100 protein-coding genes and 3 pseudogenes (1 of these 103 cut by a window edge) are annotated in these 113,070 nt (G+C 70.0%); 49 read left to right on the forward strand and 54 right to left on the reverse strand.

The window, feature by feature from the left end:
- The 8 genes from ACIBI5_RS21910 to ACIBI5_RS21945 all read right to left on the reverse strand — a co-directional run.
- A protein-coding gene (locus ACIBI5_RS21910; protein WP_397249456.1) for an ABC transporter ATP-binding protein crosses the window boundary here: on the reverse strand, positions 1-485 show its start. 1,324 nt of this gene lie to the left of the window's left edge; the window shows 485 of its 1,809 coding nt (coding positions 1-485); the start codon lies at positions 483-485; its stop codon lies beyond the left edge, outside the window.
- The gene (locus ACIBI5_RS21915) at positions 486-2,249 is read right to left on the reverse strand and encodes an ABC transporter ATP-binding protein (RefSeq protein ID WP_397249458.1); all 1,764 of its coding nucleotides are present in this window, start codon (positions 2,247-2,249) and stop codon (positions 486-488) included. It abuts the gene before it with no gap.
- Between the two features lie 198 nt (positions 2,250-2,447).
- Entirely contained in the window at positions 2,448-5,228 is a 2,781-nt protein-coding gene (locus ACIBI5_RS21920; RefSeq protein WP_397249460.1) for a BTAD domain-containing putative transcriptional regulator, read from the reverse strand.
- A 90-nt stretch (positions 5,229-5,318) separates the two neighbouring features.
- Positions 5,319-5,552 (reverse strand): alpha/beta hydrolase, encoded by a 234-nt coding sequence (locus ACIBI5_RS21925; RefSeq protein WP_397249462.1) that lies wholly within the window; start codon positions 5,550-5,552, stop codon positions 5,319-5,321.
- Positions 5,549-6,115 carry a hypothetical protein gene (locus tag ACIBI5_RS21930; RefSeq protein ID WP_397249464.1) on the reverse strand — a complete coding sequence of 189 codons (567 nt, stop codon included), beginning with the start codon at positions 6,113-6,115 and terminating at the stop codon, positions 5,549-5,551. The genes ACIBI5_RS21925 and ACIBI5_RS21930 overlap by 4 nt, the downstream gene beginning before the upstream one ends.
- Positions 6,116-6,313: 198 nt before the next feature.
- Positions 6,314-7,495: a cytochrome P450 gene (locus ACIBI5_RS21935; RefSeq protein ID WP_397249466.1), complete on the reverse strand. Its 1,182-nt coding sequence runs from the start codon at positions 7,493-7,495 to the stop codon at positions 6,314-6,316.
- Between the two features lie 122 nt (positions 7,496-7,617).
- Complete coding sequence (locus ACIBI5_RS21940) at positions 7,618-7,812, reverse strand: ferredoxin (protein WP_397249468.1); 195 nt, start codon at positions 7,810-7,812, stop codon at positions 7,618-7,620.
- An 18-nt stretch (positions 7,813-7,830) separates the two neighbouring features.
- Entirely contained in the window at positions 7,831-7,971 is a 141-nt protein-coding gene (locus tag ACIBI5_RS21945; protein ID WP_397249470.1) for a hypothetical protein, read from the reverse strand.
- Between the two features lie 321 nt (positions 7,972-8,292).
- Here ACIBI5_RS21945 and ACIBI5_RS21950 point away from each other — a divergent pair, with 321 nt between their 5' ends.
- Both ACIBI5_RS21950 and ACIBI5_RS21955 read left to right on the forward strand, forming a co-directional pair.
- Entirely contained in the window at positions 8,293-9,039 is a 747-nt protein-coding gene (locus ACIBI5_RS21950; RefSeq protein ID WP_397249472.1) for a TetR/AcrR family transcriptional regulator C-terminal domain-containing protein, read from the forward strand.
- A 179-nt stretch (positions 9,040-9,218) separates the two neighbouring features.
- Positions 9,219-9,983 carry an SDR family oxidoreductase gene (locus ACIBI5_RS21955; RefSeq protein WP_397249474.1) on the forward strand — a complete coding sequence of 255 codons (765 nt, stop codon included), beginning with the start codon at positions 9,219-9,221 and terminating at the stop codon, positions 9,981-9,983.
- A gap of 88 nt (positions 9,984-10,071) precedes the next feature.
- On the opposite strand, the gene ACIBI5_RS21960 is transcribed toward ACIBI5_RS21955, so the two are convergent.
- On the reverse strand, positions 10,072-11,421 hold the full coding sequence (locus ACIBI5_RS21960; protein WP_397249476.1) for a carotenoid oxygenase family protein: 1,350 nt from the start codon (positions 11,419-11,421) through the stop codon (positions 10,072-10,074).
- 146 nt (positions 11,422-11,567) lie between these two features.
- On the opposite strand from ACIBI5_RS21960, the gene ACIBI5_RS21965 reads away from it, so the two are divergent.
- The gene (locus tag ACIBI5_RS21965; RefSeq protein WP_397249478.1) at positions 11,568-12,470 is read left to right on the forward strand and encodes a TetR/AcrR family transcriptional regulator C-terminal domain-containing protein; all 903 of its coding nucleotides are present in this window, start codon (positions 11,568-11,570) and stop codon (positions 12,468-12,470) included.
- 282 nt (positions 12,471-12,752) lie between these two features.
- Here ACIBI5_RS21965 and ACIBI5_RS21970 read toward each other — a convergent pair whose 3' ends face one another.
- The 7 genes and pseudogenes from ACIBI5_RS21970 to ACIBI5_RS22000 all read right to left on the reverse strand — a co-directional run bounded on the left by ACIBI5_RS21970 (position 12,753) and on the right by ACIBI5_RS22000 (position 19,623).
- The gene (locus ACIBI5_RS21970; RefSeq protein WP_397249480.1) at positions 12,753-13,142 is read right to left on the reverse strand and encodes a peptidase inhibitor family I36 protein; all 390 of its coding nucleotides are present in this window, start codon (positions 13,140-13,142) and stop codon (positions 12,753-12,755) included.
- A 31-nt stretch (positions 13,143-13,173) separates the two neighbouring features.
- Positions 13,174-13,557, reverse strand: coding sequence for a hypothetical protein (locus ACIBI5_RS21975; RefSeq protein WP_397249482.1), 384 nt, complete (start codon positions 13,555-13,557; stop codon positions 13,174-13,176).
- 222 nt (positions 13,558-13,779) lie between these two features.
- The gene (locus ACIBI5_RS21980) at positions 13,780-14,727 is read right to left on the reverse strand and encodes an adenosine deaminase (protein WP_397249484.1); all 948 of its coding nucleotides are present in this window, start codon (positions 14,725-14,727) and stop codon (positions 13,780-13,782) included.
- 78 nt (positions 14,728-14,805) lie between these two features.
- A pseudogene (locus tag ACIBI5_RS21985) lies at positions 14,806-15,711 on the reverse strand (RNA polymerase sigma factor); the annotation flags it as partial.
- A 310-nt stretch (positions 15,712-16,021) separates the two neighbouring features.
- Positions 16,022-17,107, reverse strand: coding sequence for a winged helix DNA-binding domain-containing protein (locus ACIBI5_RS21990; protein WP_397249486.1), 1,086 nt, complete (start codon positions 17,105-17,107; stop codon positions 16,022-16,024).
- Positions 17,108-17,138: 31 nt separating this feature from the next.
- Positions 17,139-18,554 (reverse strand): wax ester/triacylglycerol synthase family O-acyltransferase, encoded by a 1,416-nt coding sequence (locus ACIBI5_RS21995; protein WP_397249488.1) that lies wholly within the window; start codon positions 18,552-18,554, stop codon positions 17,139-17,141.
- A 25-nt stretch (positions 18,555-18,579) separates the two neighbouring features.
- Positions 18,580-19,623 (reverse strand): winged helix DNA-binding domain-containing protein, encoded by a 1,044-nt coding sequence (locus ACIBI5_RS22000; protein WP_397249490.1) that lies wholly within the window; start codon positions 19,621-19,623, stop codon positions 18,580-18,582.
- A gap of 9 nt (positions 19,624-19,632) precedes the next feature.
- Between ACIBI5_RS22000 and ACIBI5_RS22005 the strand changes: the two genes are divergently transcribed.
- Entirely contained in the window at positions 19,633-20,862 is a 1,230-nt protein-coding gene (locus ACIBI5_RS22005) for a cysteine desulfurase-like protein (RefSeq protein ID WP_397249492.1), read from the forward strand.
- Here the strand turns inward: ACIBI5_RS22005 and ACIBI5_RS22010 are convergent.
- Positions 20,834-21,517 (reverse strand): alpha/beta fold hydrolase, encoded by a 684-nt coding sequence (locus ACIBI5_RS22010; RefSeq protein WP_397249494.1) that lies wholly within the window; start codon positions 21,515-21,517, stop codon positions 20,834-20,836. The two genes, ACIBI5_RS22005 and ACIBI5_RS22010, sit on opposite strands and share 29 nt — an antisense overlap.
- A 95-nt stretch (positions 21,518-21,612) precedes the next feature.
- Here ACIBI5_RS22010 and ACIBI5_RS22015 point away from each other — a divergent pair, with 95 nt between their 5' ends.
- A complete protein-coding gene (locus ACIBI5_RS22015) occupies positions 21,613-23,256 on the forward strand; it encodes an acetolactate synthase large subunit (protein ID WP_397249496.1) in 1,644 nt (547 codons plus the stop codon).
- 24 nt (positions 23,257-23,280) lie between these two features.
- The gene (locus tag ACIBI5_RS22020) at positions 23,281-24,261 is read left to right on the forward strand and encodes a tyrosine-type recombinase/integrase (RefSeq protein ID WP_397249498.1); all 981 of its coding nucleotides are present in this window, start codon (positions 23,281-23,283) and stop codon (positions 24,259-24,261) included.
- Between the two features lie 6 nt (positions 24,262-24,267).
- On the opposite strand, the gene ACIBI5_RS22025 is transcribed toward ACIBI5_RS22020, so the two are convergent.
- Positions 24,268-24,903 carry a DUF1345 domain-containing protein gene (locus ACIBI5_RS22025; protein ID WP_397249500.1) on the reverse strand — a complete coding sequence of 212 codons (636 nt, stop codon included), beginning with the start codon at positions 24,901-24,903 and terminating at the stop codon, positions 24,268-24,270.
- 66 nt (positions 24,904-24,969) lie between these two features.
- Between ACIBI5_RS22025 and ACIBI5_RS22030 the strand changes: the two genes are divergently transcribed.
- Entirely contained in the window at positions 24,970-25,791 is an 822-nt protein-coding gene (locus ACIBI5_RS22030; RefSeq protein WP_397249502.1) for an NAD-dependent protein deacetylase, read from the forward strand.
- Between the two features lie 20 nt (positions 25,792-25,811).
- Here ACIBI5_RS22030 and ACIBI5_RS22035 read toward each other — a convergent pair whose 3' ends face one another.
- From ACIBI5_RS22035 to ACIBI5_RS22045, 3 genes are read right to left on the reverse strand one after another with little or no spacing between them, the layout of a single operon-like run.
- Entirely contained in the window at positions 25,812-27,059 is a 1,248-nt protein-coding gene (locus ACIBI5_RS22035) for an extracellular solute-binding protein (RefSeq protein WP_397249503.1), read from the reverse strand.
- Between the two features lie 22 nt (positions 27,060-27,081).
- Positions 27,082-28,923 carry an ABC transporter permease subunit gene (locus ACIBI5_RS22040; RefSeq protein ID WP_397249504.1) on the reverse strand — a complete coding sequence of 614 codons (1,842 nt, stop codon included), beginning with the start codon at positions 28,921-28,923 and terminating at the stop codon, positions 27,082-27,084.
- Positions 28,920-30,530 (reverse strand): beta-N-acetylhexosaminidase, encoded by a 1,611-nt coding sequence (locus tag ACIBI5_RS22045; protein WP_397249505.1) that lies wholly within the window; start codon positions 30,528-30,530, stop codon positions 28,920-28,922. The genes ACIBI5_RS22040 and ACIBI5_RS22045 overlap by 4 nt, the downstream gene beginning before the upstream one ends.
- A 179-nt stretch (positions 30,531-30,709) precedes the next feature.
- Between ACIBI5_RS22045 and ACIBI5_RS22050 the strand changes: the two genes are divergently transcribed.
- Entirely contained in the window at positions 30,710-31,861 is a 1,152-nt protein-coding gene (locus ACIBI5_RS22050) for an ROK family transcriptional regulator (protein ID WP_397249506.1), read from the forward strand.
- 129 nt (positions 31,862-31,990) lie between these two features.
- Here the strand turns inward: ACIBI5_RS22050 and ACIBI5_RS22055 are convergent, their stop codons facing one another.
- Together ACIBI5_RS22055 and ACIBI5_RS22060 are read right to left on the reverse strand one after the other, a co-directional pair.
- Positions 31,991-33,400, reverse strand: a complete 1,410-nt coding sequence (locus ACIBI5_RS22055; protein ID WP_397249507.1) for an MFS transporter — start codon at positions 33,398-33,400, stop codon at positions 31,991-31,993.
- Positions 33,401-33,481: 81 nt separating this feature from the next.
- Complete coding sequence (locus ACIBI5_RS22060; protein WP_379640233.1) at positions 33,482-33,838, reverse strand: ArsR/SmtB family transcription factor; 357 nt, start codon at positions 33,836-33,838, stop codon at positions 33,482-33,484.
- Positions 33,839-33,934: 96 nt separating this feature from the next.
- Between ACIBI5_RS22060 and ACIBI5_RS22065 the strand changes: the two genes are divergently transcribed.
- Positions 33,935-35,059, forward strand: coding sequence for a hypothetical protein (locus tag ACIBI5_RS22065; protein ID WP_397249508.1), 1,125 nt, complete (start codon positions 33,935-33,937; stop codon positions 35,057-35,059).
- A gap of 41 nt (positions 35,060-35,100) precedes the next feature.
- On the opposite strand, the gene ACIBI5_RS22070 is transcribed toward ACIBI5_RS22065, so the two are convergent.
- Positions 35,101-36,705 carry a penicillin-binding transpeptidase domain-containing protein gene (locus ACIBI5_RS22070; protein WP_397249510.1) on the reverse strand — a complete coding sequence of 535 codons (1,605 nt, stop codon included), beginning with the start codon at positions 36,703-36,705 and terminating at the stop codon, positions 35,101-35,103.
- Between the two features lie 223 nt (positions 36,706-36,928).
- Positions 36,929-38,173 carry a cryptochrome/photolyase family protein gene (locus ACIBI5_RS22075; protein ID WP_397249512.1) on the reverse strand — a complete coding sequence of 415 codons (1,245 nt, stop codon included), beginning with the start codon at positions 38,171-38,173 and terminating at the stop codon, positions 36,929-36,931.
- 73 nt (positions 38,174-38,246) lie between these two features.
- Between ACIBI5_RS22075 and ACIBI5_RS22080 the strand changes: the two genes are divergently transcribed.
- Positions 38,247-39,167, forward strand: a complete 921-nt coding sequence (locus tag ACIBI5_RS22080) for a MerR family transcriptional regulator (protein WP_397249514.1) — start codon at positions 38,247-38,249, stop codon at positions 39,165-39,167.
- Here the strand turns inward: ACIBI5_RS22080 and ACIBI5_RS22085 are convergent.
- Genes ACIBI5_RS22085 through ACIBI5_RS22095 form a run of 3 tightly spaced genes read right to left on the reverse strand, consistent with a single transcriptional unit; the run spans position 39,148 to position 42,082 of the window.
- Positions 39,148-40,617: an SDR family oxidoreductase gene (locus ACIBI5_RS22085; RefSeq protein ID WP_397249516.1), complete on the reverse strand. Its 1,470-nt coding sequence runs from the start codon at positions 40,615-40,617 to the stop codon at positions 39,148-39,150. The genes ACIBI5_RS22080 and ACIBI5_RS22085 overlap by 20 nt on opposite strands.
- A 47-nt stretch (positions 40,618-40,664) precedes the next feature.
- Positions 40,665-41,606, reverse strand: coding sequence for a YbgA family protein (locus ACIBI5_RS22090; protein ID WP_397249518.1), 942 nt, complete (start codon positions 41,604-41,606; stop codon positions 40,665-40,667).
- Positions 41,603-42,082, reverse strand: coding sequence for an RNA polymerase sigma factor (locus tag ACIBI5_RS22095; RefSeq protein WP_397249521.1), 480 nt, complete (start codon positions 42,080-42,082; stop codon positions 41,603-41,605). Before ACIBI5_RS22095 ends, ACIBI5_RS22090 begins: the two co-directional genes overlap by 4 nt.
- A 303-nt stretch (positions 42,083-42,385) precedes the next feature.
- Between ACIBI5_RS22095 and ACIBI5_RS22100 the strand changes: the two genes are divergently transcribed.
- Positions 42,386-42,943, forward strand: coding sequence for a hypothetical protein (locus ACIBI5_RS22100; protein WP_397249523.1), 558 nt, complete (start codon positions 42,386-42,388; stop codon positions 42,941-42,943).
- A gap of 162 nt (positions 42,944-43,105) precedes the next feature.
- Here the strand turns inward: ACIBI5_RS22100 and ACIBI5_RS22105 are convergent, their stop codons facing one another.
- Entirely contained in the window at positions 43,106-44,974 is a 1,869-nt protein-coding gene (locus ACIBI5_RS22105; protein ID WP_397249525.1) for a hypothetical protein, read from the reverse strand.
- Between the two features lie 371 nt (positions 44,975-45,345).
- Between ACIBI5_RS22105 and ACIBI5_RS22110 the strand changes: the two genes are divergently transcribed.
- Positions 45,346-45,765, forward strand: a complete 420-nt coding sequence (locus tag ACIBI5_RS22110) for a hypothetical protein (protein WP_397249527.1) — start codon at positions 45,346-45,348, stop codon at positions 45,763-45,765.
- 88 nt (positions 45,766-45,853) lie between these two features.
- Here ACIBI5_RS22110 and ACIBI5_RS22115 read toward each other — a convergent pair whose 3' ends face one another.
- Positions 45,854-46,462 carry a TetR/AcrR family transcriptional regulator gene (locus ACIBI5_RS22115; protein ID WP_397249529.1) on the reverse strand — a complete coding sequence of 203 codons (609 nt, stop codon included), beginning with the start codon at positions 46,460-46,462 and terminating at the stop codon, positions 45,854-45,856.
- 192 nt (positions 46,463-46,654) lie between these two features.
- Between ACIBI5_RS22115 and ACIBI5_RS22120 the strand changes: the two genes are divergently transcribed.
- Positions 46,655-47,401 (forward strand): DUF998 domain-containing protein, encoded by a 747-nt coding sequence (locus ACIBI5_RS22120; protein ID WP_397249531.1) that lies wholly within the window; start codon positions 46,655-46,657, stop codon positions 47,399-47,401.
- A 123-nt stretch (positions 47,402-47,524) separates the two neighbouring features.
- Here ACIBI5_RS22120 and ACIBI5_RS22125 read toward each other — a convergent pair whose 3' ends face one another.
- The 3 genes from ACIBI5_RS22125 to ACIBI5_RS22135 all read right to left on the reverse strand — a co-directional run bounded on the left by ACIBI5_RS22125 (position 47,525) and on the right by ACIBI5_RS22135 (position 50,088).
- Entirely contained in the window at positions 47,525-48,565 is a 1,041-nt protein-coding gene (locus ACIBI5_RS22125; protein ID WP_397249533.1) for a CU044_5270 family protein, read from the reverse strand.
- Positions 48,562-49,155, reverse strand: a complete 594-nt coding sequence (locus ACIBI5_RS22130) for an RNA polymerase sigma factor (protein ID WP_397249535.1) — start codon at positions 49,153-49,155, stop codon at positions 48,562-48,564. Before ACIBI5_RS22130 ends, ACIBI5_RS22125 begins: the two co-directional genes overlap by 4 nt.
- Positions 49,156-49,371: 216 nt before the next feature.
- The gene (locus tag ACIBI5_RS22135; protein WP_397249537.1) at positions 49,372-50,088 is read right to left on the reverse strand and encodes a TetR/AcrR family transcriptional regulator C-terminal domain-containing protein; all 717 of its coding nucleotides are present in this window, start codon (positions 50,086-50,088) and stop codon (positions 49,372-49,374) included.
- Between the two features lie 111 nt (positions 50,089-50,199).
- Here ACIBI5_RS22135 and ACIBI5_RS22140 point away from each other — a divergent pair, with 111 nt between their 5' ends.
- Positions 50,200-50,781, forward strand: a complete 582-nt coding sequence (locus tag ACIBI5_RS22140; RefSeq protein ID WP_397249539.1) for an NADPH-dependent FMN reductase — start codon at positions 50,200-50,202, stop codon at positions 50,779-50,781.
- 6 nt (positions 50,782-50,787) lie between these two features.
- Positions 50,788-52,236, forward strand: coding sequence for an MDR family MFS transporter (locus ACIBI5_RS22145; RefSeq protein WP_397249541.1), 1,449 nt, complete (start codon positions 50,788-50,790; stop codon positions 52,234-52,236).
- A 113-nt stretch (positions 52,237-52,349) separates the two neighbouring features.
- On the opposite strand, the gene ACIBI5_RS22150 is transcribed toward ACIBI5_RS22145, so the two are convergent.
- The 3 genes from ACIBI5_RS22150 to ACIBI5_RS22160 all read right to left on the reverse strand — a co-directional run bounded on the left by ACIBI5_RS22150 (position 52,350) and on the right by ACIBI5_RS22160 (position 55,627).
- The gene (locus tag ACIBI5_RS22150) at positions 52,350-53,453 is read right to left on the reverse strand and encodes a YncE family protein (RefSeq protein ID WP_397249544.1); all 1,104 of its coding nucleotides are present in this window, start codon (positions 53,451-53,453) and stop codon (positions 52,350-52,352) included.
- Positions 53,450-54,298, reverse strand: coding sequence for a hypothetical protein (locus ACIBI5_RS22155; protein WP_397249546.1), 849 nt, complete (start codon positions 54,296-54,298; stop codon positions 53,450-53,452). The genes ACIBI5_RS22150 and ACIBI5_RS22155 overlap by 4 nt, the downstream gene beginning before the upstream one ends.
- Positions 54,299-55,081: 783 nt before the next feature.
- The gene (locus ACIBI5_RS22160) at positions 55,082-55,627 is read right to left on the reverse strand and encodes a pyridoxamine 5'-phosphate oxidase family protein (RefSeq protein ID WP_397249548.1); all 546 of its coding nucleotides are present in this window, start codon (positions 55,625-55,627) and stop codon (positions 55,082-55,084) included.
- A gap of 273 nt (positions 55,628-55,900) precedes the next feature.
- Between ACIBI5_RS22160 and ACIBI5_RS22165 the strand changes: the two genes are divergently transcribed.
- From ACIBI5_RS22165 to ACIBI5_RS22205, 9 genes and pseudogenes are all read left to right on the forward strand, one after another.
- Positions 55,901-56,494, forward strand: coding sequence for a GNAT family N-acetyltransferase (locus ACIBI5_RS22165; RefSeq protein WP_397249550.1), 594 nt, complete (start codon positions 55,901-55,903; stop codon positions 56,492-56,494).
- A 187-nt stretch (positions 56,495-56,681) separates the two neighbouring features.
- Positions 56,682-57,047, forward strand: a complete 366-nt coding sequence (locus ACIBI5_RS22170; protein ID WP_397249552.1) for a hypothetical protein — start codon at positions 56,682-56,684, stop codon at positions 57,045-57,047.
- Positions 57,044-57,988, forward strand: coding sequence for an NAD-dependent epimerase/dehydratase family protein (locus ACIBI5_RS22175; protein ID WP_397249554.1), 945 nt, complete (start codon positions 57,044-57,046; stop codon positions 57,986-57,988). Before ACIBI5_RS22170 ends, ACIBI5_RS22175 begins: the two co-directional genes overlap by 4 nt.
- Positions 57,985-58,542 (forward strand): hypothetical protein, encoded by a 558-nt coding sequence (locus ACIBI5_RS22180; protein ID WP_397249556.1) that lies wholly within the window; start codon positions 57,985-57,987, stop codon positions 58,540-58,542. The genes ACIBI5_RS22175 and ACIBI5_RS22180 overlap by 4 nt, the downstream gene beginning before the upstream one ends.
- 155 nt (positions 58,543-58,697) lie before the next feature.
- Complete coding sequence (locus ACIBI5_RS22185; RefSeq protein WP_397249558.1) at positions 58,698-59,909, forward strand: FAD-dependent monooxygenase; 1,212 nt, start codon at positions 58,698-58,700, stop codon at positions 59,907-59,909.
- Between the two features lie 33 nt (positions 59,910-59,942).
- Positions 59,943-60,662, forward strand: coding sequence for a TetR/AcrR family transcriptional regulator (locus tag ACIBI5_RS22190; protein ID WP_397249560.1), 720 nt, complete (start codon positions 59,943-59,945; stop codon positions 60,660-60,662).
- A gap of 691 nt (positions 60,663-61,353) precedes the next feature.
- Positions 61,354-61,716 (forward strand): hypothetical protein, encoded by a 363-nt coding sequence (locus ACIBI5_RS22195; RefSeq protein ID WP_397249561.1) that lies wholly within the window; start codon positions 61,354-61,356, stop codon positions 61,714-61,716.
- Positions 61,717-62,732: 1,016 nt separating this feature from the next.
- Entirely contained in the window at positions 62,733-63,236 is a 504-nt protein-coding gene (locus ACIBI5_RS22200) for a DoxX family protein (RefSeq protein ID WP_397249563.1), read from the forward strand.
- 108 nt (positions 63,237-63,344) lie between these two features.
- Positions 63,345-63,807, forward strand: a pseudogene (locus tag ACIBI5_RS22205) (leucine zipper domain-containing protein); the annotation flags it as partial.
- An 89-nt stretch (positions 63,808-63,896) separates the two neighbouring features.
- On the opposite strand, the gene ACIBI5_RS22210 reads toward ACIBI5_RS22205, so the two are convergent.
- Positions 63,897-64,841, reverse strand: coding sequence for a phosphotransferase family protein (locus tag ACIBI5_RS22210; RefSeq protein ID WP_397249565.1), 945 nt, complete (start codon positions 64,839-64,841; stop codon positions 63,897-63,899).
- Between the two features lie 599 nt (positions 64,842-65,440).
- Here ACIBI5_RS22210 and ACIBI5_RS22215 point away from each other — a divergent pair.
- Both ACIBI5_RS22215 and ACIBI5_RS22220 read left to right on the forward strand, forming a co-directional pair.
- Positions 65,441-66,577 (forward strand): serine hydrolase domain-containing protein, encoded by a 1,137-nt coding sequence (locus ACIBI5_RS22215; RefSeq protein WP_397249567.1) that lies wholly within the window; start codon positions 65,441-65,443, stop codon positions 66,575-66,577.
- Positions 66,578-66,952: 375 nt separating this feature from the next.
- Positions 66,953-67,837, forward strand: a complete 885-nt coding sequence (locus ACIBI5_RS22220) for a hypothetical protein (protein ID WP_397249569.1) — start codon at positions 66,953-66,955, stop codon at positions 67,835-67,837.
- Between the two features lie 548 nt (positions 67,838-68,385).
- Here the strand turns inward: ACIBI5_RS22220 and ACIBI5_RS22225 are convergent.
- The 9 genes and pseudogenes from ACIBI5_RS22225 to ACIBI5_RS22265 form a co-directional block, all read right to left on the reverse strand.
- Entirely contained in the window at positions 68,386-69,897 is a 1,512-nt protein-coding gene (locus ACIBI5_RS22225) for an aldehyde dehydrogenase family protein (protein ID WP_397249571.1), read from the reverse strand.
- A gap of 28 nt (positions 69,898-69,925) precedes the next feature.
- Positions 69,926-71,364 (reverse strand): annotated as a pseudogene (locus ACIBI5_RS22230) (NAD-dependent succinate-semialdehyde dehydrogenase).
- Entirely contained in the window at positions 71,361-72,548 is a 1,188-nt protein-coding gene (locus tag ACIBI5_RS22235; protein ID WP_397249573.1) for a CaiB/BaiF CoA transferase family protein, read from the reverse strand. Before ACIBI5_RS22235 ends, ACIBI5_RS22230 begins: the two are co-directional and overlap by 4 nt.
- Complete coding sequence (locus ACIBI5_RS22240; protein WP_397249575.1) at positions 72,541-73,566, reverse strand: hypothetical protein; 1,026 nt, start codon at positions 73,564-73,566, stop codon at positions 72,541-72,543. The genes ACIBI5_RS22235 and ACIBI5_RS22240 overlap by 8 nt, the downstream gene beginning before the upstream one ends.
- On the reverse strand, positions 73,563-74,387 hold the full coding sequence (locus ACIBI5_RS22245) for an HpcH/HpaI aldolase/citrate lyase family protein (RefSeq protein ID WP_397249577.1): 825 nt from the start codon (positions 74,385-74,387) through the stop codon (positions 73,563-73,565). Before ACIBI5_RS22245 ends, ACIBI5_RS22240 begins: the two co-directional genes overlap by 4 nt.
- A 120-nt stretch (positions 74,388-74,507) precedes the next feature.
- On the reverse strand, positions 74,508-75,488 hold the full coding sequence (locus tag ACIBI5_RS22250; RefSeq protein ID WP_397249579.1) for a PDR/VanB family oxidoreductase: 981 nt from the start codon (positions 75,486-75,488) through the stop codon (positions 74,508-74,510).
- Positions 75,489-75,558: 70 nt separating this feature from the next.
- Positions 75,559-76,347 carry a coniferyl-alcohol dehydrogenase gene (locus ACIBI5_RS22255; RefSeq protein ID WP_397249581.1) on the reverse strand — a complete coding sequence of 263 codons (789 nt, stop codon included), beginning with the start codon at positions 76,345-76,347 and terminating at the stop codon, positions 75,559-75,561.
- Positions 76,348-76,532: 185 nt separating this feature from the next.
- A complete protein-coding gene (locus ACIBI5_RS22260) occupies positions 76,533-77,978 on the reverse strand; it encodes a purine-cytosine permease family protein (protein ID WP_397249583.1) in 1,446 nt (481 codons plus the stop codon).
- Positions 77,979-78,020: 42 nt separating this feature from the next.
- Complete coding sequence (locus tag ACIBI5_RS22265) at positions 78,021-79,037, reverse strand: dimethylarginine dimethylaminohydrolase family protein (RefSeq protein WP_397249585.1); 1,017 nt, start codon at positions 79,035-79,037, stop codon at positions 78,021-78,023.
- A 164-nt stretch (positions 79,038-79,201) separates the two neighbouring features.
- On the opposite strand from ACIBI5_RS22265, the gene ACIBI5_RS22270 reads away from it, so the two are divergent.
- Genes ACIBI5_RS22270 through ACIBI5_RS22280 form a run of 3 tightly spaced genes read left to right on the forward strand, consistent with a single transcriptional unit; the run spans position 79,202 to position 82,735 of the window.
- Complete coding sequence (locus tag ACIBI5_RS22270; RefSeq protein WP_397249587.1) at positions 79,202-80,422, forward strand: cytochrome P450; 1,221 nt, start codon at positions 79,202-79,204, stop codon at positions 80,420-80,422.
- A 25-nt stretch (positions 80,423-80,447) separates the two neighbouring features.
- Positions 80,448-81,053 (forward strand): urease subunit gamma, encoded by a 606-nt coding sequence (ureA, locus tag ACIBI5_RS22275; protein WP_397249589.1) that lies wholly within the window; start codon positions 80,448-80,450, stop codon positions 81,051-81,053.
- The gene (locus tag ACIBI5_RS22280; RefSeq protein ID WP_397249591.1) at positions 81,050-82,735 is read left to right on the forward strand and encodes an urease subunit alpha; all 1,686 of its coding nucleotides are present in this window, start codon (positions 81,050-81,052) and stop codon (positions 82,733-82,735) included. Before ureA ends, ACIBI5_RS22280 begins: the two co-directional genes overlap by 4 nt.
- Before the next feature lie 12 nt (positions 82,736-82,747).
- On the opposite strand, the gene ACIBI5_RS22285 is transcribed toward ACIBI5_RS22280, so the two are convergent.
- Entirely contained in the window at positions 82,748-83,734 is a 987-nt protein-coding gene (locus ACIBI5_RS22285) for an Lrp/AsnC family transcriptional regulator (protein ID WP_397249593.1), read from the reverse strand.
- Between the two features lie 750 nt (positions 83,735-84,484).
- Between ACIBI5_RS22285 and ACIBI5_RS22290 the strand changes: the two genes are divergently transcribed.
- From ACIBI5_RS22290 to ACIBI5_RS22370, 17 genes are all read left to right on the forward strand, one after another.
- Complete coding sequence (locus ACIBI5_RS22290) at positions 84,485-84,688, forward strand: hypothetical protein (protein WP_397249595.1); 204 nt, start codon at positions 84,485-84,487, stop codon at positions 84,686-84,688.
- Between the two features lie 79 nt (positions 84,689-84,767).
- The gene (locus ACIBI5_RS22295; RefSeq protein ID WP_397249596.1) at positions 84,768-85,904 is read left to right on the forward strand and encodes an aromatic ring-hydroxylating dioxygenase subunit alpha; all 1,137 of its coding nucleotides are present in this window, start codon (positions 84,768-84,770) and stop codon (positions 85,902-85,904) included.
- Entirely contained in the window at positions 85,901-86,668 is a 768-nt protein-coding gene (locus tag ACIBI5_RS22300) for an alpha/beta fold hydrolase (protein ID WP_397249598.1), read from the forward strand. The genes ACIBI5_RS22295 and ACIBI5_RS22300 overlap by 4 nt, the downstream gene beginning before the upstream one ends.
- 22 nt (positions 86,669-86,690) lie before the next feature.
- On the forward strand, positions 86,691-87,920 hold the full coding sequence (locus ACIBI5_RS22305; protein WP_397249600.1) for an MFS transporter: 1,230 nt from the start codon (positions 86,691-86,693) through the stop codon (positions 87,918-87,920).
- 15 nt (positions 87,921-87,935) lie between these two features.
- Complete coding sequence (locus ACIBI5_RS22310; RefSeq protein ID WP_397249601.1) at positions 87,936-88,898, forward strand: LLM class flavin-dependent oxidoreductase; 963 nt, start codon at positions 87,936-87,938, stop codon at positions 88,896-88,898.
- Complete coding sequence (locus tag ACIBI5_RS22315) at positions 88,895-90,073, forward strand: cytochrome P450 (protein ID WP_397249603.1); 1,179 nt, start codon at positions 88,895-88,897, stop codon at positions 90,071-90,073. The genes ACIBI5_RS22310 and ACIBI5_RS22315 overlap by 4 nt, the downstream gene beginning before the upstream one ends.
- A 3-nt stretch (positions 90,074-90,076) precedes the next feature.
- The gene (locus ACIBI5_RS22320; protein WP_397249605.1) at positions 90,077-91,309 is read left to right on the forward strand and encodes an NADH-ubiquinone oxidoreductase-F iron-sulfur binding region domain-containing protein; all 1,233 of its coding nucleotides are present in this window, start codon (positions 90,077-90,079) and stop codon (positions 91,307-91,309) included.
- A gap of 3 nt (positions 91,310-91,312) precedes the next feature.
- Entirely contained in the window at positions 91,313-91,528 is a 216-nt protein-coding gene (locus ACIBI5_RS22325) for a ferredoxin (RefSeq protein ID WP_397249607.1), read from the forward strand.
- A 1-nt stretch (position 91,529) separates the two neighbouring features.
- Positions 91,530-91,967 carry a YybH family protein gene (locus tag ACIBI5_RS22330; RefSeq protein WP_397249609.1) on the forward strand — a complete coding sequence of 146 codons (438 nt, stop codon included), beginning with the start codon at positions 91,530-91,532 and terminating at the stop codon, positions 91,965-91,967.
- The gene (locus ACIBI5_RS22335) at positions 91,964-92,815 is read left to right on the forward strand and encodes a DUF1028 domain-containing protein (protein ID WP_397249611.1); all 852 of its coding nucleotides are present in this window, start codon (positions 91,964-91,966) and stop codon (positions 92,813-92,815) included. Before ACIBI5_RS22330 ends, ACIBI5_RS22335 begins: the two co-directional genes overlap by 4 nt.
- Positions 92,812-93,699 (forward strand): dimethylarginine dimethylaminohydrolase family protein, encoded by an 888-nt coding sequence (locus ACIBI5_RS22340; protein WP_397249613.1) that lies wholly within the window; start codon positions 92,812-92,814, stop codon positions 93,697-93,699. The genes ACIBI5_RS22335 and ACIBI5_RS22340 overlap by 4 nt, the downstream gene beginning before the upstream one ends.
- Positions 93,700-93,706: 7 nt before the next feature.
- Positions 93,707-95,296, forward strand: a complete 1,590-nt coding sequence (locus ACIBI5_RS22345; RefSeq protein ID WP_397249615.1) for a sigma-54-dependent Fis family transcriptional regulator — start codon at positions 93,707-93,709, stop codon at positions 95,294-95,296.
- Positions 95,297-95,379: 83 nt separating this feature from the next.
- On the forward strand, positions 95,380-96,819 hold the full coding sequence (locus ACIBI5_RS22350; protein ID WP_397249617.1) for an aldehyde dehydrogenase family protein: 1,440 nt from the start codon (positions 95,380-95,382) through the stop codon (positions 96,817-96,819).
- Between the two features lie 23 nt (positions 96,820-96,842).
- Positions 96,843-98,366, forward strand: coding sequence for a class I adenylate-forming enzyme family protein (locus ACIBI5_RS22355; RefSeq protein ID WP_397249619.1), 1,524 nt, complete (start codon positions 96,843-96,845; stop codon positions 98,364-98,366).
- 240 nt (positions 98,367-98,606) lie between these two features.
- Positions 98,607-99,764, forward strand: coding sequence for an SRPBCC family protein (locus ACIBI5_RS22360; protein ID WP_397249621.1), 1,158 nt, complete (start codon positions 98,607-98,609; stop codon positions 99,762-99,764).
- 1 nt (position 99,765) lies between these two features.
- On the forward strand, positions 99,766-100,146 hold the full coding sequence (locus ACIBI5_RS22365; RefSeq protein ID WP_397249623.1) for an SCP2 sterol-binding domain-containing protein: 381 nt from the start codon (positions 99,766-99,768) through the stop codon (positions 100,144-100,146).
- An 18-nt stretch (positions 100,147-100,164) separates the two neighbouring features.
- Positions 100,165-100,776 carry a TetR/AcrR family transcriptional regulator gene (locus tag ACIBI5_RS22370; RefSeq protein WP_397249625.1) on the forward strand — a complete coding sequence of 204 codons (612 nt, stop codon included), beginning with the start codon at positions 100,165-100,167 and terminating at the stop codon, positions 100,774-100,776.
- 334 nt (positions 100,777-101,110) lie between these two features.
- On the opposite strand, the gene ACIBI5_RS22375 is transcribed toward ACIBI5_RS22370, so the two are convergent.
- The 6 genes from ACIBI5_RS22375 to ACIBI5_RS22400 form a co-directional block, all read right to left on the reverse strand.
- Positions 101,111-101,302, reverse strand: coding sequence for a hypothetical protein (locus ACIBI5_RS22375; RefSeq protein ID WP_397249627.1), 192 nt, complete (start codon positions 101,300-101,302; stop codon positions 101,111-101,113).
- Positions 101,299-101,778, reverse strand: coding sequence for a histidine phosphatase family protein (locus ACIBI5_RS22380; RefSeq protein ID WP_397249629.1), 480 nt, complete (start codon positions 101,776-101,778; stop codon positions 101,299-101,301). The genes ACIBI5_RS22375 and ACIBI5_RS22380 overlap by 4 nt, the downstream gene beginning before the upstream one ends.
- A complete protein-coding gene (locus ACIBI5_RS22385) occupies positions 101,775-103,307 on the reverse strand; it encodes an MFS transporter (protein WP_397249631.1) in 1,533 nt (510 codons plus the stop codon). The genes ACIBI5_RS22380 and ACIBI5_RS22385 overlap by 4 nt, the downstream gene beginning before the upstream one ends.
- Positions 103,304-103,840 (reverse strand): TetR/AcrR family transcriptional regulator, encoded by a 537-nt coding sequence (locus ACIBI5_RS22390; RefSeq protein WP_397249633.1) that lies wholly within the window; start codon positions 103,838-103,840, stop codon positions 103,304-103,306. Before ACIBI5_RS22390 ends, ACIBI5_RS22385 begins: the two co-directional genes overlap by 4 nt.
- Positions 103,841-104,206: 366 nt before the next feature.
- Positions 104,207-105,757 (reverse strand): DUF5722 domain-containing protein, encoded by a 1,551-nt coding sequence (locus ACIBI5_RS22395; RefSeq protein ID WP_397249635.1) that lies wholly within the window; start codon positions 105,755-105,757, stop codon positions 104,207-104,209.
- A complete protein-coding gene (locus ACIBI5_RS22400; protein WP_397249637.1) occupies positions 105,754-108,939 on the reverse strand; it encodes a hypothetical protein in 3,186 nt (1,061 codons plus the stop codon). The genes ACIBI5_RS22395 and ACIBI5_RS22400 overlap by 4 nt, the downstream gene beginning before the upstream one ends.
- Positions 108,940-109,808: 869 nt before the next feature.
- On the opposite strand from ACIBI5_RS22400, the gene ACIBI5_RS22405 reads away from it, so the two are divergent.
- The 3 genes from ACIBI5_RS22405 to ACIBI5_RS22415 all read left to right on the forward strand — a co-directional run bounded on the left by ACIBI5_RS22405 (position 109,809) and on the right by ACIBI5_RS22415 (position 111,682).
- Positions 109,809-110,231, forward strand: coding sequence for a hypothetical protein (locus tag ACIBI5_RS22405; protein ID WP_397249639.1), 423 nt, complete (start codon positions 109,809-109,811; stop codon positions 110,229-110,231).
- A gap of 245 nt (positions 110,232-110,476) precedes the next feature.
- Positions 110,477-111,070 (forward strand): TetR/AcrR family transcriptional regulator, encoded by a 594-nt coding sequence (locus ACIBI5_RS22410; RefSeq protein ID WP_397249641.1) that lies wholly within the window; start codon positions 110,477-110,479, stop codon positions 111,068-111,070.
- 261 nt (positions 111,071-111,331) lie between these two features.
- A complete protein-coding gene (locus ACIBI5_RS22415) occupies positions 111,332-111,682 on the forward strand; it encodes a VOC family protein (protein ID WP_397249643.1) in 351 nt (116 codons plus the stop codon).
- Between the two features lie 466 nt (positions 111,683-112,148).
- Here ACIBI5_RS22415 and ACIBI5_RS22420 read toward each other — a convergent pair whose 3' ends face one another.
- Positions 112,149-113,051 (reverse strand): LysR family transcriptional regulator, encoded by a 903-nt coding sequence (locus ACIBI5_RS22420; RefSeq protein WP_397249645.1) that lies wholly within the window; start codon positions 113,049-113,051, stop codon positions 112,149-112,151.
- Between the last annotated feature and the right edge of the window lie 19 nt (positions 113,052-113,070).

A 113,070-nucleotide genomic window follows, 5' to 3' on the forward strand; every position in this document is an offset into this window, starting at 1 on the left:
ACGAAGCCGACGACCAGCACCTGGCTGAGCAGGTCCATGCTGAGGCCGACGACGTTGGCGAAGTCGTCGGTGTCGGAGGTGACCCGGCTGACGATCCGCCCGGACGGGTTCTCGTCGTAGAACGACATGTCCCGCTCCAGGACCGCGTCGAAGGCGTCCTCGCGCAGGCTGAGCACCACGTCGCCGGTGGCCTTGGCGTTGAACCACTGCCGGACGAAGCTGAACGCCCAGCCGAGGGCGCCGGCGAGCAGGATGCCTCCGGCCAGTGCCCAGATGTTGCCGCCCGCGACGATCCTGTCAATGCCCGAGCTGATCATCAGAGGTACGGCCGCCTGTGCCGCGGAGCCGAGCACGACCATCAGGGCGACCAGGAGCATCGCCCATCGTTTGGGCCAGAAGTAGCGCAGGATACGGCGGAGCAGGTCGCGGTCGCTGTACACGCGGTCGTAGTCCTCGGCCTCCAGGCCGTCCATCAGGAAACCCATCTAGACGGGCACCTCCACCTCGTCGTAGTGGGAGAAGATCCGGCGGTAGAGCGGGCTTCGGCCGAGCAGCTCGGTATGGGTGCCGAAGTCGATCACCTCGCCCCGCCTGAGCAGCAGGACCTTGTCGGCCCAGCGGATCTGGGCGAGCCGGTGGGTGATCAGCAGCGTCGTGCGGCCGGACTGGATGCGTTCGATCGCCTGCTGGATCAGGTCCTCCGTGCCGGAGTCGATGGCGCTGGTCGAGTCGTCGAGGATCAGGATGGCCGGGTCGGTGAGCAGTGCGCGAGCGATGGCCAGGCGCTGGCGCTGGCCGCCGGACAGCGTGACGCCGCGCTCGCCGATCACGGTGTCGTAGCCGTCCTCGAGCTCGGCGATGAACTCCGCGGCCTGCGCGTCGGCCGCGGCGGCTTCGATGGCCTCGCGGCTGGCCTGCTGGCCCAGGCCGAAGGCGATGTTCTCGGCCACGGGACGGGAGAACAGCACGATGTCCTGCTCGATGGTGGAGATCTGCGAGCGCAGCGAGTCGAGGTTCCAGTCGCGTACGTCCACGCCGTCGATCTGGATCTTCCCGGAGTCGACGTCGAAGATCCTGGAGACGAGCTTGGTCAGCGTGCTCTTGCCCGAGCCGGTTTCGCCGACGATGGCCACCGTTTCGCCGCGCCGTACCGTGAAGGACACGTTTTTCAGGACCTGTGCGCCCTCATAGCCGAACGAGACGTCCTCGAACACGACCTCGCCACGCATCGGAGCCGTGCGGCCGTCCGTGTGCTGGTCGAGCTCGGTCTCGGCGTTCATGATCTCCAGGATGCGGCGCGCGCCGACCAAGCCCAGCTGGACCAGGGAGAACGTGAACGTCGACACGTTCGTCGGGAAATGCAGCAGGCCCATCAGGCCCATGAACGCGATCAGCTGGCCGAGGGTCAGGTCACCCGCGGCGTGCAGGTGGACGCCGTGCCACAGGGCACCGGCCATGGCCACGGCGAGCAGCAGGGTCGGCAGGTAGCGGGCGCGGACCAGGCCCTCGCGGACGAACAGGTCGCGGTAGCTCCGGGCGTTGCGCCGGAACCTGAGCCGCTCGCCGCCTTCCTGCGCGGTCACCTTGATGACCTCCATGCCGCGCACGGCCTCGCTCAGCCCGGCGTTCAGCGTGCCGAACTCCTCGCGCATGCCGGTCGCGACCGGGTTGAGCTGCCGCATGTAGTGCCACAGCGCGAGGCCGAAGGCGACCATGAAGATCGCGGGCACGAGCAGCAGCCGCGGGTCGATGAACGCAATGAACACCAGCGGGATGACGGCCTGGGCGCCGGAGTCGACGATCATGTCGAGGCCGGGCGCGACCAGCATGCGCAGCTGCCTGATGTCGTTGGCCGCGCGGGCCATCAGATCGCCGACGCGCTGGCGGTTGTGGAAGGTCTGGCTCTTGCCGAGCAGGCTCACGTACAGCTCGTCGCGGGTGTCGCGGTTGAGCCGGTTGGCGAGCAGCTCGCTGCTCAGGCGCGCGCAGAAGTCGAGCAGGCCGCGCAGCGCGACGACGCCGAGCAGCACCAGGGCGATCGGGAGCACGTCCCGCCGGGCGAGCACGGCGTCGAAGGCGTCGCCGACCAGGCCGGGGATGGCCGCGTTGAGCACCACCATCACGACCGCTCCGACCAGGGACCCGGTCAGGTACAGCGGCTGGCGGCGCAGGTGCGACCAGATCCAGCGGGCCGGACCCCGCCGATCATGGCGCGCGCCTGGGACCGTGAACTCCGCCCGTGTTGTCACGCTCTTCCCTTCGCCAAGCTCGCCGGCGACTGTTGTATCAAATTCGACCGACAGTTCGGAATCGGTTATCCGGGCACCGGATCAGGCCTCGGCCCGCACGCGCTCGCTTGACACGCCGACGTGCTCCGGCGCCTGGGGACACGTCCGGGAACCGAGGTCCTTCCCGGTCAGGTAGTGAGCGTCCGTGGCCGGACGCAGCTATGCGTTCACCGCGGCCAGCAGGGTGCGGACGTCTTCGGCCTCCGGCAGCGAGAGGCGGTCGAAGATCTCCAGCGCTTCGGCGTGGCAGACGTGACCGCGTTCCCGCTGGCCGGTGGCGGTGAGGGCCTGGCCGAGGATCATCAGGGCCTTGCCCTGCCAGTGCTCGTCGTCGGCTTCCCGCAGCGCGGCCAGGCCCTGCTCGGCGAGTTCGAGGGCGCGGGCGTGATCGCCCAGGGTGAGGTGGATGCCGGCCATCCGGGTGGCGGCCGTGCCGATCCAGTCGAGCTCGCCGATCTCGCGGAAGCCCGTGACCGCGCTCTCGTACATGCGCAGCGCCTCCTCCAGCGAACCCACGGCCTGCAGCGTGAACGCGAGCTGGTAGGGCGCCCACGGGTGCCGCGGGGTGCCGCCGCCAAGCTCGGCGTGGACGCGGTAGGCCGATCTGGCCGCCTCCACGGCCTGGCCGGGCTCGTCGGCGGCGGCGAGTGAGCGGGCCAGCAAGCCGAGCCAGAGAGCTTGGGCGCCCCTGTCGCCGCGGCCGGCGAAGATCTCCACGCCTCGCCTGATGAGCTCGACCGAGCCCTGGTAGTCGCCGTCGTCGTAGGCCTGGACGCCGAGGGAGGCGGTGGCGACGGCCGTCACGTAGGGGTCGCCCTGGGCCAGATCGATGGCCGCCAGGGCGTCGGACCGGCGTGCCTCCCGGTCGGCCGAGGACAGCGTCGAGCGGAGGTAGCGGGCCAGGCCCTCGGCCCGCGGCTCGCCGCCGGCCCGCGCGACCAGGAGGTCGAGGGTGTGCTGGTAGGCCACCGACTCCGGGGCGACGTCCGTGAGCATGTCCACGATCCAGGCCAGCCGGTAGCGGTCGGCGTGCTCGCGCGTGGCGGCCTGCCGTACGACAGAGAGCAGGGCGTCGGTCTCGGCGGGATCGAAGGCGTCCCGGCACTCGCCGGTGGGCAGCAGCTCGGCGCGCAGGTCGCCGGGAAACAGCGAGCGGAAGCGGCCGGCGACAGCGGCGGCGGAGTACTCGAGCAGCCGGTCGAGCGCCGCGCCGGCGCCGGAATCCGCCCGGCTCCTGGCGAACACGCGCAGCAGATCGTGGAAGCGGTAGCGGCCGGGCGAGAGCGACTCGAGCATGCTGACGTCGACCAGCGCCTCGCACACCGCCTCCGCCTCCTGCTCGGGCAGATCCAGCAGCGCGGCCGCGGCACGCAGCGAAACATCCGCCATATCCGGTACGGCCAGCAGCCGGAAGGCCCGAGCGTGCGCCTCGTCGAGCTGCTCATACCCCAGCGCGAACGTGGCCTCGATCGCCAGATCGCCGGCGCGCAGCTCCGACAGCCTGCGCCGCTCGTCGGAGAGCCGGTCGCGCATGCCGGCCACACTCCAGCCGGGCCGGGCGGCCAGCCGGGCGGCCGCGATCCTGATCGCCAGCGGCAAGAACCCGCAGGCCGCGACCAGATCCATCGCCGCGCCCCGCTCGGCCGCCACCCGCGACTCACCCACGATCCCGGACAACAGCCGCAACGCGGCCACCGGCCCGAGCACCTCCAGGTCCAGCTGGCGTGCGCCGGTCAGCCCGATCAGCCGGGCCCTGCTGGTCACCAGCACCCCGCAGGTGGCCGAGCCGGGCAGCAACGGCCGCACCTGAGCCACCCCGGCCGCGTTGTCGAGCACCACCAGCATCCGCCGGTCGGCCACCATCGAGCGATACAACGCCGCCCGCTCGGCCGGCTCCTCCGGCGCCTCCTCCACACCCAGCGCGCGCAGAAACGCGCCGAGCACCAGTTCGGCCTCCAGCGGCTGGACGCCCGAGCCGCGCAGATCGACGAACAACTGCCCGTCCGGGTAGTCCCCGGCCAGCCGGTGCGCCACGTGCACGGCCAGCGTGGTCTTGCCCACCCCGCCCGCACCCGCCACCGCGCAGACCACCAGCGCCGACGCCTCCCCTGGACGCAACGCCTGCGCCATCGCCTCCACCTCGCTCCGGCGGCCGGTGAAGTCGGCCACGTCAGCGGGCAGCTGACGCGGCACCCGCCGGGCCGGCGGCCCTGCGGCGGCTCCCGGCCGGGCGGGTGCGCGGCCGAGCGCCGGGTCGGCGCTGATGATCCGCTGGTAGAGCTCGGCCAGCTCGGGCGAGGGATCCACGCCGAGCTCATCGGCCAGCAGCCTGCGGGTGTCGGTGTAGACGCCGATGGCCTCGGCCTGCCGCCCACCGCGATAGAGGCCCAGCATGAGCAGGCCGCGCAGGCGTTCCCTGGTCGGGTACTCGGCGCACAGGGTGCTCAGCTCGACGACCACCTCGGCGTGCTTGCCTTCGTCGAGGTCCTGGCCGAGGCGGTGTTCGAGGGCGGCCAGCCGCTGCTCGGCCAGGCGGGCGCGCTGGGCCTCGGCGTAGTCGCCGCCGAGCCCGGCCAGCGGCTCGCCGCGCCACAGGGCCAGCGCCTCGGCGTAGCGGCCTTCGCCGTACAGCATCCGCAACTCGGCGGCATCACACGCGCCCGCCCGCAGCGCGTACCCATCGCCAACCGACACCAACGCATCGGCCCCCAGCACCGCACGCAACCGCGACACATACGTGCGCAACACCTGAAGCGCGGTACGCGGCCGCCCTTGACCCCACAGCGCATCCATGAGCTGGTCACCGCCGACCGCCCTGCCGTCGGCGAGCAGGAGCACGGCCAGCACCAGGCGCTGCTGCGGCGAGCCAAGCTCCAACTCCCGGCCGTCACGCCACGCCTGCACCGGGCCGAGCACCGAAAACCTGAGCTCATCCCCCATGCCCGCCCACCCCCGTCATCCTTCACCGCAAGGACGATCACCCTACCGTCCACCCCGAGCGCGGCCTTCCCCACAATCTCCCAGCCCCGCCTACACGCCAGTGCGCGGCTCGGGCACGTCACCCCGGGAGGCCGGCAGCTCGCTCGTCGGTGTGCGGGTGTAGAAAACCGCCGGGCAGCGCATGCCAGGAGCGGGAAGCGCCTGCTCGATGAGGTAGCGGTCGAACGCGTCGCGAGTGCACGCACGCCGGTTGTGGATGCTGTGCCCCCAGCCCTCGTAGGTCAGCAGCCGCGCCTCACCGCCGATCTGGCCGGCCGCGTTCACCGCCCAGGCAGCGTGTCGACGTGGTCGAACAGCGGTCCGGTCCTGGCCCGGCAGTCGGCGCGGAGCCGGTCGTTGTGGTCGTGCCATCGATCGAAGTCGGCCTGGCTCTTCAGGAAGGGGTCGGCTGGTTCCTGCCGCATGAGTTCGGCGGAGCAGACCACGGGATTGCTGCGCGCCACACCGCGGGGGTCGAACCCGACGATGTCGAACCTTCGGGTGATCTCCTCGCTGAAGTAGCCCTGGCGTCTCAGGATGAAGTCGACCCCGGATTCGCCGGGACCACCCGGGTTGACGATCAGGGAGCCCGTTCTGGCCGTGGGATCGGTGGCCTTCCGTCTGGCCACGGCCAGATCGACGGTGGGGCCGCCGGGCTTCGCCCCATCGACGGGGACGGTCAAGGTGCCGCATTCCGCGCTCGTGTCCGCGGCGCACGGCGTCCAGGCGATGGCCCGGACGGCCGGCGTACCGGCGCCCACAGGAACAGCCGCCGCCGCGTTCCCGAGGAGGACCAGGACCGTGACCATCGTCAGAAGAACGGGCAGGGTACGAACGGATCTTGTCATGCTTCTCCGGTCATCAAGTCGAAAGGCAGGCGAAGCGCCTGTTCCTCATCGTCGGATCAGGACGTCGCCAGTGAGACGAGGATGGCCGGCGAGCCCGCCGTCGTCAGGAGAAAGCGGGTCATGACCAGGGGCCGGAACCAGCCGGGGAAGGCTTCCTCGGCTGCTCTCATCAGTACCTAACCTCTGTGATCAGTACATCTAGAAGGTAACCGGTAGTTCGCGTACGCCGTAGACGTTGGAGTTGGTGCGCATCGGCACCTCTTCTGGCGTGACGGCCAGCCGTAGGCCGGGGAAGCGGGTGAGCAGCGCGGGAAGGGCGACGCGTAGCTCGACGCGGGCCAGTTGCTGGCCGAGGCACTGGTGGATGCCGTGGGCGAAGGCGAGGTGCCCGGTGGCCTGACGGTTCAGGTCGAGGGTGTCGGGGTCGGGGAACCTGGCCGGGTCGCGGTTGGCGGCGTTGGCCGCCAGGACCACCGTTTCGCCTTCCCTGATCAGATGGCCGTTCAGTTCGACATCTCGCAAGGCGGCGCGGATGCCGGTGTGGGCGATGGTCAGGTAGCGCAGCAGTTCCTCCACCGCCTTGTCGGCGAGGCCCGGGTCCTCGCGCAGTGCGGTGAGCTGGCCGGGGTGCTGGAGCAGGGCGAAGGTGCCGAGGGCGATCATGTTGGCGGTGGTGTCCAGGCCGGCTCCCAGCAGGAGGGTGCCGACACCGGCGAGTTCCTCGTCGGACAGGTCGGTGCCGGTCAGGTCACTGAGCACGTCGTCGGTCGGGTCGGCCCGTTTGGCCAGGACGAGATCGCCGATGTACTCGCCGAGCGCGGCGAAGGCGGTGAACTGGTCCTGCGGCGAGGAGGCGGCGATGCTGTCGGCCGCCTGGCGGCGGAAGGTGTCGCGGTCCGCGTACGGCACGCCGAGCACCTCGCAGATCATGATCGCGGGGATCGGCTGCGCGTAGGCCTTGAGCAGGTCGAGCGGCGGGCCCTGCCGTTGCATGGCGTCCAGGTGCTCGGCGGTGACCTCCTCGACGCGTCCGGTGAGCTGCCGCATCCGGCGGACGGTGAACTGGCCGGTCAGCAGCTTGCGGTAGCGGGTGTGCTCGGGGGCGTCCAGTCCGGACAGGTCTCCGATCGGCGCCGGGGGCATCGGGCCCGATCCGGCGGGGACGAGGGGGTGGTGCAGCAGTTCGTAGCGTGAGGTGAAGCGGGGGTCGGCGAGCACCTCGCGGACCAGGGAGTGGCTGGTCACCAGCCAGCCCTGGTGACCGTCGGCGAACGCCAGCCGGGCGATCGGCTGCCGCTCGCGCAGGCTCGCCAGTTCCTCGGGGGGATCGAAGGGGCATCGCGCGGGGCGCTCGTGGGGGAAGGCTACAGATTCGGACATTTCATACTCCCTGATTCCAAAGGTGGGGGCGTGCAGGGGTGCGGAGCTCGCGCGGGCTGTTCCGGCCGGGCAGTCCGGCCGTGGCGGTGGTGGGCGACGACGGACCGGTCGTGGGGCAGGGTTCATTCGGTGATCTTGATGGCCATGGCCGGGCAGACCTGGGCCGCCTGGCGGGTCGCCTCCTGGAACTGGGGTGCGGGTTGCGGTCGCAGGAGTACGACGAGGCCGTCGTCGTCGCGCTGGTCGAAGACGTCGGGTGCGAGCAGGGCGCACTGGCCGGCGCCGACGCAGGCGGGAGTGTCCACGTCGATGTGCATGACTGGGTTCCCTCGGCTTCAGTGATGGGTGCCGGCGACGATGTCCGGCACGGCCCGCAGGCCCTCGCGGTCGCGGAGGGCCGAACTCCAGATCGAGGCCGCCCTGCGCCGCTCGTCGTCGTCGAAGACGGTGATGAGGATCGACAGCGTGCCGGGCATGACGAGCGCGCCGCAGCAGTCCGGCGAAGACCAGGATGTAGGACGCGGTGATCCACTGGAGGTCCTGAGCGGTGGCGCCCAGGTCGTGGGTGAGGGTCGGGATCGCCACGGTGAGTACGCCGTTGTCGACGACCAGGACCAGGGCGCACAGGCACAGGACGGCCAGGATCAGCCAGCGCCGGGGATGGCGTTCCATCCGCGACACCTCCTTCTTGAACGTTGTTTGACAGTTTTAACGCCGTTAGAAACAGTCAACACCGTACATGAAGTCTTACGTTGTTCAACAGAGCGGCTATGCTGGGCCGTGAAGAAGGAGGTCGCATGTCAGGCGATGAGCAGGCGCTCGGCTCGGTGTGGACCCGCCCGGCCCGCACGAAGCGGGCACGGCCCGAGCTGAGCCGCGAGCAGATCGTGTCCGAGGCGATCCGGCTGCTCGACGAAGAGGGCATCGACGCGCTGACGATGCGGCGGCTCGGCAGCCGGCTCGGCGCCGTCGCCCCGGCGCTCTACTACCACGTGAGCAGCAAGGACGAACTTCTCGAACTCATCGTGGACCAGATCTACGGCGAGATCGAGGTGGCCGGGGAATCGGCCGGCTGGCGGGGCGGCGCCGTTCGCACCGCGCGCAGCCTGCGCTCGGTGATCCTGCGCCATCCCTGGTTCGCCTCGGTGATCGGCGAGGCCGGTCTGGTCTTCCTCGGGCCCAACATGATGCGCGCCTCGGAGGACATTCTCGCCCTGTTCGAACGCGGCGGCTTCACCCTGGAGCAGGCCGACCACGCGCTGAACACGCTGATCGCCTACGTCCTCGGGTCGGCGATCAGCGAAGCCGCGTTCCTGACCACGCTGGCCCGCAGCGGACGCTCCGAGCGCGACCTGGTCGAGCAGGTATGGCCGGCGGCCGAGAAGGCGGCGCAGCCGTTCCCGCGCCTGAGCAGGCTGTACGCCCTCCACCACGGAAGGAACCTCCACAGCACCGGCGACGCGGACTTCGACCGCCGACTCGACCTGTTCCTGGACGGCCTGCAGACCTGGCTCACCCCCGCGAACGGCCACGACGGTCCTTGACCCGCTGCGGGCCCGAGGCACGTCTCCGACCCCGGTTGTGATCTTCGGTGCTCACCGGCTTCGTGACGCGGGCGATCGGTGGGACACGTCACATCGTCGATCTGTCACACCGATCATGCGGCCGGCGTCTCTTGGTCGTCAGGGCGCCGACGCGCCTCCTCCGGTTCAGGGAGTCGAGCATGACCGAACAGGCACACCAGAAGATCGCGCTGGTCACCGGTGCGAACAAGGGGATCGGGCGGGCGGCCGCCGAGCGGCTGGCCGTACTGGGAATGACGGTTCTGATCGGCGCCAGGGACCGGCGGCGCGGTGAGGAGACCGCGGCGGCGCTGCGCGCGGCGGGTGGCGACGCGCGCGCGATCGTCCTGGACGTCACCGACCAGGTCACCGTCCAGGCCGCCGCCCAGCGGATCGAGGCGGAGTTCGGCCACCTCGACGTGCTGATCAACAATGCCGGCATCACCGGCTCCGGGCGGACCTCACCCATGGACGCCACCGACCAGATCCCCAGCACCGTCGATCTGCACATGGTGCGAGCGGTGTTCGAGACCAACGTCTTCGGGGTGATCGCGGTGACCAACGCCATGTTGCCGCTGCTGCGACGTTCACCCGGGCCGCGCATCGTCAACGTCAGCAGTCACGCCGCGTCGCTGACCCTCACCAGCGACCCGGACGGGCCCTTCGCCGCGCTACTGCCCTCAGCCGCGTACACGCCGTCGAAGTCCGCGCTCAGCGCGCTGACCGTCCAATACGCCAACGAACTGCGCAAAGACGACATCCTCGTCAACGCCGTCGCCCCCGGATACGTCGACACCGACAGCAACAACCACACCGGGCACCTGACCCCCGCCCAGGGCGCGGCGGTCCTGGTCCGCCTGGCCACCCTCGCCGCCGACGGGCCGACCGGCGGGTTCTTCAGCGAGGAGGGCCCGGTGCCCTGGTGACAGAAGTCCGGTACCGCATGCGGGACCGGCTGACCAGGCCGGGGAGCCGGCTCAGCTCATCGCAACACGCGGGCCGGAGGGACCGCCGTCAGGCGTCGGGGATCCAGTTGCCGTGGAAGCCCAGAGGAACGCGGACGGGCAGGTGGACGCGGGCCACCGGCGGGCCGGTGAAGTCCTGGGCGGACAGGATCACCAGGTCGGAGGCGCCGCGGTCGGGGTCTGCGACATAGGCCATCAGGTAGCCGTCGTCCTCCTCGCCGCCGCCGGACGGGTTGGCCGCGAACGCCGCCTCCCCGACCGCCGCGTCGCGCGCGAACCCGTGGACCTCGGTCGTGCCGCTTACGAGATCGTGCTTGACCAGCGCGTTGGTGAACGCCTCGTCGGGGTGCGGCCCGTCGGGCGTGAACGGCGTGCCGTACAGAGGACTCACCGCGGAGTAGCCGAAGCGGTGAGGGAGAGAGGCGAACGCGTCGTTGACCCGCGGGAAGTCCTGCGGCCGGTCGTCTATGCGGCGCTGGTCGACCGTGCCGGCCGCCAGGTCGATGGTCCAGCGGTCGAGCGTCGGCTCGATCCCGCCCGGGTCGGTGACGTCCATCGGGCCCGCGGATCTGATCAGGTCGACGGTGATCGTGGAGCCGTCGTCGTAGGCGTTGAGCGTGTGGCTGACGAAGAACGGGTCGACGGGCAGCCAGCGCACCTCCCCGCCCGTCCGGGGGAGGACCCCCACGCGTGCCTGGTGCGCCGGGTTCCACCGGAAGGGAACCGCCTCCATGCTGAAGACCAGCGGGATGTCGAAGACGATGACGTAGTTCTGCGACAGCGCGAAATCGTGCAGGAACGGGGTCTCCTCGCCGGCCAGCGGGATGTCGGTCACGCGCGTCACCGTGCCCGCGGGGTCGGTGACGATGTGCTGCGCGAACGGCTGCCCCATCAGGTACGCCAGGGAGTGCAGGTCACCGGTGCGCGGATCCACCTTGGAATGCGCGTTGGCGCTGAAGCCCTCCGGGGTGGCGCCCATCGGGCAGGGACCGACCGTATCCAGTTCGTAGCCCAGTTCGTGGGTGAGCCCGCCGGCCTCGACGAGGGCGAGCGTGCGCCCAGCATGACCGATCACGTGCACATTGGGGGACGGCAGGATGAACCCGGGAGGCTCCTCGCCGTCTCGCAGCTTGTCCAGCGCGTCGGCGACCTCCGTCGAGCGGACCCAGCGGTTGCGATACCACTCGGCGCGGCCGTCCCGGATCCGAACGCCGTGCACCATGCCGGCGCCAAGAGCCCAGAAGTGGGCGGTGGGATCCTCCACGCCGAGCGGATTGGGCCCTATTCGCAGATAACGGCCCTCAAGATCGGCGGGAAGGCTGCCGGTCACCGGCAGGTCGAGGGCGGTCACCTCCTCCTTCACCGGGGCGAAGGGACCCTCCAGGTAGCGGTTGCTCATTCTCACTCCTCTTGTACGGTGTACGAGCAGGACGGTACGCCGTACAAGGCATCGAGCAACCGCTGGAGCCGCGTGTGCTAGCCCAGCCTGACGCGTGCATACCACACGACTTGGCTGCCGTTGCCCGCATGCTGTGTACTAGCACAATGGGTCCAGGTGAGCCGCCGTACCGGCAGATCGTCACGGAGATCAAGCGGCGCGTCGCGGAGGGCGAACTCCGCGCCGGCGACCGCGTCCCGTCGACCCGGCAGGTCGCCGTGCAGTGGGGCGTGGCCACGGCGACCGCCGCCAAGGCGCTGAGCACGCTGCGCCAGGAGGGCGTGGTGGTGGCCGTCCCGCGCGTCGGCACCGTGGTCGCGGAAAAGCCCCGGATCCGGCCCGTACGGCAGGCCGCCCCGAGGGTGGATCGCGAACGTCTCGTCGGCATGGCTATCGCCATCGCGGACGCCCAGGGATTCGCCGCGGTGTCCATGCGCGGCCTCGCCACAGCGCTCGACATCCCCACCCTGTCGCTCTATCGCCACGTACGCGGCGAGGAGGACCTGGCCGCGCTGATGTCCGACAGCGCGTTCGGCGAAATGGAGTTCCCCGCGACCTCGCCCGCGGGCTGGCGGGCCAGGCTCGAAATGGCGGCCCGCCTTCAGTGGAACCTCTACCAGCGGCACCCGTGGCTGCCCCGGCTCGTCTCGCTCACCCACCCCCAGCCCATGCCGAACATGTTGCGACACGCGGACTGGGTCCTGCACGCGTTGCGCGAACTCGGGCTCGACACGGAGACCGGCCAGATGGCGTGGTGGACGGTGGTCAACTACGTCAGGGGAACGGCGACGAACCTGGAGCCGCAGGCGGAGTCGGAACGCCACACCGGCCTGACCTCCGAGCAGTGGTGCGCCTCCCACATGCCGCTCTTCCACGCCGGCCTGCCCTCGGGCTCCCTCCCGGAGCAGCTGCCACACCCCGACTTCGACCTGACCGCCTACTTCGAGTTCGGCCTGCAGCGCGTGCTGGACGGCATCGCCGTCCTCGTCGGCCGCCGGCACCGCCACTGACCAGACACAGAGCAGATGCCAAGATCACAACCAGTACGGTGGCGCGAGGGTGAAGCTCTACAACGCTTCACAAGCGGAGATCGCGTCCTACGGAAAGGGCAGGCACGGCATCCCCAACGAAATTCTGTACGCGACGGAGTGGATCAGAATCTGCTGAACCAGCCTCCTGGGAACGACCGCCCTACGCCCCCACCTGTCACCAAGCGGGGGCGTAGGCCATTCGACGGTCTTCTGCGCCCAAACCGGCACCGCGCGATTCTTGCTGCCGTACGCACCTGGCGCTCAGCAGGCTCCGGGGTCGATCCGGTTCATGCGGCGGCCGAACTTGGACTTGGTGCTGTAGAAGCGGGAGTAGTCGCCCTTGGCGGCCCGGTGCGCCTCGCGGACGCGGCCGTCACCGTAGGTGTCGACGAAGCAGGCGTCGGCCTCGGCGATGAACGACCTCACGTTGTCGGCCAGGCAGGACTCCAGGTAGCGGACGCCGTCGGCGGGCTTCCACTGCAACGTACACGTGTTGACCTTGAAGTCCGTCTCGTTGTAGAGGCAGACGTGGCCGTCCGGGCATATCGGCGCCGCCGCGGCCGGTGAGGCGGCGAAGGGCGAAGGGATCATGGACACCGCGGCCAGGCTCAGGGCGGCGGCGGTGACACGGGACGTGGCGAAGAGTGTCATGGGAAGGCCTTTCGCGAGGGCGGGTCGTGGGTCAGCAGGAGGGGTCGATGCGGTCCCAGTTGAGGCCGTATCCGCCGCCGTACTTGTAGGCGCGCGAGTAGTCGCCCTTGACGGCGCGGTGCGACTGCCGGATCTGGCCCCTCCAGCTGTCGACGAAGCAGGCGCCGACCTCGGCCCTGAACGAGCCGACCCAGTCGCGCAGGCAGACGGGCAGGGTCTGGACGCCGTCGGCGGGCTTCCAGATCCACTCGCAGCCCGATCTCACGTAGTCGTGCTCGCGCCAGAGGCAGACGTGTCCGTCGGGACAGTCGGCGGATGACACGGCCGGTGCGGCGGCGGCCGGCAGCGGGGCCGCGGTGATGATCGTCAGAGCGCAGGTGGCCGCTGTGGCGAGCCCTGCCCATCGGATGTGCATGGTGACGCTCCTGTGTACGGGCGAGCGGCCTGTTCAGCCGCCGGTTCATCGCTTACACAGTCAGGACAGCGCGGTCGCCGGGGTGTCCAACAGGGCTTCGGACGGGCTCGGACAACCTCGGACGGTGCGTGCCGCGCCCGGCTCGGCTACGGTCGCCGTGCGCGCCCGGAGCCCGGCCCCGTCCAACAGGCTTACCACCAGTGACAGCCCGAGGGCCTGCGGTTACGTGGCGGTGGACAGCCAGGTGGTGATGTCGGTGTTCAGGCGGTCTTTGAGGGCGGCCGGGGCGAAGGAGGCGTTCACCGCGTTTCTGGCGAGGCCGGCCAGGACGGCGTCGCCGTATCCGAAGACGTCGCGCAGGCGCTCGTACTCGGCGGCCAGGTCCGTCTCCCCGTCGGTGTTGATCGTCACCGTCAGGCCGGCGTCGAGGAGGCGGGGCAGGGGGTGTTCAGGGAGGGAGGGGACGAGTTTGAGCAGGACGTTCGAGCTCGGGCAGACCTCCAGCGCGATGCCGGCCGCGGCCACCCGCGCGGTGAGGGCCGGGTCGTCGAGGATGCGGATGCCGTGGCCGAGGCGGGCGGTGCGGCCGGGGCCCAGTGCGGCGCGGATGCTGTCCGGGCCCGCGGACTCGCCGGCGTGGTGGACCAGGCGGATGCCGGAGGCGTGGGCGGCGTCGATGACCTCGGTGAAGGGGGCCAGCGGGTACTCCTCGTCGCCGGCCAGGCCGATGGCGACGACCTCCGGATGGCTTTGGGCTAGTTTGAGGGTTTTCCAGAGGCGTTCGACGGGGCGGCGGCGGGAGTGGTCGAGGATCACCCGGCATTCGACGCCGTACTGGCGGCCCTCGGCCAGGCCCTCCAGGACGGACTCCAGCGGCATGTCCGGGCGGCCGAGCCGTTCGCCGTGGGCGGCCGCGGTGAAACTCACCTCCGCGTAACGAGTCCCCTGGGCCGCCTCGTCCTCGCAGAACTCCCTGGCTATGCGGCGGAAGTGCTCGGGTTCGACCAGGCGCTGCCTGACCTGCGCGCGGTGGTCGGCGAAGTCGCGGAAGGTGGCGAACGGGCCGCCGCGTCCGGCGGGGCCGCCGAGCTCCTCCGAGGTCTCGGGGCGGACGGTGCTCTCCAGGTGTACGTGCAGGTGCGCCTTGGGCAGCGCGCGCAGGTCTCTCACCGCACGGACCCTAACCGACCGCCCACCTGCGAAGCAGCCCATTTTCGCCCGGGAAGGAACTCACACGGGGGCGTCGAGCTAGCTGAGGTAGTCGCGCAGGGCCAGGGCGCGGGAGGGGTGGCGGAGTTTGGACATGGTCTTGGACTCGATCTGGCGGATGCGCTCGCGGGTCACCCCGTACACCTTGCCGATCTCGTCGAGGGTCATGGGCTTGCCGTCGGCCAGGCCGTACCGCATGGTGATGACGCCCGCCTCGCGCTCGGTCAGGTCGTCCAGCAGCGACCGGAGCTGCTGCTGCATGAGCGTGAACGAGACCGCGTCGGCCGGTGAGACCGCCTCGGTGTCCTCGATGAGGTCGCCGAACTCGCTGTCGCCCTCCTCGCCGAGCGGGAGGTGCAGGGAGATGGGCTCGCGGCTGTACGACTGGACCTCGACCACGCGCTCGGGCGTGATCTCGACCTCGGGGGCGAGTTCCTCCGGCGTGGGCTCGCGGCCGAGTTCGATCTGCATGCGCCGCTGGACCCGGGCGACCTTATTGATCAGTTCGACCATGTGCACCGGGATGCGGATGGTACGGGCCTGGTCGGCCATCGCGCGGGTGATGGCCTGCTTGATCCACCAGGTGGCGTAGGTGGAGAACTTGAAGCCCAGGCGGTAGTCGAACTTCTCGATGGTGCGGATGAGGCCGAGATTGCCTTCCTGGATGAGGTCGAGGAAGAGCATGCCGCGGCCGGTGTAGCGCTTGGCGATGGAGACGACCAGGCGCAGGTTGGCCTCCAGCATGCGCTCCTTGGCGCGCAGGCCGTCCTCGGCGACCCATTCCAGGTCGGCCCGCAGGTCGAGGGGGAGGCCGGTCTCGGTGTCGAGCCGTTCGCGGGCGAACAGACCGGCCTCGATGCGCTTGGCCAGCTCGATCTCCTGCTCGGCGGTGAGCAGGGGGACCCGGCCGATCTCCTTCAGGTACGCCTTGACCGAGTCGCCGGTGCCCGGGGCGCTGTCGTCCAGGACGGGAAGCTCTGCTACTTCGGACAAGACGCTCTCCTCGCTTCGGTGGGCCGGCTTCGTCGGTGACGCGGTGACTAGAGGCAAGAGGGACCCTTCTCCAAACTTAGGACGCGCCCAACTTTAGGTCGACACGATGATGATGTCAACCTAAAATAAGGACCGACCTAAAATTTTTAGATGGGGATGCTGAGGTGAGGCTGCCTCTTTCACGCTACCCAACGCCGGGGCGAACAAAGCTCCATCAGCTGAGGCTCTTGACATCATCGGCGGCTTCGGCGATGGGCGGCCCCTAGATCGGCATCGGGGTTCCGGGAGCCCGCCACTCGATCGCCCCGCCCTCATGTCCGGCGAAGGCCAGCAGTCGCGCGCCCTCCTCGGCCAGTTCGGCCCGAGCCGCCTGCGGCAGCGGTGAGAAGGGCACCAGGACCAGGGCGCTGTCCTTGAAGTCCCACATGCCGCCGACGGTTCCGTCGACGAGGAAGGTGGGGTAGATGGTCGAGCCGACGCAGATCACCTTGCGCTGCTCGTCGGTCATCATGCGGCGCCGGTCGGCGAAGGCCACGATCAGATTGTCGAACCACGGCAGGAACCGCACCGGCGCCGGGGCGTCGGCCGAGACCAGCGCCGCCCCCGGCAGGTCATAGAGAACTTTGCCGGAAATATCGCGATACTTTGCCAGGTCCATCGCCTCCATCACCGGCTTCAACCGGGTCAGGCCCGACCAGGCCTGGACGTCCATCACGCCGGCCGGGCCGTACGCGGCCAGATACCGCGCCACCAGCCGCTCCACCGGCGGCGACGGCTCCAGCGCGCGGCCCAGCCACTCCTCCGCCAGTGTGAACGGCGTGGCCCCGCCCCGGTTCCAGGTCCCGTTGGGCGGCGTGTGGATGATCGGCAGCAACGACTGCGCCGACCAGCCCAGCCCGGACGGCTCCACCTCCGGCCAGCGCACGGCCAGCAGGTCGCGCAACTGCGGCCGGGTCAGCGTCCGCCCGGTCAGGTGTTCTCGGGCCAGCTTGACCAGCTCCTCCAGATCCACCTCCCGCATGGACTTGCCGAAGGAGGCCTGCCGCGCCCGGCTCATCGGCACCTGCATCAGGGGCCGCAGCCAGAGGTAGTCGTCGGAGACGGCCAGGTGCTGGGTGGCCCGCAGCATGGTGCCGCGCACGACCTGCTTGCCGTACAGCAGGGAGGTCAGGTCGTCCTGGGTGAAGGAGGCCAGGCGCGACCACAGTCCGACGTACGGCGCGTTGGCCTCCTGGCCCTGCACGGCGACCAGGCGTTCGACGGCGGTCCGCGCGTCCAGGCCGGCGCGCTCCAGCAGCAGCTGCCGGTGCAACGTGGTGCGGTTGAGTACCCTCTGGCTCAGCTCCATGGACTCAACCTAGAACTCCATGCGGAAAGGTTCATTCCGCGTTGAGCAGCTCGTCGAGGGCTTCGCGCAGATATCCGGTCAGCTCCCACGGGTCCGGAACCATCTGCCGGTCGGTGATGACGCCGATGTCCAGCGAGCCGTCGTAGGAGAAGGCGGTGATGTTGATCCCGCCACTCACGTCGGTGATCACCGAGACCGGGTAGTGGGTCAGCAGCCGCGCCCCGCACACGTACAGGGGGAACTGCGGGCCCGGCACGTTCGAGATCGCCACGTTGATCGGCGGCGCCGTCTGCCCCACCAGCCCGAACGCCGAACGCGAGGCCAGCCCCATGAGCGCGGCGGGCATCGACTCGCTGAACTCCCGCAGCCAGCGCGCGGGCGCGAGCGAGAACCTGTCCTTGATCCGCCCCATCGAGTCACGCACGTGCCGCAGCCGTTCCAGAGGATCCTCCACGTGTACGGCCAGCGGCGCCGTCATGATCGCCACCTGGTTACCAGGCCCCTCCTCCCCCGCCGAACGCAGCGAGAACGGCACCCCGGCGGCCAGCGGCATCCTCGGCACCCCGCCGTGGGCGGCCAGCCAGCGCCGCAGGGCGCCCGCGCACACCGCCATGACCACGTCGTTGACGGTGACGCCGTTCGCCTTGCGCACCAGCTTGATCTCATCCAGCGGCAGGGAGACGAAGGCGAAGCGCCGGTGGGCGGAGACCGGCCCGCTGAACGGCGTGCGGGGCGCGGGCAGCGAGGGCAGGTCGGGCAGCTTCCCCGATCCGGCCAGGCGGCGCGCCAGCCCCGAGACCAGCCGGCTGCCGGGAATCCATGACACCACCGGGATCTCGTCCAGGTGCGGCAGCGCCCGCGCGGCGAAGCGCACCGCCTGGGCCGGGTTGGCGCTCATCCTGATCAGGGCCCGTCCGACCATCTCCAGCCCGTCGGGCGCGGGTTCGTCCCGATCGGGGGCGGTCTGGGGCGGCGGCGCGGGCACCGGGGTGAGGTCGAGCAAGGCGGCCAGCACGTCGGCGCCGCCCACGCCGTCCACGGCCGCGTGGTGGATCTTGGTGTAGAGGCCCATGCGGCCGCCCGGCAGGCCGTGGATCAGGTAGATCTCCCACAACGGGTGACCGCGGTCCAGGCGGCGTGGGTGCAGCCGGGAGACCTGGTCGGCGAGCTGGCGTTCGTCGCCCGGCGGCGGCAGGCCGATCTCGCGCACGTGGTAGTCGAGGTCGAGGTCGTCCTCCTGCACCCAGTACGGATGGTCCAGCCCGAACGGCACCGGCGCGAGCTTGCGGCGCAGCGCCGCCACGTACGGCAGCCGCTGCTCCAGCAGGGCCTGCAGATCCGAGCGGTTGAGGTCGCCCTCGAGGATGGCCAGCCCGGCGATGTTGGGCACGTTGGTGGCGGTCTCGAAATGCAGGAACTGGGCGTCCAGGGCGGTCAGCTGTGGCACAGGTCACACCTCCGCCCCGAACCAATCAGACTTGCTCCACGACTTCAAGTGCGGGGGCGTCGGGTTCGGCGAAGGCCAGCAGCCGCAGGGCCTCCTCCTCCAGCCTCGCGCGCGGGACCGGCGTGAACGGCGAGAGCAGCAGCGTCGCCTTGCGGGCCGTGCGCTTGATCTGCCAGGTTCCGGCCACGAAGCCGTCGGACAGGTAGACCGCGCGCACCCGCAGGTTCTTGGTGGTGACGGGGAAGGCCGGGTCGACGATCCTGCCGCGGTCGGCGTGGCCGAGGAGCAGGGTGTCGAAGTCGGGCAGGAAACGCACCGGCGCCTCGGCCCCGCCGCCGGGCAGCGGGGCGCCGGGCAGGTCGAACAGCTCTCTGCCGCGTTCGTCGCGCAGGCGGTCGAGCGGCATGCCGTTCAGGATGGGTTTGAGGCCGCCGAGGCCCGACCAGGCCTGTACGTCGGCGACGGTGGCGGGGCCGAAGGCGGCCAGATGCCGGGTGACGAGGTCCTCCTTGGCGGCCGGCGTGAGCGTGAGGCCGGGCAGGCCGAACGCGGCGTCGCGCGGGAAGCTCCACGGGTCGCCGGTCGGGGCCATGGTGAGCGGCATGAGCATGCGCACCGCGTAGCCGAGCGCCCGGTCGTTGACGTCGGGGAAGAGCGTCTGGAGGCGGGGCCGGATCTCGTTGAAGGTCAGCGGCCCGTCCTCGGCCAGCATCTTCCCCGCCGCCTCGATCACGCCGTCGAAGGCGACGCCGGGGAAGCGGCTGGACAGCGCGCCGGAGAGCACCTCGTCCAGCAGCGGGCGGAAGGCGGCGAAGTCGGCCGCGGTCACCAGGTGGAGCGTGCCACGCCACAGGGTGGCGCGCACCAGCGTGCGCGCGTGCAGCGCCGCGTGCAGGTCCGCGCGTTCGAAGCGGGCGAGCCTGGCCCACGCTCCCAGGTACGGCGGCCGCGGCTCCTGGGCCTGCAGCCCGCCCACGCGCCCGACCACCTCGCCCACCGGCCCGTCGAACGGCGTGAGCAGGTGCTGTCGTGCCAGCGTGGCCCGGTTGAGATCCCTCAGCGTGAGCATGAAGACATCATGGCCTTTCCCCCCAGACAAGATGCAACCACTACGTACTCCCCCGAAACGGTACGCGCCGCCTACCCCGCCCTCTCCGACGGCCACGCCTACCTCGACGGCGCGGCCGGCACCCAGACCCCGCGGCCCGTCATCGACGCCATCGTCGGCGCCTACCGGGCGGGGCTGTCCAACGTGGGCGGGGCCTTCCCCGCCAGCCACCGCGCCGACGAGATCGTGGCCGCCTGCCGCGCCGCCGTGGCCGACCTGGTCGGCGGCGTGCCGCACGGGGTGATCCTGGGCGCCAACATGACCACGCTCACCTACCGGCTGGCCCGGGTGCTGACCGGGCCGGGCGACGAGGTCGTGGTCTCCCGCCTGGACCACGACGCGAACGTGCGGCCGTGGACCCAGACGGGCGCGCGGGTGCGCTGGGCCGAGGTCGACCCGGTGACCGGTGAGCTGCCTCTTGACCAGTTCGCCGAGCTGGTGGGCCCGCGTACGCGGCTGGTGGCGGTCAGCGCGGCCAGCAACATCCTGGGCACGCGGCCGGACGTGGCGGGAATCTGCGAGATCGCGCACGCGGCCGGGGCGCTGACGTACGTGGACGGGGTGCACGCCACCGCGCACGGCCCGGTCGACGTGCACGCGCTCGGCGCCGACTTCTACGCCACCAGCGCCTACAAGTGGTCGGGCCCGCACGTCGGCGCGGTGATCGCCGACCCGGTGGCGCTGGAGTCGCTGCACCCGGACAAGCTGCTGCCCTCGCCCGACACCGTTCCCGAACGGTTCGAGCTGGGCACGGCCGCGCTGGCCGACCTCGCCGGCGTGACGGCGGCCGTGGACCACCTGGCCGGCCTGCTGCCGGGCTCGGGCGGGCGGCGCGAGCGGCTGCTGGCCTCGATGGCCGCCGCGGAGGAGCACGAGCTGGGGCTGTTCGCCGAGATGCTGGCGGGCCTGGAGACGATGCCGCACGTCACGCTGTACGGCAAGCCCGCCCGCCGTACCGCCACCGCCTACTTCACGGTGGCGGGGCTGGCGCCCCGGCGGGTGGCCGAGCACCTGGCCGCCCGGGGGGTCAACGTGTGGAGCGGCCACAACTACGCCTGGGAGCTGACCGGCGCGCTGGGCGTGCGCGACTCGGGCGGGGCGGTGCGCGCCGGGCTGGTCCACTACAACGACCACTCCGATGTGGAGCGGCTGCTGGAGGGGGTGGCCGAGCTCAGATCCAGCCCTCCAGCGAGGCCATGAAGCCGGGCAGGTCGTCGCGGTGGACGCAGTGGCCGGCGCCCTTGACGGTGCGGACCTCGAAGCCGCGGCGCTCCAGCTCGGCGGCCAGTTCCGCGTTGATGGTGAAGCTGGGGTCGGCCACCTGCACCAGCGAGGGCACGACGGGCCGCTCGGGCACGTAGTCGCCCCTGACGCCGTCGAAGAAGGCCGGGTCGAACAACGCGAACCCGGCCAGTTCGGCGTCGATGTCGGCCTGCGACCAGCGCGGGTTCATGGTCCTGACGCTGTCCTGGGTGGCGGTGGCGACCATCCGGCGCATGAAGGCGGTGGCCTCGGCGGGCACGGCGTCGAGGGCGAAGCCGGGGTCGGAGTAGATCGCCTTCTTCGGCCGCAGCCGTTCGGCGGCCAGCGACAGCGACAGGCCGCCGAGCGAGTGGCCGATGGCCACGTCGGCGCCGCTCGGGAGGTTCTCGGCCAGGTCGTCGCCGAGCAGTTCCGGCCGATACTCGCCGCGCGGGCTGGCGCCGTGACCGCGCAGGTCGGGGGCGATCACCCGGTAGCCGCGGGCGACGAGCTCGTCCTCGACGGCGTGCCAGGTGCGGTGGTCGGACATGCCGCCGTGGATGAGCAGCGCCAGCTTGTCGCCGTCACCGCGTTCGTGGACGTGGAGCTTCATGATGCCCAGTTTATACGTATAACCATGGAATGAATCAAGAGGCCACCTTGCTTGCACGTACAAGAAAATCGGAAAGAAGAGAGAAGGCTCACCCGATGGACGCGGCCAGGCTGTTGGTGAAGGCGCTCGAGGCGGAGGGCGTCGAGTACGTCTTCGGCATCCCCGGAGAAGAGAACATCCACTTCGTCGACGCGCTCAACGACTCCCCCATCCGCTACATCCTCGTCCGCCACGAGCAGGGCGCCGCCTTCATGGCCGAGATGTACGGCAGGCTGACCGGCAAGGCCGGCGTCGCCTCCGCCACGCTCGGGCCCGGGGCCATCAACCTGCAGCTCGGCGTGGCCGACGCCACCACCAACTCCACCCCCGTGGTCGCCATCACCGCCCAGGTGGGCCTCGACCGCATCTACAAGGAATCCCACCAGGTCGTCGACCTGGTCTCGCTGTTCCGGCCGATCACCAAGTGGGCCGACCTGGTCCCCGCCGGCGAGGCGCTGCCCGAGATGCTGCGCAAGGCGTTCAAGACCGCCCAGACCGAGCGTCCCGGCGCCGTCTACCTGGCCATTCCCGAGGACGTGGAGTCCGCCCAGGTCTCCGACGACCTGACGCCGCTGCGCGTCAACGTCGTACGGCCGCAGGACCCCTCCCCCGGGCAGGTGGCCCGCGCCGCCGAGGTCCTGGCCGGCGCCCGGCGCCCGATCATCCTGGCCGGCCACGGCGCCAGCCGCGCCGGCGCCTCCGCCGCGCTGATCCGCTTCTCCGAGCAGCTCGGCCTGCCCGTGGCCACCACCTTCAACGGCAAGGGCGTCTTCCCCGACGACCACCGGCACGCCCTGGGCGCGGTCGGCTTCATGCGCCACGACTACGTCAACTTCGGCTTCGACGAGGCCGACGTGCTCATCAGCGTCGGCTACGAGCTGCAGGAGTTCGACCCGGTCAAGATCAACCCCCACGGCGACAAGAAGATCATCCACATCCACCAGTTCCCCGCCGAGGTCGACGACCACTACCCCGTCGAGGTCGGCATCCAGGGCGACATCTCCCGTTCCCTGGACGCGCTGGCCGCCGCCGCGCCCAGGCCCTTCGCCGTCAACGGCACCGGCGAGAAGATCCGCAGGCTCATCCGCGAGGAGATGGCGCAGGCCGCCGCCGACGACGCCTTCCCGCTGTCGCCGCGCCGCGTGGTCGCCGACATCCGCGCCGCGATGGGCCGCGAGGACATCGTGCTGGCCGACACCGGCGCGGTGAAGATGTGGATGGCCCGCATGTACCCCACCTACGAGCCCAACACCATGCTCGTCTCCAACGGCCTGTCGTCGATGGGCTTCTCGGTGCCGGGGGCGCTGGCCGCCAAGCTCGCCTTCCCCGAGCGCAAGGTCCTGGCCGCCACCGGCGACGGCGCCTTCCTCATGAACTCCCAGGAGATCGAGACCGCGGTGCGCGAGCGCATCCCGATGGTGGTGCTGGTCTGGGTGGACGACGCCTACGGGCTCATCGAGTGGAAGATGGACCTGGAGCTCGGGCGCAGCTCCAACATCGCCTTCGGCAACCCCGACTTCGTCAAGTACGCCGAGGCGTTCGGGGCTCGCGGCTACCGGGTCACCTCCGCGGACGAACTGCTGCCCACGCTGCGCAAGGCACTCGACGACGACACGGTGTCGGTGATCGCGGTACCGGTCGACTACTCGGCCAACCTGGAGCTGACCAGCAAGCTCGGCGAGCTGACCGGCCCGTTCTGAGCCCGGCCCCTAAGATCGTGCCCGATGACCGACCTCCCCGACGCGGGCGGGGCGCTGCCGGTGCTCCCCACCGGCCAGGCGCCCCCCGCCGAGCCCGCCCGCGACCCCTACCACGTCTACCTCGCCTCGCTGACCAGCATCGAGTCGCGCCGCACCATGCGCGGCTGCCTCGACCGCATCGCCCGCCTGCTGACCGGCGAACCCGCCTCCACCGGCGCCGGCCAGCCCTGGCACCTGCTGCGCTATGAGCACACCGTCCGCATCCGCACGCTGCTCACCGAACAGGGCTGGTCACCGGCCTACGTCAACAAGCACCTGGTCGCGCTGCGCCGCGTGCTGAAGGAGGCCTGGCGCCTCGGCCAGACCTCCGCCGAGGACTTCGCCCGCGCCTCCGACCTCTCTCCGGTACGGCAGAGCCGCCTGCCCACCGGTCACCACGTCCCGCCCGAGGTCGTCGGCGCGGCGCTGTCGGCCTGCGACGACTCGGTGGCGGGGGTGCGCGACGCCGCCCTGATCGCCGCCCTGTACTCCACCGGCTGCCGCAGGGCCGAGATCGCCGGCCTGGAGCTGGCCGACTACGATCCGGCGGCCCGCTCGTTGCGCGTGCGCGGCAAGCGGGACAAGGAGCGCATGGTCTATCTGACCACCGACGCCATCGGCCTGCTCGAGCGCTGGCTGGCGGTGCGCGGAGGCGGACCCGGCCCGCTGTTCAGCCCGGTGAGCAAGGCCGGGCGGCTGCGTCCCCGGCCGCTGAGCGGGCAGGGCATCGCCGACATCCTGACCCGGCGGCTGGGCGAGGCGGGGGCGGCCCGCCGTACCGCGCACGACTTCCGCCGCACCTTCATCGGCGAGCTGCTGGACGCGGGCGTGGACCTGGCGACGGCGCAGGCGCTGGTCGGGCACTCCTCCCCCGCCACCACCGCCCGCTACGACCGCCGCCCGGAGAAGACCCGGCGCGAGGCCGTCGACCGCATCAAGCTTCCGCGGGCGCGGCCGCTGGCGTGAGGGCGGTCAACCGGCGACCATGCCGATGACCAGGTTGATGGTGGTGGCCAGGATGCTGGTGCCGAAGACGTAGGACAGCAGGCAGTGCCGCAGCACGACCTTGCGGATCGCCCGGCTGGAGACGCCGGTGTCGGAGACCTGGTAGGTCATGCCGAGGTTGTAGCTGAAGTAGAGGAAGTCGCTGTAGGCGGGTGGCTGGTCGGAGTTGAAGTCGATGCCGCCCGGGGTCTCCTGGTAGTACAGGTAGGCGTAGCGGGTGGCGTACATCAGGTGGAGGGCCGCCCAGGCCATGAACACGCCGCCGAGCGCGGTCGCGGCGGCGGCGTGACCGGGGTCGGCGTTGCCGACCGCGAGCAGCACGACGATGGCGACCAGCCCGCACAGCGCGACCGCGACGACCACGAGCTCGTCGGCGACGGGCCGGAAGTCCTCGCGTCCGGCGTTGCGCCGGGTGGTGTGGGCGTCCATCGGCCACAGGACGGCCAGGCCCGCGACGACGAAGACGGTCTCGGTCGCGGCGATGGCGGCCAGGACGCCCAGGGGCGGATGCGTCAGCAGTCCGACGGCCGTCCCTGCCAGCGCGCCCGCGACCGCCGCGCCGACCAGCCGGGTGACCGCTGAGCCCGGGGACCACAGGTTCATGGTGGACACTCATACACGCCCGGATCACCGGAAGCCGCAGCGACACGGCCGGGTAGGCTGCGGAACGTGAGTCCTTTCGACGCGCTCGCCGGCCTGGTCGCCGGCGGCGCAGTGGTCGTGCTGAGCGGCGCCGGGCTCTCCACCGAGTCCGGCATCCCCGACTACCGGGGCCCGAGTGGCCGCAGGCGCCCGTCCAGCCCGATGACCTACCAGGACTTCACCGGCTCGGCCGCCGCCCGCAGGCGCTACTGGGCCCGCAGCCACCTCGGCTGGCGGCACATCGAGCGCGCCCGGCCCAACCCCGGCCACCGGGCGGTCGCCCGGCTCCAGGAGCTGGGTCTGCTCTCGGCGATCATCACGCAGAACGTCGACGGGCTGCACCAGGAGGCCGGCGCCGGCGGCGTGATCGAACTGCACGGCAGCCTGTACCGGGTGCGCTGCCTGTCCTGCGGCGAGCGCACCCCTCGCGCGCGCCTGGACGCGCGGCTGTCGGCCGCCAACCCCGGCTGGGCCGCCGACGCCGGCCAGGTCAACCCCGACGGCGACGCCGCCGTGGAGGACTCCCTGATCGACGGCTTCACGGTCGTGGACTGCGAGGGCTGCGGCGGGCTGCTCAAGCCCGACGTGATCTTCTTCGGCGAGAACGTGCCGCCGCCCAGGGTGGCCGAGTGCTACACGCTGTCGGAACGCGCCGGCCTGCTCCTGGTGCTCGGCTCCTCTCTGACGGTCCTTTCCGGCTACCGGTTCGTACGGCACGCCGCCCGCCACGCCGTACCGGTGGCGATCGTCAACCAGGGCGCCACCCGGGGCGACGAGCACGCCCGCCTCACCCTGGACGCGCCCCTGGGCAGCACGCTGACCACCCTGGCCGCGGAGCTGGCACGCTGAGGCGTCGCCTGTGACGTGCTCTAGGAGCGCTCGGCGATCTGCTGGAACTTGCCGAGGATCGCGCGCGGGTCGCCGCTGGGCCCGACGGCGGTGCCGAGTTCCGCGGCGACCGAGCCGCGCAGCTCGGACCACACCGGCTGCGAGGTCGGGTCGAAGCGCGCCTTGGCCACCATGTCGACGATCGGGCTGACCTTCGGGTCCTTGCGCATCAGCGTCGAGGCCGAGGAGGTCGTCGGCAGCAGGCCCTCGACCTTCAGGTACTTGGCGTAGTTGTCGGCCTGGTAGAAGTAGTCGAGGAACTCGCGGACCAGCTGCTGGTTGCCGTCCTTCTTGAAGGCCATCAGGTAGTCCTGGATGCCGTGCGTGCTCGGCTCGGCGCCGTGGTTGGTGGGGTGGGTGGTGGCGCCGTACTTGACCCCCGCCTTGTCCACCGCGTCGAGGAAGGCCCTGGTACCGAAGGAGGCGTACACCATGCCCACCTTGCCCTGGGCGAACAACGGCCACGTGCCGTCCGGGCGGTTGGTCTGGCCCGGGTTCGGCTGGGTGTAGCCGTCCTGGGTCAGCGTCTTCAGAAACTCCAGCGTCTCGACGGCGCGATCGCCGTTGACGGTCCACTTGCCGTCGGTACGCCAGTCGGTGCCGTTGGCGCGCATCCAGGTGCCGAACTCGTAGTCGCCGGCTTCGGCGCCCAGCGCCAGCCCGTACGGCACGTAGCCGCCGGGCAGGGCCTTGATCGCCTTGACCGCGGCGCGGAACTCGTCCCAGGTGGCCGGGGGCTTCTTGAAGCCGGCCTTCTCCAGGATCGTCTTGTTGTAGTACATGCCGTTGACGGTGGCGACGAACGGCAGGCCGTACTGGGCGCCGTCGTAGGAGGCGTTCTCGGCGAAGGACGGCAGGAAGTCCGCCATCACCTCCTTGGACACCACCTCGTCGGCGCGGTACAGCAGCCCGGCCTCGGCGTAGTCGGCGAAGACGTTGATGTTCAGGACGTCGGGGAACTGCTTGGTCTGCACCATGGTGTTCACCTGGCTCTGCAGGTTGCCCCAGTCGATCACCTGCAGGTCCACGTTCTTGCCGGGATGGGCGGCCTCGAAGGACTTGATCAGCTCGTCCCAGTAGGGCCGCGTGCCCTCGGTGTACTGGGCGACGACCAGCTTGATGGACTTCTGCTCGCCGCCGGCCGTACCGCCGCCGGAGCCTCCGCACGCGGTCAGGGCGAGCGTGAGGGCGGCGATCGCGGCCAGGCCCGCTCTTCTTCTGAAGGTCATGTCATACCGATCTTTCTCGTGTTCACTTGGTGCTGCCCGTGGTGAGGCCGCTCACCAGGTGCTTCTCAATGAGCGCGAAGAGGATGACGGCCGGCACGATCGCCATCAGCGCCGCGGCGAACAGGTACTGGTAGTTGGTCTCGTACAGGCCGATGAACTGCTGGATGCCGACCGTGAGCGGCACGCGGCCGGAGGCCGGGTCGTTGAAGAGCGTCAGCGCGATGACGAACTCGTTCCACACCTGGATGAACGTGAAGATCATCACGGTGACGAGGCCGGGCGCGGCCAGCGGGAGGATCATCCGCAGCAGGATCCGGAACTTGCCGAGGCCGTCCATCATCGCGGCCTCGTCGATGTCGACGGGGATCGAGCTGAAGTGCGCGTGCAGGATCCACACCGCGAAGGCGAGGTTGAAGGCGGAGTTGATGGCGATGATGACGGCGTAGCTGTGGATCCCGTCCACGAACAGCGCCTGCCGGTAGAGCCCGATGAGCAGCGCGACCGCGGGGAACATCTGCGTCACCAGGATGACGCCGAGGAACGCCGTGCGCCCCCGGAACCGCGACCTGGCCAGCACGTACGCCGCCGGAGCCGCCACGAGCAGCACCAGCGCCGTGGAGGCCAGCGCGACGGTCAGGCTGACCCGGAAGTAGTCGGCCAGCGGGATGCGCTGCCACACGTCGGCGTAGTTGGACCACGCCCAGCTCCCGGGCAGGTAGTCGGCGGGCACGGCGAACAGTTCGGCGTCGGTCTTGAGCGAGCCGGACAGCATCGCGGCGTACGGAGCCAGGAAGAACAGCGCCACCGCGAACCCGATGATCGGCAGCACCACGGGACGCACCCGCGCCCAGCCCCGGCCCGCCCGCGCGAGCACCGGCCGGGCCTTGACCGGAGCCGGCCGCCATGGGGTGGCGGCCGCGGGGGGTTCGGCAGCGGCGGCGGAGACCGAACCCGCGGGCCGGTCGTCCGTCGCCGAGGGGTTGCGATACGGCCGCAGCACCAGCACGAACGCCAGGATGAGCAGCAGCAGGAACGCCACGTTGAGCACGCCGAGCGCGGCCGCCTCGCCCGAGTCGAGCTGCGCGGTGAACGCGATCTTGTACAACCACGTCACGGTCGTGTCGGCGTGGTTGCCCGCCGTCTTGCCCATGATCACCCAGATGACGGTGAACGCGTTGAAGACGTGCAGCATGTTGAGGACCAGCGCGATCATGAGCGAGGGCCGCAGGATCGGCAGCGTCACCCGACGCCAGGTCGCCCACGCGCTCGCCCCGTCGATCTTCGCCGCCTCCAGCACGTCGTGCGGCACCGTCTGCAGCCCGGACAGCAGCACATAGGTGGTGAACGGCATCGAGGTGATGATCCCGACCGCCATGACCGAGTACAGCGCGGTGGCCGGGTCCTTGTACCAGTCGACGGGCGCCGAGATGATCGACAGGTCCATCAGCAGCCGGTTGAGCAGGCCGTTGCCGCCCTCGTAGATGAAGCGCCACACGGTCGCCGTCATCACCAGCGAGGCCGCCCACGGGACGACCAGCGCCAGCCTGACGAACTTCCTGCCGAAGAAGTCCTTGGACAGGAACTGCGCCAGCGCCAGCGAGAGCAGCACGGTGAGCCCGACGACGAGCACCAGCCACAGCAGCGTGTTGCCGGCCACCTGGCCGAACGCGTCCTCCTTGAGGAGCCTCGCGTAGTTGTCCAGCCCGGCGAAGCCCCTGACCAGCCCGATCCTGCTGATGTCGAGGAAGGACATCCAGACCATGTAGACGGCAGGGAAGCCGACGACGCAGGCGATCAGCGCGGTGCTCGGCGTGAGCCAGCGCCACGGCACCGTGCGCTGCCACAGGTCGGCGATCCGGCTCACCGCGGGTTCCTGAGGTTCGCGGTCCAGGCGTCCAGCGTGGCCTGCCACTCCAGCGGGTCCTCGGGGCGGCCGGGCACTCCCGGGCGCGTCTGCCACGGCATCGGGCCGGACTCGCGGCGGTACTCGACCCCGATCGCCTCCAGCCGGGGCAGGTGGGCGGCCAGCCGGCCCCGGAAGTCGGCCAGGTCCCGCTCGGGCCCCGACCAGACGGTCTCGGCGAAGGCGGCCAGCCTCGGGAAGGCCATGTAGTCGACATGCCGGCTGGAGTCGATCAGCTCGGTCCAGATCCCGCACTGGGCGCCGAGGACGTGCTGGGCGGCCGGGTCGCCGCGCAGGTCGGCGGGGACGGGTTCGAAGGCGTAGACGTCCTCGACGGTGAGCACGGTACCGAACGGCACGGGCTCGTCCTCGCGCGGGCTCTGCCGGTAGTCGAAGTAGACGGCGGTGTTGGAGCAGTTGATGACGTCGTGCCCGGCGCGGGCGGCGGCCACCGCGCCCAGGTCGGCCCGCCAGGCGGCCACGACCGCGCCGGGGGCGAGGCCGCCCTCCAGGATCTCGTCCCAGCCGACCAGGCGCCGCCCGCGCTCGGCCAGGTACTCGTCGAACTGGTGGATGAACCAGCTCTGCAGCTCGTCCTCGTCGCGCAGGCCCAGCTCGGCGACGCGGCGCCGGGCCGACGGGCTGGTGCGCCACTGGTCCTTGGGGCACTCGTCGCCGCCGACGCACACGTACTGGCTGGGAAACAGCTCCAGCACCTCGTCGAAGACGTTCTTGAAGAAGTCGATCGTGGCGTCCTCGACGTTCAGCACGTTGACGCCGACGCCCCAGGTGGTGCCCACGTCCAGCGGGGTGTCCAGGTTGCCCAGCTCGGGGTAGGCGGCGATGGCCGACTGGGTGTGGCCGGGCAGGTCGATCTCGGGCACGACCGAGATGTGGCGGCGGGCGGCGTAGGCGACGATCTCCCGGATGTCGTCCTGGGTGTAGTAGCCGCCGTGCGGGCGGCCGTCCATCTCGCCCATCCAGCCGACCTGGCTCTCCTCGCGCCAGGAGCCGATCTCGGTCAGGCGCGGGTAGCGCTTGATCTCGATGCGCCAGCCCTGGTCGTCGGTGAGGTGCAGGTGCAGGACGTTCAGCTTGTGCAGGGCCATCAGGTCGATGAAGCGCAGCACGTCCGCCTTGGTCATGAAGTGCCGGGCCACGTCGAGGATCGCGCCGCGCCAGCCGAACCGCGGCCCGTCCTCCACGTGTACGGCCGGCAGCTCCAGCACTCCGGCGCCCACCGCGCGGCGGAAGGCGGCGGGCGGCATGAGCTGGCGCAGCGTCTGGGCGCCGTAGAAGGCCCCGGCCGGCGAACCGGCGTCCAGGGCGATCCCGTCGGGCGCGACGGTCAGCCGGTAGGCCTCGGGCGGCAGGTCGTCGAGGCCGAGAGTGATCGTTCCCGGGCCGGGGGCGGCGGGGAGCAGTTCGCCGCCGGTGACCGGGCTGAGCTCACCGCGCAACCAGGCGGCGACCTCGCCGAGCGCGGGGTCGGCGGTGAGCGCGGTGCTCCGGTCGAGGATGAAACGGCCGGGCCCTGCCGCGTACCGCGTGGGCTTGGGGACGATCATTCGGCGGGTCTCCTTGGAGAGGGGTGACAGACTTACGAAGGAGTGCATCATTATTAACACCCGACTCCACGAGGGTCAATGCTCATTTCTGCTCACTTACCTGCTGCGTGGACACCTTTGGACCTTGAATGCGGCATAATGCATCATGACTTACAGAGGACACCTGCATTAGGACGGCGATGGCCACACTTCGGGGCGGCGACCTGTCGCGGCTCAGGCAACTCAACTCCCTGACCGCGATCGGGGCCCTGCGCGGCGCGGGCCCGCTGACACTGTCCGCCCTGGCCAAACGCACCGGACTGTCGCGGCCCTCCATGAAGGAGGTCGTCGACGAGCTCATGCAGCTCGGCTGGGTGGAGGAGACTCCGCCCGCGCAGGGCACGATAGGCCGCCCCGCCCGCCGCTACCGCTTCCGGGCGAGCAGCGGCTACCTGGTGGGGCTCGACATCGGCGGCCACAACATCCGCGCCGCGCTGGCGAACCTCAACGGCGAGATCCTCGCCGAGACCCGCCAGCCCGTGCAGCCGGACACGCCCGTGGAGGAGCGGCTGGCCGCGATCGAACGCACCGTCGCGAGCTGCCTGGCGCTCGGCGGCAAGACGATCGCCGACGTGTGGATCGTCGCGGCCGGCACGATCGGCGTCATCACCCCCGAGGGCCGCATCCACTACTGCGCGGCGATCCCCGCCTGGACCGGGCTCGACCTGGCCGGGCGGCTGCGCGAGATGTTCCCCTGCGACGTCGTCGTCGAGAACGACAGCCGCCTGGCCGCCAGGGCCGAGTCCGAGCGCGGCACCGCCCGCGACGCCGACGACGTGGTCTTCCTGCACGTCGGACGCCGGATGGGGGCCGCGCTCATCATCGGCGGCAACGTCCACCGCGGGTTCGGCGCCGCGGCCGGCGAGATCGCGATGCTGCCGCAGGCCCAGTGGTTCGACGCGCCGGAGCACCTGCAGAACTGCTCGATCATCCCCCCGGACACCTCGCCCGCCGACGCCGCCGGCTACACGCTGGCGGCCGCCCGCGCGGGCGACCCCGTCGCGCTGGCCGCGGTCGAGCGGTACGTGGACGACCTGGCGGTGGGGACCAGCGCGATGGTCCTGCTGCTCGACCCGCAGGTGGTGGTACTGGGGGGCGGGTTCTCGCGCTCGGCCGACGTGCTGCTGCCCCCGCTGCGCGAGCGCCTGCGACGCACCTGCATCCGCCTGCCGGACGTGCGCGCGTCGACGCTGGGCGACGAATGCGTGGTCACCGGGGCCATCGACTACGCCGTCGCCCATCTCGACCTGCAACTCTTCACCCCCGACGTGCCTCTCCCCACGTCGCGCTGACCTTCCGCCCTTGACGGCCTTCCCGCCGTTTCGGGTGCTCTTCCGTCCCATCTTTTACGGCAAGCCGCCCCCACCACCGCCCGCCGACGTGGGCGGCGGCCCGTCGTCTCCACGCCCATCGGGCGCGTCTCACCTCACCGTGACGTCGCCCTCTTGACCTGCGCCCTGGGGCGCATGGCGGGCGGGCAGGTGGGCGCGGTGAAGGTGACGCATGCTGCGCGGCCCGGCCACGACCCCGGTTCGACGGGCACCCGCGGGCTCGGTCATGGGCTCGACCGCGGGCTTGATGGTGGACTCGGTCATGGGCTCGGCCGTGGGCTCGGAGTTGGGCTCGGTCGTGGGCCTGGTCTTGGGCCACAGGAGGCGGGCGGTGATCGCGGCGGTCACGGCCAGGCTTGTCAGCGCCGTCGCGGCGGCTGTCATGCCGGCGCTGGTCGCCAGCCAGCCCGCCAGCGGGTAGGTGACGAGCCAGGCGGCGTGGGACAGCGCGAACTGGGCGGCGAAGGCGGCGGGCAGGCCGGCCGATGTCACCGAGCGGCGGATGAGGCGGCCGGTCGGGGTGAGCACCGCGGCCGTGGCGGCGCCCAGGACCGCCCACGTGGACAGCATCGCCCACCAGGTCAGCGTTCCCGTGGCCAGCGTCGCGGTGATCGCGGCCAGGCCGGCGAACAGGGTGAACGATCCGGCCAGCATCACCGCGCGGTCGGACAGCCTCTCCAGGATTCCGGGCAGGAGCAGGGCCACGGCCATCGAGCCGGCCCCGAAGGCGCCCAAGGCCAGGGAGACCTCGCCGGTGCTGCGCTGCAGGTGCTCGCGGACCAGGACCACCGTGTTGACGATGACCATCGCACCGGCCGCCGCCACGGCCAGGTTCATGGCCAGCAGGGCGCGCAGGGGCGCCGTGGTCAGGAAGCGCCTGACGCCGGAGGCGGCCTTGGCGAAGGGGCCGGCGGCGTGGCGTACCGGCTGGGGCTTGGGCAGGACGACGGACAGCACGAAGGCGGCGGACGCCAGGAAGCCGAGAGCGGTGCCCATGAACAGCCAGTTGTAGGTGATCAGGCTGAGGAGGGCGGCAGCCAGGACCGGGCTGAGCAGGCTCTCCAGGTCGTAGGCGAGACGGGACAGGGACAGGGCGCGGGTGTAGTCGCGCTCCTTCGGCAGGAGTTCGGGGATGGTCGCCTGGAAGGTCGGGGTGAAGGCGGCCGAGGCCAGCTGGAGCAGGAAGATGAGCACATAGATGTGCCACACCTGGCTGACGAACGGCAGCGCGAGCGCGACCCCCGCGCGGATCAGGTCGGAGCCGACCAGCAGCGCGCGGCGCGGGAGGCGGTCGGCGAAGGCGCCGATCACCGGGGCGACGCCGACGTAGGCCACCATCTTGATGGCCAGCGCGGTGCCGAGGATCGCGGAGGCGTCGGCCCCGGCGAGGTCGTAGGCGAGCAGGCTCAGCGCCACCGTGGCCAGTCCGGTGCCCACGAGGGCGACGACCTGGGCGGCGAACAGACGGCGGTAGGCACGATCGCGCAGTACCTGGAACATGGCCACGGTCCTCCCGGCTCGAACTCAACATATGCGTATATGCGCATGTGTTGAACTCAAAAGGGGCCGGGAAGATTCCCGCTAGGCGTGCCAGGGGTCGCCGGTCACCTTGTGCTCGGCGTGACTCAGCGCTTCGGTGACGAGATTGCGCAGGTGGCCGTCGCGCAACGAGTACACCACGCGGCGCCCCTCCCTGCGCGACTGCACCAGACTGGCCAGCCGGAGCTTGGCCAGGTGCTGGCTGACGGCGGGCTGCGCCGCGCCGCTGGCCGCGGCGAGGTGGCTCACGTCCGCCTCCCCCTCCGACAGCAACCACAGCAGATGCAGCCGCGTCGAGTCGGCCAGCAGGCCGAACACCCGGCTCGCGGCGTCCAGCTGCTCCCGGTCGGGCACCGGCCGGTGCCGATGAACCGTTCGGGACGAGGGCTGATCGCTCATGCAGTCATCGTAGGGCGAGGCGCGCGGGCGCGAACTTTCCCGGTCCGAGAGCTCTCCAACATGGAGTAAGCACCAGTTCCCGACGGGGGGATCACGATGGACATGTCAACCTGCCTGCGGTCGGCCGCGGTGATCGCGCTGGCCGCGGTCGGCTGCGCGGTGCCGGCCGGCACCGCGGGGGCGTCGACGCCGGGCAAGCCGCCGGCTTTACCGGAATCCGGCGCGGGGGCCGCGGCCTTCGCCTATCTGTGCGCCGCGGGCAAGGATCTGCTGCCCACCGGCAAGTGCGACGCCTGGCGCGTGGTGACGCTCGACGGGCGGGTCTACTCCTTCCCGGAGGCGCTCGCGTACGAGAAGGGCAAGAAGGCCGACGACGCCGGCGAGGCGGGGGCCTTCGCCATCAGCCCGGACGGCGCCCGCGTCGCCTACCAGCGCGCTTCCGACGACCGCGTGGTGGTCCGCGACCTGGGCACGGGGCAGACCTGGGAGCTTCCCCACCGGGCGCCGAAGGGGTCGGTCGGCTCGCCGTTCAGCCTGAGGTTCGTGCGGGACGGCGGCGGCCTGGCGATCACCCACCCGCGCTACTCCGACAGCCCGGTCACCACCTACGTCGAGGTGGAGGCGGGCACGGCGCGGAACAAGACCAAGGGCCTGACGCTGCTGGACGTCGAGCCCGGTTCGGGACGGGTGACCTTGCTGAGCGAGCCCGGGATCGGGCAGCGGGGCTGGTTCCGCACGGTCGCTGACGGGCACACGACCAAGGCCAAGATCCCGGAGAAGGCCGGCAAGCACCTCATCTGGGGCGCCTTCGCCGCGCGCGACGGCCGGGCGGCGAACCTGGTGCCCAAGGGCCCGCCCGCGTGCGGGCCGGACATGACGCCGGTGTGGCTGACGGTGCACTCCACCACGACGGGCAAGATGACCAAGGTCAAGCCGAGGCTGCCGGCCGACGTGAACCGGGCCGACGCGATCGACTGGCTCGGCACGGACGAGATCGTGGCCGCGGCCAGCCGGGAACGTCCGGGCAAGAAGGAGTCCACGGTGCTGGGCGCCTACGTCTACGCGGTGAACGTCAAGTCGGGCGCCTCCCGGCTGCTGACCAAGCTGTCCACCGGCGAGCACGTCTTCGAGGAGCGGCTGGTGGTGGGCGGCTACGCGGCGGCCAAGACCGGCGCGGCGGGGGGCAAGATCGCCAAGCCGGGCAAGCGCGGCTGCGAGTGAGCGCTGGGGGCAACCCGCCGGGTTGCCCCCTTTTACCGGCCTTACAGGCCGCGCAGGAACGCCGCGGCGACCGGGGCCGCGACCTTGCCGCCGCCACCGCCGCCCTCCACCACGATGGCGAAGGCCAGCGAGCCCTTGTAGCCCATGAACCAGGCGTGGGAGTCGAGCTTGGGGCCGCTGCCGTACTCGGCGGTGCCGGTCTTGCCGCGGGTGCCGCCGGGTAGCCCGGCAGCCTTGGCGGTGCCCTTGGTGACCACGGCCGACATCATCGAGCCCAGCTTGTCGCTCACGCCCTCGGGCAGTTCGCGCGGCTCGGCCTTCTGCTTCATGTCGGGTACGAGCGTGGGCGGGCGCCAGGTGCCGTCGGCGATCGCGGCGGCCACCGAGGCCATGGTGAGCGGGCTGGCGGTGATGCGGGCCTGGCCGAAGGACTCGGCCGCCAGCTCCGCGTCCGACTCGGCCTTGGGGAAGCTCGGTTTGGTGGCGGGCACGCCGATCGCCAGCGGCTGGTTGAAGCCGACCCGCTCGGCCGTCTCCAGCAGCTTGGCGGCGCCGAGGTGCCGCTGGGCGAGGGGGGCGAAGGTGGTGTTGCAGGAGTAGGCGAAGGAGTCGGAGAAGCTGAGCGAGCCGTACTCGGCCCGCTCGGAGTTGCGGATCTTCAGCCCGCCGACGGTGGCGTACTTGGGGCAGGTGACCCGCTCCTGCGGGCCGACGCCTCCGGCCAGCAGTCCGATGGCGGTGACCGCCTTGAACGTCGAGCCGGGCGCGTACCGTCCGTTGATGGCCCGGTCGAAGCCGCCCCGGTTGTTGACCACGGCCTTGATCTCGCCGCTGTCGCTCTCGACGGCGACGAGCGCGGCCGGCTTGTCCAGGTCCTTGACGGCGGCGACGGCGGCGTCCTGGACGCGCGGGTCCAGGGTGGTCTCCACGCTCCCGCCCTTCTCGCCGTCGATCGTCTCCAGCGTTTTGCCGCCGAGCTGGATCTCGGTGGTGGGCGTGCCGGCCAGGCGCTTCTGGAAGTTCTCCTGCAGACCGCCCCGGCCAACGGCCTGGCCGACCTTGTAGGAGGGGCCGAGCTGTTCGATGTCCTTCTTGGTCGCCTTGTCCAGGAACCCGACCAGTTGCTGCACCGAACCGCCCACCTGGCCGGTGTCGATGCGCGCGCCGGTGCTGTCGGTGATCTCGCCGCGCTCCGGCCAGCGCGTCTTGAGCGCGAACGCGGCGCCGTTGCTCATCGACGGGTGCAGGGTCTGCGGCGTCCAGTCGACCTTCCAGGTGCGGTCGGTCACCTTCACGGGGATCTGTCCCTGGTAACTCCAGTCGCCGACGTTCTTGAGCTTCATGCTCGCCGTGTACGGCACCGCCGAGCGCCCGTCCTTCTCCGGGGCCGCCTGGCCGAGCGTGACCTTGAGCGTCTCCATGGCCAGGCCGGTGCGCATCTGCTCGTACCCGGCCAGCGACTGCGGCGCCGCGAGCTCCCTGGTCATGGCCGCGTTGTCGCCGTTCTGCCAGGCGGCGGCGAAGCGCCCGGCGGTCTCGGCCGGACTTCCCGTGGTGCGCAACAAGAAGTAGGCGCCGGTGCCGGCGGCCCCCAGCGCCACCACCGTCACCACGGAAACGATCGCGATGGTCGTACCACGCGCCACAGCTCAGCCCCCTGCTCGTCGACGGATCCCCGAGCTTAGTAGGCGACAAATCCTGACATGTCCCACTTTCTCGGATCGCCTTGCCCGTCCCATCCTTCCCACATTCCCCACCCGGCGGCTGACCAGCCCTCTGCCTCCACGTCAGACCCGACCCGGCCGATTCTCCGCCCCCGGCCGCCCCCGCGCACCACGATCGGCAAAGGCCGGCCCCGTGCCGAGGCCGTCACAGGGAAACCGGCGGCGGGTAGCCGGGGATCGGCCGGGGGGCGCGCCACGGCTCGTGGATCAGCTCGGCGGGGACGCCGGCCAGTTCGGGGATGTGGCGGCGCACGTACGCGCCGTCGGGGTCGAAGCGCCTGGCCTGCCGGATCGGGTTGAACGTGCGGTTGGGACGGGTGTCGTTGCCGGTGCCCGCGATCCACTGCCAGTTGCCGGAGTTGTTGGCCACCTCGCCGTCGAGCAGCAGCTCGAAGAAGTGGGCGGCGCCCGCCCGCCAGTCGACGCGCAGGTGCTTGACGAGGTAGGAGGCGGTGATCATGCGGGCGCGGTTGTGCATCCACCCCTCGGCGAGCAGCTGGCGCATCCCGGCGTCCACGATCGGGACGCCGGTCTGGCCGGCGGCCCATGCCTCGGTGGCGCCGGGGTCGTCGCTCCAGCGGTGGCCGCGCGGGCGGTAGTCGGCGCGCGCGATGTCCGGGAAGGCGAAGGCCACCTGGTGGTGGAAGTCGCGCCAGCACAGCTGCCTGGTGAAGGGCTCGTTGCCGTGTCCGGCCAGTTCCAGGGGTGACAGGCAGCCGAAGCGCAGGTAGGGGCTCAGTCTGGAGGTACGGTCCCCGGCGAGGTCGTCGTGCCTGTCGGAGTAGTCGTCGAGATGGGCGCCGATCCAGGCGCGCATGCGGGCGCGGGCATGGGTCTCGCCGCCGGGTATCGCGCCCCAGCGCGGCGCGTGCGGGATCTTTCCCGGCTCCAGGTCATCCGGGACCGTGATCGTGGCCGGGACCGGCGCGAGAGCACGCCGTTCCGCCTGGGTCCAGGCTCGCCAGTAGGGGGTGAAGATCCGGTAGTGGTCGCTTCCGGCGGGCCGCAGCCGCCCGGGCGGGACGACGGTCACGCCGGGGAAGAGGTGCAGGCCGATCCGCTCGGCCGCCAGCCGCCGTTCTCTTCGGCGGGCCAGGGCGCTGACGTCGGCGGAGGCGAAGACCGCTTCCGCGGCGACCCGCCGGGCCAGGCGCACGGTTTCGGCCACGGTGTCGCCGTGCCGTACGAACAGATCGGCGCCCTTGGCGCGCAGGCGGGCGCGCAGGTCGGTGAGGCTGTCGAGCAGGAAGCTCGTGCGGCGGCCCGCGGGCACGGCGGGATCGAGCACGAACAGCGGAACCACCGTGCGGGCGCGCTCGCAGGCGGCGGCCAGCGCGGGGTGGTCGTGCAGACGCAGGTCCCGGTTGAACAGGACGATCACAGTATCCATCACCAGCGTGTTCGCGGCCGCCACGGTCCCGGTTGCAACTTCGGGGGGCCGGCGTCCGAAAGAATGAGGGAAGATGTCGACCGAGAACGCGCCTGCCGAGGAGCCGGGATACGGCATTGGAGCCGTGGCCAGGCGGCTTGGCGTGCCCGCTCCCACGTTGCGCACCTGGAACCTGCGCTATGGCATCGGCCCGAGCCGGCGCAGCCCGGGCGGCCATCGCCGCTACGACCAGGCGGATCTGCGCCGGTTGGAGGAGATGGCCCGGCTGATCCACCAGGGGGTCGCGCCCGCGGACGCCGCACGCGAGGCCCTGGGGGTCCGGCTGGACGAGACGCCGGCGGTCGCCGAGGTCCCGCGCCCCCCGTCACCACGCCTGCCGGAGGCGGCGGTGCCATCGGCGGACATGCTGGCGCGGGCGGCGGCGGTGCTGGACGGCCGCACGCTCGACGAGGGCCTGTCGGCGGCGCTGAGCCGGCACGGCGTGGCGTGGACGTGGCAGCGGCTCGTCCTGCCGGTCTTCGGGACGATCAGCAGGGGCCAGGAGCGCACGGGGACGGGGATCGAGGTCGAGCACGTGTTCTCCGACCGGGTGATGGCCGCCCTGCATCCACTGATCGCCCGGCCGGCCGCGCCCGTCAACGTCCGTCCCGCGCTGCTGGCGTGTGCCGAGGACGAGCAGCACAGCCTGCCCGTCTACGCGCTGGCCGCGACGCTCGCGACGCGGTGCCGCCTGGAAAGCCGGGTGCTGGGCGCCCGCACGCCGACGTCCGCGCTGGCCGGCGCGATGCGGGCGCTGTCGCCGGGGGTGGTGTTCGTGTGGTCGCAGCAGCCGGCGACCGGGGATCCGGAGCCGCTGGGCGCGCTGCCCGCGCTGCGCCCGCCGTACCGGCTCATGGTGGGAGGGCCGGGCTGGCGGGGCGAGTTGCCGCGCGCGGCCGTGCGGGTCGGCTCGCTGGAGGACGCCGTGCGGGCGATCACCGCGGCGCTGACGTGATCGGCGCCGCGGCGGCGATCACGTTGCGGGGCATTCTGCCGAAGATGAGCCGGTGGAACGGCGCGAGCGCCCACCAGTACACGTGTCCGGCCAGCCCGCGCGGGTGGAACAGCGCGCGCTGCTCGTAGACCGTCCGCCCGTCCTTGACGTGGACCCCGAGTTCGAGCCAGGCCGCCCCGGGCAGCCGCATCTCGGCGCGCAGGCGCAGGAGCCGGCCGGGCTCGATCTCCTCCACGCGCCAGAAGTCGATGGTGTCGCCGACCCGCAGCAGGCGTGGGTGGCGGCGGCCGCGTCGCAGGCCCACGCCGCCCATGACGCGGTCCAGGACGCCGCGCAGGCGCCAGGCGACGGGCAGGGAGTACCAGCCGTTCTCGCCGCCGATCGCCTCGATGACCCGCCACACCGCCTCGGGCGTGACGTCGGTGCTCTGGGTGCGGTGGTCGATGTAGAGGCTGCCGCCGGCCCAGCCGGGGTCGGTGGGCAGCGGGTCGCTGGGCGCGCCCGGGGTGGAGGCCGAGGACCAGCGGGTGTCGACGTCGGCCTCCTTGATCTTCTTGAGCGCCAGCTCGCACGCGTGGCGGAAGCCGATCAGGTCGTCCGGAGGGTCGGGGACGTATCGGGCGATGTCGTGTTCCCGGCAGACGGTCTCGTTACGCAGCGACTCCACCAGAGGCCGGGCGATGGCGGCGGGAACGGGGGTGACCAGTCCGACCCAGAGGCTGGACAGCCAGGGGCTCAGCAGCGGAACCGAGATGATCAGCCGGGGCGGCAGGCCGGCCGTGGCGGCGTAACCGCGCATCATGTCGGCGTAGGTGAGCACGTCCGGGCCGCCGATGTCGAAGGCGCGGTCGACCTCGCCGGGCACCGACGCCCAGGCGGTCAGGTAGCGGAGCACGTCGCGGACGGCGATCGGCTGGGTCCGGGTGCGCACCCATCGCGGAGTCGTCATCAGCGGCAGCCGTTCGGTGAGATGCCTGAGCATCTCGAACGAGGCGGAACCCGAGCCGATGATCACGCCCGCGCGCAGCACGACAGCGGGCACCGCGCCGTCGAGCAGGACCCGCGCCACCTCGGCGCGCGAGCGCAGGTGCGGCGACAGATCCTCGTCGGCCGCCAGCCCGCCCAGATAGACGATCCTGTCCACGCCCGCCGCCTCGGCCGCCTCGGCGAAGACGTGCGCGGCCCGGCGGTCGGCGGCGGCGAAGTCCCGTCCCCCGCCCATGGTGTGAATCAGGTAGTAGGCCACCTGCACGCCCTCCAGCGCCGCCCGCGTGGCGTCGGCGTCGAGCGCGTCGGCGGCGGCGATCTCGGCCCGGGCGGCCCACGGCAGGTCACGCAGCCGCGCGGGTGAGCGGACCATGCAACGTACCTGGTGGCCCGCGGCCAGCAGGCTGGGCACGAGACGCCCGCCGATGTAGCCGCTCGCCCCGGTCACCAGGCAAAGCGCCATGATTCTCCGCCCTTCTTCCCGGCTCGTGCGGGTCGTCGGTGAACTGATCAGGCGGGCACGTGGTTGCGCAGCCGCAGCGTGTCGGGATAGGGGGCGAGGTAGCTTTGGTCGCGCACGTATCCGGCGCCCTGCCCGCGCGCGTGGTGGCGCACCAACGTGGCGGGCACGCTGAGCGGCACCAGGCCCGCCCGGTAGGAGTCGATGACCGCGAGCAGGTCGTCCCGCCGGGCCTTGTCCAGGGTCAGCATGCCCAGGCAGTGATGCAGCACGTTGACGGTCCTGCCCAGGGTCGCCCTCTTCGCCAGCGACCCCCGGAAGGCGTCGGCGTAGGCGCAGGCCAGTTCCTCGCGCGCGCCGCTACCCGCACCGGCCACGATCCGGCCCGCCCGCCGGTATCCGACAGGGTCATGGGCGAGGATCTGCATCTTGTGCCGGGAGTGGAAGGCCACCAGGTCCCGCGGGCGCCAGTCGCCGGCCAGGAGCTCGCGCAACCGCGCGTGCGCGAAGACCCGCTCGACGAAGGACTCCCTCAGCAGCGCGTCGTTCAGCCGCCCTTCGTCCTCTACCGGAAGCAGCGGATGCGCGCGCAGGATGACGTCGGCGAACAGGCCCCGACGGCGGCGGTCGATCGGCGGGCCGTCCGGGAGGTAGAGCGCCACTCCATGGATCCCGCAGGTCGGGCTCTTGGCCTTGAACACGTACCCGTCGACGTCGAGGACGGCGGCGCGGCGCCCGGCCAGAGCGGTCATCCGGTCGGTGAGGTCCACGCTGGTCTTGCGCACCTTCAGGCGCGGCCCGGCGGCCTCGTTCTCCAGGCGCAGGGTGTCGCGCGGCGCGCCCAGCCCGAGCTCCATCTCCGGGCAGATCGGCATCCAGTCGACGAACGGCGCCAGCAGCCCGGTGAGGAACCGGTCGCGGCTGTGGCCGCCGTTGAACCGGACCGGTTCGCCGAGCAGGCAGCTGGAGACGGCGATCACCGGCCGGTTCATGCCGCCGCCAGAAGGGTGTGCAGGCGGTGCAGTCCACGCGCGGTCCTGGCCTTGACCGTTCCGAGCGGCACGTGCAGGCGTTCGGCGATCTCGCGCTGGCTGAGCTCGCCGTAGTACGCCAGCTCGATGGCCTCACGCTGAGGATCGGGCAGTACGGCCAGCGCCTGCCGGACCCGGTCACGGTCGGCCAGCCGCTCGATGTCGACGCGCCCGTCCTGCCCCGGCGGATCCGCCACCACGTCGAGCGAGACCGTGCTCAGGCGGCGTACCCGCAGATGGTCGACGGCCCGCCGGTGGGCGATGCTCAGCAGCCACGTCTCCAGGCTCCGGTCCGGGTCATAACGCGCCCTCGAGCGCCACACCTCCGCGAAGACCACCTGCGCGACGTCGTCGACCTCCTGCCACGGGATCAACCGGCGCAGGTACGACCGGACCAGCGCCGCGTGGGTGCGGAAACAGTCGTTGATCGGTTCCATGGCGCCTCCCCCGAAAAATAACCTCTTCAAAAGTTATTCAATCGCGGTGGCCGCCCGCGTACAACCAAGCCGGCGAAGATTCCTTCCAAGGGTTGGCCGCCTCACGCCCGGCCCGCCTTGCTTGGCGCGCATGAGGCAGCCGGGGATCGTCCCTGCCAAGGGCTTCCGCGCGTACTCCTCGCTCGAGATCGGGACACAATGGCGTTATTGGATTTCGAATCCAGTTTGGGTCTTGTCGGGCCTGGAGCTCCAGGGGATGGTGAGGGCGCGCGGTTCGAAGCCCCGGACAAGGAAGGCACGCTCATGGCACGTCGCTCCTTACAGGCTCTCGCCCTGCTCGCCGTAGCGCTGCTCACGCCGGCGCTCATCCCCGCCGCGGCGCACGCCGACCCCGCCGTCTTCCCGCTGGTCGACCAGGCGGGCCCGCCGCCCGCGGGCGCCGCCGCGCTCGCACCGGGCGACATCCGGATCGTGGCCGTACAAAGCGACCAAGGCTGGATCAACTGCCAGCGGCCCTCGCTGTCCACCGGTTTCGGCCCGGTCGCGCAGTGCAGCATGATCTCCGGAGGCAAAGCCCGTTTCGGGCTCTACAGCCCCTTCACCAATGACTTCGGCCCCAGCACCGACTGGCTGGACGTGCTCGACGGCCGCGGCTTCCGCTTCGCATGTACGGCTACCGCCGAATCGGGCGGCGCGGCCGGCACCTGCCTGGGCGGCCCGATCGTCAACACCGCCTTCGGCGGCGGCTACAAGGCCACGCAGTATCAGGCCACCCGGGGCCGCTGGGGCTGGTGGAACGTGGTGACCACCCGGTTCTACCCCGACGGCGACGGCGCCTGGTCACCCCGGGTCAACGACTGACATATCAGCGGAGCCGTCCATCGCGGGCCAAGCCACGGCTCCCGGCGACTGATCGATGCCCTTGCGGGCGTGGTTGACGCGGGTCGCCGCCGGAAAGGCGGCCACGTCTGAAATCCTCCAGAGAGTGGACCGCGCGAGCCTCCGTCGAACGGACCGGCGCGGCTACCTCCAGACGCACGTGGGCGGCCGCCCATCGTCGATCGGGATGTCGCACAGGGAGCTGAACAGTTCGCCGTCGACGAACACCTTGATCGTATGCCGCCCAGTCCGCTCAACCCGGACCGGTGCACCCTGGAGAGACGAGATCTCCTCTGTCCGGGCGTGGACCCCCCGGGCTCGCTCACGCGTGGCGCGGGTCACGCGCCCTGCCAGGTTCTCACCGGCCGGCCAGAGGACCACATACACATCCTTTGCGGTGCCGAAGCCCGCACGGGTCCCGAACTGACCTGTGTAATTGCGGCGGATGATCCCGTAACAGCAGTTCCCTCCGCCTGTGCCCCACTCGTGCAGGAAGAAGCGTGGCATGTCCGGCCTCGACGGAGAAGAAGGCGTCCGAGCCGGGTTCGAGGCGGGAGCCGACGGTGATGGGATGGGCGTGGCCCGCGGGATGCGCCACAGGGTGAAAACCCGATCTCCCAGGTGGAGAGTGCCGTCGGCCTTGATCTCCTGGCCGAAGGCACCGATCTTCCCTTCGGCCTTCAGCTCCGGCTCGATCTTGAACTCGCCCTTGAACTCCTGTCGTGAGCTGGTGACTTCGGGGCCGGCGGTGACACGGAAGCCCAGGCTCACCTCGGCCGTACCAAAGGGAATCGGGTCTTTCCCCTTCAACCCGATCTCGAAGCCCAGCGAGGCGCCGAAGGACGACTCGTGCCCGGGAAGGTCCGGCGGAGCGTTCACCAGGTCGTTGTCCAGGTCGGCGTCGCCATGAAACCCGCCGTCATCGGAGTCGTAGCCGGCCTCGAATCCGATCCGTGTCCGAGCCTCGATCTTGCCGGAGTTCCAGGTCGCCTTCGCCTCGGCCTTGGCCTTGCCGACAATGTTGAACTCGCATTCCAGTGAGATCGGCCCGATCCTGGCGATTTCTCCAGGGAGGCTGTCGCAGCCGAGGGGAACCTCGCGCTCCATCTCGCAGGTGAGCGCAGCTTCGATGTCGGCTTCTATCCCGTGCGTGAGAGTCAGCCGGGCGCCGACCGCGAGTGAGACGGATTTCGGCGCGTACGGAACGCCGAATGCCTTTTTCCACGCCACCTCCGGGCCATCACCGGTGAAGTCGAAAGACGCCTCCTTCAACTCATAGGTGATCTTGGCCGAAACGGCACTTGCTTCATCCTTCGCCGAACAGGCTCTTACTTTGGTGTCGGCCGAGAACTCCACCGAGGCGAGCGGATCATCTTTGTAGGCCACCGGCCGCATCAGGGAAAGGCTTCGCTGGCGGACGCGGACCACACCGGCGGGAAGAGCGTCGTCCAATGCGGCCGGGGAAGTATCGACGATGATCTGATCACCGGCACGCCTCGTAGCCTCAACTCGACGCACGAGCATGTGCGGAACTCCCGGGCCCTCTCCCGAAATCAGATAACGCCCGGCCGCGAGCGTGCCCGCCATCGGCGAGTCGGCCCGGAGATGGACTTTCGCGCCGCGCACCCGGACAACGTCTCGCGCAGGCTGGAGCACCGTCGTCGTATCCGGGATCACCACCCGATAAGCCGCCCTCGCAGTCGTGACACGGCCTTGCGCCACGGTGACGTGCCGAACGTCATCGGCGGGGTAGTACACCTGCGCGTCACTCCGAACAGGGTGAATGGCCAAGCTGTAGCGACCTGGCGGCACAGCCCGCACGTCCGGGGCGGTCACGGTGTAGGTGGTGGATTTCGAGCCGGAAACCACCACCTTCGCCGCTGTGTCAGGAGGCAGGCCGGGGATGTCGACGCGCAGCAGCGTGGCCGGCTGGAACCGGGCCACCCCGATGACGGCCACAGCCACGCCCGTCAGCAGGGCCGCGATGACGGCGATCGAACGGAACCGTTTCACTGGTCCCTCCTCCGCAGACGTCAACGTCTCACAAAGGATCAGCCGCGGCAATCAGGCCCATGGCTCGAAGGGGCCTGCCAGGGCGTCGAGAATCGCTGATAATTCTCCTCGCGAAAGGGCATCCACCCGCGGCCGAGGCCATGGTGCACCGTTACAAGACATCAGCTCCGGTTTACCGGGCTGGGCGTCGTCGTCTCCTTTATCGACCGGGTCCGGGGCGTCCGTCATGTTCCCGGGTCGGTTCGACCGGAAGGACGGTCCCTCGGATTACAGACCTCTTACCGAGCCGCTTCGCAGGTTGATCACGAGGCCGGAACCGATCGATATTCATGGTCACGGTTGCCGACGCATCGGATGCCAGAGGAGTTCCCGTGGCGAAGCTCAGCGTGCAAGCGAACCAGCGACGAGTCCGACCGCTCTTACGGTCAGCGCTCAGCGCCGCCGCACTGATTCTGCTCATTGCGGCCTGTAGCAGGTCGGTCGACGCGGCCACGGCCTGCACGGAGGCCTTCAAAGTGATCGACGCCGCAGAAACCAGGTCGAACCAGCAAGCCACCGACCGTGCTGACACGGCGACGATAGCGAAGACCTTCGCCGACGCCGGAGACGGCCTGCAGAAGGTCGAAAACGAATCGTCAGATCCGGAGGTGGCGAAGCGGATCGGCAGGGTGCGCGGCTCGTACACCTTCCTCCTGAACCAGGCCGCGGGAGACGGGAACTTCGCCCTCCCCCTGGCCATGGTGAAGCAGACCGTCCAGGACCTGCGCGATCACTGCAAGTCGAAGGGGTGATCGCGGGCGCCGGCCGAACGGCCACACGTCACGCTGCGGCCTCCGCCGACATCTAGTACCGCCTGCGTCTGACCCGCGGCGACCATTCTCAACAACAGGGCGTGGCTTCGTCCTGGTATTGCGTCCAGCCCTCATCGAGGAGTCGGAATCCTGCATCGATGGTCGACTCCGGATCGGCGTCGCGGGTGGCGTTGAGTTGTATCTGGAGGGCGAACCGGACGTAGAAGCGGATCTCGTCGCTCGGTTCGGTGAGCCCGAAGTCCTCGGTGATCGCTGCGATCAGGGCGTCTTCGTGGCGGAACCACATCCGTTCGGCGTACTCGACGAGAGCGGGTGTCTGTTCCATCAGGGCGAGGATCTGGCGTTGGGGTTCTGTTCCGAACCCGGCGATCTCCACGAGGTAGTGGGACTTGAGAGCGGCGGAGATCGAGGTCCCCGGCGGCCGGTCACGGATCGCGGCCACGAGCTGCTCGTGCCGCTCGTCCTCGTCGCCGAACGCGAGGGCCTCTTTCTGCGGGAAGTGGGCGAAGACGGTGGTCGGCGACACGTCGGCCTTGTCAGCGATCTCGCGCACGCTCACAGCGTCGAAACCACGCTCAAGGAACAGCTCGTGCGCGGCTTCCACGATCAACGCCCGGGTCGCGGCCTTCTTACGTTCCCGCCGCCCCGGCCGGTGCACATCGCTCATGCCCGTCATCGTACTGGATCCAGCCAATAGTTGGCTTGACACCTAAACTGGTATCGATACAGTCATGTACTGACACCAGGTTGAAGACGCTGGGGCAGCCGGACGAAGCAACCAGGCACTGACCCGAACCAGCGGGCCCGGGACGCCTCTCCACAGACATCCGAAAGCCCCGTCATCGCGAGCCACCGAAAGAAGGCAACCGTGAACGACCTAGAGACCGAGCCGCTCGCCTCAAGCGGTGATCGGATGATGCAACGTCGCACCGCCGGTGCCGTACTCATCGCCGGAGGATTCATCTTCTTCCTCGCCGAATTCATCGCCGCCGCGGCCTGGACGAATCCTCCCTACAGCTACACCCACCACTACATCAGCAACCTCGGCGTCCGCGGCCCTTCAGAGGCATTCGGGCAGTTCATGAACTCGCCGCTCGCGTGGGTCATGAACACCGGCTTCTTCCTCTTCGGAATCACCCTGTTCATCGGTGCCGCCATGCTCAGGGGGCTGCACGGCCGGCGCCGCTGGGCGGTGCTCACACCGGCAGCTCTGCTGGCTGCTGGCGGCGTCCTGCTGGCGTTCTTCCCCGGATCCGGCGAAACGGCGAACAACGCGGCCATCGACTATCACGCGCTGGGCGCCTTTGCCGGCATCGGCGGCGGCAACATCCTCATCATCGTTCTTGGACGGCTCCACCGAGACGCCGGAATCACTCAGAAGACCGGCAAGGCCATGGTCATCCTCGGTGTGATCGGCCTCCTGGCCCTGGTGGGCTTCCTCACTCTCGCCGGCTCAGGAACCAACGTCCTCATCGGCCTTGTCGAACGCGGCGCCGTCTACCCGCTCCTGATCGGCCTCATCTGCGCGGGAGCATCCATCAGAACCAGCACCACTCCAGAACACACCAGAGACGCACTCCCCCAACCCGGACGAGATCACCAGCACGGCACCTGAAGATCCCTGGCGGACGACGCTCCAGCTGGCCCCTTATCTGCTGCCGTTGCCGGTGCTTGCCCTCCTATCGCGCATTGTGGAAATGATCACCGGCGGGCGCGGCCTCACGTTTGTCCTGCTGTCTCATCTTTGGCCGACCTCGTTCACGACCGCGACCCTGAGTGCGGCGGACATGAAGAGGACCTTGCCTTCGGGCATGTTCTTCCTCATCTCCGCGGAAGGCTGCCACGGGGTCTCCTCAGGGGACTTGCCGCCGGAGGGATGGAAGGAGTCGTCGTAGTCGACGACCTGTCGTTCGCCGAGGTATTTGAAGGTCTCCGGGTCGAAGATGAGGTCGTGGCGGACGCCGTGGAAGGTCTGGCCGACGGCGATTCCGGGACGTCCGGCGGAGTCTGTCACGTTGTCGTACACCTTGGTGCCGGGGATCTCCGCGGCGGCCTTGAACATCGCGGCCAGGGACTTGGGGCCGACGTAGGCTTCGCGGATCGTGTCGCCCACGGTGACGAAGGCCTGAACGTCCGGCGGGTTGCCGCCGTGGCTGTTGCGGTAGAGCCAGTCCTTCATGGCCTTGACGTCGGTGGGCAGGTCGGTGCGGTAGGCGGGGGCGTCCTCGCAGCCTGTCGGCGGCTTGGCGAGGTCGATCTCTTCCTCGACCTTCTCCTCGGCCGGCGGCGTGGCGCCGTCGTTCTTGTGGCACAGCCAGGTGCCGTTTCCTTGGCCGCCGTCCTCACGCAGCAGCCCGGCCTGGCCGCCGAACGCCGGGAGCCAGACGTGCCGGTGGGAGGCTTCGGGGGGCTGGCCCTGGCCGCGTTCGTCGAGGATCCCGCTCTGGGCGCTCTTGGATTCGAAGTACATGAACTGGCCTCGCGCCGGCTTCAGTTCGGGCTCGCTCGCGGCGTACTGGGACGCCTTGACGAGCACGGCGGGGGCTCCGGCGAGCGTCACGGAGGCGTCGGGCGCGAGTTCGTGGGGGCGGCCGGTCTCGTCGTGGAGTCCGGGAATGATCAGGGCGACGGCTGTGCCCGTGGCCAAGGCCGAGGCGGCGAGGGCGCTGAAGAAGAGCCTGCGGCGAGGCGGCGTGCGGTGAAGGGTGGACAGTTCGGACATCAGATGCTGCTTCCTGCTCTCGTGGCCGGGCAGGTCCCGTCGTGCCGGAATGTTCATGACAGTTCCTCCCTGAAGGCGTTGTCTCTGCCTTTGTGTCCGATCGACGGTGGAGGTTCCAGGAGCTTTGCCCGCAGGCGGCTGAGGCGGGAGCGGACGGTCCCGATCGGGATGTTCAGGGCGGCGGCCGCTTCGGCGTAGGAGAGCCCCTCCCAGACGCAGAGCGCGAGCAGTTCCTGGTCGCGGCGGGGAAGCGTCTGGATATGGCTGAGGATGTCACGCATACGCCGCTGGTCGTCCACGCGGGCCGCCACGAGGTCGGCGACCTCGTGCGCCGGGATGGGTCTGGGCAGGCGGGCAAGGGCGTCGCCGTGCCGTCGCAGCGCGCGCCGGTGGTTGCGCAGGCAGTTGGTCGCCACGCCGTAAAGCCAGGCCAGCAACGAGCCGCCCTCCATGCGGACCTGCGCGCGACGCCGCCAGGTCTCCAGGAACACCACCGAGGTCAGTTCCTCGGCCACCGACCAGTCGGCCGTCCGCCGGAAGCAGTAGTTGTAGACGGCCCGGCTGTGCCGGTCAAAGAGGTCGCCGAAGGCGCGCTCATCGCCGGCGAGCGCCAACGCCCACAACTCGGCATCGCTGTTACTGGTCACGTTCCTCTTGTGTCCGAAGCCGGCCACCGGTTCCGGCCGTGGAGCCTCACGTCTTTCGGGAACGCGGGTTGGTGATCACGCCCACCAACAGTGGCCCGTTCAGCAGGTCGGAGGTGAAGCGACCCCGATCCTGGCAGGCCCCTCCACCGATCCGCGTGCGAGGGTCACGGCGGAGCGCGTTCCGTCTGCGTCATTGACCCTCGCCTGGCGGGGTCCTCAGATGTTCAGGCGGGCGGCGATGCCCTCGAGAAGGCAGTTGAGGCCGAGGTCGAACTGCCACTGCCTGTCGTCCTTGCGGGTGGCGGTGCGCAGGTAGTGCTGGTAGGTGGGGTAGTGGCCGGTGCGCATGTGCCAGGCCATGAGGGGCGCGAGTTCGGTGCGCAGTTCGTCGTCGGTGGACAGGCTCTGCTCGCTCATGAACGCATCGACGGCGCTGTCGTGGCTCATGGCGCCGTGCACGTAGGCGTCCACACCGCGGAAGATGCCCATCATCGTGTCGGTGTCCAGGCCGAGACCGTCGAGCGCCGTCAGGGCCTGCTCGGCCACGGCCATGCGGCTGGGGGTCAGGGCGAGCTTGGTTCGCGGCGGGAGCTGAGCCAGCCACCGGTGCTCCAGCATCAGCTCGCGGGTACGCACGGCCAGGGCGTGCAGGCTCTCCCGCCAGCCCAGGCCGGCGGGCAGGCGCATGCCCGCGTAGACGTGGTCGACCATGAGTTCCAGCAGGTCGTCCTTGCCTGACACGTAGCGGTACGGCGCCATGGGAGCGACGCCCAGTTCTGTGGCCAGGCGGCGCATGGTGATGGCTTCCAGGCCCTCGGCGTCGGCGACCGTGACGGCGGCCGAGGCGATGCGCTGCGCGGACAACGTCTGGCGTGGAGCTGGCGCGGGCCGTTCCAGCCGCTCCCACAGCGGTGCGCGCTTGTCGGTGGTCATGCCGTTGCCCCTTTTTCCTCGCCTGCCGATACAACGTACCGGCAGTAGACAACGTACACCCGAATGTGTACGTTGTATCCGCTCGATACGGCGTACACTAAGGGAAGATTCGTGCTCAAGATCTCCGTCATTCTCGGCAGCACCCGTGAGGGACGCTTCGGACCCGCCGTGGCGAACTGGCTGCTCGACCACCTCCATCAGCGTGACGACATGAGCGCCGACCTGATCGACCTGGCCGAGACCCCGCTGCCGACCGTGCTGCCGGAGCTCGGCCGGCCACCGGCCTCTCAAGAGGACAGAGATCTGCTGGCGGCCGTCTCACCGCGCCTGGCGACGGCCGACGCCTTCGTGATCGTGACACCCGAGTACAACCACAGCTTCCCGGCCGCGCTGAAGAACGCCATCGACTGGCACGGCGTCGAATGGCAGGCCAAGCCCGTCTCTTTCGTCTCCTACGGCGCCTTCTCCGCCGGGCTGCGCGCGGTCGAGCAGCTCCGGCTCGTACTGGCCGAGCTGCACGCCGTCACCCTGCGTGACAGCGTCGGCCTGCAACATCCGTGGGCGCAGTTCGACGGCGACGGCAGGGCCCTCGACCCGGCCGCCGATGCCGCCGCCAAGGTCATGCTGGACCGGCTCGCCTGGTGGGCGCACGCGCTGCGCGAGGCCAGGACCGCCCACCCCTACACCGTCTGAGGCGCCATGACCCGCCTGGGTGTCTTCGGGCTGCTGACCGGCATGTTCCTGGCCATGCTCGACGGCCTGATCGTCGGCACCGCGCTGCCCACCATCGCCGGTGACCTCGGTGGCCTGGACCAGCTGCCGGGGGTGGTGACCGCGTACATGCTCGCCGCCGCGGCGACCACCCCGATCTGGGGCAAGCTCGGCGACCTGTTCGGCCGCAAGGCCACCTTCATCTGCTCCATCGTGCTGTTCCTGGCCGGATCCGCGCTGTGCGGCCTGGCTCAGACCATGCCGCAGCTCATCGCCTTCCGCGCCGTGCAGGGGCTCGGCGCGGGCGGGCTCATGGTCGGCGCGCTGGCCATCATCGGCGTACTGGTCCCGCCCCGCGACAGCGGCAGGCTGCAGTCGATGATCGGCGCCATCATGCCCGTCGCCTACGTCGGCGGGCCGCTGCTGGGCGGGTTGCTCACCGACCATCTCAGCTGGCGCTGGACCTTCTACGTCAACCTGCCCATCGGCGTACTCGCGCTGCTGCTCATCGCCATCCGGATCCACCTGCCACCCGCGAAACGGGGCCGACCGCGCATCGACTACGCCGGAGCGGTGCTGCTGACCATCGCCATCGTGGCCCTGACCCTGCTGGCGGGCGGAACCCCCTGGCCCTGGGCGCTCGGCGCGGTCGGCGCGCTGGCCCTGGCGGCGTTCGTGGCCGTCGAACGCCGCGCCGCCGAGCCGATCATCCCGCCCCGGCTGTTCACCGACCGCGACTTCGTCCTCGCCCAGGTCCTGAGCTTCCTGGTCGGCGCGGTGATGCTCACCGTCACCAACTACCTGCCGCAGTACCTGCAGCTCGTGCAGGGCTCCTCCCCCGCGGCCAGCGGCATGTTACTGCTCCCGCTGATGTTCGGCATGCTCGGCGCGCAGCTGCTCACCGGCCGCCTCATCAGCGCCAACGGCCGCTACCGCGCGTACCCGATCCTCGGCGCGGCCCTCATGGCCGGCGGCGCGCTGGCGCTGTTCCCCCTTGACGGAGACACCCCCGTCGCGCTCGCCTCGGCCCTGACCCTCCCCATCGGAGCGGGCCTGGGCCTGGTACTGCAGAGCACCACCCTGATCACCATGAACAGCGCCGACCCGCGCGACATGGGCGCGGCCGGCGGCACTCTCACGCTGCTGCGCACCATCGGCGGCTCGCTCGGCATCGCCCTGCTGGGCGCCCTGTACGCCGCCCAGGTACGCGGCGACCTGGCCGCCCGCCTGGGTCCGGCCGCCGCCGACCGGCTGACCACGCGAGGCGACCTCACCCCCGCCCTGCTGCCGGACCTGCCCGCCCAGGTGACCGACGCGGTACGGCCGGCCGTCACCGCGGGCCTGCACGTCATCCTCGTCGGCGCCGCCGTCCTGTCCGTCGCCGCCTTCGCCATCGCCTGGCTGATCCGCGAAACCCCGCTGCGCACCGGCCCATGATGGATGGGCACGGCACGCGATTCCTCTGTCACCACCGTGAAACTGGTGGAGGCGGGGCAGCATGCGTTGGAGAACTCCAGCCCCGCCGCGGGCCTTCCTTGCTCGGGTACGCGTCAGCTGTGCCGGGCCGGGATCGTCACGGGAGGGCAGCGGGGGTCGAGTCGGACCTTGGCCAGGTCCCGGCCGACGATCGTCCAGGCGTTGAACGAGCCGGGCTCGAACTGCAGCTGCGGATTGGTGTGCCATTCGTCGCCCAGCCCGGTTGCCAGCAGCCTGGCCTCCGATCCGAGCTCGTAGGCGTTGCCGCCGCCGAAGTAGGTGGAGGTGAACACCCGGCCTCTGTGGACGTTCAGCTCTCCGTGGCCCGAAAGCAGGCCCTGGTGCTTGATGGTCCCGGTGGCGGGGTCAAGGGCGATCCAGGCGCCGAGCACACGCTTGTAGACCGCGTACAACAGCCCGTCGTGCACCTTGAGATCCTGGAAGGTGCGGTGATTGGGCAGGGGATCGATCTGCCACAGCACCGTGCGCCGCTTCAGGTCGAAGGCGGCGATCGAGGCCGTCGCCTTGGTCGGCGGGGTGCCGCCTCCGCCGAGCACGTCGCCGCCCAGATAGACGATGCCCCGCGCGGCGTCGACGCTCAGGCTCATCAGGCTCTGGTCGGGGATGACGTTCGGGTAGACGTCCAGCTTCCCGGCATCGGGGTCGAGCACCGTCAGGGCGCCGCTCAGCTTCGCGCCGGTCGGGGCCGATGCCACCAGGATGGTGTCGGTGACGGGGTCGTGCTCGATGTCCCACGGGCGTGACTGGCCATGGCCGATGTAGCCGTGGCTGCGCACCTTGTCGGTGTGCACGTCGATGGAGATGATCTCACCGCTCGGGTACAGCGCGGCGTAGATCTCGTTGCCCCGCCATACCATGGCCTTCGGCTCGCCCACCACGCGGATTCTGCGCTGCTTTCCGGTCCGCAGGTCACGTACCTCCACGGCGAAGTGGCCGCCGATGTACAGCGCCCGGTTCGGCACCAGCAGCATGCTCTGGGTCCGCTCGGGACCCGCCGGGAAGCCCGCGTCGATGAGGTCGACGAACGCGGAGGTCCCGCTCGGCAGGTCCAGCCACCACATGCCGCCGCTGCCGGCGAAGCCGATGAGCTGCTGCCCGTTCAGGTGCAGCGCCCGGGTCTCCTCGCCCGGGGAGGGCGGGCCGGCCACCTTGGTCACCGCGTTCTGCCCGGTACGGTAGCTGTAGACGGCGCCGTCGGGGCGTGAGGTGAGGTAGACCGTGCCGTCGGGGCGACCTCGAAGGCGTCGATGGTGCCCACTCCGGCGTCGAACTGCCGGCGGTCGGTGCGGTCCTTGCGGACGTCGATCAGCGTGCTCCCACTCGCCGCCAGGATCCGCTCGCCGTACAGCGCCACCGTGCCGACGGCCGTGGGCCCCTGGGCGAGTTCCCTGACGGCGCCGCTGACCCGGTCGACGGCCAGCAGCTTGCCCTTTTCCAGCAGGCCGGCGTAGGCGGTGGTGTCGTCGGCGGCGACGGCCCTGACGTAGTGCTCGCCCTGGGCCAGCACGCCGTATCGGCGGACCGCGCCGGTCGAGGGGATGTACTCCCAGAGCCGGCCGTCGGAGGAGGTGCCGAGGTAGAGGGCGCCATCCGGGGCTGCGGCCATGCTCCAGACGAAACCGCCGTTCGCTCCGAAGGAGCGCAGGTGAGCCACCTGGCCCGTGGCCAGGTCGTAGCTGTACAGATCGGGCACGGGATAGGTGCCGATGTACAGCTTGCCGCCGGCGACGGCGGTGGCCCAACCGCCTTCCGGCTCGCCCGCGGCGGGGCCGTCCGGCAGGGTGGCCGTACGCGTCACCTTGCGGGTGGCCAGGTCGATCTCGGCTACTACCGGAGGCTTCGGCCCGCGCGAGACCACGTAGGCGTGACCGTCGTGGACCGTGGCGCCGACGATCGCGCCGGTGACGGAGGCCGGGCCGTACGTGGTGACCGCCTGCGTGCCGCAGCCCGGCGGGGAGCTCGCGTGGGCGGAGGCCGGGACCAGCACAACGGTCAGGACCATAAGTAAGGACACGCAGAGTCGTGGCACAGCAGACCTCCAGATTGTCCATTCGTGCTCAATTATGGTCAGGACCGTAATCTTTCGCGCGCAGCACGTCAATACGGCTGACGACCGTGACCCGCTCGCTCCGAGTTGCGGGCGCCTGGGGACCGCACGCGCGGAGGAATGCCGGACGGCTCCGTGGCAGCGCCGGGTCCGTGCCGGGTGGCGGACCCCAGGTCGTCCGATCGTCCACACCAGGCGGAGGGTTGTAGAATGTCGAGAAAGTCCACCCCCGAACCCCAGGCCTGACCTGGGGTTTTCGTGTTCTGCGGACCGTTAACGTCGCTCCGCCCGAGGCATGTGAGGTGGCTATGTACCCGGTGCCAAGCCATGACCCGCGCCAGGCGCTTGCCCGTGTGGTCGCTCACGAGATGTCTCAGGGATGGCGTGTGGAGACGCTGACGGATTACGTGGCCGTCCTCTCCCGCGGCTGTACGTATGCGCCAAGGGTCAATCACCTATTGCATCTGCTTCTCACGGTTTTTACCTGCGGTTTCTGGGCGCCGGTTTGGATACTTCTCTCGATCTTCCGCCCCAGGCCTCCGTGTTACGAGCGTCGCATCCTCTCAGTGGACGCCTACGGGCGAGTGCATCAGCAATAGCGCCGGGGACGAGGCCTCGGATGCTTGTCTACCGTGCTGCCGTCGACGGTCGCGTGCAGCCGGCTCGCCATCCAGACCCGCACGAGACAGCGGCCCGCCCGCTCGGCCCCGGCCCCTGTTTCTGTTCGAACACCGGCCGCTAGAAGGTGTAGCGAGTGTGGCTGAACACCTGGCTGTCGTGCCCGAATCCGTACGCCGTGCCGGGTGCCACCGCGAACAGCAGGTCCTTGCCCTGGCGGATGCTGTCGCCGAAGCCGTAGAAGGTCCCCTCCGGCGAGGTGATGTGGTCGCCGTATTGCGTCTCGAACGCGGCGATGACCTCGTCCTGCCGTGCCGGATTCGTCACCCGCTCCGCCGTACCCTCGATCACGATGTCGAGGCCTTCGGACAGGGAGTTGTTCCCGGTCGTGAGTGCGCAGTGGGCGTTGCCGGCCAGGTTCTTCGCCTTCTGCTCGCCCGGCCCGGTGCTGAAGTGCAGCGCCCCGTCGTGCCAGGCGGCGATGAGGGGCGTGACGTGCAGCCGGCCATCCGGCCGGACCGTGGTGATCCAGAAGATCTCGGCGGCCCGCAGCTGGTCCTGGGTCTGGTCCCAGTCGGTGGCGGTGACGTTCTCCGCGCCCGGGCGCGGGTTCAGCGCGGAGCTGTAGCGGGCGTCGAGCTCGGTCTTGGGCTGTTTCGGTGTCATGCGGAACTCCCTTCCCCTTCTCGCCGAAGACTACGGGGGCTGCCGGTCGGCCGGGCGTCCGACATCGTCCGCGACGCCCTCGGCGGCGCCGACCCCATGGCGGGCCGTCTCACCCCGCCCGTACCGCGCTCATGGCCGAAGTCCGCAGAAAGCGGCGGCCCCGGGCCCGGCCGGCCGACCAGGAGCAGCTCCAGCGCAGGCAGGCCGAACGCGGTAACGAGGCCTTGGGATATTCAGTGGCCCGCCTGCCCCTGAGGACCCAGGATGGTGCGCATGACTCTGGCCACCCCCGTACTGCACACCGATCGCCTGCGCCTGCGGCCGTTCACCGACGCCGACGCCGACCCCCTCTTCGCGCTGCACAGCAGCAGCTACGTGATGCGCTACTGGGACTCTCCGCCGTGGACCGAACGGGCTCGCGCCGGGCGCTTCATCGAGATGTGCCGGAAGATGGCGGACGAAGGCACCGGGGCCAGGGTGGCCATCGACCGTGCTTCTGACGGGGCCTTCGTCGGCTGGTGCGGCCTGACCCAATGGAACCCGGACTACCGCAGTGCGTCGCTGGGCTACGTCCTCGGCGACGCGATGTGGGGCCAGGGCTTCGCGACGGAGGCCGCGCACGCCTTGCTGCGGTGGGCATTCGACGCACTGGACCTGAATCGAGTCCAGGCCGAGACCGATACGCGCAACGTGGCATCCGCCCGCGTACTGGAGAAGGTGGGCTTCGTGCGCGAAGGGACGTTGCGGGAAGATTGCATCGTGAACGATGAGGTATCCGACTCGTGGGTGTTCGGGTTGATCAGGCGAGAATGGCGACCGTCGGACGCGCCGATCTCAGGGCCCCGTCAGGCTCACATCGTGCGATAGCACGGATGCCGAGAGCACACGTTCACACAGTTCCTTCTGCCCGCCGCGTGCCTGCTGTCTTCGTTCGCGTGGAGTGACCTGCGCCACACGTTCCGTCCTGATGTCACACCGCTTCCTGCCGCTCCGTCCTTGGGATGTTCAGTCGAGGCAGGAGGTCTTCATGGCACGGGCTGTGACGAGGGTTGTCGTGGTCGTCAGCGCGCTCTACACGCTGTACTTCGGCGTTTGGATGTGGGGGTGGCCGCGCGAGTTCGCCGAGTTCGTCAACTATCCCAATCATGTTCATTTCCTGCATGACCTGGGTGCTTTCCACCTGGGCATCGGGGTCGCCCTGCTGGTCGCGCTGATCTGGCGGGACGCCATCCTCGTCGCCCTCGTCGGCCTCGCGGCGGCCAGCTTGATCCACACGGTCAACCACACGATCGACTCTCATCTCGGCGGCGCCTCGAGCGATCCCTACGTGATCGGCGCGCAGACCCTCCTCGCACTCGTGGGCATCGCCTTCCGGGTCCGGCATCTGCGCGCGCGCGAGACCAAGGAGCAAGGGCGATGAGGGTACTGCTCGCCGGAGCGACCGGCGCGATCGGGGTCCCGCTGCTGTCGGCGCTGGCCGCCGCGGGTCACGAGGTGACCGCCGTCATCCGCGATCCCGCCAAGCGACGGCTGGTCGCCGACCACGGCGCGGACCCGGTGATCGCCGATGTGATGGATCGGGACGCGTTGCTCCGCGCCGTCGGCGGCCGTACAGCCGACGTGGTCATGCACCAGGCCACAGCGCTGCGGAACGCTCCGCGCATGCTGCGCCCCGACGACCCCACGCTGGCCCTGCGCGGTCAGGGGACCGAGCACCTCCTGGCGGCCGCGCGCCTGGTCGGCGCGCGGCGGTTCGTCACGCAATCGCTGATCACCGGGTACGGCTACCGCGATCACGGCGACGCCGTCCTGACCGAGGACGACGCCTTCGGCTCTCGCGTCGGCACCATCGGCGACCTGGTCACCGACGCCAGCGTGGCCACCGAAAGCCAGGTGTTCGCCGCGGACGGCATCGAGGGCATCGCTCTGCGGTACGGGATGTTCTACGGCCAGAACGCGTTCAGCGACATGTTCGCCGACCTGATGCGTAAGCGGGCTCCCATCCTGCCTCGAGGCAAGACCGCCACCACCTCCTTCGTCCACGTGAGTGACGCGGCCGCCGCCACGGTCGCGGCGATGGAACGCGGCCGGGCCGGCGAGGCGTACAACATCGTGGACGACCAGCCGGTGAGCTGGCGCGCCTTCCTCACCGAGGTCTCCCGAGCCCACGGCACCCCGCGGCCCGTGGTGACGCCGAGATGGTTGATCCGGCTCGCCGTGCCGTATCTGGGTTGCTTGATGATCGACACGACGATGCGGATCTCCCATGCCAAGGCCACCAGGGAGCTCGGCTGGAACCCGGTGTACCGCACCTTGCGCGAGGGCCTGGAGGCGCATCATCCGTCACGTGAGAGGCCATGATGTCGAATCCGCTCGACGCGTTCGTCCCGAGATATCTGTTCCGTGAGAACCACGAGCTGCGCATCAGCCAGCCCCCCGACCTCGTCTGGCGGGCGTTGATGGGGGTGTCGGCGGCGGAGTTGCCGATGGTCCGGGCGCTGATGCGCCTTCGGGGGATGTCGTCAAGGGGAGGTGGGAGCGAGACCGTACTCGCCGGCCTGTCGAGGCGCGGGTGGTTCGAACTGGCGAAGGATCCGGGCCGGCTGGTCATCATGGGTTCGATCGGCCAGTTCTGGCGTCCGGGCTCCCAGCGACGTTTCTGCCCGGCTGACGACTTCCCGGCTCATGAAGAGGATGGTTACGCCAAGTCCGCCTCGGCCTTCGAGCTGGTTCCCGCCGGGACGGGGACTCTTCTGCGGACCGAGACGCGTGTCGCCCCGGCCGGGAACGTTCGTTTCAGGATGGGAGCCTACTGGCTGCTGATCCGGCCGTTCAGCGGGCTGATCCGGCGGATGATCCTTCACGCGGTCGCCGGCCGGGCCGGACGGCTCGCCGGCACCTCCAGCCCCGCGTAACCGGGGCCGAGCCCCGGCGGCGGGCCGTGGCGCGTACTGACACATCACAGAACCGGCGGTGAGGCATCTCACCTACACGAGACTGACCAGTAGTACCTATTTGGTCAGTTTTTCATTTAGCCTTCCGCTCAAGACGCAAACAATGAGGAGCTGTCATGACGAACACGGGCAAGGGCGGCCGGGCTCTGGTAGTTGGCCTCGGCGTCACGGGAATCGCCACCGCGCTGCGGCTGCGCCAGGTGGGCTGGGAGCCCGTTGTCGTGGAACGAGCAGCCGCCCGTCGAGCGGGCGGGTACTTCATCATGTTGTTCAAGGCGGGCGCCGCCCCCGCGCGCAGGCTCGGCGTACTGGAGGCGATCGGAGATCGGACGCCCGCCCGGATGGTCAGCCATGACGTGAACCGGGCCGGGCGCCGCAGCCCCGGAATGAGCCCGGCCGCCCTGCCCGCCATCCCCCGGCAGCTACTGCGCGGCGACATCGAGCAGGCCCTGTTCTCCGCGCTGCCCGCCGACGTGGAGATCCGCTACTCGACGGTGCCCACCCAGATCACGCAGGACGACTCCGCGGCCGAGGTCACTCTCCTGGACACCGTCTCCGGCACCACCGTCACCGAGCGCTTCGACCTGGTGGTGGGCGCCGACGGCATGCGCTCGACCGTGCGCGAGCTGGCCTTCGGGCCCGAAGAGTACCTGCACCCGCTCAACTACATGATCGGCGCCACCGTCCTTGACCAGCCGATCGCGGGTCTCGGCCTGGACGTGGGCCTGTCCCTGGCCGAACCGGGACGCTCAGCGATCATCTTCCCCTTCAGCGACCACACGCCGAGCCTGCTGTTCTCCTACCGCACTCACGACGTCGACGCCGAGTTCCGCCGCCCGCCGATCGAGTCCATCCGCGCCGCCTTCGGCCCCGAACCCACCGGGCGGCTGCTGGAAGAGTTGTTCACGCGGTTCGAACAGGCCCCGGAATACCTGTTCGACTCCGTGAATCAGGTCAAGATGCCACGATGGCACCGCGGGCGGGTCGTCCTGATCGGCGACGCCGCCTGGTGCGTGACCTTGTACGCGGGCATGGGCGCCTCCAGCGGAATCGCCGGAGCCGAGTTGCTGGGCACCATGCTGAAACGCCACCCGGGTGACCAGCCTGGCGCGTTGCGGGCGTGGGAGGCCAGGATGCGGCCTTTCATCCATACCGAGCAGAACAGCGCGCTGCAGATGCGCAAGATCTTCACGCCGCATGACCGCAAGGAGCGGCTCCTGCGCACCCTGATGATGCGCCTCGTGCACACCCCGGCCATCGGGCGGTTCCTGGGCAAGATAATAGGCCCGGACATGCGCAACAAAGAGGTGGACGTCGCCGCCGTCTGAGACGTCCCGGATCTGAATAAAGGAACGAACCCGATGAGCCAGCTGGTCGAACACCACTCGCGCAAAGCCGCCCGCATCCTGGACAGCGCACGCGAACTGGTGCTCGACCACGGCGCGGGCAAGGTCACGGTGTCCGAGATCAGCCGCGCGGCCGGAGTCGGCAAGGGCACCGTCTATCTGTACTGGCCGAGCAAGGAAGACCTCATTCGCGGGCTGTTCGCCCGTGACCTGCTGACGCTGATGGACCAGAGCATCAGCCGCATCACCGCCGACCCCGCCACGGTCCAGCCTCGCCACCTGGCCGCGCTGCTCCTGCGCACCACCCGTCAGCTCCCGCTGGCAAACCGTACGTACAGGGGCGACACGGAACTGCTGCGGCTGTTCGCCGAAGAGCCCGCCGACCGTGAGCTGTTCGCCCGCATCAATCCCGCCGCGATGTGCTCGGCGGTCATGCCGATCCTGCACCGCCACGGGCTGATCCGCGATGACCAGCCTCTGCCTCGCCAGACCTATGTCGTGCATGCCGTACTCGGCGGATTCTTCGCCGCCGTCTCCGAACCGGCCATCGCCCCGCCCGGTGTTGACGACCCGGTCGAAGTCCTCGCCGACACCATGGCCACGCTGCTCGAACCCGCCGCCCCACCCGGCCGGGCGGCCATCGCCGCGGCAGCCGAGGAGACCGTCGCCGTCTTCCGCGACGTCCGCGCCGCCGTGCTCGACCTCATCCACCGCGGCCAGACCCCCGAACCCTGATCAGCCCGTCCGGCGCCCGAACAGCGCTGATACAAGGGAGCGCCGGCCGCGCTCGACTCTCTTTCTCCGCCCCGTGACTGAGTCGACAGCGAGAGTCCGCGAGACGCGGCGTGTCGCACGCTCACGTCTCATCAGCGGTTCCATGCGGTGATGTGCGGTTTCGTACCAGCAGTCAGTGGCTGGATCTGCCCGCCGGGTACGCGCCGTGGCCCGCTGCCTATGACCTGTTCCGGTCGTGGGTGGTGGCGGGCGCGTTCGAGCAACCGATGCGGGCGAACTGGCCCGAGCGCTGGAAGAGGCCGCCGGCGAGGCAAGGGGGCTGTGGCCAAAGGGCAAACCTCCACTCAGCAGGGTGGCAGGATCCAGCACGCGAACCTCGGACATCAATGGCCGGAACGGCTACAGGTCGCGATTCCTGCTCAAGATGTCGTCCGCTGCCCGGCGGCTGGGCAAGGAAGGCCTGAACCGGACCGAGAGGGTCCGGCGGCCTGGTCGCGTACGTCGCGGGCGTCCATCACGCAACCGCTCGGACCGCCAGGCAGAACGCCTATAGACAGCGTCGCGTAATTGAGTGAACACTTTGAGCGACAAGTCCTCCCCCCCCGGCGGCCATTTCCTGCAGCCTCACCGTCACCGGTGTGTTTCGTGCTGCCCGAAGTGCGTCCGCCAAGGACACCACGAAGGAGAAGCCATGCTGTCCAAGAAACTCCTGGCCCTTCCGCTCGCCCTCCTGGCGGCCGGAGCGTGCGTGTGCGCGGCCACCACCGCCACCGCCAGCACCGCGGCCAAGCCGGCCTCGGCCCGACAGGCGGCACTGCCGCCGGGCTACCAGATCGTCACGCTGCCCAACGCCAACGTCCCCAACTTCCAGCGCCGCACGCTGCTCTGCCCCGGCACCAAGCGCGTCCTCGGCGGCGGCGCCGAAGCCCAAGGCAACCGGGCGATCCTCGTCGGCTCCTTCCCCACCACCGACGGGCGCGGCTGGATCGGAATCGGCCGCCAGGACGGCTTTAGCGACGTCGGCATCAGCGTCTACGCCATCTGCGCCGACTAGATCCTCTCCGGCTTCTGTCTCGGCCCAATGCGGCCGAGACAGAAGCCCCTCGCTCACCCGGCCCCTGACCACGGTGAGGACCAGCATCCCCCGAACCTGCTCACGATGAGCCAACCCAGCACGCCTTCGAGACGGCGGCACCTTCGTACCGTAGCCAGCGGGAGAATCGGTTGCTTGCCTCACCCCGCAGACCCGAGAGGCTGCAATGGGCCGATGAGAGGGAGATCTCCCCCGCGAGGTCCTTGCCGCGGCGTCCACCGCCCGGACCCACCCGACGACAAGAAGGGAGAGGGTGGTCATCCAGCTCTACGCGCTGCGTTACCCCGACGACATAGCAGGGCTGGTCTTCGTCGACCCCACCGTCACCCGGTTCAGCGCTGGTGCGCACGACGTCGTTCGCCCTCGCCTCGAAACTGCTCCGCCTGCGCGCGCTCATGCCCTCCAAGGCCTCCCGGTCCCTCCGTGAACTCGCCGGCACCCTGGCGGCCATGCCCCACCACCTGCGCGAGGTCGCCGACGCACTGGACCAGAGCACCCTGCCGCCCGCGCCCATCCGAGTGATCACCGCCGGCCAACGCCCCCGCATGCCCCAAACCCAGCTTGCGCACCTGAACGCCACCCATCACGAGCTGGCCGCCCAATCTCCCCGAGGACGCCTCATCATCGCCGAATGCGCCACCCACCAGATCCCCCACACGATCAACCCGAGATCATCATCCAGGCAGTCGAGGACGTTCTGCGACAGCTCGACGCCCCGCAGGCAGAGCCATGACACCAGCCGGGGAAACGATCAACGGATTCGGGCGGACTACTCCCCGCGGAGTACGGGTCGCGTGCGCTCCGACGTGGCCGGCGGCCTCCCCTGGGGAGAACCCCCTACGCTGAAAGGCTGGTACTGGCGGGCTCATCGTACGCGCGACGGAGTAGCCCAAGTGCGTCCGCCGGCCTGACGTTCTCCGGCGACGTTTTCGCGAGTCTGAACCCAGACGAAAACGGCATCCACCCGGGAGGACGAAATGACCGGCACCATCGAGAACATGATCGTCAAACTGACCGGCTGGCTGTCCCGCCACAGCATCGACGTGCTGCGCGTCAGCCTCGGCCTGGTCTTCGTGGCCTTCGGGACGCTCAAGTACTTCCCGGGAGTCAGCCCGGCGGAGGCCTTGTCGGTGGCCACTCTGGAGAAGCTGTCGCTGGGAATGGTGTCGGGCTACGCGGCACAGTTCGTGATCGCCGGCATGGAGGTCTTCATCGGTCTCACGCTGGTCACCGGCAAGCTGCTGAAGACCGGGCTGGTCGTGATGACCGGAGCGATGGCCGGGTTCTTCGCACCGTACGTCCTGTTCTTCACGGACCTGTTCCCCGGCGCGCCGACACTGGAGGCGCAGTACATCTTCAAGGACATCGTCCTGGCCGCCGCCGCCATGGTGATCGGCGCCCGGGCGCTGGGCGCCCGCCTGATTCCGGCGTACGAGCATCAGGCGCCCGCCCACGAAATCCACGAGCGCGTGGCGGCCTAGGTGTACCTTGGCCGAGATCTTGGTATCCATGGCCACAGACAGCTGATCACATAGAAGACCTCCGGGCTTGGTGGAGTTAGCCGCTTCACCGAACGCTCGGAGGTCTCAATGGCACACGCTAACGCCCGCCTGACGTTCCACGGCAGATGCCTGCTGGTCCGCCGCGTCGTGGAGGTAGGCCGCCCGACGCCCATGTCGCCGCCGAGCTGGGCATCTGCCGACAGTGCGGACACCGCTGGGTCACTCGACTCCGTCAGGAAGGCTGGGATGGTCCGCGGGAACGACGCAGCGGCCCCGACCGGCTCGCCACCGTCACCGGAGTACCGGCCCGGACCATCACCCGCATCCTGCGCCGCCACCACATCGCGCCCTTAGCCGCCTGCGACCCGGTGACCGGCACCCCGATCCGAGCGCACCGCATGAGCGAGCGCCGCTACGAGCCCCCGGCGACCTGATCCACCTGGACGTCAAGAAACTCGGCCGCATCCCCGACGGCGGCGGCCGGCGCGTCCACAGCCGCAACGAACAGGTGCGCTGCCGCGGCATCGGCTACGGCTACCTCCACACCGCCTGATCGCGGACGCGGCCATGGTCCCGTCCGGGGCTCGCACCAGGATGTGAAGGCCGGAACGGTAGGGCCGGTTTCCGCGAACGCCTTCGTCAGCGAAGCGCGTTCAGCTCTTCGAGGGCGCGATATCCGCGCTTGACCATCCCTGGAACGACATCGTGGCGTCCGTGACGGATGGGGACCTCGAGCGTGAGGAGGGTCTGTGCCGCTGCGAGCACCGCCGCCCCCTCCCAGCCGACCAGGTCGAGGATTCTCGTCCACAGTCGCCTTCGGACACCGTCCAGCAGCGGATCCTGGAAGGTGTACCACACGAGGGCGGTGAGATCAGTCGCCCGCGTGCCGCTGCCCGCGTTCCCGATATCCACGACCGCCACCACCGCTCCGTCACGGACCAGGACATTGCTGGGGGTTGAGAGATCGGCATGGACCATGTCCGGCGCCTCTTGTGGTGGTGGGACGTCGGCACACACGAGCCGCAGGCGCTCGGCCAAGGCCGACACCACGGAGGAATACCCCGAGAGCCTGGCCACGGACTGGCGGAGACGCGCCTGCTCCGGCGTCTCGTTGAAATCCAGCCCGGAGACAGCCGAATCCTGACCGGTGGCCACCCGCCAGGCGTACGACCAGTGGTCGTACGGCTCGGAGGCTTGACCGGCCTGGAGTTCGATGATCTCCATCAGCTGCTCAACGAGGGACGGGGTCAGCTCTGGCGCGGGAGCCGCGTCGACGAAGTCCATCAGATGCCAGACATGAGTGCCTGTGGCTCCCACTCCGAGCCAGGCCGGGGTGGGATAGCCGCGCCTGCGCATGTGCTCGACCACTCTCTGGGCCCGCAACGTCTCATCCAGGTGGCCGGGGTGGGCCCGGGGCACTGCTTTGAGCACCGCATTCGCCTTTCCGGCCAACTGGACGCGCATGGCACCCCCATTGACGCCTCCAGGCAGGCGGCTGAGACGAGTGACCTCTGCCCCAACCACGCCGGCCACGTCGTCCAGGACCTCGTCCGGCAGCTCTTCGGGATGGGCCCCCTGGTTCATCGACTCGACCTCGAAATCTCAGCGCATTGACCGAAAGCTACTTGGCGCTTGGCGGCAACTTCGGCGGCATCAAGGCGTGAAGCTGGCGCCCCTGGCTGGGAGTGTTCGCGGCGGCGGGGGCTTCGAGTCATCGGATCATGAAACAGGTCTCGGTCCGGCGTGTCATCCGGATTCTTCCCCTCGGGCTTCCCGGTGCGTTCGGGCGGAAGCGGCGTTCGACCCAGAACGGCCCGTAACCATCTTGGGTGGCCCGCGCCGGGTCCTACAGCGCAGGCCAGTTCATCGTACGAGTTCATCGGACGTCACCTGCGGCGGAGCGACCATCGATTACCGCGGGCTCGGGGTACACCCGGACGGCCAGCAGAAGGTCGATGGCACCGCCCCGAACTGAATGAGCGCGCCAACACCGGCGACACAGCCGAGGGAGCAGGCTCGACGGTGCCGCCGCCCGCGGCACGGCGTCCGCTGAATCATTGGATGCGCCGTCCGGGGATGGTGCGCCTGTAGACGGACGTGCGAACCGGTCGAACGGCCGAGGCGGTGGCCGGGAGCAGCATCCTAGGTTGATCCCGACTCACACCTGAGCCTTGGGAGCAGAAATGACGTCCGCTTGGATCGTCGTGCTTGCCGTCGCGATGGGCGCCCCAGCCGCGGTGCCCGGGTACGACAGGACGCGACTTCGCCAGGATGTGGCCGCGATACGCGAGGCGGAGGTGACCGGGGTGGAAGCCCAGTTCTGGGCGCCGCACGGCCGCATCACCGCTCGCGCCGGGGTCGCCGACCTGCGCAGCCGCCGGGCCATGCTGGCCGAGGGCTACTTCCGCATCGCGAGCACCACCAAGACCTTCGTCGCCACCGTCGTCCTGCAATTGGTTGCCGAAGGCAAGGTGGCGCTCGATGACCCCGTCGACAAACATCTGCCGAAGGTGGTGCGCGGCCACGGAAACGACGGCCGCGTCATCACCATCCGCCAGCTCCTCCAGCACACCAGCGGCCTGTACGACTACGCCAGCGACATCAACGCCACCATCGCCAGCCGCGCCGACTGGCAAGAGCGCCGGCTGGCCCGCTACTCGGTACGACAGCTGGTGGCCATGGCGCTGCGGCACAAGCCCGCGTTCAAGCCCGGCGCGCGGTGGGCCTACAGCAACACCAACTACCTCCTGGCAGGGATGATCATCCAGAAGGTGACCGGGAGATCCTGGGACCGGGAAGTACGGGAGCGGATCGTGAAGCCGCTCGGGCTCCGCCGTACCTTCAACCCCGCCACCACGTCCCTGCCCGAGCCGCACGCGAAGGCCTACGTGAAGTTTCGTCCAGGCGAGCCGTGGACCGACACCACCAGGAGCCGGGACAACTTCGCCGATGGCGGGCTGGTCAGCACGATCACCGATCTCAACCGCTTCTTCCGTGCCCTGATCGGCGGCCGGCTGCTTCCCGCCGCCGAACTGGCCGAGATGCGCAGGACCGTCCCGGCCCGTGTGCCCGACATACCCGGCCAGAGGTATGGACTAGGGCTGTTCTGGACCCCGCTGACCTGCGGCGGCGGATACTGGGGGCACGGCGGCGACGGAGCGGGCCACAAATCCAGGGAAGGCGTACTGGACGGCGGCCGGCGCAGCGTGATCGTCTTCACCCAGAGCATGATCGTCGAGGACGCGGCGCTACGACGCCACGAGCGAGCCGGCCAGCGGCTCATCGATCACGCGTTGTGCGCGTCCAAGACCGGCTCCTGAGATCGCCCGCACGGCCCATCGCGGAGCGGGTGGGTGCTCGGCGGCGGCGGTCTTGAGCTCGGACAGTCGCTCCCGGAGCTGCGGCCGCGCCTCCTCCAGGCGGGCCACGTGGGCAACGCGTGGCGGCTCCGAGGGAACTCTCGCCGGTGGCGGGACCCGGGGCGGCGCGCTCTGAACGATGCGCCTTGCCGCAGGTTCGTTGACGAAGCCCGGGGGTGCGTGGCGCGAGGCCGGTTGCGGGGCGTGGGTGACCTGGCCTCGATCGAGGTGCTCCAACCGGGCAACTCCTGATCTGACCACTTGTGGCCATATCTGTTGCCCGGCCCGGTGCCCGGCGGGATGCTGCGGGCAACCGCTTCCCCCCGGCAGAAAGGCATGATCGTGCCACGGACCCGTGGAGCGCGTTTCGCCGCCACTCTTCTGCTCCTGGTCGGCGTCGCCGGCCTGGGCAATCAGGCTTCGGCCTCGGCCCTGCCCAGGCCACTGGCCTTCGCCGAGAACCTGGATCTGGAGTGCTTCAGAACCGACCCGTATGTCCCCGCGCAGCCGGTGACGCTCCTGTTCCGCCACCTCAATCCGGTCCTGGAGAAGCTGCCGCCGGAGAAGGTCACCCTGGGAGAAAGGCAGCAGCTGTGCGTCCCGGTCACCAAGAACGGGGTCATCCCACCCGACGACGTGCTGCCCTACCTCAAGTACGTAGACCTTTCCTGCTACAAGGTCGCCAGTGACAACCGCATCAGCGAGGACCTGCGGCTCAGCCACCTCAACCCGGTGCTGCAAAAGCTCGGCGCCCCCAGGCACGTGGTGACGATGGTCGAGCTCCAGCAGCTGTGCGTACCTGTGGCGAAGGACGACTTCTTCCCGCCCAAGGAGATCCAGCACGTCGTCCAGCACCTCGACCTGGCGTGCTACCTGGTGAAGACCGAGGAGGCGCTCAACGAGGAACTCAGGCTGGGACAGCTCAACCCGCGCCTGGCCCACCTGCCCGACTCCCCCGCCAAGGTCACCTTCAGCCACCAGCTCTGCGTCCCCGTACAGAAGGAGGGCGACGACATCCCCGGCGACGTGCGCGAGATCGTCCAGTGGATCGACCTGGAGAAGTACGAGATCGTGGCGCCCAAGCTGCCCGCTGTCCAGCGGCTGACGCTCACCCACCTCAACCCCGTGCTGAGCCGGCTGCCCAGGGAACGAGCCACGTTCAACCTGCCCCAGCACCTCGCCGTCCCGGTCGCCAAGAACGACCTCATCCCACCGGGCTGACAGAAGTTACGGCAGTGGCTCGCCGTCGAGGATCGCACTGCGACGGCCGCCGAGACCTCCCCGGCACCAGGTACCCGCCCTGCCGCCCGGGGAGTTCCGGTCCTCGAAAGCGTGAACGGCCGGCGCATCGTGAGCCTTCTTCCTCTCGGAAGGGTCGCCGGGGGCGGTTCATCGGTTCTCGCCGGAGCGACGGGGCCTAGCCGACGTCGACGGCGTCTATCCGGGCCTGTGCTGGCCGGCGACACGCTCTACGCCGTCGATGTCCGCTGAGCGACGCACCGCCGCACCGTCGCGGGCGACCTCCTGCTGCTCGCCGACCGCAACGACGGCGCGCGGCGCTACAACAACTGCCGCAGTTCCGTACCAAGCTGGCACAGCACCCGCTGCGGCGGGCTGCTCCAGGGCTCATGACCGTCCCATCACACGATCCGGCGATCGTCGGGCACCGGTGGGGCTTCGCCGGCGCCACCGTCTGCCTGGCCGCCGCGCTGCGCCCGAGGGCGGTTGACCGTGATCGTTAGGTGCGGCAGGAAGCGGGCAGCCATCCCTCAGTTGGCGGGTCCGGGCCCTAGGTCGATCACGGTGGTCTTGAGTTCGGTGTAGTGCTCGACCCCGGCGAAGCCCAGTTCGCGACCGAACCCGGAGCTCTTCACTCCCCCGAAGGGCAAGGAGGGGTGGAAGATGCCGTACGAGTTCGCCCAGACGATGCCGGCCCGCAGGCGGCGGGCGACCCGGTGCACCGTGGCGTTGGCCGTGCTCCATACGCCGGCGGCAAGGCCGTAGCAGGAGTTGTTGGCCAGCCGTACGGCATCGTCCTCGGTATCGAAGGGCACCACCGTCAGCACGGGGCCGAACACCTCGTCTCGTTCGATCTGTGTGCCGGGAGCGACGTTGGTCAGGACGGCCGGGGCGGTGAAGAAGCCGTTACCCTCGGGTGGCGTTGGCCCGTCGTGTGCTTCGGCGCCCTCGGCGACAGCGTGCGCCACCATGCGGTTCACCCGGCCACGCTGCGCGGCGGACACGAGCGGGCCCATGTGGGTGCCGGGCGCCAGTCCATGACCGATGGTCAGCTGCCGAGTACGGCGCACCAGTTCGGTCACGAACTCGTCGTGGATGCCACGGTCGATGATCAGTCGGCTACCGGCCACACAGATCTGTCCGGCGTTGGTCCATATGCCGTCCATGACGCCCTTGATCGCGGCGTCCCAGTCCGCGTCGGCGAAGACCAGCTGGGGGCTCTTGCCGCCGAGTTCCAACGTGACCTTGGTGAGGGTGTCGGCGGCGGCGCGCATGACGGCCTGCCCGGTCCGGGTCGACCCGGTGAAGGCGATCTTGTCGATGCCGGGGGCGGAGGTGAGAGTCGCCCCCGTGGCGCCTCCTCCGGGCAGAACGTTGACCACTCCGTCCGGGATGCCGGCTTCAGCGCACAGCTGGGCGAAGTACACGGTCGACAGCGGCGCCTGTTCCGAGGGCTTGGCCACGAAGGTGTTGCCGAAGGCCAGGGCGGGAGCCAGCTTGTACATGAGGATCGGCAGCGGATAGTTCCACGGTGTGATCGCGGCGCATACTCCGAGCGCTTCGCGGGTGCCGGTCGCGAGCAGGCGCCGGGGGGCGGGGATCACCGCTCCTTCGATCTTCGTCGCCCAGCCCGCGTAGTAGCGCAGGACGGCGACCGCCTCGGCGATGTCCAGGCGGGCCTCGGCCAAGGGCTTGCCGGTGTCCAGCGACTCGAGCTGGGCGACCGCTTCGGAGTCCCGATCAAGCAGACCGGCCAGGTAACGCAGCCGCGCTTCACGTGCCTCGGGATCGAGTTCGCTCCAACGGCCGTCATCGAACGCCGCGCGGGCCGCGCGGACGGCGTCGGCGACGTCCTCGGACGAGGCGGTGACGTACTCGGTCATTGTGACCCCGCTGCCCGGGTCGACGACGGGCAGGCGATGCTCCGAGCGGGCCGCGCGGAAGGCGCCGTCGATGAACGGGCTGAGCGGTGGCCTGTCGAGCCAGTTCCGCGCATCGGGCAGCAGCAGGTCACGGACCGACGGGTCCAGTTTCGCGGTCATCGCGTGCTCGATTCTGTGTGCCTGGGGGCTACCACTGGGTGGCGATGTACTTGGTCTCGAGGAATTCGTTGATGCCGTGGTGTCCGCCTTCGCGGCCGATGCGCTTTGCTTGACGCCGCCGAATGGCGCCGCAGGGTCGGAGAACACGCCGGTGTTGAGGCCGACCATGCCGGTTTCGAGCTGTTCGGCCACGCGTAGCCCGCGCGGCAGGTCACGGGTGTAGACATAGGAGCCCAGGCCCATCTCGGTGCTGTTGGCCATGGCGATCACGTCGTCTTCGCTGTCGAAGGAGACCACCGGAGCAACGGGCCCGAACAGTTCGTGGTCCAGCACCGGCGCGGTGGCGGGGACGGAGTCGATGAGAGTCGGCGGGAAGAAGTAGCCGGGGCCGGGCAACGGGTCCCCGCCCACGACGACGCGGCCTCCGGAGTCGAGCGCGGACCTGACCGCCCCGGCCAGGGAGTCGCGTGCCGCGGCTGAGGCCATCGGTCCCACGGTCACCGAGGGATCCGTGCCGGGGCCGACCTTCAGCGCGGACAGTGCCTGGGCGAAGCGGGAGACGAACTCATCGTGTACGCGGGTGTGGACGTAGAACCGGTTGGCCGCGGTGCACGCCTCGGCGTTGTGCCGCATCTTGGCCACCAGCGCGCCGGCGACGGCCGCGTCCAGGTCGGCATCCGAGAAGACGATGAAGGGGGCGTTGCCGCCCAGCTCCATCGAGGTCTTCAGCACCCGTTTGGCCGCTTGGCCCAGCAGGGCGCTGCCCACCCGGGTGGAGCCGGTGAAGGACAGCGCCCGGACCGGACCGGCGTCGATGAGATCGGCGGTGAGGGTGATGTCGCGGGTGGTCGGAAGCACGTTGACCACGCCGGGGGGAACGCCCGCGGCGGCGAGCAGGCCGGCCAGGAGGAGAGCGGTCAGCGGCGTCTGGTGGGAGGGTTTGATCACGACGGTGCATCCGGCCGCGAGCGCCGGGGCGACTTTGCGGGTGATCATGGCCGCCGGGAGGTTCCAGGGCGTGAGCAGCAGTGCCACTCCGACCGGCTGGGAGATCTCGATGATGCGTCGGTCGCCGCCGGGCGCGTGGCCGAGGTGGCCGGACACGCGCACGGCTTCTTCGCTGTACCAGCGGAAGAACTCGGCGGCATAGGCGACCTCCGCGTGAGCGTCGGCGCGGGCCTTGCCGTTCTCGGCGGTGATGAGGGCGGCGATCTCGCCCCGGGACCGGATCATCAGCTCGTAGGCCCGGCGCAGGATCTCGGCGCGCTCCCTGGGCGCGCGCTCGCGCCACGCGGGCAGAGCCGTGGCGGCGGCTGCTGCCGCATCCCTGCCGTCGTCGACGGCGGCGTCGGCCACCGTGGCGATGACCTGCTGCGTGGCGGGGTCTTCGACGTTGAACGTGCCGCGCCCTGTGGCGGGACGCCAGGCCCCGTCGATGAACAGATCGGTGAAGGTGACGGTGCTCACTGGGGCCGCTCCGTGGGGTGCGGAAGACGGAACTCGTCGTTGTCGGCGCCCAGCCGGGGAACGCCCCCGGGTCGGGCACCCTGCCCGTCGAAGAGCAAGGGCAGGCGGGGCAGGCGGAGGACGGAGCCGTCGGCGCGCACGGCGCGTTCGTCGTCGAGCGGAGCGAACAGCCCGCGGTGGGCGAGTTGCGGGCAGGCCCGGACGTCGGCAATGGTCTGCACGACGCCGGCGGGCTGCCCGGCCGCGCGCAGGGCGGCCACCGCCTCGTGCCGGTCCTTGTCCTTGGCCCACTCCTCCAGCAGCGGAACGATTCGGTCGCTCATGTGCTCGGCGCGCTTGAGGGTCGTGTCGAGCTCGGGATCTGTTTCCAGGCCGGGGTCGCCGAGCGCGACACAGCATCGGCGCCACATCTCGTCGGTAGGGATCACGATGGACACCCACGCGCCATCACCGGCGCGGAACGCCCCGACGGGGCTGAAGCGGTCAACACCTCGGCCGGGAACTTCGCCGGTGTACTCGTGCAGGGTGAGCGGGCGTTCCAGGAACGCCGCACCGATGTCGTACATGGCGGCATCCACGTGGGCTCCTCTACCGGTGGAGACGCGCGCGACCAGGGCGGTGAGGATGCCGAGGGCGGCGTAGACGCCCGCGAGCAGGTCCATGGTGCCCATCGGGGCCAGGCCGGGCGGCCCGTCCGCATCGCCGATCAGGCTGGACAGGCCACTCATGCCCTGGATGACCGAGTCGAACGCCGGCCAGCTGGTGTAGGGCCCGCCGGAGCCTCCGAAGCCGGAGATCTCGCAGACCACCAGGTGGGGGTGCCGTTCGAGGAGCAGGGCGGGAGCCAGTCCCTGGCGTTCCAGCGACCCGGGGCGCAGGTTGCCGACGAGGACATCGGCGGACCGCAGCAGTTCGTGGAAGATCCGCCGGTCGTCCTCGAAGCTCAGGTTGAGCTCGACGGACTTCTTGCCGCGGTTGTAGGAGGCGAAGCCGCCGCTGATGTAGTCGTCGTCCGGGCCGAGCTTGGGGTCGTACCGGCGGCGAGGGTCACCCGTTCCGGGGCGTTCGATCTTGATGATCTCGGCGCCCGCGTCGGCGAGCAGTTGCGTGCAATACGGTGCCGCGATGAACTGCTCCAGCGACACCACGCGGATGTCGCGCAGGAGTCGCAGTCCTTCAGTCACGGTCCGCGCCGATCGTTCCGGCGACCAGCGCCACGGGGCGGAAGTCAAGGAGGTTCACTGACTCGCCCGCCTGCCGCAGGGTCTGTCCTTTGATGCGGAAGGCGATCAGTGCCCCGCCGTCGACCGGCAACAGTTCGTCGCAGGTGATGTCGAAGGACAGGAGATCGCCTTCGAATGCCGGGGCGAGATGGTCGCAGGAGCGCCACCCGACGACGGCGGCCAGGCCCGGTACGAGGCGGGTCAGGGATGCCTGCGCGAGGGCGGCGACGTGACCTCCATAGACGAGGCGGCGTCCGTGCCGGCCGCGTGCGGGGTCGCGGTGTGCGGCGGCCTGATTCTGGGTGAGGCGGACGAGGTCCAGGGCGCCGCTGATCGAGTCGCGCAAGGGATCGGTGGCCTGCCAGCCGGCAGGTGGCAGCGGCCGTCGCGACAGCTCGGACAGGTTCCAGTCCTTGGGCACCACGGGCAGCAGGGCCTCCAGCGGGCGGCTGGAGTCGGCGGTCCCGACCTCTCCTGCTTCCACCAGCCGGTCCTGGTCGCGCACGGGTAGCAGGGCGAGTCGCTCCAGCGAGGCGACCAGCACGTCGTGCTGGTCGCGGGTCTCCACGGACAGCAGGACCTTCGCGCGCCGGCCGTTGCCGTTGTCCCGGGTGAAGGCGCGGGCGATGGGAGTGACCGTCGAGGTCAGCGTCGAACCCAGATGAATCTGCCTGTGCAGCGTCACATCGCGGTAGAAGAGGTTGGCGATGACGATCCGGGTGGCGACGGTGGACTGGCCGATCGCGAGGTGAAGCACGAGAGCCGAGTTGACCACGCGAGCTTCCGCTCCGGTGGTGGCGTAGGCTCGCGGGCCGCTCAGTGTCAGGCCGGCGGGGTCTCCGCTGATCGCCTGGTATTGCGCGGCCAGGCCTTCGTCGATGGTGATCGCAGGTGCCGGTGGGAGGGACTCGCCGATGACGAAGTCGTCGCCGTAGGGGCCGTCCGGGAGCATGGTGGTACTCAGTGTGATGGTGCTCATTGTCCTGCCTCCGCGAGTATGTTCAGGGCGCGGTCGATAGCCGGCCGGTCGACCATGGCGCCGTTCACGACGATCGCGCCGGTGGCGTGCTCGTCGGCGACGGCGCCGACGATGCGGTGCGCCCAGGCCACCATGTCCGGGTCCGGCCCGAACAGTTGCCCCACGGCGGCGATTTGGGCCGGGTGTATGCAGAGCTTGCCGGTGAAGCCGAGGGCCGCCTGCCGGGCGCAGTGGGCACGGAGCAGCCGCTCGTCGTCGACCGCCACTGTGGGCCCGGCGATCGCCGGTATCTCGGCGCTCGCCGCGGCGTTCACGATCCGGGCCTGTGCCCAGGAGGTGTCCTCGGCGCGCAGGCCGCCGCAGCGGGTGAGCTCGGCACGGTAGTCCAGCTCGCCGAACATGACCGCCTTCACCGCCCTGTGGTGGGTGGTGAGCCAGGTGTGCTCGACCCCTTCGGCGGTCTCGATCAGCGCCACGACCGGCAGCTTCGTCCTGCTCGACAGGTCCGCGACCGCGTCCGGCGTGGCCTTGGGCAGCACCAGGGCGTCGATGCGGTCCAGCACGTCGCGCAGCGTGGCCAGATCGGCCGCCAGGTGGGGCGAATCTGTGGAATTGACGCGCAGCCACAGCCGGCGCGCCGGCGCGGCCAGTCTCCCGGCCCACTGCCGGGCGAGATCGCGGGCGTTGTGCTTGTCGATCTCGGCGACGCCGTCTTCGAGGTCGACCATGAGCGCGGAGGCCGTGGAGGCCTGAGCCTTGGCGAGGAACCGTTCGGAGGAGGCCGGCACGGCCAGGACAGTGCGGGCGGGCGTCCGCTTCATGCCGGCGGGCCCTTCACCGCTCGTGGCTCGCCCTCGATCTGCCCGGCGAGCGGCCGCCCGGCCTCGGGTGGCTGAAGCCGGCGGATGTCGTTCATGAGGACACAGCCCTTTCTTCTCGCATCAGAGGTCGAGTACGAGCTTTGGGGACAGGCAGCGGCCGACGCAGATCATCATCGTCTCGTTGCCGTCCCGTTCCTCCGGGGAGAGCACTTGGTCTCGGTGGTCGGGAACGCCGTCCAGCACGGTGGTCTCGCAGGAGCCGCAATAGCCTTCTTCGCAGGAGAACGGGACCTGGGGCATGAGCTTGCGGATGACGTCGATCAGGCGCTGGTCGGCCGGCACGGTCAGGGTCCGTCCGAAGCGGGCCAGCTCGACCTCGAAGGCACGGTCGGCCGGCGCGGGCTCGTTCTCGTCCTTCGGCTGCGCGCCGAACCGCTCCAGGTGCAGCGTTCCCGGCGGCAGCAGTTCGTCGCCGCGGGCCTCGACGGCCCGCAACATCGGTTCGGGGCCACAGGCGAACACGGCCGTGCCGACCGGCAGGCCCGTGAAGGCGGCGGCGAAGTCGGGGTGCCCGAGTTCGTCCTGCGGGATCAGGCGCACCTCCCCCCTGGACCGCTGGGCGAGTTCGGTGAGTTCGCCGGTGTAGGCCATCGAGGAGCGGGCCCGGCCGCCATAGACCAACGTCCATGGGGTGCCGGTCGCGACCGCTTCGCGGATCATCGCGAGGATGGGGGTGATGCCGATTCCTCCGGCGAGGAAGAGGTACCGGTCCGCTGGGACCAGGCGGAAATGGTTACGCGGTGCGCGGACCTTGACGATCGTTCCTTCGGTCAGCTGGTCGTGCACCTCTCTGGAGCCACCCCGGCTCGCCGGCTCGCGAAGGACGGCGACGACGTACTCGCCCGTGCGCTCACCGTGGCCGCACAGGGAGTATTGGCGCACGGTCCCGGACGGCAGGACGAGATCGATGTGCGCTCCTGGCGTCCACTCCTCCAGTGGATGGTGAGCGGGATCGGTCAGGGTGAGTTCGACGACGCCCGCCGCCACGGCGCGCCGTCGGGCGACTGTTACCTGCCGCACTCCGGCGAACTGGGTGTTCATGACCGCACCTCGCTCTCTGTGATGGTCTCGGGGCTGAAGCCAACTCGGACGGCCGCCTCAGCACGGCTTGTCAGCGCGGATGGCCGGTGGCGGCCCGGCCGAGCGCGAAGGCCATCTCCGCGCCCGAATCGACGACGACGTCTGTGCCGTTGATCCATCCGGCCTGCGCACCGGCCAGAAAGTGGATCACTGAGGCGATCTCGTGAGGCTGACCATTGCGTCCTCCCGCCAGCTCGGTGAGGGTATCGAGCTCGTCGTGGCCCATCGACTCGTAGAACGCCGGCAGGAGCGGGGTCTCCACAGCGCCGGGGCTGACCGTGTTGACGCGCACGTGTCCGCGGTAGCGCTGGGCGGCGTAGGACGTCCACACGATGAGGGCCTCCTTGCTCCGTGTGTAGGCGTCCTTGCCGTTCGTCAGTAGGTCCGCACCCGTCCGCAGGCCGGTGTGGAAGTCCGGCGTATTCACGAGCCGGCCGACCTCGTCGAGGTGGTCGCGCCAGTGCCAGCCGGCGGTGGAGGCGACACTCACCACCGATCCACCGGGTTTCATGCGAGGCACGAGGCGTTCGGTCAGGTGCCGTAGCCCGAAGAAGTTGACTCCGAGGATCAGCGGGACGGGCGAGGCCCCCGAGACACCGGCCACGTTGCACAGCACGTCGACGGGATCCGGCAACGCCTCGATCGCGGCGTCGATGGAGCGGGGGTCGCCGATGTCGGTCTCGATGTAATGGCCGACGGCGCCACCGGGCCTGAGGTCGAGCACGACGACCTCGTCCCCGTGCGCCAGAAACCGCTCCACGACGGCTTCGCCGATGCCTGATGCTCCGCCGGTGACCACCACCGTGCGAGACAGGGCCATCGCCGGCTCCCTTCGATCTTCGATTGCCTCGAATCAGCTGGATATCTCTACGATGACACGGCCTGCCGGTTGATACAAGAGAATATTGCATCATGGGCACCATAGACACGTGAACTTTGCGCTCATTCGCCAGAGTGCAAGCGTGGTGAGCATACGCATATCCCGTGCCAGGGAGCGCGGGACGGTCAGCCGCTTTCGCGCCGCAGACCGCGGCCGCAGGTCAGATAGATCGCGAGGCTGACCATCGGCCCCGCGAGCACGGCGAGGTCGACGCCGCCCAGCCCCGAGGCGACGGGTCCTTGCCACACCGTGGTGTTGACGCAGACCAGCGCGGCGGCCGTACCCGCCGCCAGCGCGGCGATGCCCGCGATGTTGTACCCGCCGCGATACCAGAAAGGGCCGCCTGGCCGCAGATCGTGGAGCGCCGGCCCGTCGTAGCGGTTGCGCCGAAGCCACACGTCCACGGCGTAGATGGTGAGCGCCGGCGCAAGGAAGGTGACGCTGAGCGACAGAAGGTTTCGGAACGCGGTGAGGAATTCCGTGGTGATCAGGATGTAACACAGCGCTTCGCCGAGCGCTGTGGCCACCAGGACGGACGTGGCACGACTCAGCGCGACACCCACCGCCTGCAGGGCCAATCCGGCCGAGTAGGCGGTGATGATGTTGTTGGTGATGAGCCCCACGACCACGGTGAGCAGGAAGACCCGGTAGAACCAGCCGGGGAGCAGCTCACCCATCGAAACCTGCGGCTCGGTCATGTCGACGACCGTGCCGGCGAACACTCCGATCGTCCCCAGGACGACCGCGGGAAGCCAACCCCCGAGCGCGGTCCAGCCGAAAACGGCTCTCCTTGAGGACCCGGTGGGGAGATATCGCGAGTAGTCAGCACCGTTGCAGTACGACAGCGGACCAGCCGCGACCACGGCCAGGCCGGCCAGCATCGCCGCCCAGAGGTCGCCGCCCTGCAGCGGGGTGAAGTCCGACGGGACGCTCTGCGCCTCGACTGCCACGAAGCCGCCGAGAAGCAGCATGCTCCCACCGAGCAACAAGCTGAACAGCCCGCTGCACCGCACGATCGTCGCATGGCCGTACACGCTGATGGCGAACGTCGCCACGCCGATCGCGACGGCCGTGACGATCCTCAGGAGGGTACTCATGGACAGGCCGAGAGATTCCAGGAGCGCGTAGCCGGCCAGGGAGGTCACAGCGAGGTTGACGCCAACGTAGCCGACCCAGGTGATCCAGCTCAGTCCCGCGCTGAAGGGCCGGTTCCCCCTCACGCCGTAGATCGCGCGGGTGACCACCGTGCTCGGCGTGCCCGAACTCGGCCCGCTCGTCGCCGTGTATCCCACGAGCAGCCAGAAGCCGTTGCCGAGAACGACGATCAACAGCGCCTGCGGCACGGACAGTCCGATGACCGGCAGGCTGCCGCCGATCAGAAGGTACAGATAGCTGACATTGGCCCCCAGCCACACGGGGAAGAGCTCCAAGGGACGGCCGTGCCGTTCGGCTTCGGGTACGTGGTCGATGCCCCGGCCCTCCACTCGTCCGGCCCGGTCTTCGGCCTGATCGGCCGCCGGGCCGGGAGAGACGCTGGGGAGTTGATCGTGCTTGACGACGTCCTTGGGCATCTCGGGCTCCTAACCGTCCTCTTTCAAGCGGGGTCGGCTGATTCAGAGATCGTCGCGGAGGAGTTCCATGGTGGAGCAGTGGATGCCGCCGCCGTTCGCCTCCACCGCGTCGTAGTCGATCACCGTCACCTTGACCCCAAGGGAATCCAGCGTTTCGGCGGTCCTCGGCGCGGAGGACGACATGAGGAAGTGGCCGGGCGAGATCGCCAGGCCGTTGATGGCCCAAACCTCCGCAGGGTCCACCCAGATCGGCTGGACGCCGTGTTCCCGGAGCAGGTCCGGCAGCCAGTGGGGAACCGAGCTCGGTGACAGCAGGGCGCGGTCGACGTCGATCATGGCGAGTGATCCGTCGATATGGAACTCGAAACCACTCAGCGGCACGGTGAGGAGTTCGACGCCGAAGTAGCGGAGGATGTCGGCGAGCTGATCGGCGCCCTGCCGGTTGCAGCGGATGGACGTTCCGAAGAGCGCGAGTTTCGCGTTCAGTTTGGCGAAGGAGCCCCCTTCGACGTGGCCGGTTCCGCCGATCGTGCCGAGAATCGGCATGCCGATGGCCGCCACGGCGCGGGTCACATGCGCCTCCTCGCCGCGGCGCATGGTGGGGGCGAGGCGGCCGATGACCGCCCCACCCCTGATAGTGATCATGGGATCGCGCACATAGATCGACTTGGTGTACACCCCCGGTAGCGGTGGCAGGACGTCGGTGGTGACGCCGAAGGATCGCAGGGTTTCCGCCAGGGTGTCGTGCTGTGCCTGCATCCGCCGCAGGTCAGGGCCTTGGGGGCGAATCCAGTACCAGCGCCCGTCCGGGTCGAAGGCCGCGCCGAGCTTCGCGTCCCACCGTCCGGCGTCGATCTCGTCGAACTCGGTTCCGGGACGGCGCAGCATGACCCGTCGCAGAACGCCAACCTCGGAGGACGCTCCCCAAGCCGCCCCCCAGACGGATCGCAGTTCGTCGTCGTCCGAGAACGAGGAACGGCACAGAGGCACCCGCCCCTGAATGTAGGCGCTGTCGTTGGTGATCTCGGCGGGCAAGCGCCGCTCCGGGCGGATCTCCATGTCTGACTCTCCACTGCCTCTGGCACGCATCGATGCGAGCGATAAATTTGCTCACAGCGAGCAGATTTACCGTGAACTGCTCTAGAAAACTAGAGCTCACCCAGATATTTTGCAAGAATCGCATGCATGAGACGCCATTTGAACCACCGTGGAGACAGGACATCATGAGTCGACCGACGGCTGCGGCATCCGCCGAGATCCTTACCGATCCCGACTTCTGGCAGGGAAACCGCCAGGATGCGACCTTCCGGATCCTGCGCGAGAGGGCCCCGATCAGCTGGCAGCCCGAACCGGTCACGAGCTGGAACCCGAAAGGAGGGCCCGGCTTCTGGTCGGTGGTGACCCACGCACTGGTCACCGAGGTCAGCCGCAACCCGGACATCTTCGGTTCCCGCCACGGGACGGAGATCATCGATCTGGAGCCGGAGGTCTACCAGCTGGCGGGCATGCTCAACATGGACGCCCCCGAGCACACCCGGCTCCGCCAGATCGTCTCCCGCGTGTTCACACCGCGTCGCGTCACCGCCATGCTGCGGGACATCCGACTGCGCGCCCACGACATCGTCGACAGGATGGCCGGGGCAGGCGAGTTCGACTTCGTCGCGGAGGTCGCCGACACCTATCCCGCGGGGATCGTCGCGGACGTGATGGGGGTCGCCCCATCGGACGTCCCGGACCTGGTCGACCTGACCAAGCAGATCCTGTCGCCCCCGCCAGAGCGCGCGCACCACGCGAACCTGCAGATGATCGAGTACGGCACCGGCCTGGCCCGCGAGCGGGCGACCACGCCCACCGACGACCTGCTGTCGCTGCTTGTGCAGGCAGAGGTCGATGGCCGGCGGCTGACACCTGAGGAGATTGGTGTGTTCTTCGCCCTGCTGCTGACCGCCGGCATCGAAACGACCGGTACGGCACTCAACCACGCCATCGTCGCGCTGCACGACTTTCCCGGCCAGCGGGCCCTCTGGCTCACCGACTACCCCGCGCTGGCTCCCGCAGCCGTGGAGGAGGTGTTCCGCTGGGCCAGTCCCGTACGGCGTTTCCGCCGTACCGCCTTGGCGGACACCGAACTGGCCGGCACACCGATCGCGGCCGGCGACAAGGTCGTGATGTGGTACTCCTCAGCCAACCGCGATGATACGGCGTTCGCCGACCCCGCCACCTTCGACATCACGCGCAGCCCCAATCCTCACCTGGCCTTCGGCGGAGGAGGGCACCACTTCTGTCTCGGCGCCAACCTCGCCCGTGCCGAGACGGCCGCGTTCCTGGACGCCTTCCTGCACGCCTTCCCTCGCTACGAACTGACGGGTGAGGTCGTCTACGCCCAGAACGACATGTTCAACGTGATCACCTCGATCCCGTGCGCCTCGGGCGGCCCACGGTGACCGAACCGGACCCCTGGAAGCCGTCATGCACCTGACTCTGCGAGAACGAGAACGACTCGACATCTTCAACGCCGCCCAGCTCGCGCGACGCCGCCTCACCCGAGGGCAGCGGCTCAACGCCCCCGAAGCCGTCGCGCTCGTCTGCGACGAGATTCTCGAACTCGCCTGGGACGGTCTGAGCCTGGCCCAGGTCGTCGAGTTCGCCCGCCTGGTCGTCACCCCCGGGCAACTGCGTGAGGGGGTCGCCGAACTCGTCCCCCACCTCCAGGTCGAGGCGCTGTTCCCGCACGGCACCTCCCTCGTCGCGGTCGACCAGCCGTTCGGGGCCCCTTCACCCGGCGGCCCCGGGGCGCACGCCGTGGCCGGGGGTGAGATCGAACTCAACGCGGGCCGCCCGGCCTGGACCACGACCGTCCGCAACCCGGGCCCCCTCCCGGTCCATGTCTCCTCGCACTTTCCCTTCGCCGAGGTGAACGGCGCCTTGGAATTCGACAGAGAGATCGCGCGCGGGGCACGGCTCAACATCCCCGCCGGCACATCGGCGACCTTCGACCCTGGGGCGACCCGCGAGGTCGAGCTCATCGCCCTTGCGCTGCCCGCCGTTCCCTCTGACCACCAAGGCGACACATGAAGATCACTCGCGACCGATACGCACAGCTGTACGGACCGACCGCCGGCGACTCCATTCGTCTCGGCGACACCGACCTGTGGGTCACCGTCGCCGCCGACGACGCGCTGTACGGGGACGAACTCCTGGGCGGATGCGGCAAGACCTTGCGCGACGGACTCCTCGTCAGCCCGGCGTCCGGCGGTGACTCGGCCCTGGACATGGTGATCACCAGCGTCGTCATCCTGGATCCCGTTCTGGGCGTCAGGAAGACGAACATCGGCATCAAGGACGGACGCATCGCTTCCGTGGGGCGCGCGGGCGATCCCGGCCACGACCCCGACGTGACGGGCATGGTCGACAGCCACACCGCCATCGTGCCCGGCGAAGGACTGATCGCGACGGCGGGCGCGGTCGACTCCCATGTTCACCTGTCCTCTCCAGAGCTGGTTCCCGCCGCCCTGTCCGCCGGGGTGACCACCCTGGTCGGCATGGGGCTGGGAGGCGTGTGGGATGTGGGCTGCAATCCCGCGTACAACCTGCACACGCTCTTCGAGTCCTGGCGGGGGCTGCCGATGAACGTGGCCTTCCTCGCCCGCGGTTCCACTGCCGCCGGCGCCCTGCACGAACACGCGATCGCCTCCGGTGCCGGCGGCTTCAAGGTGCACGAGGACTTCGGCGCGACCCCTGCCATCATCGACGCCTGCCTGAGCGCCGCCGAACACGCCGATCTGCCGGTCGCCCTGCACACCGACTCCCTCAACGAATCGGGCTCCCTGCACGACACGGTGGACGCGACCCGGGGCCGAACCGTGCACGCCTACCACGTGGAAGGCGGGGGCGGGCACCCGAACCTCCTGGAGATCCTTTCCGTCCCCCACATCCTGCCGTCCTCGACGACGCCGACGATTCCCCTCACAGCCGCCACCGCGCTCGAGCTCATGCCGATGACGATGACCGTTCACCGGCAGAATGATGCGATCGCCTCCGATCTGGCCGTCTCCGCGAGCCGTATCCGGGAGCGTGCCATCGCCGCGGAGAACCTGCTGCACGACCTCGGCGCCATCGGTATCGTGAACTCCGATTCCATGGGCATGGGCCGTATCGCCGAAACGATCCGTCGCACCTGGCAGCTCGCCCACCTCTGCGCGCACCACGCCGGGCAGGCGGGACAGTCGGTGGACTCGACCGAACGCGTGCTGCGCTTCCTAGCCAAGATCACGCTGAACCCGGCCATCGCTCACGGCATGGCCCACGAGGTGGGCAGCCTCCAGGTGGGTCGCATGGCCGACGTCGTCCTGTGGCAGCCGGCCTGGTTCGGCGCCAAACCCGAACTGGTCCTCAAGGGAGGCTTCGCGGTCTGGGGCAACGTCGGCAGTTCCTCCGGATCGACCCGTCTGGGACAACCCCGCGCCTACCGGCCCTACTTCGGAGCCGTGGGCAGTGCGCCAGGCCGCCTGTCCGGCGTCTTCGTCTCCGGTGAGACGCTCGACGACTCCCGCCTGCGACGCGCGCTTCCGTCAGGACTGACCTACCTGCGGGTATCGGGCTCGCGGGCACTGAGCAGGACCGACCTGTCCCGCAACACCGCCACCCCGACGGTCGTGGTGCCGACCGACCGATCACCGGTCACCGTGAACGGCGCCGAGGCCCACTTTCACCCGGCCGAGGTCACCCCCCTCGGGCAGCTGCACCACTTCGCCTGAAGGTTCGCGCCCCTACAGGTCGGCCCAGGTGTAGGGCAGCTTGTGAATGTTGATGTAGTTGAACGTCTCCGTGGACATGACGCCAGGAACGCTGCGAAGCTTCGTCCCCGTCAGGTCGTACAAGTCGGCACGGCTCGCACAGCTGGCCTCGATCAGCAAGTCATAAGGCCCTGTCGTGGCGACGACCACCTCCACCTCAGGGAGTTCCTTCAGCTGCCGGACCGCCTCCGGGATGGGGCCGTGCACACGAACGCCGATCCCCGCCTGGACGCGGTGGCTGAAGAGGATCTGGTTCGTGACCGTCACGATCCGCACCACACCACGCTCCAGCAGTCGCACCACGCGCCGCCGTGCGCTGGCATAGGGCACGCCGGACTGCTCGGCCAGCTGCCGGTAGCTGGCGCGGCCGTCCTGCTGGAGCACGGCGGCCAGCGCACGGTCCGCGTCGTCGAGATCTTCCCTCACCTCCGGCTTGGGCGAGCCGACATGGCGGCCTCCCCCGAGGAGGATCTGCCGGGGACCGCCGGCTGCGTATTTCTCGACGGACAAGTACTGCATGACCAGGCACCGTCCCACCTCGGGAATGGTCCGGACCGATTCGTCGAGAACCTGCAGGATCTCCCGGTCGTCTCGGCCCACGAGTTCGGCGATGATGTCGAACATTCCCGCCGTCTGCACCACCAGGTCAGTGGCCGGCAGTTCGGTCAGGGCGCGGGCGATCGGCTGGACCGGCCCGTTCGCCGTGATGCCGACCAGGGCGAAGCTGCCCAGCCCGAGGGTGGGAGCGGAGACACTCCCGACGACCTTGATGACGTCCTCGGAGATGAGGCGCTTCAGCCGCTCGCGAACGGCGTCGCCCGACAGTTCGACTCTGGCGCCAAGATCGGCGTAGGCGGCCCGCCCGTCTGCGACGAGGAGTTTGATGAGTTCTTCGTCGATCGAATCGAGCGTCACTCCCCGCGCACCGTCAACCCTGGTTTCCCGGCTCGCCGACTGCATCGCCGCACCTTACCTCGATCGGAAGTCAATTCCACAATGTAGCACTCGGGCACGAGAATTTTTCCGTGTCGACGCTGCCGCAAGCGTTTTGTGGTGTGTTTGCCGGGGCAGCGCGCGAATAGTGCCGCCCGCCCGCGTTCAGGCAGCCGAGGCATCGTGCCCGTCGGCGCTCGCGGACCGCGGGCCCGTCTCGGCGCCCGGCCGAGCCGGTCACCGCGGCGGGGACTCCCGCGCTGCCCGCTCGGAGACGATCTCCCTCGCCAGTTGCAGGCACTCGGTGCAGATCGTGGAGGGACGGTCCGTCCCGCGCGTCTCCGCCATGCCGGACACCCGCCGACACCGCCGTGCGCAGAAACCGCAGCGTGTCCGCGCGGAGGTGACGGGCCCCAGGCAGGCCGTCCCGCTGGAGCGATCACTGTACTGGCGTTGCGCACCGGGTCCCCTTTCGGACGCGCCGTCCGTCACGCGAACGATCGGGCGGGCCCGGACAGGAGGTGCGGCACTCGAAGAAGGCGCTCGACAAAATAACAATATATCCATACGATTATTTCCATGCCGAGAGTCGCCGATCGTTCTCAGCGCCGCCAACCGGCCGAGGCCGCAATGCGGGTCATCGCGGCTTGGAGGATGAAAGGGCCCGCGGTGGCCGAGGACGCGGTCTCGGCGGGGCCGATGCGGCCCCGCTTTCCGGCCGAGGACGAGATGCCGCTCGTGGAAGCCGGCAGGTGTCAGGTTCGCCGCGGTAGGGCGTTGAGTAGTCCCGCCCTGCGCAGGGCACAGGTGGCGCCGTGTTCCACGGCCCGGGCCGGCCTCGCGGCGGCCGTCGTGCGGGCGCAGACCGAGGAGGAGATCCCGGCCGAGGAGGTGGCGCACGAATGCGCCGATCCCGGCAGGATGCCGCCGGCCGTGGCCGAGCGCCCGGCCGGCCGGCACTGGTACCGGCCGTTCGACTGAGCCACCCAACCGGCGGCTTTTTTTGAACAACTGCCCAGCAAAAGATGCTATACGTACGTTCAATAAAGAGGTGAAGTGAATGACGGACACCGCGACCCAGCTGCTGCCGGCGCATGCCTACTTCGACGCCGGCTGGTACGAACGCGAGCAGCCGGAGCTGTTCGGCCGCACCTGGCGCTACGCAGGGACCACCGACGATCTCAAGACTCCGGGTTCCTACCGCTCTGTGCAGGCAGGGCGGCACCCGCTGGTCGTCGTGCGCGGCAAGGACGGTGAACTGCGCGCCTTCCACAACGTCTGCCGTCACCGCGGCACGGCCGTCCTGTCCGGCAGCGGGGTGGTGGACAAGCAGATCGTCTGCCCCTACCACAACTGGACCTACGGCCTCGATGGCTGCCTGCTGGCCGTCACCCAGCGCAACGAGGTCGATCGTCACCTCGACCGCTCCAAGCTCGGCCTGCACCCGGCCTCCGTGGCGGTCTGGCGCGGTCTGGTGTTCGTCCACCCGGAGCCCGAGCCGCAACCGCTGACCGACTGGCTGGGCGATCTGCCCGACCGGATGGCGCCGTACGACCCGGAGCAACTGGCCGAGGTGGTGCCGCCGCAGGTGCATCACATCAAGGCCAACTGGAAGGTGTTCATCGAGAACGCCTTGGACAACTACCACCTGGGCTACGTGCACAAGAACACGCTCATCGGCTACGACCACAAGCGTCAGGAACAGTACGCCTGCGGGGACCGGCACTGGTTCTTCTACGAGCCGCCGCTGGAGCCCGGCCAGGTGACGCCCGTGGAGGCCGCGGCGGGGCTCGACCCGATCGCGGCCGAACCCCGCTGGTACGGCTCGGCCTTCGGCTTTTTCTTCCCGAACCTGTTCGTGCTGTCCTCGGCCGTCTCCTGGTCGAGTATCGAGGTGATCCCCACGGGTCCCGAGACCACCACGTTTGAGATGCGCATGCGTTTTCTGCCTGGTCAGAGCAGCAAGCTCGCCGTGGCCGGCGCGAAGGCGGCCGTGTCCACGGTGGCCCGGCGGGTCCTGGACAAGGAACGCACGTACGACCTCATCGAGGAGGATGTGTTCTGCTGCGAGGCCGTGCAGGTGGGGATCAGGTCGCCGCGCTTCTCCGTCGGCCCGATCGCCTACCGCTACGAGCGCGGCATCCAGGCCTTCCAGCGCAACGTCCTCGACTACGTGCCGCTGGAGACGGGGCGGTGATCGTCACGGTGCCCGGTGGCCGGCTGGCCGTCGTGGTGCGGGAGGGCGGCGCCGCCACGCCCGTGCTGTTCCTGCACGGGCTCAACAGCTCGGCCGACGTGTGGACCGCCGTCGTCGATCTGCTGCCGCGCGACCGCGCGCTGGCCGCCATGGATCTGCGGGGGCACGGCGGCTCCACCCGTGAGGGTTCCTTCGAGGTCGAGCGCCAGACGGCCGACGTGCTCGCCGTCGTCAACGGGCTCGGCTGGCCGAGGGTCCACCTCGTCGGCTCCTCGTACGGCGGCGGCCTCGCCCTGGCCGTGGCCGCCGCGCACCCCGGCCGGGCCGCCACGGTCACGATGTTCGGCACCGCGCTGGACCCGGCTCCCGAGACCTTGAAGCCGGCCCTGGACCTGCTGGCCCGCGTCGGCGTCACGGGCTTCTTCACCGCGATCGCCCCCGAGTGGACCTTCGCCCCCGGCGCCGATCCCGGCTTGGTGGCCGAGGCCAGCCGGGTGGCCGCCGCCAACTCCCCGGCGACCGTCGCCCGGCTGCTGGAAGCGGGGTTCACCGCCGACTTCCGGCCGGCGGCGGCAGAGGTGGGCTGCCCCGTGCTCGTCGCGCGCGGCGAGCACGACAGGACCTGCCCGCACGAGGCCGCGGCGAAGACGGCGGCGGCGCTGGGCACCGAGCAGCGCACCGTGCCGGGGGCCGGTCACCTGCCCATGGCCGAGGCGCCCGAGCCGACCGCCGCCCTGATCGCGAGCTCCTGGAGGCGGACATGACCCACGGCCACGGCAGCCGCTCATGACCATCACCGAGGTACGCGTGGGCGTGGGCTTCCGGCTGGGTTTCGGCGCGGTCGCCTTCGGCATGCTGGCGGCGCTGCTCACTCCCGCGCAGATCCTGCTGCCGCTGCAGGCCGCCGAGTTGAGCGGCGAAGCCAAGGCGGGAACGCTGGCGCTGGTCTCCTCCATCGGCGGCGTCGTCGGCGTCGTCGCCGCGCCGCTGGTCGGCATGGCCTCCGACCGCACCCGATCCCGGTACGGCAGACGCCGCGGCTGGGCGCTGGCCGGCGCGGTGACCGGGGCGCTCGGGCTGACCGGGCTGGCCGCGGCGACCAGCGTCCCGGCGCTGATGCTGGCCTTCGCCGTGCTCCAGATCGGTATCGCCGGCGTGATCGCCGGCGCTCTGGCGCTCGTCGCCGACCAGGTGCCACAGAGCCAGCGCGGCGAGATCTCCGGCGTGGCCGGCGTGGCCGGCGCGCTCTCCCCCGTCTTCGGCGCCTGGGCCTTCAGCCTGCTGGGCGGCGACGTGCGGGCGACCTACCTGGTGCTCGCCACGCTGATGCTGGGCGGCGGGGCGCTGCTGCTGGCCACCGTCCGCGAACCGTCCAGCAGAGCGGAGGCCGCCAAGCCGTGGGACTGGCAGGAGTGGGTGGGCTGCTTCCGGCTCAACCCCCGCCGCGACCCCGACCTCGGCTGGATGTGGCTGACCCGGTTCCTGGTCTTCCTCGGGATGGCGCTCTCGCTCGGTTTCGTCCTGTACTGGGTGCAAGGGGTGCTCGGCCCCGGCACCGGACCGGCCGAGCTGGCCGAGTCCATGGCTGTGGTCACGTCCGTGTACGCGCTGGTGGCCGTGATCTCCGGAGTGATCGCCGGCATCGTCTCCGACCGGCTGATGCGCAGGAAGGCGTTCGTCGTCGCCGCCGGGCTCGTGCTCAGTTTGTGTTCGGTGGCCAACCTGGCCTGGCCGACGTGGACCGGGGTCCTGATCGTCTCGGCGATCGCCGGGCTGGCCTTCGGCGTGTACTCGACCATGGACCTCGCCGTCGCCGCCGACGTGCTTCCCCGCGCCGATCAGCGCGCCCGCGACCTGGGCGTGCTGCAGAGCGCCAACACCCTTCCCAGCCTGGCGGGACCGGCCCTCGGCGCCGTGATGCTGTCCGGCGCCGGATTCACCGGCCTCTACGCGGCCGCCGCGCTGTGCATGGCCGGTGCCGCCTTCACCGTCACCCGGATCACCGCGATCCGTTAGCCGAAGGAGTACACCGTGCGATTGAGCCTCAGCTTCAGCGGCTTCGGGCCGCTGCCGCCCACACTGCGCGCGGCCGCCGCGGCGGAGGCGGCCGGGCTGGACGGCGTGTGGATGTGCGAGCATCTCGGCTTCACCGACTCCGTGGTGCCCGCCGCCGCGGTGCTCGCCCGCACCGGCCGCCTTGAGGTGGGCCTGGTCGGGCCCGCTCCGATCGCCCGGCATCCCGCGCTGCTGGCGATGGAGCTGTCCTCGCTGGCCGCGCTCGCTCCCGGACGGGTTCGGGCGCAGGTCGGGCTGGGGGACGCCCTGCTGGCCGGGATGCTCGGTGGCGACCACCGCCAGGGCTTGCGAGTCGCCCGCGAGTACGTCGACGCGCTGCGGCGGCTCCTGGCCGGGGAACGCGTCGACGGGGAACTGGCCGGGCACCGCTTCTCCGGGTGCGCCGTCGCCCCGCCGCACGAGCCATCGGCCATCGATCTGCTGGCCGTACGGCCGCGCATGCTGGATCTGGCGGGGCGGGTCGCCGACGGCGTCTCGCTGACCGCCGGGGCCTCGCTCGGCTACCTGGCCGGTGCCGTGTCCTCCGTGGTCGAGGCGCTGGCCCAGGCCCGGCGCGACCGGGCGGACTTCCGGATCTCGGCGACGGTGCTCGGCTCGATCGGCGAGGACGAGGAGAGCGCCGCGGCGATGCTCCGGCCGATCCTGGCCGGGTTCAGCCCGTCCGGGTTCGAGGTGACCGCACCCGGCCTGTTCGACCCCACCGCGCTGGCGGACGCCCAGGCGGGCCGACTGCGGATGGCCGAGTTGCTGACCCCTGCCGCCCTGTGCGAACTGGCCCTCGTCGCCACGCCGAGCACGCTCCCCGAGGCGCTGGCCCGCCTGGCCGCGACCGGGATCGACGAGGTCGCGCTCGGCCTGGTCAACCCGCCCGAGCTGCTGCCCGGCCTGGTGGAGTCTCTCGGAACGGCCCGGCCATGACCTACACCCTCGCGAGCCTGATCGCGCCCGACCCCTATCCGCTCTACCGGGAACTGCGCAAACACGCCCCGGTCCACCTGACGCCCGAGGGCATCTGGCTGATCAGCCGGTACGCCGACGTGCGGGCGCTGCTGCTCGACCCGCGCGCCACCAGCAACCCGGCGGCCCGGCCCAACTATCGGGACTGGGCCGAGCGGCACCTCGACGGGGTGGACGGGCCGGTGGCCCGCTGGCAGCGCTCGATGTTCGTCTTCATGGACGACCCCGAGCACCGGCGGCTACGGCAGCTGTTCCAGCAGGCGTTCACCCCCGCCTCCGTGCAGGCGCTCCGTCCCGGGCTTGAGGCTCACGCTTCCGAGCTGATGAAGGCGGCCGGAACCTCCCTGGAGGTGGTGTCGGAGTTCGCCCTGCCGCTGACGACCGCGCTCATCGGCGAACTGCTCGGCGTGCCGGAGCAGGACCGGGTCGCGTGCGTGCGCAGGGCCGAGATCACCGGGCGCACGCTGGCGCCGGTCGTGCCGCCCGCGGTGCTGGCGGCGGCAGCGGAGTCGCTGGCCGAGTCGACCGGCTACTTCCTCGACCTGGTCGAACGGCGCAAGAGAGAGCCGCGCGACGATCTGCTGACCGCGCTCACCGCGGTCATGACGCCGCAGGAGGTGGTCTCCAGCGCCCTGCTGCTGTTCAACGCCGGGCACGAGACGACCACCGCGCTCATCGCCAACGCCGTGCACGTGCTGCTCGGGCACCCCGGCCAGCTCGGCCTGCTGCGCACCCGACCGTCGCTAGTGGCCGGGGCGGTCGAGGAGGTGCTCAGGTTCGAACCGTCCTTCCAGTTCGGGCTCAAGGTGACCCGCGCGCCGATCGAGCTGGACGGGGTCACGATCCCGGCCGGGGCCGCGGTCATCCTGCTGGGCGCGGCGGCCAACCGGGATCCGGCCGAGTTCCCCGACCCGGATCGCTTCCTGATCACCCGCGGCGAGGGGAGGCACCTGGCGTTCGGGATGGGGACGCATCACTGCCTGGGCGCGCCGCTGGCCCGCATGGAGGCGCAGGTCGCGCTCGGCGCGCTCCTGGCCGCGTGGCCGTCCTTCGAGGCCGGACCGGATGAGCCGGTGCGAGCGGCACCGGCCGGCGCGCTGCGCACCCTCGAACGCCTGCCCATCAGGAGGTGCTGAACGATGAACATCACCACCCGCGTGGCCGTACCGGCCGGGGGCGGCGCGGCCGTACGGGGGAAGGTCAGGGAGGATCTCGCCCGGCATCTCGCCTCGGGTGGCGACAGCGCGTTGCACCACTCACCGGAGGCGGCGCTGGCCGCCATCCGCGCCGCCGCGCTGCGCGGCCGCGGCGGCGCGGGCTTCCCGGTCGCCGCGAAGATCGAGGCGGTCCGCGCGGCGAGCGGGCCGCGCGTGCTCGTCGCCAACGGGGAAGAGGGCGAGCCTGCCAGCGTCAAGGACCGCTACCTGATGCGCACCCGCCCCCACCTGGTGATCGAGGGCATGCTCCTCGCCCGCCGCATCGTGGGAGCCGACCGGGCGATCCTCTACGTCTCCGACGCCCTCTCCGCCCGATCGGTACGGCTGGCGCTGAAGGAACGCCGGCCGGCCTGCCCGCCAGAGGTCTTCGACGCCGAGCCCGGATTCGTCAGCGGCGAGGAGACCGCGCTCGTGCGCGCGATCGACGGCGGCCCGGCCAAGCCCACGGCCAAGCCGCCCCGTCCCTACGAACAGGGCGTCGCGGGCCGTCCCACGCTGGTGCTCAACGTCGAGTCGCTGGCCAGGATGGCGTTGCTGACCCGCTTCCGGCGCAGCGGCCTGCTGGTGACGCTCTCGGGCTCGGGTGGCGCGCCGGTGCTGACGGAGATCCCTCATGGGGTACGGCCGGCCGAACTGGCCGCCCGTTTCGGTTTCGACGCCTGCCGGGGCTTCCTGGCCGGTGGCTTCTCCGGCGGCCTGCTGCCGCCCTCGGCCGGGGACACGCCCCTGACCCACGAGGCCATGCGCGCCATCGGCAGCGCACTCGGCTGCGGCGCCCTGGTGGCCATCGGGCGTGAGGACTGCCCGGTGGCGGCCGCCGCCGACGTACTGGCCTTCTTCGACCGGGCCAACGCCGGCCAGTGCGGAAGCTGCTTCAAGGGAACGAGCGCCATGGCCGGGGCCGCGGCGGCGCTGCGCGCGGGCACCGCGGTCCCCGAGCAGGTGGACCGGCTGGAGCAGTGGGCGCGGCGGCTGCGCGGCCGCGGCGCCTGCGGCACCCTCGACGCCGCCTGCCTGACCGCGGACAGCCTGCTCCGCCACTTCCCGGAGGAGATCCGGCACCACCTGGCCGAGTCGTGCGCGCGCTGCGCCCGGCTGCCGGTGGGCGCCGACACCCGCTTCCGGGTGCACCCACCCGAACCCGAGGAGGACTGACAGATGCGCGTGAACGTCGACGGCACCAAATGCGCCGCCTACGCGCTGTGCGTGGAGATCGCGCCTCAGGTCTTCGACCTTGACGACTTCGGCTACGCCATGGCGACGCGGGAGGACGTCCCGGCGGAGCTGGAGGCGGCGACCGGGGAGGCCATTGAGGCCTGCCCCGCCCAGGCGATCCGCCGCCTCGCCCCCGGCGGACCAACCAAAGGAGTGTGACATGAGCGACGACGAGCGGCGTATCCGCGAACTGCACGACGGCTGGGTGACGGCCAACGGCACCGGTGACATCGGCTGGCTGCGTGCCCATCTGGCCGGTGACGACTTCGTCATGTGGAACACGCTGGGCAGCAACTTCTTCGGCCTCGACGGCATCGTCGAGCTCTGGAAGCAGTTGATCGCGATGGCGGGCGAGGCCGTACCCCAGAAGGTCGTTTCGCAGGCGTGGGACGAGCGGATCACGGTCGGCGGTGATCTGGCCGTGGTCAGCTACCTGTGCCGGCTGACCGTCGACTTCGGGCCGCGCGGTGAGGAGGCGGGCGGCGACCTGGACCAGCGCTACCGCGCCACCGAGGTCTACCGGCGGCACGACGGCGACTGGAAGATGATCCACTACCACGGCTCGCCGCACCAGCCCGGCGTCATGGGCGGGTCATGACCTTCTCCCTGGCCGCCCGCTGCGCACGCACCGGCCAACTGGGCGTCGCAGTGGCCTCGCACTCGCTGGGGGTGGGCGCGGTGGTTCCGTGGGCCCGCCCGGGGGTAGGCGTCGGCGTCACCCAGGCGCTCACCGATCGGCGGTACGGCAGGCTGCTGCCCGACCTGCTGGCCAACGGGCTGGCGCCGCCGCTGGCGCTGAAGCTCGCCATGATCGACGACGAGAAGGCCGCGCTGCGCCAGATCGGCCTCGTCGACGTCCAGGGCCGCACCGCCGGGCACACCGGCGGCGCCTGCGTCGCCCACGCCGGCCGGCGGGCCGGCGTGGGCGTCGTGGCCCAGGGCAACATGCTCGCCGCCGACGGGTTGTGGGACGTCATGGTCGACCGGTTCACCACCACGCCGGGCGCACTGGCCGAGCGACTCCTGGCCGCCATGCGGGCTGCCGATGAGGCGGGTGGTGACGTGCGCGGCAGACAGGCTGCCGCTGTGCGCGTCGTGGACGGGACGGCGGAGGGTGGCGTCGTGCTGGACCTGCGCGTCGACGACCACCCCGACCCGCTGGCCGAGCTGGAGCGCCTGCACGGGCTCTGGCGCGGCGACCGGCTGATGCACGCCTCCATCGCCGCCATGCTCGCCGGCAGCGAGCCGGAGCCGATCCTGGCCGATCTCGACCTGGCCCAGGACGCCTTCGGCACGGGCAACCGGGAGCCGTCCTTCTGGCGGTGCGTCGCGCTGGCCGCCGCCGGCCGTCCCGATCGGCTCCTGCTCAACGAGCTCGTCCGCCGGCGCCCCGGCTGGGGGGAGCTCTACCGCAGCATCACATCCACCGTGGAGAGAACATCATGATCGAGATCAATGTCACCAGCGACATCGGTGTGCTCCGTGAGGTGATCCTGGGCCCTTGCAAGGCGTTCACCATGGAGGACCTCATCAGCGAGGCCCGGGTCGACGGCGGCGGCGGGGACCAGCGGCTCCTCGACGAGTTGTACGCCCGCTACTCCATCGAGGCCCCCGACCCCACGATCGCGGCCAAGCAGCACGCCCAGCTCATCGCGGTGCTGGAGGCGCACGACGTGAACGTCCACTGGGCGGCTCCCGTCGACTGCGTCATCCAGATGTACACCAGGGACATGGGCTTCGCCATCGACGACGTCTTCTTCCTGGCCCGCCCGGCCACACCCACCCGGCGCCGCGAGCAGGCGGCGTTGCTGAGCCTGCACTCGCGCATGTCCAAGGTACGCGCGCTGGACGCCGGCCACATCGAGGGCGGCGACGTCCTTGTCACCCCCTCCGAGGTGCTGGTCGGGATCGGCGACAGCACCAATGAGGCAGGGGCCGAGGCGCTGCGCAGGGCCATGGCGGCCGCCGGCCTGTCGCGCGAGGTGGTGCCGATGCGCTTCACCCACCGCGGCGTGGTCCATCTGGACGTGCACTTCACCCTCGCCTCGCCCGACGTCGGCCTCGTCAGCCCCGCCGCCTTCGACGCCGAGAGCCTCGACCACCTCAAGAGCCGCTTCAAACTGATCACCGTGACACCGCAGGAGATGCGGGCGCTCGCGGTCAACACGGTCGCGCTCGGGCCCGACCGGCTCATCATCCAGGCCGGGCACGAGCGGCTCGAAGCCGAGCTGTCCCGGCACGGCGTCACCCCCGTCCCGGTTGAGTTCTCGGAGATCACCCGCTTCCCCGGCGGTCTGCACTGCGCGACGCTCCCGCTGGTCAGGGAGTAGGCCGTTCGTGGCCGGCCTTCGTCCGGACATCGCCCGCTCATGGCGGCGTGCGGCCCTGTGCGGTCTCGATCCCGGTTCGGGCGTGGCCGGGGAACGGCTGGAGGAGGTCGACTCCGGCAGCAGGCTGATGGTGGCCGCGAAGCCGGTGCTCGACGCCGTCGCCGAGCAACTGCGGAACACCCGGTTCAGCGTGCTGCTCGCCGACGGCGAGGGCCGCATCGTGGATCGGCGGCTCGGCGACCCGCGACTTGCGGACGCGCTGGACGAGGTGTTCGCGGTGCCCGGGTGCCGCTACACCGAGGACGTCGCCGGGACCAACGCGCTGGCGACCGCGTTCGAGCTCCGCCGCGGGGTCTCGGTGGTCGGTCCCGAGCATTTCCTCGAGCGGCTGAAGGGGTTCTGCTGCTACGGCCATCCCGTCACCCACCCCGTGACGGGCCGGCTGGAGGGGGTGCTCGACGTGACGGGGCTGGCGCGGGATGCCACCGGACTGCTCGAACCCTTCCTCGCCCAGGCCGTACGCGGCATCGAGCAGCGGCTGATAGAGGGAAGCAGGCTCTCCGATCAGCGCATGCTGGCCGCCTTCCGCGCCCGCACCGCCCGTACCGGCGCGCCCGTCATCGTCGTGGGCGATGGGATCACCATGGCCAATCGAGCGGCACACGAAACGTTCGACGCCGCCATCCTGCGCGAGCTCGGCCGGGAACTGACCGGCGACCATGGCGTCTGCCTGCTCCACAGCCGCGCCGGGATCCCGGTCCGCGCACGCTACTCAGTGGTTCCGGGTGCCGTACGGGCGGTGCTGTTCGAGGCCATCGACACCGGCCGGGCACAGCCGGTCGTGCCCCGCACACGCGCGACGGAAGGGACCGCGGATCCGCTCGAGCCGTTCCGCCGGCGGCGCCGCAGGCTGCTGATCCACGGTGAGCCCGGCAGCGGGCGCACGTACGCGGCGCACGCTCTGGCCGGAGATCACCCCAGCACCGTGCTCGACGCCGCGTCGCTGTCGGCCGGCGACATCACCTCCGCGCTGGATCGCGGCCCCGATCACCTCGTCGTCATCGACGGCATCCATCTGCTCGACGATCCCACGGCGGCGACGCTCGCTCACCTTCTGGACGGCACGACCGGCTGGTACGCCCTCACCAGCGGACCGGTCGAGGAGCTGACCGGCGAACGGATCGGCCCGGCCGCGCGATGCGCCTCCCGCTGGGAGACCATCCCGCTGCGCTCGCGTCGCCACGACATCCCCGCCCTGGCCCGCGCGCTGCTGAAAGGCCACGGCAGCACGACCCACCTCACCCCCGCCGCCCTGGACGCCCTGAGCCGCCACACCTGGCCCGGCAACCTCGCGGAACTGTCGGCCGTGATGGCCGAGCTCGCCCGCCGTACCGAAGCCGGGGTGATCACCGAGCTGGACCTGCCCACCACCTTCCGGCGCCCCAGGCGGCGGCTGTCCGCGCTCGAACAGGCGGAGTTCGACACCATCAGATCCGTCCTGGACCGCTGCCGCGGCAACAAGGTTCACGCCGCCGCGATGCTGGGAATCGCCCGGACCACGCTGTATCGCCGGCTCAAGGAGCTCGGCCTCGGCTGAGCGCTGTATCGGATCGCGACAGTTACCGGCCCTCGTCCCGGTCCACGATGGCTGCCAAAGGCAATGACCTGCGGGAGGCTGATATGTCCATTCAGTTCGACGGCGACTACGTCCTGACCATCAACGGAAAGCCGGAGCGGTCCGTGACCACCTCGACAGTGGTCAATCCCGCGACCGGCGAGACCATCGCGGAGGTGCCGGTCGCCGGCCCGGAGCAGCTCGATCAGGCCGTGGAAGCGGCGCGGGCGGCCTTCCCCACATGGGCGGCCACCCCGCTCCCCCAACGGCAGGCGATCGTGAGCGCCATCGGCGACCGGCTGGAGGCCCACGCCGAGGAGTTCATGACGCTGCTGACCCGCGAGCAGGGCAAACCCGGCAGCGGTGCCATGTGGGAGGTCTTCGGCTCGATCCTGTGGCTGCGCGCGATCGCCGCCCAGTCCCTTCCCGAGGAGGTCGTCGAAGACACCGCCGACCGGCGCGTGATCACCCGCCACACACCCCTCGGCGTGGTCGGCGGCATCACACCGTGGAACTTCCCCATCCTGCTCGCGGTGTGGAAGATCGCCCCCGCGCTCGTGGCCGGCAACTGCATCGTCGTCAAACCCTCGCCGTTCACCCCGCTGTGTACTCTCAAGCTCGCCGAACTGGTCCAGGACCTGCTTCCCCCCGGTGTGTTCAGCGTCCTGTCGGGCGACGACGAACTGGGAAAGCGGCTCACCGCGCATCCCGGAATCGACAAGATCGCCTTCACCGGCAACACCGAGACCGGCAGGCACGTCATGCGTTCGGCGGCCGGCAACCTCAAGCGGATCACCCTGGAGCTCGGCGGCAACGACCCGGCGATCGTGCTGCCGGACGTGGACCCGGTCAAGATCGCGCCACAACTGTTCTGGGCGGCGTTCCAGAACAACGCGCAGTTCTGCAACGCCGCCAAGCGCCTGTACATCCACGCCGACGTCTACGAGCAGGTGCGCGACGCTCTCGTCGCCTACGCCCGCACGATCACGGTGGGCGACGGCGCCGACCCGAGCACCGACCTCGGCCCGATTCAGAACAGGCCCCAGTTCGAGAAGGTCAAGGAGTACTTCGACGACTGCGCCCGCAACGGGTACACCTTCGCGCTCGGCGGCGAGATCGACGAGTCCGCCCGGGGCTGGTTCGTGCCCGTGACCCTGGTGGACGACCCGCCGGAGAACTCACGGCTGATGCGCGAGGAGCCGTTCGGCCCCATCCTGCCGCTGGTGCGCTGGACCGACGAGGCCGACGTGATCGCGCGCGCCAACGACACCGAGTACGGCCTGGGCGCCAGCGTGTGGGGCAAGGACCTGGAGGCCGTCGAGCGCATCGGGCGGCAGATCGACGCGGGCACCGTGTGGCTCAACGAGGTGCACCAGTACTCCCCCGCCCAGGCCTTCGGCGGGCACAAGCAGTCCGGCATCGGCTGTGAGAACTCGCTGCACGGGCTGATGGAGTACACCAACTGGCAGACGGTCACCCTCAACAAGCGGCCCGACGCCGTCTGAGATCCCTGACAAGGATGGCTGAGATGAACGGGCCCGGTGAGATCCTGCCGCACAGCGCGGCGCTGTTCCCGCACAAGACGGCGCTGGTGACGGCGGCGCGCGAACTGACCTACGCCGAGCTCGACCATGCCTCCGCGTCCGTCGCCGCGGCGCTGGCCGAGCGCGGCATCCGTCCCGGCGACCGCGTCTCGCTGTACGCGCAGAACCGGTGGGAGTGGGTCGTGGCCTATCACGCCGTGCTCAGGGCCGGCGCGGTGGTGAACCCGATCAACGTGATGCTCACCGCGGACGAGGTGCGCCACGTCCTGCGCGACTGTCAGGCGGTGGCGCTGTTCGCCGCACGCGACCAGCTCGCCGCCCTGGGCGGGGTGCTCGACGCGGTCGGCACGCTGCGCACGGTGGTCTGCTTCGACGACCCGCCTCCCGGCGCCGAGGCCTTCGCCGGCTGTCTCGCCACGACCGCGCCGCCGAAGCCCGTACAGGTGCGCCGGGAGCAGCCGTCCACGATCGGCTACACCTCGGGCACGACGGGACGCCCCAAGGGTGCCGTCCAGTCACAGCACGCGGTGCTGCTGAACTGCGAGCTGACCGCCCGCATGCACCGCAGAACCGCGGCGGACACGCTCCTCACCGCGCTGCCCGCCCCGCACGTCTACGGCAACGTGGCGATCAACAGCACGTTCCTTTCCGGCGGGACGGTCGTGCTGCTGGAACGCTTCGACGCCTCCACCGTGCTGGAACTCATCGCCAAGCACCGGGTGACCATGTTCGAGGGCGTACCGGCGATGTACGCGATGCTGCTGGCCCACGAGCGGATCGGCGCCGCCGATCTGAGCTCTCTGACGCGCTGCACCGTCGGCGGGCAGACCATCGCCCGCTCCACCATCGATCGCTGGCAGCGGGTCAGCGGCGCCCCGCTGATCGAGTTGTGGGGCATGACCGAGCTGTCCGGGCTGGGGACGACGCATTGGGCCGGCGCCGAGCCATGCCCCGGCTCGATCGGCGTGGCCCTGCCCGGTGTCGAGGTGCGGATCGGCGACCTGGGCGACGCCTCCCGCACCGCACCGGCCGGCACACCGGGGGAACTGCTCGTGCGGGGCCCGTTGGTCATGCTCGGCTACTTCGGCGACGACGAGGCCACGGCGGAGACGATCGACGAGGACGGCTGGCTGCGCACCGGCGACATCGCCTATGAGGACGGCACCGGCCATCTCTTCATCGTCGACCGCCGCAAGGACATGATCATCACGGCGGGTTACAACGTCTATCCCGCCGAGATCGAACGCGTCCTGGCCGCACACCACGCCGTGGCGATGGTCGCGGTCGGACCGATTCCCGACGAGGTCAAGGGTGAGACCGCCCGCGCCTACGTCGTCCTGTCCGGCGGCGCCACGACCACCCCGGAGGAACTGATCGCGTACTGCCGCGGCAGGCTCGCCGCCTACAAGCTTCCCCGTTCCATCCAGTTCGTCACGGCGCTGCCCCAGACGTCCACCGGCAAGATCATGCGCCGGAAACTGATCGAGCTGGCCGATCGGATCGGCTGACCGGCCACCGGACACGACAGATCCCGGGAGAGACACCGGCCGCCGAGCGACTCGGTCACCCGCAGCCGTTCGGCAACCTCGTCTCCGGCTGCGCCCGACGACCGGCTCATCGTGCGGCGCCCCCGCCGGGAACCGCATGGTTCCCGGAGCTGAAGCCCTCAGCTCCCATTGACGAATGGTTATCGACTGATATCCTTGTCGAAGGTTATCGATTGATAACGCACCATGAGAGGATTCACCATGACCGTGATCGCTCCAGAGGGAACCGAGGAGATCCTTGCCGAGTTGCGGCGCTACCTCGACGAGGACCCGCCGGCGATCAGCCTCCCGCCGCGCGCCTACACCTCGCCCGAGATGTGGGAGCTGGAGAAGGAGCGGATCTTCAGCCGCGCCTGGATGCACGTTGCCCACGTCGACCAGCTCGCCGAAGCCGGCGACTACGTCTCGCTGTCCATCGCCGGCGAGGCGGTCGTCGTCACCCGCGGCAAGGACGGCGCGCTGCACGCGATGTCGCCGGTATGCCGGCACCGGCTGATGCCCCTGGTGGGGCCGGGAGCCGGCCGCGCCCAATCCTTCACCTGCCCGTACCACCTGTGGAACTACGGCCTCGACGGACGGCTGCGCGGCGCGCCGCACATGGGCGGGAACCCGGACTTCGACCCGAAGAACTGCCGGCTGCCCGGCTTCGCGGTCGAGGAATGGAACGGCCTCGTCTACGTCAACCTCGACGCCGCCGCCGAACCCATCGGCCCGCACCTCGACCTGGCCACGCCCGAATTCGGGAACTACCGGATCGGCGACCTGGTCCAGGTCGTCTCCTTCACGGAGGAATGGCAGGCCAACTGGAAGCTCGCGCTGGAGAACGGCCACGAGAACTACCACGTCATCGGCCTGCATCGGCAGACCCTGGAGCCGTTCATGCCCGGCGGCGGCGACATCTACGTCAAGCAGTACTCGCCCTGGGCGCTGCATGCCCGCGTCCCGTTCGTCGAACCCATCGAGCCGGAGGCGCTCAAACTGGGCGAGGTGGAGAAGGCGCACGCGATGTTCCTGCTGTCCTTCCCGACCGGCGGCCTCGCCGGCCTGGGCGACCAGATCGTCTGGCTCAGCTTCATCCCGCAGTCCATCGACACCCTTCAGGTGCGCGGCGGCATGCTCATGCCGCCCGAACTGGTGGCTTCGGTAGATCCAGAAGCGCTCGCCAGAGCCCAGCAGGCATTCACCACCATGGTCAACGACGAGGACAAGACGGGACTCGAAGCCGTGCAGCGCGGCGTCACCTCACGCTTCGCCGAACGCGGCCACCTCAGCCCCAAGGAAGCCGGCGTGATCGCCTTCTACAAGAACCTGGCCCGCGCCCTGACCCGCCAGGGCAACGCCTGGCCCGGGGAGCTGTGACATGGCGCGCTACCTCACGAAGGACTGGATGGACCTCGTGCTCAAGGAGACCCAGGACCTTCCCGAACGCCGGGGCGGCAACGCCCGCCTGCAGTACGTCCTGACCGGCGACAGCGACGTGCACTACTACTGGGTGCTGGAGCACGGCCGGGTGACCGACGTCGCGCTGGGCACCCTCGACAAACCCGACTACACGATCACCATGACCTACGACGACAGCGTGCTCATCGAGCGGGGCGAACTGACCGAGGAGGCCGCGTTCGCCCAGGGCCGGATGAAGTTCACCGGCAGCATGGTCAAGGCCATGACGCTGATGCCGGTCATGGACGCGCCCGAGTTCAAGGCGGCGATGGCCCGTCTCCGCGCGGCCACCGAACTGTGACCGGCTAGTCTGGCCTCCATGCCCGCACCGCGATGGAGCCCGTCGGCCGAGCGCATTCTCCGCACGGCCGCCAGGCTCTTCGCGACGCACGGCTACTCCGCCACCTCCACCCGCGACATCGCCGCCGCCGTCGGCGTCAAGCAGCCGGCCATCTACAAGCACTTCTCCGCCAAGGACGACATCCTGGCCGCACTCGTGAGACTGGGCCTGGAGCGGCCCTTGGCCGTGGGCGACTCGCTGGAGCTCGTGGCGGCGCCCGCGGCGGTCAAACTGCATCGATGGCTGCGCGAGTCGCTGCAGCACCTGCTGGACTCGCCGTACGTGCTGGTGTCCATCCTCACCACGCCCGAGCTGGAACGCGACCGGTTCGCGGCCGAACGCAAACTCATCGAACGGCTCGAAGTGCAGGTCACCGACCTGATCGTGCAGGGACAGCGCGAAGGCGACGTGCGGCCGGTCAACCCGGTGACGGGGGCACGGCTGGTGCTGGTGCTGTTCGACGCGATGGCGCTGCCGGAGATCGCGGTCAGCCCGCCCGACATCATCGACTTCGCCCTCACCGCCCTCCTGAACGACCCCTCCCGCCTGCCCGAACTCCACCAGCAGGCGAACGCCCTCGTCCTCCCCTAGGAGACCTTCCGCGGTCCCAGGCCACCTCGGCCCGAACTGTCACGCGGAACCCCCCAGATCGTCCCGCCGCCGACGTCCCGTCAGATCACGTGGTCCTCGAAGTCAACCGCATCGATCGGATGTACGGCTGCCGCGATCCGCATCACCAAAGCTTGGCTGGAAGACCGGCCCGGCGAGTGCCATCCCACAACAGGTAGTCGAACGTGACCGTAGGAGTCCTGGTGGCCCGCCGCCTGGGCCCGGCTCTCGCGGATGGGCGCAGAACCACAGGACAGTCTGCTTCGGCGGCAACACGCTCCACCTTGGTAGCCGTCGCAGCGGGGTCAGGTTGAGGTCAGCCGGCTCTGGCGGAGTCGAGGTGGCGGGTGTCACCGAGGTTCGCGACCTGGCGGTTGTGGAAGAAGTCGTCCTGGCGCAGTGTGGTGATGCTGCCGGAGGGCGCCCGGAAATCGGCGTAGCCGGCCGCCTCGATCGGCATCTTGATCCAGGCGGCGACGACGAAGGTCAGGGACCCACCGTGCGTCACGATGTTCGCAGGGGGCTCCGCACGATCTCGTCCATGGCCGCGTAGACGCGCTGTGCCCAAACCGCCTTGGTCTCGGCTCCCTGGACGCCCTCGTCATGGTCCAACCGCTCTCCGACGGCCGGCGGCGGGACGAATCGCTGGTCCAGCCATTGCTGTGGCCGTCCTCCCGCCTGGCCGTAGGACTTCTCCCGCAGTCTGCGATCCAGGAACGGGTTCACGCCGAACAGATCGGCGATCTTCTCGGCCGTTTGCCGGGTACGCCGCAGATCCGAGGAGAACAGCTCCACCTCGGCGCGCTCGGGGATCTGTGCCCGCAACGCTCGGGCGATCAAGGCCGCCGCGCTGAGCCCGGCTGGTGTCAGCTGCGCATCATGCCAGCCGCCGACGACCCTCTCGACGTGGTGGGTCGCCTCCGGATGGGTGACGGCTGGGGCGGTGGACCTGCCGCGCGGGCCACAGCCCGTCCTGAGGATCATTCCGCATGGTTGCGCCGGGGCACGAAGATCAGTGACATCAGCGCGCCCACCGTGATGAGCACGGTCGCCACCACGACCACTGCGCGAAAGCCTGAAAGCCAGGCGTCACGGGCGACATCCAGGACGACCTGCCCGGCGGTCCCGGGCAGCCGGTGGGCGACCGCCGCCGCCTCGGTGATCGACGTTCGCACGATGGCCTGATCGCTCGAAGCGAGGCCGGCGACCGGGCCGATGACGTTGCTGTAGATCGCCACGCCCACGGCGCCGAGGACGGCCACCCCGATGCCGCCGCCCAGTTCGTAGACGGTCGACTCGATCGAGCCCGCCTGACCCGCGTCATCCACCGAGACCGCGGAGAGCATCGCGTCGTTGGCCGCGACCATGGCCGCTTCGAGAGCCAGCCCCAGAACAACGAACGGGATCCACAGGAGCGCGTAGCTGGGCCGGGTGTCCAGCGCGAGCAACGGTGGGAGCGCGGCGGCGGACAGGCCGAACCCGGCCGCCAAAGTCATCCGGGTGCCGAGTCGTTGCAGCACAGGAGCTGCGATGAGCGAGCCGGCGAACGTCGCGGCCAGCAACGGGAGCAGCCGGAGACTCGCTTGCGAGGGGCTGAGGCCGAGCACGAGCTGCAGATACTGAGCGAAGTAGAGCTCGAGTCCCACCAGCGCGAAGACGACCAGGAGCACCCCGGCGGACGAGACGGCGAAGACCGGGCGAGTGAACAGCCGGATGTTGAGGAGGGGTTGGTCCCTGCGGAGTTGCCGCATGACGAACAGGATCAGCAGGATGGTGGCGGCGGTCAGGGACATGATCGACCACGCCGCGAGAAAGCCGTGCCGTACACCCTCCTTGATGCCGTACGCGAGGCCGAGCACACCGCCAGCCACGAGGAGCACGCTGAGCGTGTCCCACGGTGGGGGCGCGCTGTGGCGGCTCTCGGGCAGGAGGCGGACGGCGAACGGCAACACGACGGCCAGCACGGGCACGTTGATCAGGAACACCGCGCCCCACCAGAAATGCTCGACCAGGAACCCGCCCAGCAGCGGGCCCGCGGCCGCGCCGCCGGCCAGCAGCGCCGACCAGATGCCGATGGCCTGGGCCCGCTCCCGACGGTCGGGGAAGACCGCGCGGATGATGGCCATCGCGTTGGGCATGACCAGCGCGCCACCAAGCCCCTGGGCGGCGCGGGCGCCGATCAGCGCCGCCGGCGACCAGGCGTAGGCGGCGAGCGCCGAGGCCAGCGTGAACACCACCAGCCCGACGATGAGCATCCTCTTGCGCCCGAACCGGTCGCCCAAGGTGCTCGCCGCGACCAGGAGCGGCGCCACGACGAGAGGGTAGACGTCGATGATCCACAACAGCGATACCGGTGATGGCCGTAGCGCCTCGGCGATCCTGGGAGAGGCGATGTGCAGCACCGTTATGTCGATCACGATGATGAGCACGGCGGCCGACATGACCGCGAGCACCCACCACCGGTTGTGCGTGACGGCATCGGCGCGCTCATCGCGGGTTTCCGTCGACGTCATCGCACACCCACTCCACCCATGACCGTGGTGACGAACAGCCGCTTTACGGCGCGCCCGCCGACAAAGCCCGACCGCACGGCGTAGAAGAGCGCAAGCGCCTGCGCGCCGATCGAGTAGCCGATCCAGCCATCGGGAACATCCTTGCGGAAGCTCCCTTCAGCCTGCCCGCGAGCGGCGAAACGGGCGAAGCGCTCGTCCTGGGTCTCGGCCTCGGCGTGTAGGTCGGCCAGCGCGGTGATCGGCGGCTCGGCCCACAACAAGGTGAAGGCGACAGCCAGATCCAGTACCTCATCTCCCATCTTCTCCAGGACCGCCTCGACGGGGTCGTCGTCAAGGCCGATCCTGTCGTAGATCCGGGCCACCTCCGCGACAGCGAACCGTGCCACGTCGCGTTGCAGAATCTCGCGCGTCGGGAAGGCACGGTGCAAGGTCGTCCTCCCCACTCCAGCGCGCGCGGCCAGGTCGCCCAGAGGCACGCTCAGGTCATTCGCCAGGGCGGTGGCCACCTTTCGCAGCAACAGATCTCGTTCCATAGCGAACAAAATAGCACCTAATGAAAGTATTTAGCTCCAACTGGAACAGATTTGTTCCATCAGTCGGGCTCATGGCCACCTTGAGGTGCCTCAACGGGCACGGGGCATGTGCTCCACGTCGCAGCCGACGCGAGACGACATCGTGGTCAGGTACCGGGCGAATCGGAGGGCGGCACCACCCAGCGGATCAGTGGTGGTGCCCGCCGCCGGTCGGCACCGCGGCCATCGCCCCACTTGCCATTCGCGCGCCGGCCCGCTTTCCGGTCAGGTCGCTCATGCCACAGTCCGTCGATCGCGGGGTGGGCGCCATGCCGATGGCCCATCTGGTCACCGCGGCGACCAGACGGGCCCGACCACGTCCGGGACTCAGATCGGCACGGGTGCGGCATATCCGAGAAGACCTTCACGCACCTGCTTCTCGCAGTCCGCCCGTGCCGAGACGAAGTGGTCGCCGTTGGCCGCCACCCGGCACCGGTAGAGCGCGGTCCGGCCGTCCGACGGTGTGGTGGCGATGAAGCCGACAGGCCCCAGCGGCCGCAGGCCCTCGCATCCCGGTTCACGGCTCAGCAGGTTGTGCCCTCCGACCGCGCACTCGAACAGGGGCGCGGTGCCCAGCTCGGGACCGCGCCGCAGCAGCCAGGCGCCTTCGGCCGTGAACCCGGAGGGCAGCAGCCGGGTCGAGGCCCAGTGACCTCGGCCGGAGTGGAAGCCGCGCACCAGCTTGACGTCGGGCAGGGTCTCGAAGCCGCACGAAAGCCGCGGCGGCGAAAGATCCGCCCGGTTGGCCAACGCCCACACCGACCAGGCCGGCTTGGCCGAGCCGTCGGCGTTGCGCAGCCCGAGCGCCAGCCCGCCGGCGACCTCGTCGGGATGGTCTCGCATGCGGTGGTAGACGTAGTTGACGATGCCGGGAGTGCCCAGCACATTGCGGAAGGAGTCGCACACCGCGGCGGCCTGCCGTTCCGGAGAGGACGGCGCCAGGGAGTTGACGCCGCTCTCGGTGAGCTGGACCTCGGACCAGGCGGCCGGGTTACCGGGGAAGGTCGCGCGCAGCCAGCCGACCAGGGCACCCAGGTTGCCGTAGGTGACGAGAGGGTAGTCATCGGGGCCGAAAGCGGACCCGCGCAGGTTGGGCGGGTACGGGTGGAAGGCGACCCGCCAGGGCCTGCCGCCCGTCCGCGCCGCCAGGCCGCGCAGGACGGTCTGCCCGGACAGCACCGGCTCGGCCGCCGCCGGAGCGTCGAGTTCGGCGCCGAAACGGTGGTCGAGGGAGATCAGCGTCTTGGCCGCCGGTTGTTCGGCCGCGACACGGTCGTGGGCGGCGTTGTAGGACGCGGCGATCTCCTCCAGCCAGCGGCCCGCGTCGCACGGGACGCCCTGCCCGCAGCCGATGTCGAACCAGGTGCTGTGGTTGACCTCATTGTTGACGACGAAGTCGGCGACGCGGCCGTGACCACGCCGTCCGTCGTAACGCTGGGCGAGCATGCCGGCGAAGCGGCCGTAGTCGGCCGGGTCTCGGGGCGTGCAGAAGATCTCGAAGCCCGGGGCGGCGGGTGTGCACGGTTTGCCGGCTCGTGCCCAGGCCGGCGTCCCGTACACGATGGCCGTCACCACGAGGCCGCGCTCGCTCCACCCGCGGACCTCGGCGTCGACGTCGGCCGGCACGGTGAAACAGCGGCCGTCGTACTCCTGCTGTCCGGCCACGCATGGCGCGGCCTTCACCTCGGGCTCCCAATGCGCCCACACGAGGTTGAGCGCGACTCCGCCGGTGTTGTTGCCGGCGATCTCCTGCTTGTCGGGCCAGAAATCGGGCTGCACCGATTTGATCCGGTAGGCGTCGCGTTCCGGGTACGGCAGGGCCGGCGAGACCGGCGCCAGCAGGCTCATGAGGGCGACCAGCGCCAGGGCAGCCTTCACAGACTGCCTCGCGCGTATCCCAGCATCCCGTCGACCGCGTGTCCCTCGCAGTCCGGGCGGACGGAGATGAAATGGTCGCCGTTGTCGGCCACGTTGCAGCGGTACACGGCCACCGCTGCTCCGCTCGGCGGCGGATCCACCCACAGGTGCCCCAGCAGCCCGATCACCACCTTGCCTTCACAGTCAGGACGGACCGACACGAACTCCTCGGTGTCGTCCAGGCAGCTCAGCAGCGGCCGCGTGCCCGCCTCTTCGACGGCGGTGACGTAGCCGATGGTGGCCTCCAGCAGGTATCCGGGCGGCAGCGCGCCGGTGGAGGCACGATGGTCGGGGCCACGGGTGCTGCGCGCCAGCGGCAGGTAGGCGTGGATGTAGCCGAGCAGACCGTCCACACGGTGGCCTTCGCAGCCGGAGTCGCGGGAGTCGAAGTGCTCGCCGGTCGCCGCCACCACGCAGCGGTGCAGGGCGACGACGGGTGTGTCCGCGGGCTTCGCGGTCCAGACCCAGCCCATCGGGCCGATCGTCGTGTGACCTTCGCAACCGGGATCGCGTGAGGTGAACGCCTCGTCGCCGATACGGCAGCTGAACAACAGCGCCGTGCCGTCCACCTGGATCATGGAGATCAGTCCGAGCCCCTGCTCGGGAGAGTAGCCGGACGGCATTCCCTGGGCCGCGCTGCGATGCTCGCCCGGCTTGGACGTCTGCACGTAGCGAGTGAGGGAGGCGTAGGCGGCGAGGTACCCGAGCGGGCCGTCGACCCTCTGCCCCTCGCACTCGGGGCTGTGGGAGTCGAAGTGGTCACCGGTCCTGTTGTCCACGCAGCGGAACAACGCGGCCGAGGGTCGCCCGGCCGGCCTGTCGGTGTGGATCCAGCCGAGAACGCCGAGCCTGCCCTCACCCTCACAGTCCTCGCGCAGGGAGCTGAACTGGTCGGCCCCGGTCTGGCAGGAGTACAAGGGCCGGGTTCCAGGTACGTGGACGGGTGACAGATGTCCGAACGCGCCCACGAACCGGTAGCCGGGCGGCACGGAGCCCGAGCTGCTGCGTACCTCTCCGGTGGGCCCTCGATAGCGGGTGAGCTGGCCGTAGGCCGGACCTCTGTTGGAGATGGGGTCGGCGAGCACCTCGACCGAGTGCTGGTTCACCGGTACGGCACGGCCGCACTCCGGCGCGCCGGGACACCGATCGGAGACATCGGCCTGGCCGCCCACCATCAGGTAGACGGTGCCGTTGCCGGCGTCAGCGGCCTGCAGCAGGGTGCCCTCGACCGGCCGTTCCAGCATGTGGTCGCGGGCGTCCACGCTCCACGCCGTCACCCGTACGTAGTGGCCGCAGCCGACCGTGCAGTCGGCCAGCTGAAGGGGCGCGCCGCCGGCGAACTTGAACACGCGCAGCGTCTCGTCCTGGACGGTGGTGCCGTCCTTCGGCTGCGGAAGCATGTGGTCGAGCCTGACCACGCTGCCGGCCGAGATCGGCACCGGGTCGCCGCACTCGGCCGAGCAGTTGGCCAGCCGGATCGGGGCGCCGCCGGCGAACTTGAACACGTTGCCCGCCTCGTCGCGGGCGGTGGCGCCGTCGTGCGGGTGGGGGCGCATGTGTTCCAGCTCTCTGACGCTCCACGCGGTGATCGGGACCGGGTTGCCGCAGCCGACCGAACAGGTGGTGAGGTGGATGGGGGCGCCGCCGACGAACTTGAAGACGTTGCCCGCCTCGTCCTTCGCCGTCGCACCGTCACGCGGATGGGGCAGCATGTGCTCCAGGTTCGCCACACTCCACCCCGTGACCGGCACAGGATCACCACAGCCAACCGAACAACTCGACAGGCGGATCGGGGCGCCGCCGACGAACTTGAAGACGTTGCCCGCCTCGTCCTTCGCCGTCGCACCGTCACGCGGATGGGGCAGCATGTGCTCCAGGTTCGCCACACTCCACCCCGTGACCGGCACAGGATCACCACAACCGACCGAACAACTCGACAGGTGAATCGGGGCGCCACCCACGAACTTGAAGACGTTGCCCGCCTCGTCCTTCGCCGTCGCGCCGTCACGCGGCTGAGCCTCCATGTGGTCGAGGTTCGCCACACTCCACCCCGTGATCGGCACAGGGCGTCCGCAGCCGACCGAGCAACTCGACAGGTGAACCGGCGCCCCACCCACGAACTTGAACACATGGCCGGCTTCGTCGCGGGCGGTCGCGCCGTCCACCGGGCGTTGACGCAGATGGTTGCCTGGATGCTCAAGCTGAAGCGTACCGGCCGGAACGGGCACCGGGCTGCCGCAGCCGGGCGCGCAGCTGGACAGGTGGATGGGCGCGCCACCGACGAACTTGAAGATGTTGCCGCCTTCGTCCCTGACGCTCGCGCCATCGCGCGGGTACGGCCGGGCCGCGTCGACGATCCGCTGCGTCACCTTGACATGCCTGCCCGGGCACAGCCCGTTGGCACACGTCGTCATCCACAGCGGCGCACCCCCGGCCATCTTGTAGACGCGCCCGGTGTCACATGTCGCCAGGACGGTGCCGTCGGCCAGGTTGCCGACCGAGGGCAACTCGGGGCAGGGCGTCTCCACCGGCGGCTGCTCCCCCGGAGGGGGATCGTCCGGCGGCGGCGGGTCGTTCGGCGGGAACGTCGGCGGCACACCGGTGATCTCCCGGCACACCCGCGCCGTCGGGTCCGTGGGGGACGGCCCCTGCATGCCGCCGGCCACCCACTTCTCCGCTTCTCTGAGCATGTACTGCAGGTCGGTGTACGTGGCCCTGCCGCAGTAGGTGCCGGGCCCGGTGAACCGCATCCGGACTGTCCTGGCGCACGGGTTTCCGGCGAGATCCTTGTCGGTCATGCACACCGGGGTGCTGACCATGTCACCCCCGCGGTAGGGGTCGCTGCCGGCCTTCCATATCGCCACCGTCAGTGTCCCGTCGCCCAGGCACATCGGGCCGGTGCGCTTCCGGCACTTCCACGGGCCGGCCAGCTCACCTATGCAACCGAGGAAGCGGCCACTGACATAGATGGTGCCGTCGGCACCGACCTGTGAGCCCATGCTCGCGGTGATTCTGCACTCACCGGTGTAGGACTTGCCGCCGAGTGGCCAGGAGAACGAGGTGTTACCCGGATCGGCACGAGCCGGCTCAGCCCTGCCGACCTGCCAGGTCACCAGGAACGCGGCCATCATTACCCACGCCACGGCAAGAACCCCGAACCTTCGTAAACGAACCCGTATAGCCATGAATCCTCCTGTTGATGACACGCGCTGCGACGAACCTCGCGTTCGCCGACAGGGGGACAGCCACCACGGCAGCCACCGGCTGCCCGCCGAATCAGGCGCTCACCGAGCCGAAACCCGAACGCGAGCGGCCATCTTTTATGAACGAATGTCCAATATCCTAGTGAGCGTCTGTTCACAACAGCTCGTGAACGGGGCCCACTCCCTCGTGATCCAGGGTTGCCCGAGCATCCGCGGGCCGTCGAGTGGCCACCACCGCGTCAGCACCCGGGCGACGCGGCCATGCACGATCTACGACTCTTGCTACAACGATAAGAGTATGTTCACACTTTTATTTTCCCGGCCAGGGCCACTTCGTGGTCAGCTTCAGCCATGATGACCTCGCTGGAACGCCGGTCTTCGACCTCTTCCCGTTCGCGGTCGGCCCGACCATCGAGAACCGGGAGGCAAGCCGCCGGTCACGACACCACAAGACGCGAAGAACCGGCGCGACGTTCTGCTGGGGCAGGTCGAAGAGGCCAGCGCCTTCGCCCTGAAGGAAGGCGCCCCCATCGAGGACCTTCGCGCCGCGGCCGACCCCTTGTTCAGCTCGTACGTGGCCATGGGTCCCGCGATGCCGGACCCCACGACCGCAACTTCGCTCGCCACACCGACCCCCTGGCTATCGATCGATAACCGTCACGAGCGGAAGGTTATCAATTGATAATCTTCCGGGCAACCGGAGGAGGATCGCGGCAATCCGTGCGCCAGCCGCAGGGCACGGAGTCGTCTCCCGTCGTGTATACCTTTGGCGGTGTCGCACGCCCGACTTGCCGGGGACCATGGGGAGGATGTCGCACCAAGAGACGGATCCACGTGATCAACCGGCCCCTTTCGGCACCATCGTCGTGCTGACCACGCTGTCAGCCATCGTCGTGATGGCGATCGAGCGCCTGCTGGCGACACCCGTGAGCATGAAATGGCTGCTCGTGGGGCCGATGGCGCTCGTGGTCTACGAGGTGGTGATCCACGACGTCTGGTGGAGGCGATGGTGGGGCGCCGTCCCCGGAGCGTTGGCGGGACTGGCGATCTACTTCGAGGGGCGCGAGATGGTCACCGTCGTCGTGGGGCCGTCGTGGGCCCACGACGTGGCGTATGTCGTGGCCTGGTCCGCCTTCGCGGCGATCTTCGCGGCGGCCAGCCGGGCCGCCGTCCTGGACGGGGATCGAGCACCTCGCAACAGTGGTGAGGACCAAGAGCCCGGACCTGCATGACCTCGCGGAGCTCGAACAGCCAGAGCGAGGACACCGACGAACCGGCGGCATCCTCGATCGCGCCGTCCGCCGAGCCCACGACTTGCGGGTTCGCAGACTGCTACACCGACGGTGCAGGTTGGGCGAAAAGGCGCCGGGCGATCCTTCACAGCGCGCGAGGGATCCTGTGGGGATCGAGCAGGCGGCGTCGATGTTCCGAGAACGGGGTTCGACAATAATAAAAATATAGTGATACGATTTCGTGCATGCCGAGAGTCGCCGACCACGCAGAGCGCCGCCGCCAGGTGGTGGAGGCCACGCTCCGGGTGATGGCGGCCCGGGGAGTGGAAGGGCCCACGATGGCCGAGGTCGCCGCGGAGGCGGGGGTCTCCGTGGGGCTGGTGCAGCGCTACTTCCCGACCAAGGACGAGATGCTGCTGCTGACCTTCGAGTTCCTCGGCGCCCGGCTGATGGTGCGGATCAAGACGGCGTGGCAGGCCGGTCACTCGGTCAGGGAACGCCTGCGCCGGTGCCTGCTGGAGTTGCTCCCGCTGGACGACGAGCGGATCGCGGAGATCAAGATTTACCAGGTGTTCTGCGGCAGGGCGATGAGCAATCCCGCGCTGCGACGAGTGCAGGTGACGCTGCACGCCACCGCACGGGCCGACCTCGGGGCGGCCATCGCGCGGGCGCAGGACGAGGGGGAGATCCCGGGCGAGCTGAATCCGGGCGAGGAGGCGGCGTTGTTGTGGGCATTGGTCGATGGACTCGCGGCGCACGGTTGTGCCGATCCAGCCGGAATGCCGCCGGCCATGGCCGAGCGTCTGGTCGACCGGCAACTGGACCGGCTGTTCAGCTGAGGCGCGGCATGTCCTCATGACTTGTTTTTGAACAAGAGTTCAGCAAAGAGTGAAGATGCTCGGGAGGGCCGCTTCGTCTTCCCGCGCACCGTCGTCGAGGGCGGCCTGGCCGCCCAGCTGAACGGCGGGCACCCTGGTCCGACTGTGAAGCCGAGCAGCGCCAACAGCACGGTCAACCGTGACCGATTCGGCGTCACTGACGGGCCTGCGGTCTCTCGGGGACCAAGGCAGGAGAAACGATCAAACCGAAGGAGCACGACCATGAAACTGAACGGTGTCTACGTAGGTCTCCCGGCCGTCGATCTGGCGGTCTCACAGCAGTGGTACGAGCGGGTCACCGGCCTGACGGGGGACGCGGAGTCGGCCCCCGACATGGTCGTCTTCGAGGTCTCCGGAGACAACGGGTTCGAGCTCGAGCGCGTCGAAGTCGTCCCGGCCGGGCTCGGCTGGGGTCTCCGGCTCGTGGTCGAGGACGTGGAGCGCGAGCGCGCGAGCCTGGTCGAGAACGGTTTCACGCCCAGTGCGATCGAATCCGTCCCCGGCCTCGTGGCCTTCTGCCACCTGCACGACCCTGACGGCAACCTGGTCACCGTGGTCCAGGAGCTGAGTTAGGTCCTTGTCTCAAAGCCGGTCAACGCGTGTCGCATCCGGATGGACGAAGAGGTCTCCGGTACAGGGTTCGCCGACGAAGGAGAACCTGAACATCGGAGACCTCATGGCCGCCTCAACGGTGACGCGGCGGTGCAGGCCCTGGCCGATGCTGCAGGCCTGATCCCTGCGTCACTTCCAGCGCTTTGCGCAGTTCTGCGGTCTCGTGGCGCCGAGCGGCTCGTTCTTCCTCCAGCGTGCGAGCCAGCGCCCTCAGCGCCGATGACGGGGCAGCGGGTTCGGCATCCTTACCGCGGGGTCCGCCATACCGCGCGACGTCGATCGTTGCCGTTCGATCCGCGCACGTGGTTCCGGGTGACGGCAGAGGGAGTCCGTGCTCACCCCAGCAGCTGTGGCGACGGCGGTGAAGCTGACCGGGCAGGGGCGACGCGGCCATGCGGCGTCGCCCCTGCCCGGTCGCCCTGCGAGCTCACTCGCGCCGCGGTCCTCCCGCGTTCAGGGCGGTCATGAAACGCGTGAGGAGCGGGCCCATGTCCCCGGCTCGCCAGACCAGGTGCAAGGTGGTGGCGGTACCCGCGAGTCGTCGAGCCGTCACGCCGTCCCGGTGCAGCACTCGATAGGAGTCGGCCATCACGGCCGCGCCGAACCCGGCGGCGACCAGCGCGAGGATCGTCTGGACGGTCCGGCCCCGTGCGCCGACGCGCGGAACGATCCCGGCGTGGTGGCACAACGAGGTGATCTCGTCGTGCGCGTGGGGCGCGGATTCGCGTGGCCACAGCACCAGGGGGATCTCGCTGAGTACGGACACCGGTGCCGGTTCACGGGTCGTGGCCAGGGCGTGGCCGGCCGGCAGGAAGAGGGTCAACGGCTCTCGCGCCCAGACTCGTGTGGCGAGACGGGCGTCGCGGACCGGCAGCCGCTGCACGGCCACGTCGAGGCTTCCGTCCAGGATGCCGGCCGACATCTCGGCGTCGTCGAACAGCTCCACCAGGGACAGGTCGACGTCGGGAAGTTCCGCTCGCAGCCGGCCGAGGGCGCCTCCCAGCGCGCCGTTGATGCCCGATCCGGCGAACCCGACCGTCACCCGGCCGGTCTTGCCTTCGGCGGCCAGCCGTACGTCGTGCAGGGCGGCTTCTGCTTCGGCCAGCATGCGCACGGCTCGCCGGAGCAGCGCCGCGCCGGCCGCGGTGGGCGCGAGGCCTCGGCCGGTGCGGACGAACAGCTCAGTATCCAAGCGTCGTTCCAGGTCACGCAGTTGCCGGCTCAGGGTCGGCTGGGTCAGCCGCAGGCGGCGAGCGGCTCCGCTGATGGATCCCTCTTCGGCGATCACCACCAGGTAGCCCATCACCCGCACATCCATCCATGCCTCCACAGCATGGATGGTATATCGA

Source organism: Nonomuraea sp. NPDC050540 (genome assembly GCF_044457485.1).
GTDB lineage: Bacteria > Actinomycetota > Actinomycetes > Streptosporangiales > Streptosporangiaceae > Nonomuraea.

Coding starts and splice junctions, on each gene's coding strand:
- ACIBI5_RS21920 (WP_397249460.1), bottom strand. CDS start 5,228: ATGGGGGATGAGCTCAGGTTTTCGGTGCTCGGCCCGGTGCAGGCGTGG.
- ACIBI5_RS21930 (WP_397249464.1), bottom strand. CDS start 6,115: ATGACAAGATCCGTTCGTACCCTGCCCGTTCTTCTGACGATGGTCACG.
- ACIBI5_RS21935 (WP_397249466.1), bottom strand. CDS start 7,495: ATGTCCGAATCTGTAGCCTTCCCCCACGAGCGCCCCGCGCGATGCCCC.
- ACIBI5_RS21940 (WP_397249468.1), bottom strand. CDS start 7,812: ATGCACATCGACGTGGACACTCCCGCCTGCGTCGGCGCCGGCCAGTGC.
- ACIBI5_RS21945 (WP_397249470.1), bottom strand. CDS start 7,971: ATGCCCGGCACGCTGTCGATCCTCATCACCGTCTTCGACGACGACGAG.
- ACIBI5_RS21950 (WP_397249472.1), top strand. CDS start 8,293: ATGTCAGGCGATGAGCAGGCGCTCGGCTCGGTGTGGACCCGCCCGGCC.
- ACIBI5_RS21955 (WP_397249474.1), top strand. CDS start 9,219: ATGACCGAACAGGCACACCAGAAGATCGCGCTGGTCACCGGTGCGAAC.
- ACIBI5_RS21960 (WP_397249476.1), bottom strand. CDS start 11,421: ATGAGCAACCGCTACCTGGAGGGTCCCTTCGCCCCGGTGAAGGAGGAG.
- ACIBI5_RS21965 (WP_397249478.1), top strand. CDS start 11,568: ATGGGTCCAGGTGAGCCGCCGTACCGGCAGATCGTCACGGAGATCAAG.
- ACIBI5_RS21970 (WP_397249480.1), bottom strand. CDS start 13,142: ATGACACTCTTCGCCACGTCCCGTGTCACCGCCGCCGCCCTGAGCCTG.
- ACIBI5_RS21975 (WP_397249482.1), bottom strand. CDS start 13,557: ATGCACATCCGATGGGCAGGGCTCGCCACAGCGGCCACCTGCGCTCTG.
- ACIBI5_RS21990 (WP_397249486.1), bottom strand. CDS start 17,107: ATGGAGCTGAGCCAGAGGGTACTCAACCGCACCACGTTGCACCGGCAG.
- ACIBI5_RS22000 (WP_397249490.1), bottom strand. CDS start 19,623: ATGCTCACGCTGAGGGATCTCAACCGGGCCACGCTGGCACGACAGCAC.
- ACIBI5_RS22005 (WP_397249492.1), top strand. CDS start 19,633: ATGGCCTTTCCCCCCAGACAAGATGCAACCACTACGTACTCCCCCGAA.
- ACIBI5_RS22010 (WP_397249494.1), bottom strand. CDS start 21,517: ATGAAGCTCCACGTCCACGAACGCGGTGACGGCGACAAGCTGGCGCTG.
- ACIBI5_RS22015 (WP_397249496.1), top strand. CDS start 21,613: ATGGACGCGGCCAGGCTGTTGGTGAAGGCGCTCGAGGCGGAGGGCGTC.
- ACIBI5_RS22020 (WP_397249498.1), top strand. CDS start 23,281: ATGACCGACCTCCCCGACGCGGGCGGGGCGCTGCCGGTGCTCCCCACC.
- ACIBI5_RS22025 (WP_397249500.1), bottom strand. CDS start 24,903: ATGAACCTGTGGTCCCCGGGCTCAGCGGTCACCCGGCTGGTCGGCGCG.
- ACIBI5_RS22035 (WP_397249503.1), bottom strand. CDS start 27,059: ATGACCTTCAGAAGAAGAGCGGGCCTGGCCGCGATCGCCGCCCTCACG.
- ACIBI5_RS22045 (WP_397249505.1), bottom strand. CDS start 30,530: ATGATCGTCCCCAAGCCCACGCGGTACGCGGCAGGGCCCGGCCGTTTC.
- ACIBI5_RS22050 (WP_397249506.1), top strand. CDS start 30,710: ATGGCCACACTTCGGGGCGGCGACCTGTCGCGGCTCAGGCAACTCAAC.
- ACIBI5_RS22055 (WP_397249507.1), bottom strand. CDS start 33,400: ATGTTCCAGGTACTGCGCGATCGTGCCTACCGCCGTCTGTTCGCCGCC.
- ACIBI5_RS22060 (WP_379640233.1), bottom strand. CDS start 33,838: ATGAGCGATCAGCCCTCGTCCCGAACGGTTCATCGGCACCGGCCGGTG.
- ACIBI5_RS22065 (WP_397249508.1), top strand. CDS start 33,935: ATGGACATGTCAACCTGCCTGCGGTCGGCCGCGGTGATCGCGCTGGCC.
- ACIBI5_RS22075 (WP_397249512.1), bottom strand. CDS start 38,173: ATGGATACTGTGATCGTCCTGTTCAACCGGGACCTGCGTCTGCACGAC.
- ACIBI5_RS22080 (WP_397249514.1), top strand. CDS start 38,247: ATGTCGACCGAGAACGCGCCTGCCGAGGAGCCGGGATACGGCATTGGA.
- ACIBI5_RS22085 (WP_397249516.1), bottom strand. CDS start 40,617: ATGGCGCTTTGCCTGGTGACCGGGGCGAGCGGCTACATCGGCGGGCGT.
- ACIBI5_RS22090 (WP_397249518.1), bottom strand. CDS start 41,606: ATGAACCGGCCGGTGATCGCCGTCTCCAGCTGCCTGCTCGGCGAACCG.
- ACIBI5_RS22095 (WP_397249521.1), bottom strand. CDS start 42,082: ATGGAACCGATCAACGACTGTTTCCGCACCCACGCGGCGCTGGTCCGG.
- ACIBI5_RS22100 (WP_397249523.1), top strand. CDS start 42,386: ATGGCACGTCGCTCCTTACAGGCTCTCGCCCTGCTCGCCGTAGCGCTG.
- ACIBI5_RS22115 (WP_397249529.1), bottom strand. CDS start 46,462: ATGACGGGCATGAGCGATGTGCACCGGCCGGGGCGGCGGGAACGTAAG.
- ACIBI5_RS22125 (WP_397249533.1), bottom strand. CDS start 48,565: ATGAACATTCCGGCACGACGGGACCTGCCCGGCCACGAGAGCAGGAAG.
- ACIBI5_RS22135 (WP_397249537.1), bottom strand. CDS start 50,088: ATGACCACCGACAAGCGCGCACCGCTGTGGGAGCGGCTGGAACGGCCC.
- ACIBI5_RS22145 (WP_397249541.1), top strand. CDS start 50,788: ATGACCCGCCTGGGTGTCTTCGGGCTGCTGACCGGCATGTTCCTGGCC.
- ACIBI5_RS22155 (WP_397249546.1), bottom strand. CDS start 54,298: ATGGTCCTGACCGTTGTGCTGGTCCCGGCCTCCGCCCACGCGAGCTCC.
- ACIBI5_RS22160 (WP_397249548.1), bottom strand. CDS start 55,627: ATGACACCGAAACAGCCCAAGACCGAGCTCGACGCCCGCTACAGCTCC.
- ACIBI5_RS22165 (WP_397249550.1), top strand. CDS start 55,901: ATGACTCTGGCCACCCCCGTACTGCACACCGATCGCCTGCGCCTGCGG.
- ACIBI5_RS22175 (WP_397249554.1), top strand. CDS start 57,044: ATGAGGGTACTGCTCGCCGGAGCGACCGGCGCGATCGGGGTCCCGCTG.
- ACIBI5_RS22180 (WP_397249556.1), top strand. CDS start 57,985: ATGATGTCGAATCCGCTCGACGCGTTCGTCCCGAGATATCTGTTCCGT.
- ACIBI5_RS22185 (WP_397249558.1), top strand. CDS start 58,698: ATGACGAACACGGGCAAGGGCGGCCGGGCTCTGGTAGTTGGCCTCGGC.
- ACIBI5_RS22190 (WP_397249560.1), top strand. CDS start 59,943: ATGAGCCAGCTGGTCGAACACCACTCGCGCAAAGCCGCCCGCATCCTG.
- ACIBI5_RS22195 (WP_397249561.1), top strand. CDS start 61,354: ATGCTGTCCAAGAAACTCCTGGCCCTTCCGCTCGCCCTCCTGGCGGCC.
- ACIBI5_RS22200 (WP_397249563.1), top strand. CDS start 62,733: ATGACCGGCACCATCGAGAACATGATCGTCAAACTGACCGGCTGGCTG.
- ACIBI5_RS22210 (WP_397249565.1), bottom strand. CDS start 64,841: ATGAACCAGGGGGCCCATCCCGAAGAGCTGCCGGACGAGGTCCTGGAC.
- ACIBI5_RS22215 (WP_397249567.1), top strand. CDS start 65,441: ATGACGTCCGCTTGGATCGTCGTGCTTGCCGTCGCGATGGGCGCCCCA.
- ACIBI5_RS22220 (WP_397249569.1), top strand. CDS start 66,953: ATGATCGTGCCACGGACCCGTGGAGCGCGTTTCGCCGCCACTCTTCTG.
- ACIBI5_RS22225 (WP_397249571.1), bottom strand. CDS start 69,897: ATGACCGCGAAACTGGACCCGTCGGTCCGTGACCTGCTGCTGCCCGAT.
- ACIBI5_RS22240 (WP_397249575.1), bottom strand. CDS start 73,566: ATGAGCACCATCACACTGAGTACCACCATGCTCCCGGACGGCCCCTAC.
- ACIBI5_RS22245 (WP_397249577.1), bottom strand. CDS start 74,387: ATGAAGCGGACGCCCGCCCGCACTGTCCTGGCCGTGCCGGCCTCCTCC.
- ACIBI5_RS22250 (WP_397249579.1), bottom strand. CDS start 75,488: ATGAACACCCAGTTCGCCGGAGTGCGGCAGGTAACAGTCGCCCGACGG.
- ACIBI5_RS22255 (WP_397249581.1), bottom strand. CDS start 76,347: ATGGCCCTGTCTCGCACGGTGGTGGTCACCGGCGGAGCATCAGGCATC.
- ACIBI5_RS22260 (WP_397249583.1), bottom strand. CDS start 77,978: ATGCCCAAGGACGTCGTCAAGCACGATCAACTCCCCAGCGTCTCTCCC.
- ACIBI5_RS22265 (WP_397249585.1), bottom strand. CDS start 79,037: ATGGAGATCCGCCCGGAGCGGCGCTTGCCCGCCGAGATCACCAACGAC.
- ACIBI5_RS22270 (WP_397249587.1), top strand. CDS start 79,202: ATGAGTCGACCGACGGCTGCGGCATCCGCCGAGATCCTTACCGATCCC.
- ureA (WP_397249589.1), top strand. CDS start 80,448: ATGCACCTGACTCTGCGAGAACGAGAACGACTCGACATCTTCAACGCC.
- ACIBI5_RS22280 (WP_397249591.1), top strand. CDS start 81,050: ATGAAGATCACTCGCGACCGATACGCACAGCTGTACGGACCGACCGCC.
- ACIBI5_RS22285 (WP_397249593.1), bottom strand. CDS start 83,734: ATGCAGTCGGCGAGCCGGGAAACCAGGGTTGACGGTGCGCGGGGAGTG.
- ACIBI5_RS22295 (WP_397249596.1), top strand. CDS start 84,768: ATGACGGACACCGCGACCCAGCTGCTGCCGGCGCATGCCTACTTCGAC.
- ACIBI5_RS22305 (WP_397249600.1), top strand. CDS start 86,691: ATGACCATCACCGAGGTACGCGTGGGCGTGGGCTTCCGGCTGGGTTTC.
- ACIBI5_RS22315 (WP_397249603.1), top strand. CDS start 88,895: ATGACCTACACCCTCGCGAGCCTGATCGCGCCCGACCCCTATCCGCTC.
- ACIBI5_RS22320 (WP_397249605.1), top strand. CDS start 90,077: ATGAACATCACCACCCGCGTGGCCGTACCGGCCGGGGGCGGCGCGGCC.
- ACIBI5_RS22325 (WP_397249607.1), top strand. CDS start 91,313: ATGCGCGTGAACGTCGACGGCACCAAATGCGCCGCCTACGCGCTGTGC.
- ACIBI5_RS22330 (WP_397249609.1), top strand. CDS start 91,530: ATGAGCGACGACGAGCGGCGTATCCGCGAACTGCACGACGGCTGGGTG.
- ACIBI5_RS22335 (WP_397249611.1), top strand. CDS start 91,964: ATGACCTTCTCCCTGGCCGCCCGCTGCGCACGCACCGGCCAACTGGGC.
- ACIBI5_RS22340 (WP_397249613.1), top strand. CDS start 92,812: ATGATCGAGATCAATGTCACCAGCGACATCGGTGTGCTCCGTGAGGTG.
- ACIBI5_RS22350 (WP_397249617.1), top strand. CDS start 95,380: ATGTCCATTCAGTTCGACGGCGACTACGTCCTGACCATCAACGGAAAG.
- ACIBI5_RS22355 (WP_397249619.1), top strand. CDS start 96,843: ATGAACGGGCCCGGTGAGATCCTGCCGCACAGCGCGGCGCTGTTCCCG.
- ACIBI5_RS22360 (WP_397249621.1), top strand. CDS start 98,607: ATGACCGTGATCGCTCCAGAGGGAACCGAGGAGATCCTTGCCGAGTTG.
- ACIBI5_RS22365 (WP_397249623.1), top strand. CDS start 99,766: ATGGCGCGCTACCTCACGAAGGACTGGATGGACCTCGTGCTCAAGGAG.
- ACIBI5_RS22370 (WP_397249625.1), top strand. CDS start 100,165: ATGCCCGCACCGCGATGGAGCCCGTCGGCCGAGCGCATTCTCCGCACG.
- ACIBI5_RS22380 (WP_397249629.1), bottom strand. CDS start 101,778: ATGATCCTCAGGACGGGCTGTGGCCCGCGCGGCAGGTCCACCGCCCCA.
- ACIBI5_RS22385 (WP_397249631.1), bottom strand. CDS start 103,307: ATGACGTCGACGGAAACCCGCGATGAGCGCGCCGATGCCGTCACGCAC.
- ACIBI5_RS22390 (WP_397249633.1), bottom strand. CDS start 103,840: ATGGAACGAGATCTGTTGCTGCGAAAGGTGGCCACCGCCCTGGCGAAT.
- ACIBI5_RS22405 (WP_397249639.1), top strand. CDS start 109,809: ATGTCGCACCAAGAGACGGATCCACGTGATCAACCGGCCCCTTTCGGC.
- ACIBI5_RS22410 (WP_397249641.1), top strand. CDS start 110,477: ATGCCGAGAGTCGCCGACCACGCAGAGCGCCGCCGCCAGGTGGTGGAG.
- ACIBI5_RS22415 (WP_397249643.1), top strand. CDS start 111,332: ATGAAACTGAACGGTGTCTACGTAGGTCTCCCGGCCGTCGATCTGGCG.